The sequence below is a fragment of the Clostridium transplantifaecale genome (genome assembly GCF_900626075.1).
Classification (GTDB): domain Bacteria; phylum Bacillota; class Clostridia; order Lachnospirales; family Lachnospiraceae; genus Otoolea; species Otoolea transplantifaecalis.
Map to the genome: position 1 here is coordinate 1 of NZ_UYZY01000005.1, position 115343 is coordinate 115343.

98 protein-coding genes (1 of these 98 running past the window's edge) are annotated in these 115343 nt (G+C 48.0%); 82 read left to right on the top strand and 16 right to left on the bottom strand.

Features of this window, described 5'->3' with window-relative positions:
• Positions 1–512 precede the first annotated feature (512 nt).
• Together EJL91_RS17340 and EJL91_RS17345 are read left to right on the top strand one after the other, a co-directional pair.
• Positions 513–1019 (top strand): hypothetical protein, encoded by a 507-nt coding sequence (locus tag EJL91_RS17340; protein WP_243125435.1) that lies wholly within the window; start codon positions 513–515, stop codon positions 1017–1019.
• Between the two features lie 111 nt (positions 1020–1130).
• Positions 1131–1871 carry an AAA family ATPase gene (locus EJL91_RS17345; protein WP_125143249.1) on the top strand — a complete coding sequence of 247 codons (741 nt, stop codon included), beginning with the start codon at positions 1131–1133 and terminating at the stop codon, positions 1869–1871.
• Positions 1872–1962: 91 nt separating this feature from the next.
• Here EJL91_RS17345 and EJL91_RS17350 read toward each other — a convergent pair whose 3' ends face one another.
• The 3 genes from EJL91_RS17350 to EJL91_RS17360 form a co-directional block, all read right to left on the bottom strand.
• Positions 1963–2637 (bottom strand): class I SAM-dependent methyltransferase, encoded by a 675-nt coding sequence (locus tag EJL91_RS17350; protein ID WP_125143250.1) that lies wholly within the window; start codon positions 2635–2637, stop codon positions 1963–1965.
• A gap of 169 nt (positions 2638–2806) precedes the next feature.
• On the bottom strand, positions 2807–4186 hold the full coding sequence (locus EJL91_RS17355) for a sensor histidine kinase (protein WP_125143251.1): 1380 nt from the start codon (positions 4184–4186) through the stop codon (positions 2807–2809).
• A gap of 13 nt (positions 4187–4199) precedes the next feature.
• A complete protein-coding gene (locus EJL91_RS17360; protein WP_125143252.1) occupies positions 4200–4874 on the bottom strand; it encodes a response regulator transcription factor in 675 nt (224 codons plus the stop codon).
• 232 nt (positions 4875–5106) lie between these two features.
• On the opposite strand from EJL91_RS17360, the gene EJL91_RS17365 reads away from it, so the two are divergent.
• The 7 genes from EJL91_RS17365 (at position 5107) to EJL91_RS17395 (ending at position 13682) form a co-directional block, all read left to right on the top strand.
• Positions 5107–7356 carry an ABC transporter substrate-binding protein gene (locus EJL91_RS17365; RefSeq protein WP_125143253.1) on the top strand — a complete coding sequence of 750 codons (2250 nt, stop codon included), beginning with the start codon at positions 5107–5109 and terminating at the stop codon, positions 7354–7356.
• On the top strand, positions 7337–8185 hold the full coding sequence (locus EJL91_RS17370; RefSeq protein WP_125143254.1) for a carbohydrate ABC transporter permease: 849 nt from the start codon (positions 7337–7339) through the stop codon (positions 8183–8185). Before EJL91_RS17365 ends, EJL91_RS17370 begins: the two co-directional genes overlap by 20 nt.
• Before the next feature lie 42 nt (positions 8186–8227).
• Positions 8228–9112 carry a carbohydrate ABC transporter permease gene (locus EJL91_RS17375; RefSeq protein ID WP_243125436.1) on the top strand — a complete coding sequence of 295 codons (885 nt, stop codon included), beginning with the start codon at positions 8228–8230 and terminating at the stop codon, positions 9110–9112.
• 64 nt (positions 9113–9176) lie between these two features.
• Positions 9177–10901, top strand: a complete 1725-nt coding sequence (locus EJL91_RS17380; RefSeq protein ID WP_125143255.1) for a coiled-coil domain-containing protein — start codon at positions 9177–9179, stop codon at positions 10899–10901.
• Between the two features lie 79 nt (positions 10902–10980).
• Positions 10981–11562, top strand: a complete 582-nt coding sequence (locus EJL91_RS17385) for a hypothetical protein (RefSeq protein ID WP_125143256.1) — start codon at positions 10981–10983, stop codon at positions 11560–11562.
• A 358-nt stretch (positions 11563–11920) separates the two neighbouring features.
• Positions 11921–12790 (top strand): tyrosine-type recombinase/integrase, encoded by an 870-nt coding sequence (locus EJL91_RS17390; RefSeq protein WP_125143257.1) that lies wholly within the window; start codon positions 11921–11923, stop codon positions 12788–12790.
• A gap of 406 nt (positions 12791–13196) precedes the next feature.
• A complete protein-coding gene (locus EJL91_RS17395) occupies positions 13197–13682 on the top strand; it encodes a hypothetical protein (RefSeq protein ID WP_125143258.1) in 486 nt (161 codons plus the stop codon).
• 73 nt (positions 13683–13755) lie between these two features.
• On the opposite strand, the gene EJL91_RS17400 is transcribed toward EJL91_RS17395, so the two are convergent.
• On the bottom strand, positions 13756–15000 hold the full coding sequence (locus EJL91_RS17400; RefSeq protein ID WP_125143259.1) for a 4Fe-4S dicluster domain-containing protein: 1245 nt from the start codon (positions 14998–15000) through the stop codon (positions 13756–13758).
• 371 nt (positions 15001–15371) lie between these two features.
• Here EJL91_RS17400 and EJL91_RS17405 point away from each other — a divergent pair, with 371 nt between their 5' ends.
• Complete coding sequence (locus EJL91_RS17405) at positions 15372–16712, top strand: APC family permease (RefSeq protein ID WP_125143260.1); 1341 nt, start codon at positions 15372–15374, stop codon at positions 16710–16712.
• Between the two features lie 201 nt (positions 16713–16913).
• A complete protein-coding gene (locus EJL91_RS17410) occupies positions 16914–17594 on the top strand; it encodes a TetR/AcrR family transcriptional regulator (RefSeq protein ID WP_164516876.1) in 681 nt (226 codons plus the stop codon).
• Between the two features lie 130 nt (positions 17595–17724).
• Here EJL91_RS17410 and EJL91_RS17415 read toward each other — a convergent pair whose 3' ends face one another.
• Entirely contained in the window at positions 17725–18489 is a 765-nt protein-coding gene (locus EJL91_RS17415; protein ID WP_125143262.1) for an IclR family transcriptional regulator, read from the bottom strand.
• A gap of 18 nt (positions 18490–18507) precedes the next feature.
• Positions 18508–18933: a hypothetical protein gene (locus tag EJL91_RS17420; protein ID WP_125143263.1), complete on the bottom strand. Its 426-nt coding sequence runs from the start codon at positions 18931–18933 to the stop codon at positions 18508–18510.
• Between the two features lie 368 nt (positions 18934–19301).
• Between EJL91_RS17420 and EJL91_RS17425 the strand changes: the two genes are divergently transcribed.
• Positions 19302–19586 (top strand): co-chaperone GroES, encoded by a 285-nt coding sequence (locus EJL91_RS17425; protein WP_125143264.1) that lies wholly within the window; start codon positions 19302–19304, stop codon positions 19584–19586.
• Between the two features lie 44 nt (positions 19587–19630).
• On the top strand, positions 19631–21250 hold the full coding sequence (gene groL / locus EJL91_RS17430; protein WP_125143265.1) for a chaperonin GroEL: 1620 nt from the start codon (positions 19631–19633) through the stop codon (positions 21248–21250).
• Between the two features lie 213 nt (positions 21251–21463).
• Here the strand turns inward: groL and EJL91_RS17435 are convergent, their stop codons facing one another.
• Positions 21464–22234 (bottom strand): IclR family transcriptional regulator, encoded by a 771-nt coding sequence (locus EJL91_RS17435; RefSeq protein ID WP_125143266.1) that lies wholly within the window; start codon positions 22232–22234, stop codon positions 21464–21466.
• Between the two features lie 940 nt (positions 22235–23174).
• Entirely contained in the window at positions 23175–24452 is a 1278-nt protein-coding gene (locus EJL91_RS17440; protein WP_125143267.1) for an IS4 family transposase, read from the bottom strand.
• 447 nt (positions 24453–24899) lie between these two features.
• Here EJL91_RS17440 and EJL91_RS17445 point away from each other — a divergent pair, with 447 nt between their 5' ends.
• The 4 genes from EJL91_RS17445 (at position 24900) to EJL91_RS17460 (ending at position 29255) form a co-directional block, all read left to right on the top strand.
• A complete protein-coding gene (locus tag EJL91_RS17445; protein ID WP_125143268.1) occupies positions 24900–26180 on the top strand; it encodes an L-cysteine desulfidase family protein in 1281 nt (426 codons plus the stop codon).
• 66 nt (positions 26181–26246) lie between these two features.
• Complete coding sequence (locus EJL91_RS17450) at positions 26247–27494, top strand: M20 family metallo-hydrolase (protein ID WP_125143638.1); 1248 nt, start codon at positions 26247–26249, stop codon at positions 27492–27494.
• Between the two features lies 1 nt (position 27495).
• Positions 27496–27969: an L-2-amino-thiazoline-4-carboxylic acid hydrolase gene (locus tag EJL91_RS17455; RefSeq protein WP_125143269.1), complete on the top strand. Its 474-nt coding sequence runs from the start codon at positions 27496–27498 to the stop codon at positions 27967–27969.
• Positions 27970–28046: 77 nt separating this feature from the next.
• Entirely contained in the window at positions 28047–29255 is a 1209-nt protein-coding gene (locus EJL91_RS17460) for a MalY/PatB family protein (protein WP_125143270.1), read from the top strand.
• A 1044-nt stretch (positions 29256–30299) separates the two neighbouring features.
• On the opposite strand, the gene EJL91_RS17465 is transcribed toward EJL91_RS17460, so the two are convergent.
• Entirely contained in the window at positions 30300–31037 is a 738-nt protein-coding gene (locus tag EJL91_RS17465) for a DUF5131 family protein (protein ID WP_125143271.1), read from the bottom strand.
• A gap of 12 nt (positions 31038–31049) precedes the next feature.
• Positions 31050–31514 carry a hypothetical protein gene (locus EJL91_RS17470; RefSeq protein ID WP_125143272.1) on the bottom strand — a complete coding sequence of 155 codons (465 nt, stop codon included), beginning with the start codon at positions 31512–31514 and terminating at the stop codon, positions 31050–31052.
• A gap of 431 nt (positions 31515–31945) precedes the next feature.
• On the opposite strand from EJL91_RS17470, the gene EJL91_RS17475 reads away from it, so the two are divergent.
• The 10 genes from EJL91_RS17475 (at position 31946) to EJL91_RS25155 (ending at position 41796) form a co-directional block, all read left to right on the top strand.
• Positions 31946–32725: a DeoR/GlpR family DNA-binding transcription regulator gene (locus tag EJL91_RS17475; RefSeq protein ID WP_125143273.1), complete on the top strand. Its 780-nt coding sequence runs from the start codon at positions 31946–31948 to the stop codon at positions 32723–32725.
• A gap of 15 nt (positions 32726–32740) precedes the next feature.
• Entirely contained in the window at positions 32741–33553 is an 813-nt protein-coding gene (locus tag EJL91_RS17480) for a BtpA/SgcQ family protein (protein ID WP_125143274.1), read from the top strand.
• Position 33554: 1 nt separating this feature from the next.
• Positions 33555–34163 carry a KpsF/GutQ family sugar-phosphate isomerase gene (locus EJL91_RS17485; protein ID WP_125143275.1) on the top strand — a complete coding sequence of 203 codons (609 nt, stop codon included), beginning with the start codon at positions 33555–33557 and terminating at the stop codon, positions 34161–34163.
• A 3-nt stretch (positions 34164–34166) separates the two neighbouring features.
• On the top strand, positions 34167–34892 hold the full coding sequence (locus tag EJL91_RS17490; protein ID WP_125143276.1) for a glucosamine-6-phosphate deaminase: 726 nt from the start codon (positions 34167–34169) through the stop codon (positions 34890–34892).
• A 44-nt stretch (positions 34893–34936) separates the two neighbouring features.
• Positions 34937–36601: a ribulokinase gene (locus EJL91_RS17495; protein ID WP_125143277.1), complete on the top strand. Its 1665-nt coding sequence runs from the start codon at positions 34937–34939 to the stop codon at positions 36599–36601.
• A 129-nt stretch (positions 36602–36730) separates the two neighbouring features.
• Positions 36731–37822 carry an autoinducer 2 ABC transporter substrate-binding protein gene (locus tag EJL91_RS17500; protein ID WP_125143278.1) on the top strand — a complete coding sequence of 364 codons (1092 nt, stop codon included), beginning with the start codon at positions 36731–36733 and terminating at the stop codon, positions 37820–37822.
• Positions 37823–38029: 207 nt separating this feature from the next.
• Positions 38030–39544: a sugar ABC transporter ATP-binding protein gene (locus EJL91_RS17505; protein ID WP_125143279.1), complete on the top strand. Its 1515-nt coding sequence runs from the start codon at positions 38030–38032 to the stop codon at positions 39542–39544.
• Entirely contained in the window at positions 39541–40584 is a 1044-nt protein-coding gene (locus tag EJL91_RS17510; RefSeq protein ID WP_125143280.1) for an ABC transporter permease, read from the top strand. Before EJL91_RS17505 ends, EJL91_RS17510 begins: the two co-directional genes overlap by 4 nt.
• Entirely contained in the window at positions 40577–41617 is a 1041-nt protein-coding gene (locus EJL91_RS17515) for an ABC transporter permease (RefSeq protein ID WP_125143281.1), read from the top strand. The genes EJL91_RS17510 and EJL91_RS17515 overlap by 8 nt, the downstream gene beginning before the upstream one ends.
• Before the next feature lie 50 nt (positions 41618–41667).
• Positions 41668–41796 carry a hypothetical protein gene (locus EJL91_RS25155; protein ID WP_279230050.1) on the top strand — a complete coding sequence of 43 codons (129 nt, stop codon included), beginning with the start codon at positions 41668–41670 and terminating at the stop codon, positions 41794–41796.
• A gap of 165 nt (positions 41797–41961) precedes the next feature.
• On the opposite strand, the gene EJL91_RS17520 is transcribed toward EJL91_RS25155, so the two are convergent.
• On the bottom strand, positions 41962–43239 hold the full coding sequence (locus tag EJL91_RS17520; protein WP_125143282.1) for an IS4 family transposase: 1278 nt from the start codon (positions 43237–43239) through the stop codon (positions 41962–41964).
• Between the two features lie 1017 nt (positions 43240–44256).
• On the opposite strand from EJL91_RS17520, the gene EJL91_RS17525 reads away from it, so the two are divergent.
• The 28 genes from EJL91_RS17525 (at position 44257) to EJL91_RS17660 (ending at position 79326) form a co-directional block, all read left to right on the top strand.
• Entirely contained in the window at positions 44257–44760 is a 504-nt protein-coding gene (locus EJL91_RS17525; protein WP_125143283.1) for a DUF6106 family protein, read from the top strand.
• 224 nt (positions 44761–44984) lie between these two features.
• Positions 44985–46436 carry an IMP dehydrogenase gene (gene guaB / locus EJL91_RS17530; protein WP_125143284.1) on the top strand — a complete coding sequence of 484 codons (1452 nt, stop codon included), beginning with the start codon at positions 44985–44987 and terminating at the stop codon, positions 46434–46436.
• A 197-nt stretch (positions 46437–46633) separates the two neighbouring features.
• Positions 46634–47503: a YitT family protein gene (locus EJL91_RS17535; RefSeq protein WP_125143639.1), complete on the top strand. Its 870-nt coding sequence runs from the start codon at positions 46634–46636 to the stop codon at positions 47501–47503.
• Between the two features lie 186 nt (positions 47504–47689).
• The gene (locus EJL91_RS17540) at positions 47690–48907 is read left to right on the top strand and encodes a bacterial transcriptional activator domain-containing protein (protein WP_243125438.1); all 1218 of its coding nucleotides are present in this window, start codon (positions 47690–47692) and stop codon (positions 48905–48907) included.
• A 373-nt stretch (positions 48908–49280) separates the two neighbouring features.
• Entirely contained in the window at positions 49281–49724 is a 444-nt protein-coding gene (locus EJL91_RS24980; protein ID WP_243125440.1) for a hypothetical protein, read from the top strand.
• 42 nt (positions 49725–49766) lie between these two features.
• On the top strand, positions 49767–54476 hold the full coding sequence (locus tag EJL91_RS17550) for a DUF7604 domain-containing protein (RefSeq protein ID WP_125143285.1): 4710 nt from the start codon (positions 49767–49769) through the stop codon (positions 54474–54476).
• Entirely contained in the window at positions 54469–55146 is a 678-nt protein-coding gene (locus tag EJL91_RS17555; RefSeq protein ID WP_125143286.1) for a hypothetical protein, read from the top strand. Before EJL91_RS17550 ends, EJL91_RS17555 begins: the two co-directional genes overlap by 8 nt.
• A 2-nt stretch (positions 55147–55148) precedes the next feature.
• Positions 55149–55772 (top strand): BsaA family SipW-dependent biofilm matrix protein, encoded by a 624-nt coding sequence (locus EJL91_RS17560; protein ID WP_125143287.1) that lies wholly within the window; start codon positions 55149–55151, stop codon positions 55770–55772.
• A 60-nt stretch (positions 55773–55832) separates the two neighbouring features.
• Entirely contained in the window at positions 55833–56675 is an 843-nt protein-coding gene (locus EJL91_RS17565; RefSeq protein ID WP_125143288.1) for a BsaA family SipW-dependent biofilm matrix protein, read from the top strand.
• 129 nt (positions 56676–56804) lie between these two features.
• Complete coding sequence (locus EJL91_RS17570) at positions 56805–57731, top strand: BsaA family SipW-dependent biofilm matrix protein (protein ID WP_125143289.1); 927 nt, start codon at positions 56805–56807, stop codon at positions 57729–57731.
• A gap of 32 nt (positions 57732–57763) precedes the next feature.
• On the top strand, positions 57764–58288 hold the full coding sequence (locus EJL91_RS17575) for a signal peptidase I (RefSeq protein ID WP_125143290.1): 525 nt from the start codon (positions 57764–57766) through the stop codon (positions 58286–58288).
• Entirely contained in the window at positions 58269–59177 is a 909-nt protein-coding gene (locus tag EJL91_RS17580) for a BsaA family SipW-dependent biofilm matrix protein (RefSeq protein ID WP_125143291.1), read from the top strand. Before EJL91_RS17575 ends, EJL91_RS17580 begins: the two co-directional genes overlap by 20 nt.
• A gap of 113 nt (positions 59178–59290) precedes the next feature.
• Entirely contained in the window at positions 59291–60202 is a 912-nt protein-coding gene (locus EJL91_RS17585; RefSeq protein WP_125143292.1) for a BsaA family SipW-dependent biofilm matrix protein, read from the top strand.
• 80 nt (positions 60203–60282) lie between these two features.
• Entirely contained in the window at positions 60283–61884 is a 1602-nt protein-coding gene (locus EJL91_RS17590; RefSeq protein WP_125143293.1) for a BsaA family SipW-dependent biofilm matrix protein, read from the top strand.
• Positions 61885–61893: 9 nt separating this feature from the next.
• Positions 61894–62781, top strand: coding sequence for a class B sortase (gene srtB / locus EJL91_RS17595; protein WP_125143294.1), 888 nt, complete (start codon positions 61894–61896; stop codon positions 62779–62781).
• A gap of 300 nt (positions 62782–63081) precedes the next feature.
• The gene (locus EJL91_RS17600; RefSeq protein WP_125143295.1) at positions 63082–64335 is read left to right on the top strand and encodes a bacterial transcriptional activator domain-containing protein; all 1254 of its coding nucleotides are present in this window, start codon (positions 63082–63084) and stop codon (positions 64333–64335) included.
• A gap of 209 nt (positions 64336–64544) precedes the next feature.
• Positions 64545–65006 (top strand): hypothetical protein, encoded by a 462-nt coding sequence (locus EJL91_RS24985; protein ID WP_243125442.1) that lies wholly within the window; start codon positions 64545–64547, stop codon positions 65004–65006.
• Positions 65007–65038: 32 nt separating this feature from the next.
• Positions 65039–69820 (top strand): vWA domain-containing protein, encoded by a 4782-nt coding sequence (locus EJL91_RS17610; RefSeq protein ID WP_125143296.1) that lies wholly within the window; start codon positions 65039–65041, stop codon positions 69818–69820.
• Positions 69813–70478: a hypothetical protein gene (locus EJL91_RS17615; RefSeq protein ID WP_125143297.1), complete on the top strand. Its 666-nt coding sequence runs from the start codon at positions 69813–69815 to the stop codon at positions 70476–70478. The genes EJL91_RS17610 and EJL91_RS17615 overlap by 8 nt, the downstream gene beginning before the upstream one ends.
• Positions 70475–71116, top strand: coding sequence for a BsaA family SipW-dependent biofilm matrix protein (locus EJL91_RS17620; protein WP_125143298.1), 642 nt, complete (start codon positions 70475–70477; stop codon positions 71114–71116). The genes EJL91_RS17615 and EJL91_RS17620 overlap by 4 nt, the downstream gene beginning before the upstream one ends.
• 111 nt (positions 71117–71227) lie before the next feature.
• Positions 71228–72118 (top strand): BsaA family SipW-dependent biofilm matrix protein, encoded by an 891-nt coding sequence (locus EJL91_RS17625; RefSeq protein ID WP_164516877.1) that lies wholly within the window; start codon positions 71228–71230, stop codon positions 72116–72118.
• 64 nt (positions 72119–72182) lie between these two features.
• Positions 72183–73166, top strand: a complete 984-nt coding sequence (locus EJL91_RS17630) for a BsaA family SipW-dependent biofilm matrix protein (RefSeq protein WP_125143300.1) — start codon at positions 72183–72185, stop codon at positions 73164–73166.
• 21 nt (positions 73167–73187) lie between these two features.
• Positions 73188–73709 carry a signal peptidase I gene (locus tag EJL91_RS17635; RefSeq protein WP_125143301.1) on the top strand — a complete coding sequence of 174 codons (522 nt, stop codon included), beginning with the start codon at positions 73188–73190 and terminating at the stop codon, positions 73707–73709.
• The gene (locus EJL91_RS17640) at positions 73690–74619 is read left to right on the top strand and encodes a BsaA family SipW-dependent biofilm matrix protein (protein ID WP_125143302.1); all 930 of its coding nucleotides are present in this window, start codon (positions 73690–73692) and stop codon (positions 74617–74619) included. Before EJL91_RS17635 ends, EJL91_RS17640 begins: the two co-directional genes overlap by 20 nt.
• Positions 74620–74667: 48 nt before the next feature.
• Positions 74668–75657, top strand: a complete 990-nt coding sequence (locus EJL91_RS17645; RefSeq protein ID WP_125143303.1) for a BsaA family SipW-dependent biofilm matrix protein — start codon at positions 74668–74670, stop codon at positions 75655–75657.
• 52 nt (positions 75658–75709) lie between these two features.
• Positions 75710–77314, top strand: coding sequence for a BsaA family SipW-dependent biofilm matrix protein (locus tag EJL91_RS17650; protein ID WP_125143304.1), 1605 nt, complete (start codon positions 75710–75712; stop codon positions 77312–77314).
• A gap of 11 nt (positions 77315–77325) precedes the next feature.
• Positions 77326–78165: a class B sortase gene (gene srtB / locus EJL91_RS17655; protein ID WP_125143305.1), complete on the top strand. Its 840-nt coding sequence runs from the start codon at positions 77326–77328 to the stop codon at positions 78163–78165.
• Between the two features lie 336 nt (positions 78166–78501).
• Positions 78502–79326: an EFR1 family ferrodoxin gene (locus EJL91_RS17660; protein WP_125143306.1), complete on the top strand. Its 825-nt coding sequence runs from the start codon at positions 78502–78504 to the stop codon at positions 79324–79326.
• A gap of 124 nt (positions 79327–79450) precedes the next feature.
• On the opposite strand, the gene EJL91_RS17665 is transcribed toward EJL91_RS17660, so the two are convergent.
• Positions 79451–80383 (bottom strand): DMT family transporter, encoded by a 933-nt coding sequence (locus tag EJL91_RS17665; RefSeq protein WP_125143307.1) that lies wholly within the window; start codon positions 80381–80383, stop codon positions 79451–79453.
• A gap of 689 nt (positions 80384–81072) precedes the next feature.
• Here EJL91_RS17665 and nusB point away from each other — a divergent pair.
• The 10 genes from nusB to pdxR all read left to right on the top strand — a co-directional run bounded on the left by nusB (position 81073) and on the right by pdxR (position 91283).
• Positions 81073–81516 (top strand): transcription antitermination factor NusB, encoded by a 444-nt coding sequence (nusB, locus tag EJL91_RS17670; protein ID WP_125143308.1) that lies wholly within the window; start codon positions 81073–81075, stop codon positions 81514–81516.
• A gap of 3 nt (positions 81517–81519) precedes the next feature.
• Positions 81520–82719 carry an exodeoxyribonuclease VII large subunit gene (gene xseA / locus EJL91_RS17675; protein ID WP_125143309.1) on the top strand — a complete coding sequence of 400 codons (1200 nt, stop codon included), beginning with the start codon at positions 81520–81522 and terminating at the stop codon, positions 82717–82719.
• A gap of 16 nt (positions 82720–82735) precedes the next feature.
• Positions 82736–82978 (top strand): exodeoxyribonuclease VII small subunit, encoded by a 243-nt coding sequence (xseB, locus tag EJL91_RS17680; RefSeq protein WP_125143310.1) that lies wholly within the window; start codon positions 82736–82738, stop codon positions 82976–82978.
• Positions 82975–83859, top strand: a complete 885-nt coding sequence (locus tag EJL91_RS17685; RefSeq protein WP_125143311.1) for a polyprenyl synthetase family protein — start codon at positions 82975–82977, stop codon at positions 83857–83859. Before xseB ends, EJL91_RS17685 begins: the two co-directional genes overlap by 4 nt.
• Before the next feature lie 24 nt (positions 83860–83883).
• Complete coding sequence (gene dxs, locus EJL91_RS17690) at positions 83884–85773, top strand: 1-deoxy-D-xylulose-5-phosphate synthase (RefSeq protein WP_125143312.1); 1890 nt, start codon at positions 83884–83886, stop codon at positions 85771–85773.
• The gene (locus EJL91_RS17695; RefSeq protein WP_125143313.1) at positions 85770–86585 is read left to right on the top strand and encodes a TlyA family RNA methyltransferase; all 816 of its coding nucleotides are present in this window, start codon (positions 85770–85772) and stop codon (positions 86583–86585) included. The genes dxs and EJL91_RS17695 overlap by 4 nt, the downstream gene beginning before the upstream one ends.
• Positions 86586–86669: 84 nt before the next feature.
• Positions 86670–87521 (top strand): NAD(+)/NADH kinase, encoded by an 852-nt coding sequence (locus EJL91_RS17700; protein ID WP_125143314.1) that lies wholly within the window; start codon positions 86670–86672, stop codon positions 87519–87521.
• A gap of 83 nt (positions 87522–87604) precedes the next feature.
• Positions 87605–88054 carry an arginine repressor gene (gene argR / locus EJL91_RS17705; RefSeq protein ID WP_003499940.1) on the top strand — a complete coding sequence of 150 codons (450 nt, stop codon included), beginning with the start codon at positions 87605–87607 and terminating at the stop codon, positions 88052–88054.
• Positions 88055–88213: 159 nt separating this feature from the next.
• Complete coding sequence (gene recN, locus EJL91_RS17710) at positions 88214–89890, top strand: DNA repair protein RecN (protein ID WP_125143315.1); 1677 nt, start codon at positions 88214–88216, stop codon at positions 89888–89890.
• Between the two features lie 13 nt (positions 89891–89903).
• The gene (pdxR, locus tag EJL91_RS17715; RefSeq protein WP_125143316.1) at positions 89904–91283 is read left to right on the top strand and encodes a MocR-like pyridoxine biosynthesis transcription factor PdxR; all 1380 of its coding nucleotides are present in this window, start codon (positions 89904–89906) and stop codon (positions 91281–91283) included.
• Between the two features lie 55 nt (positions 91284–91338).
• On the opposite strand, the gene EJL91_RS17720 is transcribed toward pdxR, so the two are convergent.
• On the bottom strand, positions 91339–92763 hold the full coding sequence (locus EJL91_RS17720) for a spore germination protein (RefSeq protein WP_125143317.1): 1425 nt from the start codon (positions 92761–92763) through the stop codon (positions 91339–91341).
• Between the two features lie 597 nt (positions 92764–93360).
• Between EJL91_RS17720 and EJL91_RS17725 the strand changes: the two genes are divergently transcribed.
• The 4 genes from EJL91_RS17725 (at position 93361) to EJL91_RS17740 (ending at position 97622) form a co-directional block, all read left to right on the top strand.
• The gene (locus EJL91_RS17725; RefSeq protein ID WP_243125444.1) at positions 93361–94092 is read left to right on the top strand and encodes a CPBP family intramembrane glutamic endopeptidase; all 732 of its coding nucleotides are present in this window, start codon (positions 93361–93363) and stop codon (positions 94090–94092) included.
• Positions 94093–94494: 402 nt separating this feature from the next.
• Positions 94495–95361 (top strand): YitT family protein, encoded by an 867-nt coding sequence (locus EJL91_RS17730; RefSeq protein ID WP_479723357.1) that lies wholly within the window; start codon positions 94495–94497, stop codon positions 95359–95361.
• 51 nt (positions 95362–95412) lie between these two features.
• A complete protein-coding gene (locus tag EJL91_RS17735; RefSeq protein ID WP_125143319.1) occupies positions 95413–96168 on the top strand; it encodes a tRNA threonylcarbamoyladenosine dehydratase in 756 nt (251 codons plus the stop codon).
• Between the two features lie 116 nt (positions 96169–96284).
• Positions 96285–97622: an MATE family efflux transporter gene (locus tag EJL91_RS17740; RefSeq protein WP_125143644.1), complete on the top strand. Its 1338-nt coding sequence runs from the start codon at positions 96285–96287 to the stop codon at positions 97620–97622.
• A 735-nt stretch (positions 97623–98357) separates the two neighbouring features.
• Here EJL91_RS17740 and EJL91_RS17745 read toward each other — a convergent pair.
• Entirely contained in the window at positions 98358–99158 is an 801-nt protein-coding gene (locus tag EJL91_RS17745; protein ID WP_164516771.1) for a transposase, read from the bottom strand.
• Positions 99106–100170, bottom strand: a complete 1065-nt coding sequence (locus EJL91_RS17750) for an ISL3 family transposase (protein WP_243125265.1) — start codon at positions 100168–100170, stop codon at positions 99106–99108. Before EJL91_RS17750 ends, EJL91_RS17745 begins: the two co-directional genes overlap by 53 nt.
• A 293-nt stretch (positions 100171–100463) precedes the next feature.
• On the opposite strand from EJL91_RS17750, the gene EJL91_RS17755 reads away from it, so the two are divergent.
• The 13 genes from EJL91_RS17755 (at position 100464) to EJL91_RS17815 (ending at position 115031) form a co-directional block, all read left to right on the top strand.
• Positions 100464–102383, top strand: a complete 1920-nt coding sequence (locus EJL91_RS17755) for an NAD(+) synthase (protein ID WP_125143320.1) — start codon at positions 100464–100466, stop codon at positions 102381–102383.
• Positions 102384–102426: 43 nt separating this feature from the next.
• Complete coding sequence (locus tag EJL91_RS17760) at positions 102427–103227, top strand: TrmH family RNA methyltransferase (RefSeq protein ID WP_125143321.1); 801 nt, start codon at positions 102427–102429, stop codon at positions 103225–103227.
• Positions 103228–103455: 228 nt separating this feature from the next.
• Positions 103456–103893, top strand: coding sequence for an NfeD family protein (locus tag EJL91_RS17765; protein ID WP_125143322.1), 438 nt, complete (start codon positions 103456–103458; stop codon positions 103891–103893).
• Between the two features lies 1 nt (position 103894).
• Positions 103895–104839, top strand: coding sequence for an SPFH domain-containing protein (locus EJL91_RS17770; RefSeq protein ID WP_125143323.1), 945 nt, complete (start codon positions 103895–103897; stop codon positions 104837–104839).
• 207 nt (positions 104840–105046) lie between these two features.
• Entirely contained in the window at positions 105047–106240 is a 1194-nt protein-coding gene (locus EJL91_RS17775; protein WP_341467027.1) for a patatin-like phospholipase family protein, read from the top strand.
• A gap of 120 nt (positions 106241–106360) precedes the next feature.
• Entirely contained in the window at positions 106361–106669 is a 309-nt protein-coding gene (locus tag EJL91_RS17780; RefSeq protein WP_125143324.1) for a DUF6637 family protein, read from the top strand.
• Positions 106670–106676: 7 nt separating this feature from the next.
• Entirely contained in the window at positions 106677–107657 is a 981-nt protein-coding gene (locus EJL91_RS17785) for a biotin--[acetyl-CoA-carboxylase] ligase (RefSeq protein WP_125143325.1), read from the top strand.
• A gap of 18 nt (positions 107658–107675) precedes the next feature.
• The gene (mutY, locus tag EJL91_RS17790) at positions 107676–108788 is read left to right on the top strand and encodes an A/G-specific adenine glycosylase (RefSeq protein ID WP_125143326.1); all 1113 of its coding nucleotides are present in this window, start codon (positions 107676–107678) and stop codon (positions 108786–108788) included.
• Positions 108789–108808: 20 nt separating this feature from the next.
• The gene (locus EJL91_RS17795) at positions 108809–109726 is read left to right on the top strand and encodes a diacylglycerol/lipid kinase family protein (protein WP_125143327.1); all 918 of its coding nucleotides are present in this window, start codon (positions 108809–108811) and stop codon (positions 109724–109726) included.
• A gap of 109 nt (positions 109727–109835) precedes the next feature.
• The gene (gene rpoD / locus EJL91_RS17800) at positions 109836–110963 is read left to right on the top strand and encodes an RNA polymerase sigma factor RpoD (protein ID WP_125143328.1); all 1128 of its coding nucleotides are present in this window, start codon (positions 109836–109838) and stop codon (positions 110961–110963) included.
• Between the two features lie 222 nt (positions 110964–111185).
• Positions 111186–111839 carry an epoxyqueuosine reductase QueH gene (locus EJL91_RS17805; RefSeq protein ID WP_125143329.1) on the top strand — a complete coding sequence of 218 codons (654 nt, stop codon included), beginning with the start codon at positions 111186–111188 and terminating at the stop codon, positions 111837–111839.
• 204 nt (positions 111840–112043) lie between these two features.
• Positions 112044–112946 carry a 1-phosphofructokinase gene (pfkB, locus tag EJL91_RS17810; protein WP_125143330.1) on the top strand — a complete coding sequence of 301 codons (903 nt, stop codon included), beginning with the start codon at positions 112044–112046 and terminating at the stop codon, positions 112944–112946.
• A 132-nt stretch (positions 112947–113078) separates the two neighbouring features.
• Positions 113079–115031, top strand: coding sequence for a PTS fructose transporter subunit IIABC (locus tag EJL91_RS17815; RefSeq protein ID WP_125143331.1), 1953 nt, complete (start codon positions 113079–113081; stop codon positions 115029–115031).
• Between the two features lie 161 nt (positions 115032–115192).
• On the opposite strand, the gene EJL91_RS17820 is transcribed toward EJL91_RS17815, so the two are convergent.
• A protein-coding gene (locus tag EJL91_RS17820; protein WP_125143332.1) for a TfoX/Sxy family protein crosses the window boundary here: on the bottom strand, positions 115193–115343 show its 3' portion. Its footprint extends 119 nt past the window's final position; only the last 151 of its 270 coding nucleotides appear in the window; its start codon lies beyond the right edge, outside the window — the gene reads right to left on this strand; the stop codon is at positions 115193–115195.

A 115343-nucleotide genomic window follows, 5' to 3' on the forward strand; every position in this document is an offset into this window, starting at 1 on the left:
GAAGGGAGACCTTGGAATCCGCCGGTGCTTGCTGAGGTTTCTCACGAAGCTAGCATCCGTTGCGCATTCCACAAGCGGGAGCGAGTCCCCGTAGGAATTTTTTCTCCTGGATTCCCCCTCACCACAACCCATAAACCGGGACTGAAGACTCATAACCCCCCTCCCACTCCCCCGTCCGCCGTCTTACAGAGGCGTCCTCGCATCTCAACTAAATCCCCATTTTATATACTCATCCGTTTACCCTGAATAAAAATAATAAGGGATAGAATTATCATTTTCACTATGATATACTAAATTCAAAGCATATTATTTCTTAACATTTCAAGCGGAAAGCCGCGTCTTAAGTCAATTCTTAAACTTAGATTTTCAGGAAATCTTGATGCTTTGCAGAACCCGATTTTATCATGCAGAGAGGTTTCCGGAATATCGATGAGCAGCGGAGGCCTCCTGCGGTTACAGAAGACGGTGTCAGGTTTGTGAACAACCTTTCAGCGTTACAAAGGAGGTACGGAATGAAAAAAATGCAGAACAGGGAAAACACGATCAGAGAGAGCGGGAATGGTGTGGGAGCCAGACGGACTTACAAGGCCAGGCTGTTTGAGATGATTTTCAGCGACAGGAAGGAACTGCTCGCACTGTATAATGCGGTAAACGGAACGGCGTATGAGGATCCGGAACGAGTGAGGACCTATGCGGGGACGATGAGCCTAAAGAATGCGGTAGAGCGTGCGGTGGAAGAGTGCATTCGGGATAATGTGCTGGCAGAGTTCCTGAGAAACAACAGAGCGGAGGCGATGAAAGTGAGCATTTATGAGTATGATGAAGAAAAGACGATGAGGCAGATGCGGGAAGAGGGGCACGAGGAGGGAGTAAAAGAAGGCCGTGAGGAAGGTGAAAAATCCTTTGCCATACTGGTCAAGAGACTGTTGGAAGATTCCCGTCAGGACGCTCTCCTTAAAGCGGCGGACGACCGGGAATTCCGGGAAAAGCTTTACCAGGAATATGGGCTGAAGGAATGAAGTGAGTAACCGGCTAATATTGCAGTAAGATTTTCTGCTATGGGAATTTACGTATCAGCCTTGAAAGAAAAATTCCGGGATCTTTGTCCAGGGTGCTGATGGAGGCGCATAATGAATATGAACTTTATAAGGGAAGTGCAAGTACGGCAGGAATGCCTTTCCGAGGATTCCTATATCCGACAGATACCGGCGCTTGCCAGGTTCCCGGAGCTGGTTCTGGAAAACCCGATCACGTTTCTGGTGGGGGAAAACGGGAGCGGCAAATCCACATTGCTGGAGGGAATTGCGGTGGCCTGGGGCTTCAATCCGGAGGGCGGAACGAGAAATTTCAACTTTTCCACCCGCGATACTCATTCGGAGCTGGGACAGGCCATCCGGCTGGTCAAAGGCATAAGAAAACCCTCAGACGAATTTTTTCTGAGGGCGGAAAGCTTCTATAATGTGGCGAGCCAGATTGATGATTATGAGGAAGAGAGAAGCGGCTACCTTAAATATTACGGAGGAAAGTCTCTGCACTGTCAGTCGCATGGGGAAAGTTTTCTGGCTCTGGCGCAGAACAGATTCCGTCCGAGGGGGCTCTATCTTCTGGATGAGCCGGAGGCGGCGCTGTCTCCTCAGAGACAGCTCACACTCCTGCTTGCAATTCACAATTATCTGAAAAGCGGCGCTCAGTTTATCATAGCCACCCATTCCCCCATTCTGCTGGGAATTCCGGAGGCTGAGATCCTTTCGCTGGATGACGGTTATATCCATCCCATTTCTTACGGGGAAGCGGACTGTTTCCAGGTAATGGAGATGTTTATCAACAACAGGGAGATCATGCTGAAACGCCTGCTCTCCGATGACAACTGAACAGATAGCCGTCGCCTGACGGTGAAAAACGCTGCATGGATTGTATCAGTAACTCGTTGCTGTTTTCCGCGGAGCAGTATGGAGATACTTTTCAGACATCCTTGTAGAGAATAAGAAATAATGAGGATTCATCCGTCTCGTCGATCTCGTAACGGCAGCCAGCAGATTCCCCCAGAGCGGTTAAATCCTCCCGGGAAAATGTGTCTGCACGGAAACCGTCTTTACAATAAATAACTCCGTCTTTCGTTTTCTCTTCATCCACTTCGCCGAGGAGCCCTTTTCTGGCCTGTTCCCGGAACCATTCAAGGCGGGTATCCCAGATTTTGTCACTGTAGGTGCTGAAATAGGCGGCTCCGCTAGGTTTCAGGGCGGACAGGCATTTGCTTATCAGTTCTGCCGGATTTCCCTTAACGGCGGACAGGCCGTTCTGCAGACAGATCACGATGTCAAATTCTTCATGGAAGTCCAGCTTATAGGCATCCATCGTTAAAAGGCGGCAGTTATTGCAGTCCTGTAAGTAGAAGTTTCCAAACAGCACTGAATCCTCGGAAATTTCGATGCCTGTGACAAAGGCTGCGGCGGGAGCGAGTTCCCGCACAATACGTCCGTATCCGGCGCCGATTTCAAGGATGTGTTCCGATCCGGCCAGCCTTTCTTTGATGTAGTCTGTCTCAGCCCTCAAATACTGTTCGATTCTCGGGATGCCGGTTTGATAAACCTGATACAGTCCGTTTGCATTGAGGTTTTCCTGGTAATAATTTCCCATTTCCATTCTCCTTTCTCTTCATTAATCAAGAATTCTTTTCATTGGCACAAAATCTTTTCATAAATAAAATCTCTTTATAAAAACAAAAGCTCTTTATAAAAACAAAAGCTCTTTATAAAAACAAAATCTTTTGCCTCATACAGAAATCGTTTTCTCAAAACAGCACTGGCTATGCCTGCTGTAAGGTCAGAGTGATGATAAAACGGCTCCCGCCTTCCGGGTTATCATAGACGGAAATGGTGCCTCCGTGCATTTCCACCAGTTCCTTTGCGATACTTAAGCCAAGTCCGAAATGTTTCTTATCATTCCGGGAAGAGTCGCCGCGGTAGAAACGATCGAAAATCCGGGCTTTCATCTCATCGGGGATACCTTTTCCACTGTCTGAAATCTCTATGACCGTCCGGAAGAGGTCTGAACTGATATGTCTTCCGCCCTCTTTTTTGTACATTTTAAGGGAGATGGATTTTCCATCCGGAGTATAAGAGACGGCGTTGTCGAGGAGGATGGCGATAACCTGCTGAAGCCTCTGCTTATCGGCCAGAAGAGGGGGCAGAGGCTCGTCTGGAAGAGCCAGGGTGAGGCTTATGTTTTTCTCCCTGCATATAGGCAGGAACGCCTCATATGCCTCTATCAGAAGCGTATCAGGCTCGGTCTCCATCCTGTGCAGCGCCCAGGTACCAGAGTCGGATGAAGCCAGAAGCAGCATATCACCGACCAGCCTTGCCATTCTCTGGCACTCGCGGTCTGCATTGCCGATGAGCTGTTTCCAGGTGATATGCATATGATCAGGCGGCGCCTCTGTGTCCGGTTCCCGGTCAGAAAGTTTCTCCGACAGTTCACCCTGAAGTGCAGAGAGGCTTGAGCGGATGACGGCCAGAGGGGAACGCAGTTCGTGGGAAGCGGCGGCCACAAACTCGGTCTGTTTTTTCACACTCTCCCTGGCCGGTAAAAGAGCCCGGCCTGTCAGAAACCAGCTGATAATCAGGATACCGAACAGCCCTACAGCCCCGGAGAGGGCAAAAAGAGGCAGGCTCTGAAGAATAAGGGCCAGTCGTGGGGTGATATAGGATAGGAGCATGAGACATTTTGCACCATGATCGGTTGTCAGCACCATAACCCTGCCGTAGTAGGAATCACCCCGGCTCCCCCTCACACGCAGAAGGGAGGTCTGGTTCATGGACGAAGAAACGGGAGGGTGACTGGGGCTTACTCCTTCTGCCCCGGCTATGTCAAAAGCGGAGCGGATCAGGGAAGTTCTGTCGGTTGGAGGCGTCCAGGCGCCTGAAAAGAACAGGGGTAACCCATTTTCCTCTATATAAATGACGGAGCGGTTCATCACCTCGGTCTGTGCAAGATAGGAGTCGCTGATATAGGCGTCCGACTGGATCCGGGTACTGGCGGAAAACCACAGATTGTTAAAATCGGTAATCTCCTGCTGTTCCCGGACCGTGATATTGCGGTAGAAGATCAGGGCCAGAAGCAGGAGGAGAATGATGCCCGTAAGGGCGGTATAGAGTATGGTAAGCTGTTTTTGTGCCTTGCGGAACATAATCCTGTCCTTTCTAAGCTTTTTCCAGGCGGTATCCGACGCCGTGAACCGTTACGATCCGGACGGGAACCTTTAAAGTCGAGAGTCTGCGCCGGATAAAATAAATATAATTGTCCAGATTTCCGTCCTCCACCTCACTGGAGGAACCCCAGACATAGGTCAGGATCATTTCACGGTTCAGGGTCCGTCCCGGATTCCTGAAAAAATACTCCACCAGGGAAGCTTCTTTTTTAGATAAGGTGACGGAAGAATTCTGATACCGGAGTTCACGCTGTTCTTTTGAGAACACGAGTCCCTCAAAGCTGAGGGTGCGATCATCCTCAATGCGTCCCGGCCTTCTGGTGACGGCGCGGATTCTGGCAAGCAGTTCTTCCACGGCGTAAGGTTTTGCTATATAGTCGTCGGCTCCTGCATCCAGTCCGTTTACGCGGTCATTCAGTCCGTCCAGGGCAGTGGAAAAGATGGCTGGGGTCTGGATTCCCCGCCTTCTGAGCGCCTGCAGAAGCGTCAGCCCATCCATTTCCGGCAGCATGCGGTCAATAATCAGGCAGTCGTAAGCGCTGGAACACGCAAAGAGAAGACCATCTGTCCCATTATGGCAGATCTCCGTATCATATCCGGCCTTATCCAGGGAAAGCTTTAATGTATCACATAGAACTTCATCGTCTTCAATCAATAATATCTTCATATTCTTATTTTGCCTCATATTTCCGTTTCGGTATTTTTCTTTGATATAATATCCCTGCTTTTAGTCTATCACATAATTCTCTAAAAAATCTAAAAAAAATGAGGGCGTTTTTCCAGTTTTTTTAGAGATGCGTTATGTAAAATAAGAGATAACAGTTCGGAGGGAGGTACCCGGCGGGGGAAACGCCGGTCACTCTGAACCGAAACAGATTCAATGTTGGGAGGAGAACCATATGAAGAATAGAGGTACAGACCGGATAAAACGAAAAAGAAGGACCGCGGCAGCGGCTGCCGGAATATTGGCAGTCGGAGCGATGTCGGTACTGTCTGCCTGCGGCAGCGGAAAAACCTCTACAGGTGAGATAAGCCAGACTCAGAATGAGAGCACGGCGCCGGGAGGGCAGTCGGCCAAGGGCCGCTATATGGAGGAAGAAATCGCATTGCCGGAAGAAATAGCCGATAACGGTTTAGTGGACGTTGTACAAAAAGAAGACAAAAGCCTTGTTTTTTGTATTCCTGATGAGAACAGCAAGGCCAGACTCTACAGCCTGGATTCCAAATCCGAATGGACGGAGGGCGAAGCGATTGCAGCGCCCGAAGGAATAAGGCCCGCTAAGATGATGCAGGATGAAAACGGAACATACTATTATGGAGGATTTGATGAGAACTACATATTCCATATATGGACGGCACAGGAGGACGGAACAACCCGGGAGTTGCTGCCGGATGTATTTAAGGTACAGGAGGGCAAACAATACGGAATTATCCCTGACTTTATAGCGGCGCTTCCCGGAGAGAGTTTTCTGGTATCCCAGACATCACAGGCTGATATATACCAGTCCGACGGAAGAATGCGTGCGTCCCTGGCCCAGGATTTTATCGGAATGGATGTAAGAATTCCAGTTTCAGTCTCAGGGGAAGAGTATTTGACATTAAATAACCAGAAGCTTGTCAGATACAATCTTGAAACGGGAACCCAGACCGGAAGCTATGACCTGCCCGACAAGGGGCGCGATGTATGGCAGATGCCTGTCTTTACCGATGACGAGGGGTTCGTTTACGTTGCCAGCCAGACCGGCCTTTACCGCACCGGAAGGGACGGCACGGTATGGGAACAGCTCATCGACGGCAGCCTGAATTCCATGGGACGCCAGGATATGTTTATGAGGAGCTTCTTTAAAGGTCAGGATAACGACTATTACGGAGTCTTTTCAACGGGAGACTCAAAGCTGAAAGTGCTTCACTACTACTATGATGAGACAGTGGACACGGTTCCGCCGGAAACTCTGACCATATATGCGCTGAGAGACAATGCCACGGTACGTCAGGCGGCATCCATCCTTCAGAAGAATAATCCTCAGGTGAAGGTAGATTTCAGAATTGCCGTGGAGGATGAGGAAGAGGAAGTGACGGAAGATGTAATCCGCGCCCTGAATACGGAGCTTTTAAACGGAAAAGGCGCCGATGTGCTGATATTAGACGGACTGCCGATGCAGACATATAAAAACAAAGGAATTCTTGCAGATATCACCAATCTGTTTGAGGCGGATAAAGAGGATCTGCTGGCTAATGTGAGGAGCAATTTCACGGCCGAGGACGGAAAAATCTATTACATGCCCGCCCGCATCGACGTACCGGTGATCTTTGGGGAACCGGAGGCAGTGGCCGCATTCCAGGATATTGATGAGATGGCGGCATATGACAAGACCCCTTCCCTTTTCGCACCTGATATCTACGAAAATATAATCAACATGACGTCATACACCTGCTATAAGGAACTGTTTAATGAAAACGGCACCGTGGACGGCGATGTGCTGGCCCGTTATCTCACGGCAGTGAAGAGCGCCGGGGAAAAAAGCAATGTCCAGGTAAGTTATGCCCAGGCCGATATGGAACGCCTCATGGTGAACAATACGGTACTCCTGAGAGGATTTGGAAGACAGGACGGTTACAATGTTGTGTCAAAACGGTGCGCGGCAGGCGCAGAGATTTTCAGTTCAATAGACAGCGCAATGCTTCCTCTGTCTGCGGCTGAGATGGTTAACAGTGAAATTGAACCTCTGGGAGGAATATACATGCCGAACGTAGTGGCTGGCATCAATGCCTCCAGCCAGAACAGGGAAAATGCCGAAGCATTTATCAAAACACTGTTCGACACTGAAGTGCAGGATGAATCTCTGAGAGATGGTTTCTCAGTGAGAAGCAGCAGTCTTGATAAATGGGCGAAGACGGAGAGCGAGAGCAGCGTTTCCATGAGCTCCGGAGAGGGAATCTATTTAAGCGGCTCATGGCCGGCACAGGCAGAGCGCGACAAAATCATGGCAATCGTACGCACGGCAAGCATTCCTGCCCTGATTGATCAGCAGATTGTAGATATGATTGTGGACGGTTCCAAAGATTATCTAAATGGAAAAGAGACAGTGGAAGATGCGGTTCAGGCCATTGAGAATAAGATGAAGCTCTATGTCAATGAGAGAGAATAAAAAAGCAGTAAGCAGAAACGGGGCCTGGTTTTTCCTGGCCCCCAGCCTGCTGGGAGTGACAGCCTTTGTCCTGCTTCCCTTTGCCGATGCTTTCAGGAGATCCTTTTTTGACAGCAGAGGCAAGACATTCGCGGGCCTGAGCGTATATCAGGGGGTTCTGGAAAACCAGGCATTCCGTCTGGCAGCTGTCAATACGGTGCGGTTTATGGCAGTCGCGCTGCCGCTTCTGATGGCAGTCTCTTTTTTTCTGTCCCTGCTGGTTTATCAATACAGCCGGAAAAAGAGTTTTTTCAAGACGGTTCTCGTGATGCCGGTGGCTGTACCGTCGGCGGCGGTAATCCTCCTCTGGAGGATGGTCTTCTGCGAACAGGGGATTATTAACGGACTGTTTAAACTTAATACCGACTGGATATACGGACCGTCATCCTTTACCGTTCTTGTGTTTGCCTATCTGTGGAAAAACACAGGATATCAGATGCTTCTCTGGCTGGCTGCCCTGGGAGGAATATCGGATGAGCTCTATGAGGCGGCGGAGGTGGACGGAGCCGGATGGCTGCAGAAACTTGTATATGTCACAATACCACAGGTGAAAAAAGCCTCCGGCATGATCCTGTTCCTGGCCGTGATCAATTCTTTTAAAGTATTCAGGGAGGCATATATTGTAGCAGGGTCCTATCCAAACGACAGGATTTATCTGCTTCAGCATCTTTTTAACCACTGGTTCCTCAATCTGGATATACAGAAGATGTGTGCGGCGGCAGTGCTTCTGACGATTATCATAGGCGCTTTTCTGACACCTTTCGTCATCAGGGCCGGCCGGGACGATTGAAACGGGAGGAGCAAAATTTTTAAGAAGAGAGGGGAGGAGGAAATGAAAAAGACATCGGTTTTCCTGCGCTTTCAGCGGAACCGTCCGGTTAAAACCGTCACGGGGGGCTTTCTATTGTTCGTCTGTCTTCTTTTTGTCCTATTTCCTCTTATATTAATGACGGCGGCATCCTTTATGCCGGAGGATGAGCTGGTGAGGAGGTACCTGGCGGTTCTGGATTTGGGAAAAGAGCCGGTGCTCCCGGCCCTGATTCCCGACTTTCCGTCTCTGAAGCCATATGCCGATCTGCTTCTTCGCTCGCCCGGCTTTTTTGTGATGTTCTGGAATTCCTGCCTGCAGGTTTCAAGCGTCCTGGCCGGACAGCTTCTCATTGGAATGCCTGCGGCCTGGGCCTTTGCCCGGTATGAGTTCCGCTTTAAAAAGCTTCTCTTCCTCCTTTATCTGATTCTTCTTGTCATGCCGTTTCAGGTCATGATGGTGCCGTCTTATCTTGTTTTGGACCGGTTCGGGATACTGGATAGCCATCTGGCGGTGATACTGCCGGGGATATTTTCTACCTTTCCCGTATATATCATGGAGAAGTTCTTCGAATCGATCCCGAAATCGTTTTTGGAGGCTGCCCGCATTGACGGAGGAGGAGAGTGGACTATTTTTTTCAGAATCGGCATTCCTATGGGATTTCCCGGAATCATGACGGCAGTGCTCCTGGATTTTTTTGAATATTGGAATGCGCTTGAACAGCCGCTCACATTCTTAAAAAACAGGCAGTTGTGGCCTCTGTCCCTCTATCTTCCGAATGTAACGGCGGATAAGGCATCCCTGGCCTTTGCGGCCGGGCTGATTACAATGGCGCCGCCGGTGCTTTTATATCTGAACGGGCAGACCTTCCTGGAGGAGGGAATTGCCTCGTCCGGCATCAAGGAGTAGAGAAAACACGGTTATAGATAAAAATACAGGAACTGCGCTGAGGCAAATCAGGGAAGGAGGCAGTATGGAAGAAAATGAAAAACTGAAACGAAAAATATACCGCCGTCTTCTGATTGGCTTTTTTGTCTGCATGTTCATTTTTACTATTATTTCCAGAGTGATCGATGTTTATGAGACACCAAAAGTCAGGACAGCTTATGCAAGCCAGGGAACTGTTATGAAGACGGTGGAAGGGAACGGAAGTGTGGAGGCTGGAGATACAAAAGAGATTTCTTTGATTCAGGGTCTGAAAGCGGGAAAAATAGAGGCAATAGCCGGGACGGCGGTGAAGGAGGGGGATGCACTGTTCTCCTATTCAATGGATTCACTGGAGGCGCGGATGAAGGAGATCTCAAAAGAGATTAAAAAGACGGAGTTAGAGATGGAAGGAGAGCGGATCGGGGCGGAAAGTTTTACCGGAGTTACCAGGGTGGAGGCTGCGTCCCAGGAGCTTGCAATGGCGGAGAAGGCGCTGGAACGTCAAAATGGCAAGAAGGTACAGGCGGAAACCGAATATACCGCAAATCTCGAAAAAATCCGGGAGTATTATGAGATACGTCTGGAACTTTCGGACGATGAACTGCGGGATCAGAGCCGCAGCGATTACGACCAGAGCCAGACGGATTATGAGTCGGCAAAGCTGGAGCGCGATGCGCAGCTTCGTGAGATTAAAAGAAAGATAAAGGATACGGAGAAAAAGATTGAGAAGCTGGAGAAAAAGGAAGAACCGGACGAAGATGAATTAGAGGATTTGAGGGAAGATCTGGAACGCTACGAGGAGGATCTGGATACGGCGGAGGAAAGCTGGGATCTGAAAGTTGACCGGGCCAGGGAGGAAATGAGTGATAAAGGAGATATTTACGATCGGGCGGGACGCCAGGCGGACAGTGCAAAGCTGGCTTTAAAGGAAAACTATGAGTCTGCGGTTACCCAGGAGGAAAAGGCGCTGGAAGCGGCGGAAGACGCCAGGATCCAGGCGGAATGGGCGGCTGAAACGGCGCGCCAGGCGCTGCAGAACGCGGCGAGGGAAGACCAGGCCACGGCGCTCACAAGGGATCAGACAAAACGGTTATCGGAGCTTCGAAATGAGGCGAAGCAGCTGGAACTGGAAGAACTGAGAGAAGAAAAAGAAAAAATCGGCAGACTGATGGAAAATCAGGGAATGGTTTATGCCCCCTGTGACGGAACGGTCAGCGCCGTGGAGATAGAGGCGGGAAAAGAGGTGGCGGGAACGGAGCGTCTGACCCTCTCTGTAGGAGAACTGAGACTGCACGGAACCTTTGACCGTGAGGATGATAACAGCCTGAAGACGGGAGATGAGCTGCTGGTGAGGATGGAAGGAAGCGAAGACCGTGTGAAGGCGGTCGTCGGGCAGGTGGATCTTGTCAGCAGCCAGGACACGGGTGAATTTACGGCCAGTCTTCCCGCAGGTAAAGCGGTTTTGGGAGAAAAGGCATATTTTGAATGCCAGAAGGGCGGAGATGTCTACCGGCAGCTTATCCCGGTAAAAGCCCTGAGAAAGGATGTCACCGGCTATTACTGCCTTGTGATGCGTAAGCAGAAGACGATCCTCGGCGAGGAATATAAGGCGGCCAGAGTGGAACTGGATCTCCTTATCAGCGGTGATACGATGGCGGCCGTGGAGGGGGCGCTCAGCCCGGAGGAACCGGTGATAACGGAAAGCGATCGGGTGATTGGAACCGGCGACCGGGTTCGCCTGATGGCGGAACTTGCAGATGTGGACGGATAAAAGAGAATCGGGCTGAAAAGAATTGGGATAAGAAACTAAGCAGTAAGAAAAGCAAAAGAATGGAGGGGAAGCAGTGAAAATGAAATATGGTAAAAGAGTATTGATATTGGCGCTTCTTCTCCTGACTGGGACAGGGTCATTTGCAGCGGCGGCTGGAATCAGGGGAAGCAGCGTCATGATTCGGGAAGAACGGGATTTACAACTTCGCAATGTCACGATGGAAGAGATAGAGGACATAAAAGAACGGGAAAAGGGCGGGATGACAGGGCTTGTCAATATAGCGGGCTGGCGTCATGGAGAGGCCGGAAACATAAAGGAACCCGTTTCAGGCAAGAAAGAAGGGGTGGGTACAATCTATGTAAACGGCCCCGTATCCCTGGCATTTCCCGGAAAAGTCCTGAGCGGTTCATTTGATGCAGTGATGGACAAAAAAGACTGCATACTTACCAGGGAGGTTTCCTGGTCTCTGTTTGGTTCCATAAATACGGCGGGCTGCCGGGTTGCTTTCGGAGATAAAATGTATACCATTGCTGCAGTGATAGACAGGGAGGAAAAGGCTGTTTTTTTTACGGCGGATGAGGGTCCGGTGGAAAAAGCCGCATTTTCTTTCCAGGGAAGAGGGCGTCTGAAGGCCAGGATGGAGGCCCTTGGCTTTGAATAGCATCCCGGTTTTATTCAAAATGTTCGAAAAAAGTTTTGAAACTGAAAGATCTTTGTGCACACTTTTCAGATAGAGTGTGATATTATAATACTCGTAACCCCCCCCAATACATTATATAGTTTTTGCTACACCCCATAAGAACGAAATACCTTCTCCTTAAAGTGACCAGCTCCCCGGCTGGTCACTTTTTTTCTCTTGATGATGTAATTATCTAAATATGGAATAATGGTTTATTTTAGGGCGTTAAATCATTTTATTTCAGAAAAATAACGGCGAATTCTAGAAATGGTAAAAAATTCCATACCCGTTTTTCGAATTTATATATATAGTGTAATTATAAAAAGACGGAGGACTGAGAATGGACAAGATAATCAAACTGGAAAATATTAAACGATATGAGAGAAAACTGTATGAAGAAGAAAAATCAAAACTGACAATTGAAAAATATATCCGTGACATCATGCATTTTTACAGATTTCTTCCTCAGGGCAAACGGGTAAATAAAGAGCAGTCCATTGCCTACAAGCAATATCTGAAGGAGCATTACAGAGTGAGCAGTGCGAATTCCATGTTGGTGGCCCTGAACCGCTTTTTTGAATATATGGGATGGAATGACTTTAAAGTTCAGCAGTTTAAGATACAGAAGACATTTTTTTGCAGAAATGATTCCTTTATGAGCAAAAAGGAATATGAGAGACTGATTGAGAGTGCACAGAGAAAAGGTGATCTTCAGCTGAATCTGATTATGCAGACAATTTGCAGCACCGGTATCAGAATCAGTGAGCTTTCGGCAATCGATGTAAAGGCGGTGGCGGCCGGATATGCTTATGTCGATAACAAGGGAAAATCCAGGGTTATTTTTCTGCCGAAAGCATTGGTGCGGGTTTTAAAAACGTATCTGAGCAAAACAGGAATCACATCGGGGCCGGTGTTCATATCCAGTAAGGGAAACGCAGTTGATCGCAGTGTTGTCTGGCGTAGAATGAAGAGACTCTGCCAGGATACGGGAATAGATGCAAAAAAGGTATTCCCGCATAACCTGCGTCACCTGTTCGCACTTACTTTTTACCGGCTAAAAAAGGATCTTCTCCGCCTTGCCGAGGTGCTGGGGCATGCCAGTATCGAGACGACACGAATTTACACGGCAACTACCGGTGAGGAGCATAAAAGAATTATATCACAGCTTGGACTTGTTCGGGGATGGGGAGGCGCCTGCAGCGCCACATAATTCAGATTATGTGACTATTTAGAAAATGCATTGTTACATATAAGGAATACATGTTTATTGTAAAACATTAACGGACTTTTTTCAACGCCGGCCGGCCACTGTTCCCTGTTTTTTTGCGTAAAATTGAATATTCTTCGCTGTCCATTCCAATAGTAAACGCGTCAAACGAAAAAAAGCATGACAAAATAAATTGGCATGCTGCTTTCGGTGCAAATCCATAATCTTCTTATAACTCCCCAGATATGTCATGATTAGAAACAAACAGGTTAAATAATATAAAATTAGTTTTACAGTCACATAATCTGAATTATGTGACCGGAATACATAATACCGTTTAGAAGTAAGGCCTCCTGGAAAACATGAGAAAGAGGCATTGAAAAGAAAGAGGGAAGGAGGGACGGAACTGTTGAATACAGAAAAAAAGAGTATCTCATCAATGGCGGCATGTTCTGTCGTATATGTGGAGAAATACGATAATGGAATTCTGTCGGGAAGAATTGTCAATTACTGTTTAGAGGAACCTGTCTTATTTCATGGAATGGGGGATTTTGCGATAATGATGGACCGAATCTATGATTTTCTGGGGCTTGAGCGGCCTGATTCTTTGCCCGTCTCATTTTTGGGGCAGGAAAAGAGCTGGAATGATGGGTTTGTGCTGCGTGACAAGCCCGATGACGGTTGTCAGGATACGTGGATAGGCAGAGAGAGCTACATAGCCCTTTTTGTAATCCATACGCGGTACCGCTACCATTCAAGCTGGCAGGGCAGTATTGCATGGCCTGAGAAGAGCATGGAAAAACCGTACAACAGTGTGCTTGACTGCATCCGGCTGATGACGGAGGCGGTTGAATACGAGACAGAACAAAAACAGAAAAAGGGAGAGCCCGTTTAACCGGACGTTATCAGAGTGCCGGCTTGGCCGGCACTCTGTGGATTTCATGGGGCGTGCAGGCGCTCCATGAATTTTATCTGCAATTACATTCGACCGCCTGGTTTGGACAGGTCATGTAACAGCGGCCGCATTCGAGGCAGCCGTAATGGTTAATCCGGTATTTTCCACGGCCGTCGGGCTCAATGACATGTTTCATGCATGCCTCCGCACAGGTTCCGCAGCCGATGCAGCTGCCGCCTATTTCATAGGCCCAGGGACGCACGGCCTGCTCTCCAAATGAAAAGCGCACCCGTGTCACCTCATCATCCTCGGGAAGGTGGAAAATCTCTCCTTCGCCCTTGTCGAGAAGAAAGATACGGAACATATCCAAATCTTTGGCATACAGCGCCTTCGTACCTGGATTTAACTGCCAGTACCGTTCGTAGATTTCAGGAGCCTCTGACGGTTCTAAAAGTCTCACATGGGCATTGATACGGACGGAGAGAGCCAGATCTTTAACAGTCATTTCCGTTACACATCCCGATAGATACGGAGAACGCATGAGTTCATAAAAAACGGGTTTTCCCTTAGCCACGCCGATATACATATTTTCATCCTCATCCAGAAAATGCAGCTCCAGGCCCCTTGTGGCCGGAGTGATACCGTCGCAGGCAACTGTGCCGAATATCATATAACCGCCGCGCCTGATAAAGGCACAGGCGGCTTTTTTCTTTTCCTCGTTGGGACTTGATTCGCTCAGTCCGAATACGGGGGGCGGATCAAAGGATGTGCAGGAGGAATCGGGCGCTGTGTTGGTTCCTTCTACGGTGGGGGCATCCGCTACAGGCACGTACTGCCCGTTTATAAAGTCCACGATCTTGCCGTTTTCCAGCCTGGTATATTTGTCGGTCAGGAGGACGGTGAGGAAACAGTGGGGCATGTCGATCCGGTTATAGACGATAGGTCCGTGTTTTAAGCCGGCCGGACAGTAGATACAGGTGTTGTCCGTCACCGTGTAAGGTTCTCCGTCCATATAAATAATTGCCTCACCCCATTTGGCGTTGGTGTCATCACCTTTTTGAGTATAGGCAGGCATAAAGAAAATCAGTTCGTCCACATCATGCACATGTTCCCCTACAAATGGATTCTTTTCAGGGATTTCGTAAAACCATGAAAGCCCCATATGAGCTTTGCATGCTTCAAACAGTTCGTTGGAAGAATAAGTCTGCCCGCGGGTGCGGCCGGTGTTCGGGTCACCCTCTTCATCATACAGATCATCCAGCAGAGGAGGTCTGTAGGAAGGGGAGATGAAAAGATGTTCCCATTTCTTTTTTTTCATAACGGTAATCTCCTTTAAGTTTTTATTATAATGCTGTTTCTACTGTGCTTAGTCTCCTCAATACTGTTTTTAGAATACTATACATGTAAAGTTAAATCAATGGGGAATATTAAAATAATGGGAAATCGTCAATATTAACAAATAATGCTTAGGTTTTTCAGTGATAAAGTCAATAGAAACAGTATTGACTTCGCTATACATGTATAGTATAGTGAGACCAGGGAATGAAATGCGTAAACATTTCAAAACATTTCAGAAAACCTGAAACAGCAGATTACTGTGCGGCAGTGATGCAAGAAGAGCACGGTATGTAAGAATTTACTGCTCTAAAAACAGCAATTAGCAAAAGAAGATTAGGAGGAGGTAGTAGTATGTCAGGTAAAGCGTCACACAGTGAGAAAATTCTAAGCAGGGCGGACTTAGTTATGCTGGCCGTGGGTAATGTAATCGGCGGAGGAATTATGGCAGTCACGGGAATTGCGATCGGCATGACCGGGCGGTCGGCGGTATGGGCATTTCTGTTTGCCTGTGTGCTTGTTCTGTTTGAAGCGATACCGCAGTTCTTTGCAGGCGGAACAATCCGTATGAACGGCGGTTTTTACACGCAGGCGGCAATGTTTGGCGGCAAGTATTTTGCAGGACTTTATGCCGTGATATTTATCAGCTTTTTTTTCGGCGCGTCGATGTATGCATTGTCCTTCGCGGATTATGTGCTGGACTTTTTCCCGAATGTCAACGGAAGGCTGATTGCATTTGCCTGTCTGTCCGTTTTTTATCTGATCAACCTGTTTGGCGTGAAAATCGCCGCCAAGGTCCAGTATGTGCTTGTAGTGGTTCTGATTATAGCGCTGAGTACTTTTATCGGATTCGGTGTGTCTGAAATCAAACCGGGATTCTTCGGCGGAGATGATTTCTTTTTCGGCGGATTTAACGGATTCATGTCCGCGACGGCTCTTCTGAGTATGGCTCCCAGCGGCGCGGTATTTATCATTAACTTTGGAAAACAGTGTAAGAAACCGACAAAAGATATCCCGTTTGCGATTATTGTCGGAACGCTCGTCGTGAGCCTTCTTTACACAGGTATGGCATTTGTCGCCGCCGGTGTCCTTCCAGTAGAGGAAGTGGCCGGCAAGTCCCTGGGCCTTGTGGCGGCGGAGATTTTCCCGAGACCTGTATATATCTTCTTCATGGTCGGCGGCGCCATGGTTGCGCTGATAACCTCGCTGAATGCGCTGTTTGGATGGATTACCCCTCCTCTGGCCCAGGCATGTGAGGACGGATGGTTTCCGAGATTTCTGGCAGCAGAGAATAAAAGGTTTGGAACAAATCACTGGATTATGACGATCATTTACCTGTTGACCGCATCCATTATTATCTTTGGCTGGGATATGTCAACCATCGCGAATGTCGGCAACTTCCTGGCAAGTGCGGCCACGGTTGTTATTTCACTCTGTCTGCTGACGCTTCCGAAGAAGATTCCGGATCTTTGGGAGAAATCGCCGTTCCACGTGTCACCGGGAGTTTACAAGGCGGGATGCATCGTCAGCGCCCTGGTGGATATCATGTTCTGTTATTTCCTGGCGATTGAGCTGACAAAAGCGGATATTATCGGTCTGTTCATTTACCTGGGCGTGGCTCTGGTGTATCCGTATCTGATGCTGAAATACAGCAAATCGGGCGTGGAGATTGAGGTCAGCTATGAGGAGGCCTGAGTTTACCGGGTGCGGAGCGGGCGGCAGCGGCCTGGGGTAAAAGCTGCTTTAGCGGTTTATAACTGATTACATAGTATGCCGGGCGGAGAATGGTTCCGCCCGGCTTTTTATCCCCATTTGATTTTTTCCCGTCCTTATCCTATAATAGAATCAGAGGCTCAGTCTGTCTGGGCAATGAGACCGGTTGAGAGGTATGAATTTATGAGAAACAGTGAAGAAGAAAATTCCAGAAAAGAAAAGGCGGAAGAATCAAAGAAGGAGATACTGAAGATTGCCTACAGACTTTTTCAGAAGTACGGTTATACAAAGACCAGCATGCGCCAGATTGCGGCAGATGCCGGGGTCAGCCATGGGCTTATCACATATTATTTCAAAAACAAGCGGGAGGTGGCCGCAGAGCTGGTAAAGGGAAAGATGGCTCAGTTCGCCGAGGCGGTCCACCGCTATGTGGACTGGGAGAATGAACCTGCGCTCTATTCGGCGGTACTGGAGCGGCTGTCCTATACGGTTTTTTCCACTCCGATTTTTTTCGAATTCTATAAGGATGTCCTGAGGGAATATATCATGTTTGAGGTGCTGGCGGATTCCGGCATCGAGACGGATCTGCGCATCTGGAAGAAATACTGCCCCGAACTTTCCGAGGAGGATGCGATCCGCACCGCCACTTATGGAAATTACGTTTCCGCCTGCATGGAGAGCGCCATGGTTCTGTACGGAAAGGAAAAACTGTATTTGAAAGAGTCTATACCGGACAGCGTATTCCGCGTTTCCATGGGAATGTGGCATTTCCCGGACGAGCAGAAGATTATAGAGGAATGCTGCCGGAGAAGCCGTGAAATTGTGGAACATATCCTGTGGGAGAATCCTGAATTATATAAATGACGGCGACAGTCAGTGTGCCTTCTGTACAGATTGCCGTCTCCAATAACGAAAAGCCGGAAATCCCGCCTTTTGTGCGGCAGTTTTCCGGCTTTTCGCAGTTATATGGAACTGCAGGAGCATCTCGTGCGGCTCAGCAGTTCTTTTGAAACGTATGTCCCATATAATAAGATAATTCAGCGGCGCTGTGCTTCACCTGTTCCTCTAAGTGGTTCAGGTGAGTATCGTCGGCAACCCTGGAATACGGGGCGATGATTCCGACCGATGCCGCAACCCTGCCTTCAATGCCGAAAATCGGAGCTCCGATTCCCACCGCGTCGTGGACATATTCGCCATGGGAGACCGCGATTCCGCGTTCACGGATCGTCCTGAGTTCGGAGGCCAGGGCATTGCGGCTGATTTGCGGAAATGATTCCGGGCGGTCCAGGATATTGTTCAGGTAATAGTCAATGTATTTTTGATCCTGATAGGCCAGAAGAACCTTGCGGATGGCTCCGCAGTGAAGGTCCATCTCATAACCGAATTCCTCAACCACCTTCAGATGGTTGGGACCGTCCATCTTATCCAGAACCAGGCCTTTGTCCCCTACCTGAATGATCAGATAGGAATCTTCCCTTGTATTATAGGAAAGATTCTTTAAGATAGGAAGCGCGGCCTCCTGGATGCGGACATTGTTGGCGGCGGCGCGTCCGAGGGAAATCAGGGCCGGGCCAAGCTGATAAGTGTGTGCATGTTCATCGCGCATCACGTATTTCTTCTCGCAGAAGGTCTGGAGAATACGGTGAATGGTGCTGGGCGGAAGATCGGTCGCCTCAGACAGTTCTGCGATGGAGTATTTATGAGTAGTCTCTTTTAAAAGCTCTAAAAGTTCCATGGAGCGAAGGAGGCTCTGTATCATAAGTGCAGTCCCTCCGTCTTATTCGGTCATCTCTTCAACGGTCACGGTGGTATCCGCCTGAGCGGTTTCCTTCTTATCTTCGGAAACTTCAGCTTCTTTTTCAGCGTTCTCTTCCTCCGGAACGGCGGCCTGTTCTTCGGACTCTGGCGTCTCGCCGGAGAGGGCTGAAACTTCTTCGTCGGCTGCTTCGTCCGGTTCTTCGGCGGCGTCCTCTTTCACTTCCTCCGCCTTCCTGTCTGGTGTCAGGGAAACATAGTTGCGTGTTACGGGGCTGTCATTATCATCTGTATCTTCAAATTCATCGAAATCATCTTCAAAATCATGGAACTCTTCGTCCAGTTCTTTATGGAAGGATTTGTACTGTAAAAAATAGGAAATTCCCGCTGCGGCCGCACCGGCGATTGCCGCAAAGGTTAAAAATTTTCCAATGTGTTTTTTTGCCATAATAAGACTCCTTTCTGTAATTAAGCTTATTGTAATACGGATTTACCAAAAAATAAAGGGATTCTAAGAATAAATTATAAAAGATGTAATAAAATAGGGTTGCACCCTTACAACAGAGCGGTAGCGGAAGAGGCATGAAAAAGGCGGAATGCGCCTTTTCTTTGGAGACCGTATGATGAAAAACAGGAAAGAATGTAAAAAATGTATAAAATTAGCACTCAACTATTGACAGTGCTAACAAAGCGTGGTATAACTTGTTTTGTAAATGAAAAAAACATTGAAGGCCTGAGTGCATAAGAGATGCACAATGCAAAGTACATTATGAAAAGCAAATAAAAACAAGACAAAACAGTAAGGAGGAGTCAGTAATGAAATTAGTGCCATTATTTGACAGAGTTGTTTTAAGACAGTTGGTTGCAGAAGAAACCACCAAATCCGGTATCGTTTTACCAGGCCAGGCAAAAGAAAAGCCACAGCAGGCTGAAGTAATCGCAGTAGGCCCGGGCGGAGTAGTAGACGGCAAGGAAGTAACAATGCAGGTTAAGGTAGGCGATAAAGTTATCTATTCCAAATATTCAGGAACAGACGTTGAACTGGACGAAGAAAAATATGTTGTCGTAAAACAGAATGATATCTTAGCTGTTATCGAGTAAATAGTTACAATAATAAGACAGAATAATTTGGAGGTTGATGAACCATGGCAAAAGAAATTAAATATGGCGTTGAAGCCAGAAAAGCGCTTGAATCAGGCGTAAATCAGTTAGCAGATACAGTCAGGGTAACACTTGGACCGAAAGGAAGAAACGTAGTTCTCGACAAATCCTTCGGCGCTCCGCTTATCACAAACGACGGTGTGACAATTGCAAAAGAAATCGAACTTGCAGATGCATTTGAGAACATGGGTGCTCAGCTGGTAAAAGAAGTTGCCACAAAGACAAATGATGTGGCCGGTGACGGAACAACCACAGCTACAGTCCTTGCACAGGCTATGATTAATGAAGGAATGAAGAACCTGGCAGCAGGTGCTAACCCAATCGTGTTAAGAAAAGGCATGAAGAAAGCCACAGAAGTTGCCGTTGAAGCTATTAAGGGAATGAGCACACCGGTAAAGGGCCAGGCAGATATCGCAAGAGTTGCGGCTATCTCTTCCGCTGACGACGAAGTGGGCCAGATGGTGGCAGACGCTATGGAGAAAGTTTCCAAAGACGGCGTTATCACAATTGAAGAATCCAAGACCATGAAGACAGAACTTGACCTGGTTGAAGGAATGCAGTTTGACAGAGGTTACATCTCCGCATACATGGCAACAGACATGGAGAAGATGGAAGCAAACCTCGATGATCCATATATCTTAATCACAGATAAGAAGGTTGCCAACATCCAGGAAATCCTTCCTCTGTTAGAGCAGGTTGTGCAGGCAGGCGCCAAGCTGTTAATCATTGCCGAGGATATCGAGGGTGAGGCTCTGACCACTCTGATTGTCAATAAATTAAGAGGAACCTTCACTGTAGTGGGCGTGAAAGCTCCAGGCTACGGCGACAGAAGAAAAGAGATGTTAAAAGATATCGCTATCCTTACAGGCGGTACTGTAATCTCAGAAGAATTAGGCCTTGACTTAAAAGATACAACCATGGCTCAGTTAGGCCGTGCAAAATCTGTTAAGGTTCAGAAAGAAAACACAATTATTGTTGACGGTATCGGCGATAAGAATGAAATTTCCGATAGAATTGCCCAGATCAAGGCTCAGATTGAAGAGACAACATCTGATTTTGACAGAGAGAAACTTCAGGAAAGACTTGCTAAACTGTCCGGCGGCGTTGCCGTTATCCGCGTAGGCGCAGCTACAGAGACAGAGATGAAGGAAGCAAAACTCCGTATGGAGGATGCTTTATCCGCAGCTAAGGCAGCCGTAGAAGAGGGTATCATTGCAGGCGGCGGTTCTGCATACATCCACGCAGCAACAGAAGTTGAGAAATTAGTTGCAGGACTTGACGGAGACGAGAAGACAGGCGGACGCATTATCCTGAAAGCATTAGAGTCCCCGCTGTTCCACATCGCAGCCAATGCAGGACTGGAAGGCTCCGTTATCATCAACAAAGTAAAAGAGTCTCCTGTTGGAAGAGGATTTGACGCATACAAAGAAGAGTATGTAGATATGATGGAAGCCGGTATTCTGGATCCGACTAAAGTTACAATCAGCGCTCTTCAGAATGCAACAAGCGTAGCTTCCACTCTGCTTACAACAGAAACAGTTGTAGCTAATATCAAAGAAGACGCTCCTGCTATGCCGGCAGGCGGCGGAATGGGAATGATGTAATTTATGGTTCCCGTATCCCGGTAAGGGTAAGGCAGTATCTGTAAAATAATGGAATCATTAATATAGAAAACGAATGCGGAAAGCAGCCCGGACAGACCGGCGCTTTCCGCATTCCTTTTTTGTTGAGCGGCAATGAAAAGTCCGCGAAGCGTGCTTTTCGTTGTTCGGCAGGAAGGTTCTCCGAATTCTCCTTGAAATAAAAGAACCCTCCAATTATGGACGGATATTCTCCGAGATAAACCGCGCACAGTTTCTAAGCGGCTCCAACGCCGAGTCCATAACGGCCGTGATGACGGAACTGGAGGCAATGATACTGGCGGTTCCAAAGAGACTTTCCCCATCCTTAAATATGGGAACGGCCACGCAGCTGACTCCCAGCCCAATCTCCTCAAATTCGGTGGCATATCCGTTGGTGCGGACCTTTACAAGTTCCTCTTCCAGAGCTTCCCGGGTGAGAATGGTATTGGCCGTATAAGGAATAAATTCCATGTTGGAAATATAATAATCGCTGAGGGGCTTGTCTATATATGCCAGAAACAACTTTCCCGATGCCGTGGAGTTGAGATCATAGGTAAGGTTGACGCGGCTGTTCAGGATGTAGTGGGAATTGTCGGGACTTATGTTCTCGATCGTGAAGATATTATTGTTCGTAATTACCTGTAACAGGCCTGAAACCTGAAAACGGTTTGCAATGTCCTTAAGGAGCGGGGCTGCCATTTTCTTCAGCCGCTTGATATTATTTCCTGTGGCGAGATCCGCCTTGTTGATGTAGACTAACCCCAGGGAATAGGTGCTCATTTCAGAATTGTAAGCCAGATAACCGTTGGCAACCAGGGTATTCACGATGCCTCTGGTAGTATTGATGTGGAGCTTTACCTTTTCGCTGATCTGCGGCAGGGATAACTCGGTGTTGTCGTTGTTGAAACAGTTAATAATGTTAAACGCCCTTTGGATTGATTGAATCAGGCGCACCTCTTTTTCCATATGAAAATATCCTCCAAACTGTGATAACTTAATATTACCTGAAAATACCTTAAAAAGCAATCTGGGGAGGGATTTAGTTGTGGAACGAGAACGCCGCCGGTGACGGTCGGGGTTCGGGATGGTGAGAGGGAGGGGATGAGTCTTCAGTCCCGGGCTGTAGGTTGTCGCGGGTGGGGAATCCGGGCAGAAAAAGTTCCTGCGGGAAACGCTTTCGCTCTTTGGAGTACATAACAGAACTAACCTCGAAAAGACCTCGGTAAGTGCCGATGAACTCCCAGGTTCCCTGCGGAATCTTTTTCTCCCGGATTCCCCACAGGAAGGTTATGACCGGGACTGAAGACGCGAAGGTTGTCGCCATCCCGAACCCCGGCCTGCGGCCGCTGTACTGTTCTTATTCCTTCAAGGGGGGAGGTACTGTCGCTGCCGCTACATTTCCCCAGATTCCAGGAGAATGCTCCTGTATGGCATTAAATTGATAAGGCTAAACTTTAGCACCTGACCTATTCTTGAATAAACGTTGAATTTTTAGACAAATCGTAAAATTTAGCTTTGGATTTTCTCTGAATCCAGCCCGAAATACCTTCATAAGGTAAAAGATTCACGATTACATAGTGGCCGCGACAAGACCTTCCTCCACACTTGACGAAAGAGACAATCAGCCCCTGAAGCCGGCGGACGGGGCAACACCTTTGCTGAGTCTTCAGTTCCGGCGACAACCTGCCCGGGGAAGGAAGGAGAAAACTTTCCGAAGGGGACCTTGGAGCCCGCCGGTGCTTAGACCAATGTGGTCAACTTAAGAAAAGCTGGGACTTTGCTCCTACCTCTAACGCATTTTTGAAATTTGATTCCTAATGCTACTTTTCTTTCACGCTAAAAAATGGTACACTAAATACACAGCTTACGGTATAAGCCTCTTTTCAGGGATTCATTATGTGCGGGATTACATGGTGGTTTTTCTGTTCTTACAGTGCCTATGCCTAAGCTGTATTCGGGGGCGCTTACTGGTTCGGTTTGGCTGAATCTGTGAGCGCTTTTTCACCGCCTCCTTCACGAACTGGGCCAGAATTACCGGGATGGTTCCCCCGCCACTCAAAAGACAGGCAAGATGTTTCTTCAGCCGCCCAATTATATAGGCCCGGTTTGCCTGGTATTCATAGTTTCTCTTCTTCTTTTCCTGCCTGATTTTTTCATCCGCCTCCGATTTTAAGAGGGCACAAAGATTCATGAACAGCAGATGGATAAAAAAATCCTGTTCTACGTTTGTAGGGACCGCCCCACTGAATTCTTCCAGTTGCAACTGGTTTTTCAGTTCATTATACTTACTTTCAATTTTCCATCGCCTAAAATACAGTTCCTTGAACATGGCGGGTGTCATGGCAGGATCCATGATATTCGTAACGAAACATTCGTCTGTACCGTCGTCCAACTCCACATGGATCACCCTCACCCGGACGGTTTTTCCATCCTCAATGTAGGACGGGCAATACTGTGTTATTTCGTCTTTCGAAAAAAGCTGGGTCAAACTCTTCACGGCGCTTTGTATCCGCATGACATAAAAGTAGTTCTCTGTATCAAAATGCCGGTAGAATTCATAAGAAGGATAGCCCCGGTCGAAAAGGACTACCGTCTTGTCTTTGAGGCCGACCGATTCCAGGCAGGAAAGATGCTCCATTGCCGAACGGCGTTCCGCATAGTGGTATGGATGAAGCACACCATCTACAACAATATCTTCCATAACATCATAGAGGATAGAAATGCAGGCCATCGAATCTTCCCGGGAGTGATACTGGTTCCTGCAAAGGCCAAAGTAGGAGATGTTGTCCTTTGTTTTTGGTACCTGGATACAGGAACCGTCAATGGCAAAGACATGATACCCATTCCATTTTTTACGGGAAGGGGAGGAAGCATAGAAGGTCTCAACCGAATGTAGGAAGAGGGTTTTAAACAGCAGGGGTTTGAGCTTCAACCTGGCTTTCGAGAGTGCCTGCTTGGTTAATTCAGGGAAATGGAGTTCTTTCAAATCATCCCTGATATTGGAAAGGTTCAGGTTCATGGAAGCTTTTGAAGTATACAAAAGAAAGAGAATGACCTGAGAGATGGTAAGCTTCCTTTTTCGAATAAAATGATGCTTTTCGTGAAACTGAGCCAAAAAAGCAGGGGAATAAATGAGAGATTTTAATCCTTCCAGAATGTTGCAGCAAATGTGAAGTGGGCTCATAAATATACCTCCGATTAAATGTATTTAAACGGAGAAACGGCAAATTTTACGAAGCTTGTCAATTAGCAAAACGCCAGTAATTTGCATGATATTTTGTGCATTTTCACAGTTTATTTTTAAAAAATATCTTTGACTTCTTAAGTTGACCACATTGGGTGCTTAGACGGTGTTCTTTGGCGTCTTAGCATCCGTTGTGCGCTCCACAAGCGGGAGCGAGTCCCCGTAGGAATTTTTTCTCCTGGATTCCCCCTCACCATACCCTACAAACCGGGACTGAAGACTCAGCAATATCCTCCCACTCCCCCGTCCGCCGTCTTACAGAGGCGTCCTCGCATCTCAATTAAATCTCTCTTATTTAAAAGAAAAGAATTGACAAGCCACTAAAAAGAATATAAAATTATATTATAGTCAAAAAAACGATAATGTAGTCAAAGAAAGGAGAGCGGGATGGAACAGCACGTATATGATACCTATCTGAATATCCTGAAATCGGAACTGGTTCCGGCTCTTGGATGTACGGAGCCGATCACTATAGCCTACGCTTCAGCCATTGCCAGAGAATGTCTCGGAGCGTTTCCGGATGTGATTCAGATTAAGGCCAGTGGAAATATTATTAAAAATGTAAAGAGCGTCGTAGTGCCCGGCACGAATGGAATGAAGGGGATTGAGGCTGCGGTGGCCGCGGGCCTGATAGGCGGAAAATCTGAGAAAAAGCTGGAAGTGATCAGCGAGGTGACGGAAGAGGAAAAGAAAGAGATCAAGACTCTCGTGGAAAAAAAGATCATAGAGGTGAACATTGCCGATTCCGACCTGATTTTGGATGTGCAGATTCTGCTGAAGAAAGCAGAAGATTATGTTCTGGTCCGAATCGCCAATTCACATACGAATGTAGTCCTGGTGGAGAAAAACGGTGAAAAGCTGTTTGAAAAGTCGATGGACTGCGGCGGGGATGACGGCAATTTGAGTGAAGAAAAGAAACTTTTATCGGTTGCAGGTATCCTGGAGTTCGCCGATTGTGTTAAAATAGAAGATGTGAAGGAAGTCATTGCCCGGCAGATTGCCTACAATACGGCAATTGCAGAGGAGGGCCTTACAAAGAATTACGGGGCCAATATCGGAAAGGTGCTGTTAAAAGCATACGGGGACACGGATGTGCGTGTCCGCGCGAAAGCAAAGGCGGCGGCAGGTTCCGATGCGAGGATGAGCGGCTGTGAACTTCCCGTTATCATCAATTCGGGCAGCGGTAACCAGGGGATTACGGCATCCGTCCCGGTTATCGAATTTGCACGTGAACTGCAGGTGGGGGAAGAAAAGATGTACCGCGCTTTGGTGCTTTCCAACCTGATTGCCATCCATCAGAAAACAGGGATTGGCCCTCTTTCCGCATACTGCGGAGCCGTCAGCGCAGGCTGCGCCAGCGGAGCGGCTATCGCATACCTGAAGGGCGGTGATTTGAGGACGATTTCCCATACGATTGTGAACTGCCTTGCAATCACGTCCGGAATTGTCTGTGACGGGGCCAAGGCCTCCTGTGCGGCAAAGATTGGGACGGCTGTGGAAGCAGGAATTCTCGGATATCTGATGATTGCCGAGGATCAGCAGTTCCGTGCAGGCGATGGAATTGTGAAAAAAGGAGTCGAGGAGACAATCGCATCGGTAGGCCGTCTGGGGAAAGACGGAATGAAAGACACTGATCGTGAGATTCTGGAGATTATGATAGGCAAATAGAAAACAGAAAGGAGATCCGCAGCCTGAAAGAAAGACGGTAACAAAGCAGGCGGCACAGTGGATGAGATGGAGACAGAAACAAAGAAACGGCTTCAGACAGAAATCGAGACATTAAAGAATATTTCCGAACCATGCCAGTGCGGAACCACGCGTTACAGCTATTCAAAAGCATATAAAGAGGGTGTTTCCTATGTCAGGAGCGTAATGGAAGACTGCGGGCTAAAGACGCGTGAGGACGGCGTGGGAAACCTCATCGGAACGCTGCCGGGGACGGAACCGGGACTTTCGAAAATCCTGTCCGGCTCCCATCTGGACACGGTCCGGTGCGCGGGCGCCTTTGACGGAATCGCAGGAGTGCTGTGCGCCATAGAAGCGGCCAGGATGGTAAAGGAGAGCGGTGTCCCGCTGCGCCATACATATGAGGCCCTGGGAATGATCGGCGAGGAAGGCACCCGGTTTGGTAAAGCTCTTTTGGGAAGCCAGTTTATCGCAGGAATCTACGGGACGGATGAGCTCGATGAATTTGTCGGTACGGAAGACGGCAAAACTATGCGCCAGGCTATGAATGAGTATGGGCTGAGCGGAGAACTGGACGGCGTATCGAGAAAAGACGAGAACGTTAAGGCGTTCCTGGAAATCCACGGGGAGCAGGGACCTGTGCTGGAACAGGGACAGAAGGAAATCGGGATTGTGGATACCATAGTGGGACTTTCCTGGCTTGTTGTCAAAGTGACTGGGCAGGCGGGACACAGCGGCACCGTTCCGATGAATCTCAGAAAAGATGCTGGAACAGGGGCATTCCACCTGCTTTGCCGGATTCATGACTACGTGTATGAGAATTACTGCGGCCAGGCGACGCTGACTGCCGGCCAGGTGACTCTCTCCCCGGGCAGCATGAACAGCATACCGGGACAGTGTGAGTTTTCACTGGACATCCGATCGGGTGAGGAGGAAATCATCAGGGATATCCTGAAGCATCTGGAGCAATATGCGGAAGAGGTAAGGGGAAAATACTCCATGCAGGTGGAGATACAGGAATTAACGAGGAAAGAGCCGGTAAAGATGAATACGGAGCTGGCCGGCGGCATTGAGAAAACCTGTGAAGAGCTGGGTTATTCAAACATGAGGCTTAACAGCGGAGCAGGCCATGATTCCATGATATTTGCAAAGCTGTGGAATACTGCCATGATTTTCCTGCCGAACCGGGATGGAATCAGCCATCATCCGGACGAGTGGATCGACTATGAGGCCATGGAGGCGGGAAGCAGAGTATTATATGAAATGATAAGAAAACTTGACAAGGAGGAAGAATAAGATGCAAGACAAAGATTTAGAACTGGAACCGGTGGATATGTATGTGCTTTTTGCAAAAATGTTTTCCCATATTACGAGAGAGGTGGAGAAAGCCTGTGGTGAGGATGGCGTAAAGGCCGTCAGAGAAGGTGTGCGCCAGTTCGGGCTGGAGCGCGGAAGAAATATCGCAGAGCGTGCCAAAGCGATGGGACATGAGAATGATGCGAAGAGCTATCTCTCCTGCTACGATATGGGCAGAAGCGAGCTGTTCAAGAGCGAGAACGACATCCGTGAGAAAACGGTGGAGCAGAACTTTACGGAATGTATCTTTGCAAAGCAGTTTATGGAGGATCACGACGAAAAATACGGTATTCACTACTGTGAGATGATCGATCCGGCTATTGCGGAAGGATACAACGAGAAATTCAAATGTACACATGATAAACATTTCTTCAAGGACGGATGCTGTCATTTCCTGTTCGAGATGGAGGAATAAGGCAGCTGTTCACAGATGATATTCCATGAGGCGTTGGCGCCTGGATTTTCACGTATTGATATGGAGGCAGTGGGAAGATGGACAAAATTCAGAAAATATATGATTTTGAAACAATTCTCGACCGGTCGGGAACCGGTTCGGTCAAGTGGGAGCAGATGAAGATTGACAACACGGGGGTGGAAAAAGGGATTGTGCCCTTTTCTATCGCAGACATGGAATTTAAGAATCCGCCGGAGATAACAGAAGGGTTAAAGGCCTGTCTCGATGAGATCGTGCTAGGCTACCAGGCTCCGACGGAAAGCTATGAAACAGCAGTCACCTCCTGGGTAAAGCGGCGCTACGGATGGGAACCCGATCGAAAATGGCTTATAAATTCAATCGGTGTCATCAATGCATTTTGCTGCGGTATCCGAGCATTTGTGCGCGAGGGGGAAGGCGTCATTCTGATGACTCCCGTTTATCCTCCCTTTGCGGAGGGAATCAGCCGCAACGGCAGGAAACTGCTCCGCTGCCCTCTGATTTATCAGGGAGGCGAATACCGGATCAATTTTGAACTTTTGGAACAGCTTGCTAAAGAGCCGGACTGCCGCCTTCTGATTCTCTGCAATCCCCACAATCCGGTAGGCAGAGTGTGGACTAGGGAAGAAATCGAACGGATTGGAGAAATCTGTCTCGAAAATGACGTGTTCGTCATCTCGGATGAGGTTCACTGCGATCTCGTCATGGAGGGATATACATTTACCTCGTTTGCTTCTGTTTCGGAGAAATTTGCCGACAACTGCATGATCTGCATTTCCCCGGGCAAGACCTTTAACCTGGCGGGAATCAAATCGGGGTGCATCTTTGTAAAGAATGAGGAGAAGCGCACCGCCCTGTTGGAGGAGATGTCGAAAGTCCTTCATCCGAACTGGCTGCCGGCGCTCAGCTACCGGGCCGTCGAGATTGCCTACACTCAGTGCGACGCCTGGATGGAAGAGATGCTCTCGGTAATTAACGAGAACAAGAGACAGCTTGTCAAATTCCTGAAAGAACGGCTTCCGCGCGTCCATGCGGTGGAGATGGAAGGATCTTACCTGCAATGGCTGGATTTCCGCGACTACGGCTGGGATGCCCGGGAGCAGGAACGGATTATGCAGAAAGAGGCGCAGCTATTCTTCGACGAAGGCTATAAGTTTGGTGAAGAGGGCGAGGGATTTGAGCGTATGAATATGGCTTGTCCTACGGCCGTTATCCTGAAGGCGTTGGAGCGGCTTGAGGAGGCTCTTAAGAAATGGGAGTTTAGTTGAGATGCGAGGACGCCTCTGTAAGACGGCGGACGGGGGAGTGGGTGGGTGTATATGAGTCTTCAGTCCCGGTTGGTAGGGTGTCGTGAGGGGGAATCCAGGAGAAAAAATTCCTGCGGGGACTCGCTCCCGCTTGTGGAATGCGCAGCGGATGCTAGCTTCGTGTAAGACCTGCCACTGCACGCTTTTGCACTAAGCTCGATAGGACCTCGCTAAGTGCTCAATGTGTCAGCAAGCACCGGCGGATTCCAAGGTCTCCCTTCGGAAAGTTAGTTACCGCGTACTCCGTACCCGGTAACACGCTTCGCGATGCACAGAAACGGTAAACAGCACCGTTTCGCGCCGTTACCCTCGGGTTTTCTGTGACTTACGCTACGCTTCACTCACAAAAAACACCTCGCGGAATACATCATGTATCCAGCAGCAGGCATGCCCACCGTTCTCTATTCTAGTTGTCGGCGGGACTGAAGACTCAGCGAAGGTTATTGCCCCGTCCGCCGGCTTCAGGGGCTGATTGTCTCTTTCGTCAAGTGCGGGAATGGTATTGTCGCGGCCACTATGTAGTCGTGATTCTTTTACTTTCTGACCACATCCTGGGCTGCATAAAAAGAGTATCAGAATAAACACTCTAAGATTATAAGATTATAAGTTTATAAGTTTACATAGTCTCATTGTGAACAGGATGCAGTTTTCAGGAATTCTGAGAAACGTAGTGGCAGCGACAAGCGCCTCCCCCCCTTGAAGAAATAGGACAGAACAGCCGCCGCAGGCCAGGGACCGGGCAGCCGTCTGGGCTGAGTCTTTCGTCCCGGCCATAACCTTCCTGCGGGGGAAGAAGGGAGAAAAAGATTCCGGAGGGAACCTGGGAGTTCATCGGCACTTACCGAGGTCTTTTCGAGGTTAGTGACCGTTATGTACTCCAACGAGCGCGAGCGTTTCCCGCAGGAACTTTTTCTGCCCGTATTCCCCGCCCGCGACACCCTAACGCCCGGGACAAAAGACTCATCGATCCCCACCACCCCGGCCCCCGGCCTGACGGCGGCGTCCTCATTTCTCAACCAAATCCTTATTTCCCGCCCGGCCAACATCAATCCCCGCTAATTTCGCCTGCCTACACAAATCCTTTGTCTGCAGCGTATACTCTCTCCCGTCCTTTATAAAATGTGTGCCGCACTGCCTGAACTCAAAGGCCGCATGTTTCCTGATGCACTGCTCCCTGATATCCAGCACCCAGTCGTAATTCAGGGGTCTGGCATTGCAGTCCGATTCGCCGCCGGCCACAACCAGCTCGATATCGTCCAGATATTTTTCCATATCAATTCTTTCCAGCAGCGGCTGTGCCGTGATGCATTTATGCCGGATTGGCAGATCGCGGAATACCGGTAATTTATAATCGGCATTTTCCTGGTTTTCAATGGTGCAGCATACGATTACATTGTCATAGCCGTCACCCCAGTCACTGGGGATGCAGTCCATAAACCGGTCGATTCTTTTTGTTAGAAACAGGAAATCGCAGTCGGAACGTTCCTTCATCATCGCCCAGCACTCCTCTCTCCAGGAGTCAGCCTCCTCTATCAGAAAATCGGTTGAAAAACAGAGATAGACCAGCCCGGGTTTCATCTTGTAGTTTCCGTTTTTTAATTTCAGGATTGGTTTCTCAAAATCTTTTGTCTTAATGATTTCGTTTGTGTCTATATTTCTTTTAAAATCCCCTTTATGGATATAACAATATTTACAGCCGTCGCTGCATTTTTTACAGCCCCGCCACGGATTCCACATCGACATGTCTTTTCCCTCTTAAAATCTGGACTTTTCATAATTGTAAGGAATACTTGTCCCAACCGTCACATCCTCAATCTTTTCGATTATGAGCCAGTCGTCCATGTTTCCCTGGTGGTCGAATTCGAGAGGGGAGATTTTCTCCACCTTGTCAAATTCCACGAGGCAGAGACATTTTTTATGCCAGCGGGCCTTTTGTTTATCGGTCAGATTCAGCTTTGCCTGGTTTTTGTCCAGGGTGTCTGTAATCTCCTCATCGGACAGTTTTACAAAGTTCTGGACACTTATTACGGTGGCTTTTGCGCAAATGGAGGTGGTGCCTTTTTCCATAAAGTAGAGGGTTTCATTTTCAAAGACTCTGCTGTGCGGAATTTTTCTTCCGGCGGCTCCCCTGACGATCATTGTTTTTGTTCCTTCTAAAATTTTATCTAATACATGTTCTCCCTTTTTGCCGGTATTATCGCAGTAAACTAAATGTACCATTTTAAATGACTCCTTTCAGGTGTTGTCTGTCAGACATATGGCTTTAGTTTATCATCATTTTATAATTTCGTCATCGCTTTTCTGTATAGGAGGAAAAAGTTTACATTATGCAGGAGGATGCCCGCCCGGAGCTGTACAAAAAATTTTCAATGGATGGAAATGAATGAAAATTGTTGCAAAATTCATGAGCGGAATTAGGAACGAATGTCTGAAATTATCAATTAATGTGTGCGAAAAGCAGTTATCTGAGTTATACTTAATAAGAGAAAAATAAAAGAACATAAAAATGCAATAGATTGCAGCTCTGTGTAACTTAAATAAGAAATGTGAAAGATAATGCAATTTTATGTGAAATATTTTGGAATAATATGAAATAAATATTGCAAAACATTGCAATATGTGATATTCTATATCACAGGAAGGAGAAAAATATGTCACAGTTCACAAATTCTATACCGGCCCAGAGGCAGCAGCAGATTTCGGATTACCTCAAGTCAAAATTCAGTATTTCCATTAAGGAAGCATCGGAACTTTGTAATGTATCGGAGGCGACCGCGAGGAGGGATCTGGACGATATGGCTGCTGCGGGCCTGCTGGAGAGGACGCACGGAGGTGCGGTTCTCCATAAGGGGACAGGATTTGAAGAGTACCATGACGAGAAGATGAAAGCGATGATACCGGAAAAGACGAGGATTGCAAGGGAGGCCGTAACGCTTATAAAAGACGGCGACAGCATTTTCCTCGATTCGGGCACAACTACGCTGATGCTGGGACAGCAGCTTGAAAGTATCAAGAAGCTGACCGTAGTGACGAACAACCTGGATATTGCTTCGACCGTCAAACTGGACAATTCTTCGACAATGATTATAACGGGCGGCGTCAGAAGGGACGGCTACAGTGTTTTGATAGGAGATATTGCGGAGGAGCTGGTCAGAAAGCTGTATGTGGATATTGCCTTTGTGGGAGCCGATGCCGTGAATTCCAAGAGCGGCGTTTATAACAGCAATTTTATGGAAATCGGAATCAAGAAAAGCATCATTGCCAGCGGCAAGAGGGCGGTACTGCTGGCGGATCATTCCAAATTTAAGCAGAAGGCCCTGGCTAAAATATGTGATATAGAAGAGTTTGACACGATCATTACAGATTCGGGCGTCGATAAGGAGACCAGGGAATATCTGGATAAGAAGATACCCCATCTGATAGTAGTATAAGGAGGATACAGATTTATGAGTTGGCTGAAAGAGGTTATCGGTACGGAGAAGGCGATCATATCCATGCTCCATCTGCAGGCAATGCCTGGAGACCCCTACTATGATAAGGAGAAGGGGATTAAATGGGTGGTGGAAAAGGCAAAAGAGGATCTGGACGCCCTTCAGGAGGGCGGAGTTGACGCGATTATGTTCAGCAATGAATACAGCCTCCCCTATCTTACGGAAGTAAAGAGGGAGACGGTCGCCGCGATGGGAAGAGTCATTGGAGAACTTCAGCCCTACATATCAATTCCATACGGCGTCAATGTTTTATGGGATCCGAAAGCTTCGCTCGATCTGGCCGCGGCCGTCGATGCCAAATTCATAAGGGAAATATTTACTGGCGTTTACGCCAGTGATTTCGGGCTGTGGAACACCTGCTGCGGTGAGGTGGTCAGGCACCAGAGGGAGATTGGGGCGGAACATGTGAAGCTCCTCTTTAACATCGTGCCGGAGGCGGCCAGATACCTGGCGGACAGGGAGATAAGGCAGATTGCAAAATCAACGGTCTTTAACTGCCGTCCCGATGCCTTATGTGTGTCGGGTCTGACGGCGGGTTCACCGACGGACATGTCGACGCTCCAGGAAGTAAAGGCCGAAGTGCCGGAAACCGTTGTGCTGGCCAACACGGGATGCCGGAAAGAGACAATTGAGCGTCTTCTGGGTATTGCTGATGGAGCGGTTGTTGCAACCACCTTTAAATATGACGGTAAATTCGAAAACCAGGTTGATAAAAACCGGGTAAAAGAATTTATGGATATAGTCAAACGATTCAGAGGAGGAATGTAACATGATATCTGCAGAAGAAATCTACGGCAGCGCACTCCATACATTTGCGAACGAGGCGAATGCGGTTGCGCGGCTATCCGACACCGTCGACAGGGAGAGCTATGTAAAAGCAGTGCAGATGATAGCGGAATGTGAAGGAAGGATCATCACAACGGGCTGCGGAACTTCCGGAGCCTGTGCAAAAAAGGTTTCCCAGGTGTTTAACTGTGTGGACAGGGCGTCCCAGTTTCTGAATCCGGCGGATGCCCCTCACGGAGATTACGGAATGATACGGCCCGGAGATATCGTCATTATAATCTCCAAGAGCGGAAAAACGACGGAGATGACAAATTTGATACCCGTCGCCAAAGCCAGGGGGGCCAGAATCATCACGGTGACCGAGAATCCCGGTTCGCCTATCGCCCTTGAGAGCGATCTGAACCTGATCCTCAGCACGGGAGAGGAGGCATGCCCTTACCAGTGTCTGTCCACAACTTCCGTTACCGCGGTATTTGCCCTGTTTGATGCAATTTCAATTGGTTGTATGCTGTATAATGGCATTGATAAAAATTATTTTAAGCTCGTCCATCCGGCCGGGGGAGTCGGCGCCATGCTTTCTGCGGAGGAATAGAGGATGAAACGGATTGTGACGGGGAGCTATGAGGAAAGCAGCCGAATTCTGGCTGATTTATTTGGGGATGTGATTCGGAATACGCCGCATCCGCTTCTCGGCTGTGCGACGGGAAGTTCCCCCATCGGGCTTTACCGGTTTCTGGCGGAGGACTACAGGGCGGGAAAACTCGATTTTTCCGGGGTGAGGACGATCAATCTGGACGAGTATGCCGGTCTGCCAAGGAGCCATAACCAGAGCTTCGGATATTTTATGGATCGCCATTTTTTTTCGAAGGTCAATATAAAGGAAGAAAATATTATGCTGGCCGAGGGAACGGGGAATGCGCAGGAACAGTGCAGGCGCTATGACGGCTTTCTTGCGGAGAATGACATTGATATCCTGGTCCTGGGAATAGGCGGCAATGGGCACATAGGATTTAATGAGCCGGCAGAGTTTTTTACAGCCAACACCCATGTGGTGGAACTGGAAGAAGAAACTATTCAGGCGAATTCCCGTTTCTTTGAACGCCGGGAGGACGTTCCGAAAAGAGCCATAACAATAGGCATGGCCGGAATCGTCAGGGCGAAAAAGGTGGTACTGATTGCTTCAGGCCCGGCTAAGGCGGACGCGATAGGACGTCTGTTTAAAGACGACAGGATTGATCCGATGCTCCCATGCAGCATTTTGAAGGTATGCCGCGACGCGACGGTGATCATTGACCGTGAGCTGGAAGCGGAGATCCAATGACGAAGGCTGTGAATCGCAATGCGATGGAGTATGGAGAGTAACAGATGGGGAAATTTGTTTTAGGATTTGATTTTGGAACCCTGTCGTGCAGGGGAGTGGCCTTAAGGCTCGAGGATGGACGGCTGATGGCTTCGGCCGAGAGCCGCTATAAAAACGGGGTGATTTCCGGCATGATGCACCATAAACCGATTCCGCTTCCGGATGAATGGTTTTTGCAGGATCCGGATGACTGGATCGAGAGCATGTGCGCCGTAACGGCCCGGCTGCTCGGAGATTCCGGGATAAATCCGGAGGATGTTGCCGGCATCGGGACTGATTTTACAAGCTGCACTATGGTGCCCCTGTACCGCGACGGTCTTCCTGTATGTAAGGATCCCAGCCTGCGGGACTGTCCCAATGCATGGCCCAAGCTGTGGAAACATCACGGGGCGCAGCAATATGCGGAGGAGATAGAAAACTATGCCAGGGAGCATACGACATGGCTGAAAGAATATTTCGGCAGCTCCGTCTCATCGGAATGGATGTTCCCAAAGATTATGCAGGTAGCCAGGGAAAACCCTGAGATATACCGGAAAACCGATTTGTTTATGGAGGCCGTGGACTGGATTGTCTATTGGCTGACCGGGAACCTTAAGAGAACAGGAGGCGTTCTGGGGGTGAACGCGTTCTGGATTAAGGGCAGGGGATACCCGGACAGGGACTTCTTAAGGGCTCTCGATCCGGAAATGGAAGACTTAACGGAAACAAAATTTGCAGGTGATATCATCGATGTCGGCGACTGCGCCGGTTTCCTCAGGGAGGAAGCGGCAAAGATGCTGGGGCTTACGGTGAAAACGGCCGTAGCGGCCGGACACAGCGACGGGGCTGTGGCGGGATGCGGGGCGGGAGTTACGGAGAGCGGAAGTATGATGCTTGTAATGGGAACCTCCACCTGCCATCAGATGATGTACCGGGAGTTCTGCTCATTCGACGGACTTTGCTCGGTGGCGGCGGACGGAATGGTTCCGGGGCTTTACGGATATGAGTCGGGACAGCCGGCCACGGGAGATTTGTTCCAGTGGTTTGCCGAAACTTGCGTCCCTCAGGAATATTATGAGAAAGCCCAGGAAGAAGGAAAGAGCATACTGGCCTATCTGGGTGCGCTTGCAAAAAAGCTGGAACCGGGGGAGAGCGGCCTTGTGGCTCTGGACTGGTTTAACGGGAACCGGAGTGTCCTGTCCAACTACAACTTATCGGGAGCCGTCATCGGCCTTACCCTGCAAACCAGAACAGAAGAAATCTACAGGGCTCTTGTGGAGGCCAATGTATTCGGCTCCAGGAGAATCCTTGAAAATTACAGAGACAACGGCGTTCCGATAAAAGCGGTTTATGCGGTGGGCGGAATAGCAGGAAAAAGCCCGTGGATTATGCAGATGTGCGCGGACGTGTTCGGCCAGGAGGTGATTGTTCCACAGATTGATAATGTGCCGGCCAGAGGCGCAGCCGCCTGTGCGGCTGTGGCACTTGGAAAAGTATACGGATATCCGGGATGCGCAGACTTTTCCGAAGCTTCAAAACGCCTGATTCCGCCGGAGACAGTGATTTATACGCCGGACGGCCGGAAAAAAGAGCGGTACGATGAATTATACGGTTATTACAGGAAATTGCATGATATGTTCGGCAGCGATGATTCCTTTATGAAGGGGTTAAGGAATATCGGGCGGAGATAATCTGCCGTGGTTTTATGTAACGGCGGGGCATCGGAAGGGGTGCCGTCAGGGGATTAAGTTTCAGTTTCCGGAAACGCCGTAACGGCAGAGGAAGGGGCTGCAGCAATAAAATGTAGAAGGAGGAACTATATGAAAAAAAGGTTACTATCGGCAGTAATGATCATTTCTATGGCAGCGGTGTCACTGGCCGGCTGCGGAGGTTCGGGGGCCTCAGAGACGAAGGCGGCCCAGGAAGCCGCGGGAACAGCGGAGGCAGGGGAACAGGCCGATGCAGGCGCGGAGAAGACCGGAGCTGAAGAGGGCAAGAGTTACACGATTGCCACAGTAGTAAAGGACATGTCGGATCCGTGGTGTCTACGCCACCAGGAGGGCGTGGATGAATACGCCAAGGCGACGGGACATAACTGCTATGTAAAGGGACCGTCAAAAACGGATTCCGCAGAGCAGATCCAGGTAATTGAAACACTGATAGAACAGGATATCGACGCAATCTGCGTGGTTCCGATCGATCCGGAGGCGTGTAAACCAGCCTTGGCTAAGGCGCGGGAGAAAGGAATCGTGGTAATTACCCACGAGGCGGAAGGATTTGACGAGTGCGACTACGATCTGGAAGCATTTAACAACACCGAGTACGGCGAGGCCATGATGGACGAACTGGCAAAGGCCATGGGAGAAGAAGGCCAGTATGTCACAATGGTGGCATTTTTATCTTCCACATCCCACAACCAGTGGATGGATGCGGCAGTAGCACACCAGAAAGCTAATTATCCGAACATGGAGCTGATTCCCGAGGAGAGAATCGAGTGTGAAGACAATATGGATATGGCTTACAACAAATCAAAAGAGATTATCAAAAAATATCCGGAAATCAAAGGGTTTATCGGCGCATCCAGCTATGACCCGCCGGGAGCTGCAAAAGCCATTGATGAGCTTGGCATGACAGGCAAGATCTTTGCCGTAGGTACAGGTGTTCCGTCCGTTTCAGGCCCTTATCTGGAATCCGGCTCCAACCCATGCGTACTCTGCTGGGATCCGGCATTATCGGGTGAAGCGATGTGCGAGCTGGCCGTTATGGTCCTGAATGGGGAAAAAGACAAGATCGCCACAGGGTTCGATCTGGGAATTGACGGATATGGCAGCATCAACGTAAACGGAACCGACATAAGCGGCAGTGCAATCCTTACAATTAATAAAGATAATATGGGTGATTACCAATTCTAGAGCAGTTACTGTTCATACCCCGCTGAATTAAGCGCACTGCCGACAACGGCGCGCCGCGGGACGCATCCTGCGTGAACGGTAACCTGGAGCATGCTTCTTATGGTAGTTTGCAGAAATTTATGCTTGCGTATCCGAAGAGTTGGATACGCAAGCATTATTGATTGAGTGCCGGACATAATTGAATGGCGAACAGGGGCAGGTGGCAAGATGAATGATATATTATTGGAAGTAAAAGAGATATCAAAACATTTCGGGGGAGTTAAGGCTCTCGATAAGGTAAATATGGTGATCAGAAAGGGAGAAATCCATTGCCTGGTGGGGGAAAACGGCTGTGGAAAATCTACGCTGATCAAGATTATATCCGGGTTTTATAAACCGGACGGAGGAGAAATCGTATACGATGGAACGAGCTATCAGAGCCTAGGAATCAATCAGTCCATCCAGCTCGGAATCCAGGTCATATATCAGGACATGTCCATTTTCCCGAACCTTACGGCGGCTGAAAATATTGCTCTGAATTATGAGCTTTATAATAAGAAGAAATTTGTAAACTGGAAGAACGTCTATGAGGTGGCCAGGAAATCCCTGGATCACATCGGCATTGATATTCCTCTGGATGCGACGGTAGGAGCGCTGTCTATCGCGGATAAGCAGCTGATCGCGATTGCCAGGTCGATTTTACATAATTCCAGGCTCATTATTATGGACGAGCCGACCTCAGCCCTTACGCGCAGGGAGGTGGATAAACTGTTCCGGGTTATCAGACAGCTCCAGAACGAAGGAATCTCCGTATTATTCGTCAGCCATAAGCTGGATGAAGTATTTGAGATTGCCGACCATTTTACCGTATTCAGGAACGGCAGGCATATTGTATCGGATTCGGCGAAAAACATTGACAATGAACAGTTCATTTACTATATGACAGGCAGGAAGATCGAGCAGGACTATTTCGACCCGCAGGATGTGGACAACTCCCGCAGCCTGTTTAAGGTGGAAAATCTCTGCCTGAAAAACGGCTTTGAAAATATCAGCTTTGAGATCCACCCCGGAGAGATTCTTGGAATTACGGGACTTCTCGGCTCGGGAAGGACGGAGCTTGCAAAGGCGCTGTTCGGCCTCTATCAGGCGGACGGCGGGAAAGTGTTTGTGGACGGCCGCGAGGTGCAGATAAAATCGCCGATGGACGCGCTTCGCCTGAAGATTGCCTATGTGCCGGAGGATCGTCTTACCGAGGGGCTGTTTCTGACGCAGTCCATTGAAAACAACATGATTGTGTCCAACATCGACCGCCTGAAAAAGAAAAACAGGACCGTGGATTTCGACAGGGGCCATGCGGATTCAAAAGAGTGGGTCAGAAACCTTGGAATCAAATTAAATGAACTGAAAGACGGGATCCAGACGCTTTCAGGAGGAAACCAGCAGAAGGTGGTTCTGGGGAAATGGCTGGAAACCGAGCCGAAGGTGCTGATACTCAACGGCCCCACGGTCGGAGTCGATATCGGCGCAAAGTACGATATCCACAACTACCTGAGGGCGCTGGCGGAAAAGAAGAACATGGCTATTATCCTGATTTCCGATGATATCAGTGAAATACTGATGAACTGTAACCGGATTCTGATTATCAAGAGCGGAAGAATTGTAAGCGAACACAGGAACACGGAGCTTGACGGCAGTAAGCTTCAGGCCCTTATCACAGAAGGAAAGGAGACGGAAGCGGTATGAGCATAAAAAAACTACTGAAGAAAAATGAGTTCTATGTCATTCTCATCATTGCCGCCCTGTCCCTGGTGATCCAGATGAAAAGCGGGCAGTTCTTTACGGCAAATAATATTGTGGACCTTGTAAGGAGCCTGATCGTTCCAGGCATGATGGCGGCGGGCCTGTTCATGGTCATTGCATCCGGCAATATCGACGTATCCTTTCCCTATACCGCCATGCTGTGCATGTTTGCAGTGACGAAATGGTTCCAGGTGACGGGCTATGACGGTCCTGTTATTCTCGGATTCGTGGTGGCGGGGCTCATCGGGGCCTTTCTTGGCCTGATTAACGGGGTTTTGGCTGCATGGCTGAAACTGCCGACCCTAATCATCACACTAGGTACATGTTCCATCTATCTGGGATTTACCCAGGGCGTGCTTAAAAGCAGTGTTATCTCGGCGCTTCCGGCTCCCCTATCCGGGATGGCGGCGGCCAACCTCTTCTCGGTCCGCAGCGTAACGACGGGACTTGGAAGTTCCATGCCGGTCAGTATCTTTATTCTGGCAGTCGTGCTTCTTTTGGTCGGTTTTATCATGAAATACACGATGCTAGGCAGAGGAATTTATGCTGTGGGAGGCGATCAGGTGGCGGCGGAACGCGCCGGGTTTCCGGTTGCCGGCATCAGGATTTTTGTATTTACCTTTATGGGATTCATCGGAGGAATCACGGGGCTGACCCAGGTCACATTATCGGGCATGTGCCAGATTAACTTCTTTGACGGGTACGAGATGACAATCATTGCGGCCGTTGTGCTGGGAGGCGCCAGCATTGCCGGAGGCTCCGGAAGCGTATTCGGAACCTTCCTGGGAGTGCTCCTGATGAAGCTGATTTCCAACAACCTGATCCTTCTGGGGATTCCGACCAACTGGACCAAACTGATGACGGGCGTGCTGATTATAGCGGGTGTCTGCGCCTCAGCCTACAAAATGGTTGCCGCTGAGCAGAGGGTAACCTCAAACATATTGGAGGGACATAAGGGAGAGGAGGCGAAGGCGCATGAGTAACAGCGGTTTAAATGATACATCAAAAGAAGTGTCAAAGGCGGCACGGAAAGAATTTTACGAGAAAAATGCAAACAACCTGAAGCTGATGGCCATGTTCGTCATCTCCTTTGCCGTTCTGACCGCAGCAACCGGCGGCCGCTTTTTCTCGGCCGGGCAGATGAAGCTGATTGCCTATCTGTTCCCGGAGATGGGGGTTCTCTCCCTGGGAATGATGCTGGCTATGATCAGCGGCGGCATCGACCTGACGGTTGTAGCGGTGGCTGACCTGTCGGGAATCCTCTGCTGCATGCTGTTAAAGACAATTATGCCGGAAAGCGCTTCCGTTCCGGTGCAGATTATGGTACTTCTGTTAACCGTGGCGGTCGGTCTTGTAATCGGAGGTCTCTGCGGAATATTTTCCGGGACGCTCATTTCCCGAATCGGAATACCGGCCATGGTTGCCACCCTGGGAGCCTCCGACATTATACTGGGCCTTGCCGTAGGTATCACCAACGGCTCGTCCATAAAAGAGCTTCCGCCAATCTTAAACAAGGTGGTCAGCTACCGGCTGTTTGATACGATTCCCGCCTCCACAATAATATTCGCTATCTGCGCGGGCGCCGTGGCGTTTATCCTGAACAGGACCTCACTGGGTTTTAAGATCTATATGATCGGTTCCAACAAAACCGCCACCAGATATTCGGGGATTGACGACAAGAGAGTGATAACGCTCACCTACATGATAAGCGGCATGCTGTCTTCCGTCTCGGGGCTTTTAATGTGCGGCCACTTCAATTCCGCCAGATCGGACTTTGGAAAATCCTATCTGACGCCGGCAATCCTCATCTGCGTCCTGGCGGGAGTCAGCCCAAACGGAGGAAAAGGGAAGGCCGCCGGGATGGTAATTGCAGTGGTAATCCTGCAGACACTGTCGTCTGGGTTCTCAATGTTCCAAAATATATCGGACTACTACAAGAACCTGATCTGGGGGCTGGTGCTGATCCTAGTTATGATTATTAATGTGACATCGGAGAGGCGGAAGGCGAGAAGTTGATTGAGAAATGAGGACGCCTCTGTAAGGCGGCGGACGGGGGAGTGGGTTGGATGAATGAGACTTCAGTCCCGGCGAATGGTTGGGGTGAGGGGGAATCCAGGAGAAAAGATTCCTACGGGGACTCGCTCTCGCTTGTGGAGCGCACAGCGGATGCTAAGACGTCAAAGAACGCCGTCTAAGCACCCAATGTGGTCAACTTAAGAAAAGCTGGGACTTTGCTCCTACCTCTAACGCATTTTTGAAATTTGATTCCTAATGCTACTTTTCTTTCACGCTAAAAAATGGTACACTAAATACACAGCTTACGGTATAAGCCTCTTTTCAGGGATTCATTATGTGCGGGATTACATGGTGGTTTTTCTGTTCTTACAGTGCCTATGCCTAAGCTGTATTCGGGGGCGCTTACTGGTTCGGTTTGGCTGAATCTGTGAGCGCTTTTTCACCGCCTCCTTCACGAACTGGGCCAGAATTACCGGGATGGTTTCCCCGCCACTCAAAAGACAGGCAAGATGTTTCTTCAGCCGCCCAATTATATAGGCCCGGTTTGCCTGGTATTCATAGTTTCTCTTCTTCTTTTCCTGCCTGATTTTTTCATCCGCCTCCGATTTTAAGAGGGCACAAAGATTCATGAACAGCAGATGGATAAAAAAATCCTGTTCTACGTTTGTAGGGACCGCCCCACTGAATTCTTCCAGTTGCAACTGGTTTTTCAGTTCATTATACTTACTTTCAATTTTCCATCGCCTAAAATACAGTTCCTTGAACATGGCGGGTGTCATGGCAGGATCCATGATATTCGTAACGAAACATTCGTCTGTACCGTCGTCCAACTCCACATGGATCACCCTCACCCGGACGGTTTTTCCATCCTCAATGTAGGACGGGCAATACTGTGTTATTTCGTCTTTCGAAAAAAGCTGGGTCAAACTCTTCACGGCGCTTTGTATCCGCATGACATAAAAGTAGTTCTCTGTATCAAAATGCCGGTAGAATTCATAAGAAGGATAGCCCCGGTCGAAAAGGACTACCGTCTTGTCTTTGAGGCCGACCGATTCCAGGCAGGAAAGATGCTCCATTGCCGAACGGCGTTCCGCATAGTGGTATGGATGAAGCACACCATCTACAACAATATCTTCCATAACATCATAGAGGATAGAAATGCAGGCCATCGAATCTTCCCGGGAGTGATACTGGTTCCTGCAAAGGCCAAAGTAGGAGATGTTGTCCTTTGTTTTTGGTACCTGGATACAGGAACCGTCAATGGCAAAGACATGATACCCATTCCATTTTTTACGGGAAGGGGAGGAAGCATAGAAGGTCTCAACCGAATGTAGGAAGAGGGTTTTAAACAGCAGGGGTTTGAGCTTCAACCTGGCTTTCGAGAGTGCCTGCTTGGTTAATTCAGGGAAATGGAGTTCTTTCAAATCATCCCTGATATTGGAAAGGTTCAGGTTCATGGAAGCTTTTGAAGTATACAAAAGAAAGAGAATGACCTGAGAGATGGTAAGCTTCCTTTTTCGAATAAAATGATGCTTTTCGTGAAACTGAGCCAAAAAAGCAGGGGAATAAATGAGAGATTTTAATCCTTCCAGAATGTTGCAGCAAATGTGAAGTGGGCTCATAAATATACCTCCGATTAAATGTATTTAAACGGAGAAACGGCAAATTTTACGAAGCTTGTCAATTAGCAAAACGCCAGTAATTTGCATGATATTTTGTGCATTTTCACAGTTTATTTTTAAAAAATATCTTTGACTTCTTAAGTTGACCACATTGGTCTAAGCACCGGCGGGCTCCAATGTCCCCTTCGGAATCTTTTCTCCTTCCTTCCCCGGGCAGGTTGTCGACGGGACTGAAGACTCAGCGAAGGTTGTCGCCCCATCCGTCGGCTTCAGGGGCTGATTGTCTCTTTCGTCAAGTAAGGGCAGGTATTGTCGCGGCCACTATGTTGTCGTGAACCTTTTACCTTAAGAAGGTATTTTGGGCAGGATTCAGAGAAAAATCCAAAGCTGGATTTAATGATGAATTATAAAATTCGATGGATATTTAAGGATAGGTCAGGCGTCAAAGTTCAGATTCATCAATTGGATACCATCAAATTGGATACCATACAGGAAAATCACTTGACAATATAGGGAGGAATTCTCCTAAAATTCGGGGACACGTAGTGGCAGCGACAGTACCTCCCCCCTTGAAGGAAGAAGAACAATTCAGCGGCCGCAGGCCGGGGTACGGGATGGCGACAACCTTCGCGTCTTCAGTCCCGGGTCATAACCTTCCCGTGGGGAATCCGGGAGAAAAAGATTCCGGAGGGAACCTGGGAGTTCATCGGCACTTACCGAGGTTTTTTCGAGGTTAGTGTCCGTTATGTACTCCAAAGAGCGCAAGCGTTTCCCGCAGGAACTTTTTCTGCCCGGATTCTCCACCCGCGACAACCTAACGCCCGGGACTGAAGACTCATCCCTCCCCTCTCACCATTCCAAACTCCGACCGTCCCGGCGCCGTTCTCCTTCCTCAACCAAATCCCCATCTTGCATCCGTCCGCAAATTGTTGTAGGATAGTATCATCAGCCGTATCCGTTCAGCAGGCGCTGAACTATTATCATCGGTCTATTTTACACAGGAAAAGGGGAAAACACATGCTCAACGAAAGCTACGCAGAATGTCTTGTAAAAAAGAAAACGCCGGGTTCCTCCGTTATTGTAAAGATCCTTCTGGCCGTGGGAATTATTCTCACAGCGGCTTCTATCTTATGGATCGGCCTGTTCGGCTTCCTTGCCTTCATTGGAATGTGCGCATTTGCGTATTATATGGTCCAGAATATGAATGTGGAGTTTGAATATCTCCTGGTGGACCGGACATTTTCTGTGGATCGGATCTTTTCAAAGACGAGGAGAAAGAAGGCGGCGGAATATACACTGGAGGACATCCAGGTCATTGCCCCGGTAACTTCCGGCCATATTAAAGAGTATGAGCATCAGGTGAAAAAGGTCACCGACTACACATCGGGAGATCCGGGAGCCGTCCGATACGCTTTTATTTACACAAAGAGCGGGGCCGGGGAGAAAGTGCTCTTTGAGCCGGATGAAAAGATGGTGCGCTGTTTCAGACAGATGGCGCCGAGAAAGACACATGAAAATTAAACTTTGGTTTATTAAGGAGCAGGCAGGGTTCCCTGACGTATAGCGGCAGGGGGCCTTCTTTAGATTCTTTTGACAAAATTCTCCTGAATTCGCGTCGGAAAATTCGTAAAAGTGCGTGGTTGACATCAACCCTCAAATTTGATAGTATTAGATACTAATAACTCCGGAAAATATCGAGAGTCTACTTATAATAATACAAATAATACGAAAGTGAGGAAGAATTAATGGGTAAGATTATTGGCGATGGCATTACATTTGATGATGTACTGCTCGTACCGTCATATTCAGAAATCATTCCTAACCAGGTTGATTTAAGCACGTATCTGACGAAAAAAATTAAACTGAATATTCCCTTAATGAGCGCCGGTATGGACACGGTTACCGAGCACAGAATGGCAATTGCCATGGCAAGACAGGGCGGTATCGGCATTATCCACAAGAACATGTCGATTGAAGAGCAGGCTGAGGAAGTCGATAAGGTAAAACGTTCAGAGAACGGTGTCATCACAGACCCATTTTATTTATCCCCGGAACATACACTGAAAGATGCCGATGAGCTGATGGGCAAGTTCCGCATTTCCGGCGTTCCGATTACGGAAGGAAGAAAGCTGGTCGGCATTATCACAAACCGTGACTTAAAGTTTGAGGAAGATTACTCCAGAAAGATCAAAGAGTGCATGACTTCCAAAAACCTGGTGACGGCAAAGGAAGGCATCAACCTGACGGAAGCCAAGAAGATTCTGGCGAAGGCCAGGGTGGAGAAGCTCCCGATCGTGGACGACGACTTCAATTTAAAAGGACTTATCACAATCAAAGATATTGAGAAGCAGATCAAATATCCGTTCTCGGCCAAGGATGAGCAGGGCAGACTTCTCTGCGGCGCAGGCGTCGGCATCACAGCTAATGTACTGGATCGCGTAGAGGCTCTTGTGAAGGCGAAGGTGGATGTGATTGTACTGGATTCCGCGCACGGCCATTCCGAGAATGTGCTCCGCTGCGTTAAGATGATCAAAGAAGCATATCCGGATATCCAGGTAATAGCAGGCAACGTGGCTACCGGCGCGGCTACCAAGGCCCTCATCGAAGCGGGCGTGGATGCCGTCAAGGTTGGTATCGGACCGGGCTCTATCTGTACCACCCGCGTGGTTGCAGGTATTGGCGTGCCTCAGGTTACCGCCGTTATGGACTGCTACGAAGCAGCGAAAGAATACGGTATTCCGATTATTGCAGACGGAGGAATCAAGTATTCGGGAGACGTTACAAAGGCAATTGCGGCAGGCGGAAGCGTATGTATGCTGGGTTCCATGTTTGCAGGCTGTGACGAGAGCCCGGGCACTTTCGAATTATATCAGGGCAGAAAGTATAAGGTTTACCGGGGTATGGGTTCCATTGCCGCGATGGAGAACGGAAGTAAAGACCGCTATTTCCAGAACGATGCCAAGAAACTGGTTCCGGAGGGCGTGGAAGGCCGCGTCGCATACAAAGGAATGGTGGAAGACACCGTATTCCAGCTTCTCGGCGGTTTACGCGCCGGTATGGGATACTGCGGAGCGCCGGATATTAAGACACTTCAGGAGACGGGAAGTTTCATCAAGATTTCCGCTGCTTCCCTGAAAGAGAGCCATCCTCACGATATCCATATCACGAAGGAAGCTCCGAACTATAGCATTGAATAACTAAATAATGTCAGCCGGGAAACCGGCTTTAAAAGATAGCCGTATGGCTTGATAATAACAGGTGATGTCCCTCACGGGGTGTCGCCTGTTTATTTTTTGAAAGAAGTAACCTGTCTGCGGCGTGTGTGGGCTGTCATTGAAGATACTTTATATTTTTTATTATTTTGGGGAAAATGGTAAGAGGAAGGTGTGTGGAGATGGAAAAACTTCGTGAAAAGATTTCTTTTAAAGATATGGGGCTTTTGTTAGTAGGGGCGGTCATTTACAGTATCGGGACGCATGCGTTTATGGTTCCGGCTAATATAGCCCCGGGAGGCGCTTCCGGTATTGCGCTGATGGTCAATTATCTGACCGATCTGCCGGTGGGAGCCCTGACCCTGGTTCTCAATATACCGCTTTTAATTCTGGCCTGGTTTTATTTAAGCCACCGTTTTGCGATTACTACGGCTGTGGCCAGTACCGTGTGCTCTTTAATCCTCGATATGGCGGTGGCTCCGTTCTGTCCTGTTTATAATGGCGACAGAATGCTGTGCAGCCTTTACGGGGGTGTAATCGTAGGAGTTGGAATGGCCATGATCTTTATGACGGGGACTACGACAGGGGGAACGGATATCGTCGGCTACCTGCTCCAGAAGAAACGGCCCCACATGTCCATAGGCAGGGCGCTTCTGATTGTGGACAGTGTTATCCTGGTGTTTTCCATTTTTGTTTTCGGCAATATTGAGGCGGCTCTCTTTGGCCTGATTGCCCTGTATGCCCAGACAAAAGTGATTGATTCTATTATCTACGGCGGAGATGCGGGAAGTATGGCCACCGTCGTGACGAAGAAACCGGACGGTATAGCGGCGAAGATTATTTACGAGCTGGATCGCTCGGCCACCCTGCTTCCGGCAAGGGGGGCATACAGTAAACAGGATACCAGCGTCCTTTTGTGCACGGTCAGGAAGTCCCAGTTTGCAAAACTCAAGAAAATCGTGTATGACGAGGATCCCGATGCATTTGTCATGGTGACGGAGACATCGGAGGTGCTGGGACAGGGATTCAGAGAGTTTAAAGATACCATCTGACGAAAACCCAATAAAGCTTTTTCAAAACAATCAGGACAAAAACGTGATTGACTCTGTTGCCCGAACTAAATTTGTGCTATAATATGTACACTTAGTGAAGGACTTGCGAATCTGGTGCGAGCCATGCCGAATACCTACCGGCAAAGGCATTTAAGGGAAATAGTCCCGGATGCGGAGATGGGAAAGATGAAAAAGGGTAATGAAAAGGTACTGAAGATCTGTATGTTTGGTGGTTTCACTCTGGATTATGACGGCAAAGAAATCATTCTGGGGAGAAACAGTACCGCGAAATTTGTACAGCTTTTGCAGATTGTATGGATTCACGGCACAAAGGGAATTGCCAAGGAACAGCTTATGCAGCTGCTTTATGACAGACTCAATGTAACAAATTTAAATAACAGCCTGAATAACCTGCTGTACCGGATGCGGAAACAGATGGTCCAGGCGGGTCTGCCGGAGGGAGATTATATCACCAACCGGGACGGACTGTATATCTGTGACGAGAATATTTCCATACAAGTAGATACGATGGAGTTTGAGCGGTATATTACGGAGGCGGAGAATGCGGTCGACAGGAAGGAAAAGTACCGCTGTTATGAGAATGCAGTGATGCTTTATAGGGGAGAATTGCTCCCCGCCATATCAAGTGAGACATGGGTAACCCTGGAGAGTCTGTCCTATAAGCGGAAATTCAGTGAATGTGTGGAGTGGCTGGGACAGTATATGGAAGAGCAGAAAGACTATGAGGCAATGAACAGGCTTTACAGCCAGGCAGCCGAGATTTATCCTTTTGATGACTGGCAGATTCACCAGATAGAAAGCCTGCTCTATAAGGAAGATTATAAAGAGGCTTACCGCCTGTATGATAAGACGGTCCATATGTATTCCGAAGAGATGGGACTGCCGCCGTCCACTCAGATGCTGGAATGTTACCGTAAGATGGGAGAGAAGCTTAAAAACTGTCCCAACAATCTGGATGAGATACGGGATGAACTGAAAGAAGACCGTGAAGAAGATGAACTGACAGCGGAAGGTGCATTCTACTGCTCCTATCCGAGCTTTATTGATACATACCGTCTCCTGAGCCGGATTATGGAGCGGAGCGGCCAGTCCGTATTCCTGATGCTCTGTACCCTGGTTGATTATGAAGGAAAAGTCATCCAGAACCAGGAGAAACTTAAGAAACGTTCCGAAGATCTCCGGGAGGCCATCCGTCTGACTCTCAGACGCGGTGATGCCTATACCATGTACAGCAATTCCCAGTACCTGATTCTGCTTTCAGGGACAAAGCAGGAAGACTGTTCCATCGTCTATAACAGGATTAATAAAAAATTAAAGGAGTTGGCCGGAATTCGGGCGGAGATCAGTTATAATGTAACGTCACTGGCAGAACTGGGAGCGTGACGGTCAGGAACGTTGGAAGCAGGAATTGTTTAGATATATTTATTTATAGAAGATACTCTGCGGAGAGCTTTTTCACTGATCAAAAGTGGAATGTGCAGGGGTAGAGAATTTCATTATAGAGATTAAAAGTCATGAGAAAGTGTTTTACACTTTTTCATGACTTTTTTTAATTCATAGGAAATTACGCCCTATGAATTAAAAAACGCTCCGCGAGGATGCACATGCCGCACAGAGGGAAGAATTCATGCATTTATTTAGAAAAAGTTAATGAAAATGTAAAAAAAGTAAGGTAAAAGCAAAAAAATCCCTTTGCGTGATTAGTTGCGTGATTGCCTTTTTGGTAAATTAGTTTTAAACGAAGGGAGAGGTCAGAATGATGGAAGGAATGGTTTCAGCGCCTAATCTTATAACGATATGTGTAGATAGCTTTGCACAGGGAGATTATTCAGGAAGCATCTGGAATCTGTATCAGAAAAGACCGATTCCATACGCCAATACAATGGATTTACTGAGAAAGGTGGATTCATTTTTCAACGAACTGGATTATCCGCAGAATTCAACGATTGACAGAACCTTTGGAAAGGACAAAGGTGCGGTAAGACAGAAAAAAGAGGGGGCTGTGGCACAGATGGACGAAAGGGAATTAAAAAAGAAAAAAGGTGAAGAAGCCACATTTATTGTCTACGTAAAATATAGGCAAAATGCCACCTGGCAGGGTGAAGTAATCTGGGCAGACAAAAAAGAAAAGAAGTTTTTCCGCAGTGCCCTGGAGTTATTAAAACTGATGGACAGTGCAATGGAAGAAAAGGAAGTATAGAAGCACAGGGGAGATTTACGAGAAAGGAAGGCGGGAGAATAGATGAATTTCGCGGAACAGAAATTATTCAGAAGAAAAAGAAAAAGCGCGGTAAAGCGCAATTGGCGTCAAAGCCTGGCCTGGCTGTTAATCGCCTGTCTGTGCATTACGAATATAAATATCGCCGCATTTGCAGCAGAGATTGCACTGGACGGGAATGGACTTGCAGCTACACCGTCAAGCGCTACCGCATCAGAAGCGGATGTATGGATGCCGGGAGCTTCGATTTCAGGAAAAGAACTTCTGGCCGAAGCAGAACGGGCTGTTACAAATGGATGGAAGTTTGATTTTGACAGCATGCTAAGAAAACTTGACAGTGAGTCAGACAGTGAGAACAGCCAGAACTTTAAAAGGTATGAAGATTTGTTTGATGGATATTCCAGTTTCATCTTATTCTACGACAACGACGAAGAGGGAATGTTAACCGGTGATAACAAAAAAGCATATGGTTACATTCTGGTCCGTCTCGATAAGAAGAAATACATGGAATACAGGGAGCATGCAGGCCTTGGGAATACAGATATCGAAGCAAGCGCCTCGGATGCGGAAGCAGAGGAATCCTACAGGCTGACCGGGGATGAGGAAATTATTTTCCTCTATATGAACGGTACGGGAGTGGATGCGACATTTAATCTGAATTTTGAAGATATCGAAACATCTGAAATCGTAGTGCCGGCGGCAAGCTATTTTATAGAAGAAAAGGAAGAAGAAATTACCGAGACAACGGCAGCGCCTGAAGAGCAGACGGAAGAGCCGAAAGAGGAACAGCCGGACGGAAATGGCGGCGGTTCATCAGGCGGAGGCGGTTCAGGAAGCGGAAGTGAAGATAACCAGGGCGGTTCCGAAGACGAAACAGATATCGCAGGTCCGGAAGATGGAACCGATAAAGAGCAGGGAACGGTTGAGGATGAAAGTAAATCCGACAGCGGAAATACAGAAACCGAAGAAGGTCAGGAAGGAACGAAACCCGACGGCGGAAGCGAAGAAGGCCAGGAAGGGACAAAACCTGACAGCGGAACAGACGCAGGCCAGGAAGGAACAAAACCTGACGGCGGAACAGACGCAGGCCAGGAAGGAACAAAACCTGACGGCGGAAGCGAAGAAGGCCAGGGAGGAACAAAACCCGACGGCGGAAGCGAAGAAGGCCAGGGAGGGACGAAACCCGACGGCGGAAGTGATGCAGGCCAGGAAGGAACAAAACCCGACGGCGGAACAGACGCAGACAAGGGAGATGTGGGAAACAGCGGTTCATCCGATAAAGGCAACAGCCAGGGAAGTACAGATTCCGGCAAGGACAACGGCAGCGATAGCGGACATGACAGCGACAAATCGTCCGGCTCGGCTTCGGGAACAGATTCTGGTTCAGGCAGCGATAAAGGTTCCGGCAGCGGTTCCGGTTCGGGCAGTGATTCAGGCTCAGGAACAAGTTCAGGTTCCGGCAGCGGTTCAGACTCCGGTTCCGGCGGCAGCGGTTCATCAGGTGATCAGACCGTATCAATTTCCAGCTACAATGTTGTAAGAGTAATGGGACCGAATCCGGACGCATCGGAAGAAGATGAAGACGATGGAATGAGTTTTGAAGAGTGGTCGGAAGATGACGAGGAAGAAGACGATGAAGAGTACGACGACTATGACGATTATGATTACGGCAGTTACGAATATGGCGAAGACGGCACGATTTACCTGAATATGACATTCCTGCCGGCAGCGGCAATGCAGGCCAGGAAAGCACAGTCTAAGGCAAGGTTTTTCCGGTCGGCAAAGTCAGAGAATGAACAGGTTTCCGTACAGGCATCCGTAGCGGCGGTGAGTGATTTTACACCTACGATTAAAGGTTATCACAAACAGATCAGACATATTAGCGGTGATGACTATGAACTGCATCTTGATGTATCCGGTTCTGGGCAGGGAATGGACATTATGCTCATCGTGGATAGATCGAATAGTATGGGAAGTTCTTTCAGCGGTTCGATGAAAGAGTTGAAAGAAGTTTTGGGATATCGCAGGACTTTGGACTATTGGCCGCATAGAGTAGAAGAGAAAGACGGATTTGTAGATGAGATTTTTGGAAAAGCCCCGAATAGCCGATTCTCTATTATTACCTATGGTACAACTGCCAGCACGAAGCTAAACTGGTCAGGAAATAAGACGGATATAAAAGATGCAATCGGAGACATGACAGTAGACGGCGGAACAAACTACGAAGATGCTTTGTACTCTGCAAAGGAAATGCTTGAGAAAAGAGAGCCTGGACGAGTTCCGGTCATAATTTTCCTTAGTGATGGGAAACCAACCTATTACAATAAGAGTGATAAAAATGATAAGACAATAGAATTCAACGGCTATAATACAACCTTCAAGACAGGTGGAGAAGGAGATAGCACGGATTCTAAAACAACTTCAGAAACAATTAATGCCGGTAAGGAATTTTATAAAGTTGCATCACAAAAAGGCGCGACTGTCTATGGTGTGGGATTTGACGGAGCTGATATTAAATACTTTAAACCGATAGTCTATGGTGTTGAAGCGCCAAACAGTACTTCAAGAATCCTCATGGCATCGGATAATAATCTGACAAAGGAATTTGATAAGCTGCTGGAGAACCTGAAGGTTAAGAATGTTAAGATTGCAGATACATTAAGTCAATATGTTGACTTATCAACTAATTGGAAAGATACAGCTAAAGTATACAAGATAAAAGACACAAGTAAAACTGAATTAGAAGAGGGCAGCGGGTATGAATCTTTGGAATATGCTGAAAATACAAGGACAATTACTCTGACGTTTGGCGCAGACAGGAAACTGGAAGAAAATACGGTATATGAACTTGTTTTCAATATCAAGGTAAATGACGTTGCTAAAAATGCTTTGGCGAATGGTGAGTATCCTTCAGTAGGAGATCCCGATACGGATTATGGCAATAATGATACAAGCAGTGAACAACGGGGATTTTATTCAAATGAAAAAGCAGTATTAACATTCGGAGATGATTCATCTTTACTTCTTGAATATCCGAAGCCAGTTGTTCAGACTACATACGTACCGGAACCGGAACACAGAAAGTATATTGAAGATAAGAAAAACGGAACGTTTGATTTGACACTGGATGTTACTTCACTGATCGGTTCTTCTACTGAGACAACCGAAATAAAGTCTCCAGCGGATGTAGTATTTGTCTTAGATAGTTCGGGAAGCATGGCCTGGGCAATCGGCGGCCAATATGCATCAGGAACAAAAAGATATGTATTAGTAAACAATGCAATAAAAAAAGTAGTGGAAGGACTTGCAGACTTCGATGTTTATTACAGAGGTGTTCAGTTTTCAGGTAATTCATACACTAATAAGCCGGATGATTGGCTTAAGGCTGCAAAGCCATATAAGAACGGTGCAGACATTAGTTCTCCAAAGAATGGAACATATCCCAATGAGGCATTGAAAAGAGGAATACAATTAATAAATGCCGGTTCTCCCAATAGGAATGAAAAGGGGTTAAAAAAACACATAATCATTCTTACGGATGGTGAACCCTCTGATAATGACCAGAGTAAAGAGAAGGAAATTGATGCAGCAATAGCTAATTTGTCCACCGATACAGTGCTTCATATAATCTCTTGCCAACCGACTACCAGCACCTATCTGACAAGGCTACAGGCCCGGGCTATGAATAAAGGCGCAGCTGTAACCATGCAGTACATCAATAACGAAGCAGATGTAGATAAAGTTTTCAACAACATTAAAAACAGCATTATCTCCTCCGTAACAGAAAGCAAACCGGGAATCACAGGAGTGACAATAACAGATACACTTAGTGAGTACGCAGAATTTGCCAATCCAAACAGCACAAATGACGTAAAAATCCTTATGGATGGAACAGAAATGTCGGCGGCGGAGAAAAAAGAGGCGAATCCGGTTGTAACAAAGAAGGGAAAGACGGTAACAGTCAGCTTCGCAGGTGACTATGAATTTGAAAAAGATGTCACCTACAGCATCAGCTTCCCAATCAAACCATCAGCCAAAGCATTCGAAGAATACCTTCAGAATAAGGGCGGATACGGCGAAGCAGTAGGCGATGCAGACACCGACGTACCTGGATTCTCCGAGGAGGAGTGGACCAGCTCAGGAAAACCTGGATTCCATTCCAATGAATCGGCAAAGGTAACTTATATCTACGGAACAAACCAGAAGGAATTAGAATATCCGCATCCGGTACTTCAGGTAACACAGGGAAAGATGAGAATCAGGAAAGTGGTTATTGACGGTACACGGGAGGATGACGGAAAAGACTTTATCATCCATGTAAATGGTGAGGATTATTCGTCCGTAGCATTGGAAGACGGAGAGACGAGCCCATATATCTATGTGGATTCAGAAACAACATTCAAGATTACAGAGTCGGTTCCTATGGAATACACACAGGCGGCAATGCTGAGAATTACAGACGCAAAAACGGGAGAACTGATTGAAGAGTCCGAAGGGACCTTAACAGTGAGGCCGGGGGATGACCTTCTGGTAGAAGTTTACAACACATACGGTCACAAACCATACTTCCATAGCTGGAACACGGTAACCAATTATACCACGGGAGACAAGACCACACCGTTTAGGACCAGCCGGGAAGCAGCAAAAGAGGCTGCAAAGAACCACCCGAAAGCAGCTTTAACAGGAAACGATGAAGATGATTTAAATATGGAGGAGGGAGAGGCGCTTGATTAAATTCAGTAGAAATTATATAAAAATAACCGGCGTCACTCTCATGGCGGTACTGGCCCTGGGGATTGGAGGAACCGGGGCAGCCGTCCGCCACAGAATGGCTCTCAAAAATGAGGTTCGGACGCCGACAGTGGAAGTTACAACAAATGAAACGATAGGTAATGTGGATCACAGTGGAAAGAAACAGAAAGAAGTAATGTTTACAAATACTGGTTCCGCGGATGTCTTTCTCCGCATCGCTTATGCGGAAACATGGATTTACACAGAGTCGCTGTCCGGTGGGAAGACAGAGCAGATTATTCTTCCAAACCGCAGTGAGACGGGCAATGATGACAGCATTGTATCGAAAGAGTGGGATGACGAGTGGGGCGATAACTGGTATGACGGAGGCGATGGCTGGTATTACTACAAAAAGGTTCTGGAAGCTGGTCAAAACACAGAGGGAATTTTAAGGTCGGTAACATTCAACGACACAGATAATTATCCCGACAGCCGTTATACAGATGCCGAATATCAGCTTCATTTCCAGGTGGAAGCCGTACAGGCCAGCGATGAACTCCAGGTGAGCAAGGATGCGGTGAAGGAATTATTTGACAAATCCATCTCAGTAGAAGAAAACGGCTGGCCGGGAAACAAATATACGACGACAGTCCTGTGGGAAGGAGGTAACTGATTATGAGAAAGATACATAAAAAATTAGTTGCCGCCATGGTAGGTTTCTTCTGCCTCACCACAATCGGAACAAGTATGGCGAGCTACACAAACAAAGTTAACATCACTAACCCATTTAACACCTCTGGTCCAAGCTCAGCGGTAATGCTTGAGAACTTCAATCCGGACAGCACTTTCCTTCCGGGAGAGACAGTTGAAAAACAACCCTACTTTAAAAATACGGGCGAAGCGGATTTACTTCTCAGAGTGAAAGTAACGGCGGTGTGGAAAGATTCCGATAATTCTGTATTTGAACCGGGAGATCCTTTCAGTGACACCGATAAAGTTACAAAATTATGGACCGATTCATGGAAAAACGAGTGGGTGCAAATAGGAGATTATTACTACTATAATAAGATTCTCAAAAAGTCGGGTGAGGCCGGCGACACCACTTCGATTATCCTCAAAAAGCTTCAGTTATCGTCGGAAGTGTCCAATGATAAACACGACACCGATTACAGCGACCGGGTTTATGAAATCTCCTTTGATGCAGAGGCAGTGCCAGCGGACCACGTATCGGCGGAGCAATGGAAAAACGACATAGGCGCAGACGCAGACAAACTCAGTTGGAACAGCCTCTTAAAATAAAGAAGCGTACACATAAAAAATAAGAGCAGAAAACAAAAAACAATCTCAGGAGGAACGGATATGAAGAAGAGAAATATAGCAGCCCTGGCCGGCGTAGCAGCAATCTTTGCAGTAGGAGGGTCTTTAGCATATTTTAACCAGACTATGGAAGTGGAAAATAACTTTGATACGGCAAAATACGGTTCAACACTGGTAGAGGATTTCAACCCGAGTGATGGTCATGACTGGGAGCCTGGTGTGGAAGTTAACAAAGACGTGCTGGTTACCAATACAGGAGATAAACCGGTGGTTGTGCGTGTACGGTTTGATGAAACATGGAAAAGAGGCGATAACGCTTTTGTAGACATTAAAGCGGAAGACGATACCCTTGGCGGCGAAGAAAACAAAATTATGAATGTTTACCAGAAGGACCCGACAGATGGACAAGCCACAGCAGTGGTGGATGATTCCGTAGTTGAGAAGAAACTGGCAAATACAAAGGACTGGATTTATCAGGATGGTTATTATTACTACCGCACAGCGCTGGGAAGCAAACTCAGCACTTCGGAAGTTCTGGATGCCGTAAAACTTTCTGAGGAAGCCGATATGGGGCAGTTCCTCAAAAAGAAATATTACTCTTTAGCAGAAACAGCAGGAGAGGGCGACTGGATTCCATTTCCTGAAAAAGATGGAAAAGATATAACAGAAGCCGAGCTGGCAGCGTCATTACCGGAAGGCCAAGTAATCAGACATATCAAATCCGACGTAGCAGCCGATGCCAATAAACTGGGATATGCAGATGCAGATTACACACTGAAGATTACAGCAGAAGTCATTCAGGCAACATCAGAAGCAGTTGACGCCGTATTTGGCAAAGGTTCTGAATTCCAGGCACCAAGCGGATGCGACTGGGAACTGAAATAAGATATAGGCAGGATAATGGCACAATGGCTGATTAACTTGAAAATGGGGAACGCGTAAAACGTTCGGGAAATTTGCTCAGACACAGCGGGCAGAAGCAGCAATAAAAATCCAAAGCAGGAGGAATTGAATATGAAGATAAATAAAAAAGTGGGAGCGCTTGCTGGACTTGCAGCTCTGGCAGCAGTTGGCGGAACATGGGCTTTCTTTAATCAGACAGCGGCAATTACCAACCCTTTTACAACAAAACAGTATAATACATCCGTAGTAGAGCATTTCAACCCGGCAGACGGCGAAGACTGGAAGCCCGGCGGAACGGTTGATAAGACCGTTTCAGCTAAAAATACTGGTGATTATCCGATTCTGGTGCGTGTCAGTATGGATGAAAAGTGGTATAGAGGCGATGTAAAAGACGCATTCAAAACAATAAAAAGTTCGGATGGGGATGTATTCTTCAACGTAGTGAAGGAAGATGGAGGCTACAAGGCATCCCAGTTTGACCCGGAAGATGGTCTTGCTCCGGAAGAATTTTTTAACCAAAAAGGTGATGATACGGTAGTATACAAAAACCTCAATACAGGCTCAGACGCGGGCAAATGGTTCTATGAGAACGGATACTGGTACTGGAACGGCGTTCTGGCAGCAGGAACAAGCACAGAGCAGCTTATGGATTCCGTTACGCTTGCATCCAATATCGATTTAGGAAAATACATCAGTACAAAGTCATATTACGTGATGAGCGCCGATGAGGCAGCCAAGGCAGATGCGCTGGATAGTGATAGCAAGATTAAAGCTGATTTCGATGTTGAAAAGTACCTTGCTGATAATAACAAAGAATGGAGCACGGCGGCATCAGACGACGAAGAACTGCAGGCAGCCAAAGATGCGGCAAAAGACGGCAGCTACTTCTTCAGAAAAGCAGAGAGCGGCCTTGATGAAAATGCAAAAGGTTACGCAGGAGCCAACTACGATTTAACTATCACAACAGAATTTATTCAGGCTACAAAAGATGCCGTATGGGAAAATGCTCCTCAGGTAATAAAGGATTTAGCTGAATAAACACAGACAGAATACAGGCACAGGGAAAAAATATGAAAATAATAAAAGGGATATTTAACATTCTATCATGGGCGGTGTATGCATGCATTATCGTCTACCTGCTGATAGCATCTCCCATGATAGCCGGCTACCGGCCGGTAGTGGTACTCAGCGGCAGTATGGAGCCGACATACCACGTAGGAAGCGTCATTTACTATAAGAGTGCGGATTTTGCCGACATTAAAGTGGGGGATGCCATCACATTCAGAACGGGTGAAAACGCAATGGTTACCCACCGTGTGGCGGAAAAAAGCGAGCTTTCGGGAACATTTACCACTAAAGGCGATGCGAATATGACAGAGGATCCTAACCCGGTGGAATACAGCCAGGTGATGGGAAAGGTATTGAAATTCAGTATCCCGATGGCAGGATTCTTTGTAGGCTACAGCAAAAATTTTATGGTAATTGGCATGATGGCAGCGGTTATCGTGATAAATATCCTTCTTGACAGCCTTTTCCCCACAAAAAAGAAGGGGGAAGAAAGGACGGAACATAGCGATGAGGAGAAAGAAACCTGATAAAAAATATATACTGGCACTGGGTGCACTCCTCGCTGTTACGGCAATAGGAGGTACATTTGCCTACTTCAGCCAGGACTTGTCCGCCTCCAATGAATTCCTCACGGGGAAATATGATACGGAAATCACCGAAGAATTCGTACCGCCGGCCGACTGGCAGCCGGGAACGGAGATTACCAAAAGGGTTGTGATAACCAATAAGGGTAATGTCGATGTGGTAGCGGTGGCAAAGCTTACGGAAGAGTGTATCCGAAAAGAAGACATAACCATCCCTTCTTATGAGACGGGAAGCGACGGAAAGCTGATAGAAAGTTCTGAGACGGTGGCATTCAAGGGAGAAAAACTTCCCACGATATTTGCTCCGAAGGGTCCAAACGGGAACCTGCTTCCGGAGGAAGAAGTAGGGATCAAAAAATTTGGTACTGAGGTTGTGGAATATGATTCGGAAAAACAGCCGGAAGAATATAAAGATAAATGGGTTTACCTGAAAACGGACAGTGCAGAGGAGCTTAAAACCCCGGTCTATTACTTCTTCTATGTAGGCGTGATAGGAGGGAAAGAAACTTCACCGTCCATTCTGGAAAGTGTTACGATGAATCCACGGCTTGAATCCACAATTACAGGAACGAAGCTGGTTGCGGATGTCGGCCCGGACGGAGAGAATGTTTATACGTTTACAAGTACGCAGAGTGAGTACGGCTATGACAGTGTCAACTACAAGCTGAACATTAAGGCGAAGACGGTTCAGGCAACAAAATCAGCGGTGGACGCGGTTCTCGGAATAGGGAAGGAACTTCCCACGGAGCTGGTGCCGCAGGAATTTGACAGACTGCTGTCCTATGTAAGGAGCCTGTGCAGGGAAGACAGCACATCATCCACAACGCCGTAAAGTGATAAAAAGCCAAAACACTAATGAAATAAGAGATACTAAAAATAAGCTATTAAAATAACGGATTATTAAAATAATAGACTGAGAAGAGCATAAGAAAGGGAGACGGATTTATGAAAAAGAATAAAAAAGCGTTATTCGGACTTGCCGCACTGGCAGCGGTTGCAGCTATCGGAGGCACATGGGCATATTGGAGCCAGGATTTAACGGCAGTCAATGAATTCCAGACTGGCAAATATGATTCTGATATTGTCGAGGAATTTATTCCTCCGACACCAGGAGAGTGGGTGCCGGGAGTGACGGTGCCGAAGGAAGTAACCGTCAAAAACAGCGGTAATGTAAAGCTGGCGGCGATTGCAGCCATCGATCAGGTATGGGTGAGAACCGAGTCTGTAGAGGCTGAGAATAATGGAGAGAATGAAACCGTTTCTCCGGCAGAGGGAGAATACTTCGATCTGATGTTCCGGGATGACAAAGACGAACTGCAGTATGCATCTATAATCAGCTGGGGAGAAGACATTGCGGTGCTGAGTTCCAAAGGCACTGAAACAGCGGTTCTGGCAGCAAAAACACTCAAGATTGATACGCAGGTAACCTCTCTGGATTCCGCAGATGCGGCAGGCAAATGGATCTTGGTTGATGCGCAGAACAGTGATGAAGTTAACAAAGGAGAAGGATTCTCCAACCTTAAATTCATTTATAACGGCATCATCGGTGAAGGCGGAGAATCACCTAAGTTACTGACTGGAGCGACCTTAAATCCGCTTATCAATACAACCGTAACAGAAAAAACCACAACCGTCAGAACAGACGAAGAGGGTAATACCATTAAGACAACAGAAACAAAGACAAACCCGGCATATGGTTATGACAGTGCAAAATATACGATGACGATCAATGCAACTACGGTACAGGCTACAGAAGATGCCATTAATACGACACTTGAGGCTAAGGGCTACTCCAAGCTGCTTGCCACAGACTTTATTACAGCAAATAGAGACGAACTTTTAAAGACGCAATCTTAAGCGTGAATCAACAGACCATCATCAGTTTAGATAGCTGCCCCGTGAGGGGGGCTGTATCATAACAGACAGGAGATAGTGATATGAGGAAAGGCAGACGCAAACTATTAGGGCTGGCAGCCCTGGCATCTCTGATGCTCATCGGCGGCACCTGGGCGGCCTGGACCCAGGAGATTCAGACCGGTAATGAGTTCATGCCTGGAAAATACAATACTTCCCTCGATGAGGCTTTTGATGCTCCTTCCGACTGGCAGCCGGGAAAAGAACAGGAGAAAAAAGTCTGGATCAGCAATAAGGGAACCGTACCGGTCATGGCAAAAGCAGTTATTACCCAGCAGTGGATCCGAAGAGAAAACGTTTATGCAACATCGGTGGACGCTCAGGGAAACATTGTGGAAGAGCCGGTAGCGCCTCTGGCAGGAGAAGCTTTTCCTCTGACCTTTGAGACGGGAGCAGGAATGGAATATGCCGCAATACCGAATTTCAACAGGGATACAGTGGTACTCCTGGCATCCGGTAAAACGGACAATGCCTCGTTGAGCCTCGGCCTGACTGCTGTCAACACAGTGGCGGAGGCAAAGGGAAAATGGCTTCTGATGAATGAGGAACCGGACAAAGACAACGGTTATACACTTTATTACGTGGGAATCATTGAACCAGGCAGTGAATCTCCGGCATTTTTAAACAGCGTGACGCTCAATGATGAACTGGCGCGCACAATCACAGGCAAAACTACATACCATGTAAAACAGGACGACGGTTCGGTGAAAAAGGTGACCGTTGATAAAGTGAATTCCGAGTACGGCTATGACTCCGCGAAATACACGATGGAGATCAAGGGAACCACTGTACAGGCTACGAAAGCCGCAGTGGCGGAGGTATTCGGACAGGACGGCGACACACTTGCATTTTTAGCCGACAAGGTTGCCGACAGCGGTATCTTTACATCATCTACCGTGAAAACGCTTAAATTTGAGTCCTCCGGCGGCAAACTGGTTTATACACCGTACCGCACGGACAGCGGAGCCGAGGAAGGTAACTGGTTTATGAGCTTTACCGACATGGTTCCCGGAGGAATTTACAAGGATAAGCTGAATATCGAGAATGCCTCAGGCAAGGATTATGATCTTTATATGCAGGTAATCCCGAGAACCCAGGATGAGGTTAAGAACGAAATTCTGGACATGATCACGATGAGGGTTACTTATAACGGAACACTTCTTTATGACGGAAAAGCTACGGGAGCCTCCCTTGTATCAAAGGAGGGCATCCAGCGGGTGGTTCCTCTGGGGCGTTATACAAGCCGGAAGACGGGAACCATCGATGTGGAACTGCAGCTTGATCCAACACTGAAGATAGGAGACGGAAGGACAGAAGCCATTGCAGGCGTCCTCTCCAAAATTGACTGGAAGTTCATGGCTACGGAAGTCACCTCCGGAGGAGGCAGCAGCGGAGGCGGCGGAGGAAGAGACCGCGACCGCGGAATAACGGTCAACATTCAGGATTCCGAAGTTCCGATGGCAGATGCCACAATCATTGAAGACAGCCCGGTTCCGCTTGGAATGCTTCCAAAGACGGGCGACGATACACCAATTATTCCGATTATAATGACAATATTCGGAAGCGGTATTATTCTTCTCTATCTGGGAATGAAGCTCCGCAGAAAAGACGACTCTCAAAATTAAGGATACGGCATGATGAAAAAGAAAACCTGGAAGCTTTTATTTATTATGGTTTTGACCGTATTTCTTTTCTCATCGGGATTTCTGGTAAAGACGATATACGGTTACCGGAAAGCAGAGGGGGAATACGAAAAAATAGCAGATGAAGCGGTAAAGGTCATCCCCGGCGTTTTAGACGAAACCCTCGCAGACAGCGGGGGTTCCGGCCAGAACGCCGGTTCTGTCGGTAAAGAGGGGACGGATGGCGCTGTTACTGACAAAGTGGATTTGAACAGGACCCTGGTCATAGACTTTGACAGCCTGAAGAAAAAAAATCCCCAGATACTGGCCTGGGTAGATATACCAGGAACCGGAATCAGCTACCCGGTGGCACAGACGCAGGATAACGAGTTTTATATTACTCACGGCATTTACGGACAGAAAAGCAGTTCCGGAGCAGTTTTTATGGATTATAGGAATAAGTCCGATTTATCGGATTCCAATACGATTCTGTTTGGCCATAATATGAGAAACGGTTCCATGTTTGCGGGACTCAGGCAGTTTAAATCGCAGTCTTACCGCAATAGCAGGCCGTATGTGGATTTGTATTTTCCGGATCGGAAAGTAAGGTTTGAAATATATTCCTGTTATGAAGAGACGGCCTCCGGGGATAATTTTCCCACCTCATTCGCCGGAGAAAGTGACAGGGAGGCATTTATATCGGCCGTTTTGTCACGTTCCCTTTATACTACGGGGATTGTACCAGATGAGGACAGCCACACACTGATGCTTTCCACCTGTACGGGGAAAGGATACAGCCACAGACTTGTAGTTCATGCAGTGGAATTGGAAACAGCAGCAGAAGCAGAATCAACCGGAGAAGTGGATACGGAACAGAAAATGGATATAAACGGGAAATAGAAGCAGGCAAATAGAAACAGACAAATAGAAACAGATGGGAATCAGGAAACGAATCAATAGGCATATATAAATCAGTAAACAATAGGAGTATGTGATAGCAAAATATTGCTACGCATACTCCTTTTTCTGCATAATTAGAAGATTTTACCATAAGCGTTAAATTCTTCCCAAAGTCCTTGGACGAAACACAACCGCCATGTGCTAAAATGAGTAACTGATAAAAAGGATCGTACAGTTACAGGGAACGGCATCGGAGATGAGACAGCACTGAACGGTAATGTTGGAAGAGGCGATGGAAGTATGGGAACAGAAAAAAACAATACAGGGAATGAGCATGTACTGGAAGTGTATACATTGGGGGGATTTGCACTCGTATACAACGGAAATGAGGTTATGCCCGGTAAGAGCGGAACATCAAAACTGGTGCAGCTCCTGCAGCTTGTGTGGCTTCAGGGTGAAAAAGGTATCGGCAAGGATCAGCTGATGCGGCTGATTTTTGACAGAGACAATGTAATGGATTTGAGCAACAGCCTCAATAATCTGATTTATCGTATGAGAAAGCAGATGGCATTGACGGGGATGCCCGAAGGCAATTATATCACTCTGCGGGATGGAATATATGTGACGGACGATACGGTAGAAGTACGGGTAGATGCTATCGAATTCGAGAAGATGGCGGAAAAAGCATCTGCCGCATCTTCGGAGACTGAGAAATACCATGATTATCTGCATGCGGTGCAGTTGTACCGGGGTGAACTGCTGCCGGCAATTTCCACGGAAACCTGGGTTACCATGGAGAGCCTGCGTCTGAAACGTATTTATGACAGATGTGTGGATTGGCTTGGGAAGTATTTAAAGGAACAAAAAGATTATGATATGATGTACCATATTTATTCTAATGCGGCTAAACTCTATCCGTTCGACAGCTGGCAGGTTTCTCAGATTGACAGCCTGCTGTGCAAGGAAGAATACAAGGAAGCATATCGTTTATACGATAAAACAGTGCGCATGTATTCGGATAAGATGGGACTCCCTCCGTCAAAGGAAATGCTGGATTGTTACAAGGCGATGGGAAAGAAATTTAAGAACCAGCCTGGTAATTTGCAAAAAATCCAGTCTGAATTAGCGGAAGAAGCGAAAGAACCTGAAAATTCCGGGGCAGGGGCTTACTATTGTTCATACCCCAGTTTTATCGATACATATCGTCTGTTAAGCCGCATTATAGAACGGAGCGGTCAGTCTGTATTTTTGATGCTCTGTACGCTGGTTGATTATGAAGGAAAATTCATTCAGAATCCGGAGAAGCTGAGAAAGCGGTCGGAGGCCCTGAAAGAGGCAATCGGCCTTTCAATCAGGAGATCGGACGGCTATACGAAGTACAGTGACTCCCAATACCTGATTCTGCTTACGGGAACCAGGCAGGAGGACTGCTATATTGTATTTAACCGTATAATCAGGGAGTTGAAGAGACTGGCCGGAAGCAGGGCGGAGATTAATTATAATGTCACGTCGCTGGCTGAATTAAAAGGAATAGAAAAAGAACGTGGAAAGTAAATAATGGTTTTATTTTCAAAATATTAAAAGGGAAGCCGGTAAATACAGTGAAAAAACTGTGTTTACCGGCTTTTTTCTGCCTGCTTGAAATTTTTTTGTCAATTAACAATCACATTTTGAAGCAAAAATTACAAAAAAAACCATGTTTATTATTATTTTTGTTATTGGTCATTTGTTAGAATTCATACAGAAAGCAAGGAGTGATACAGATGATACGAATTACACAGAGTAAAATTTCGGTACCAAACCTTTTGAATATATGTGTGGATCATGTTGACCAGGGAGACTATTCCGGGAAGATATGGAACTTGTATGAAAAAACTCCGGTTACCTACGTTAATACGATGGATATGCTGAGAAAGATGGATTTGTTTTTTAACAGGCTGGACTTTCCGCAGGAATCAACAGTTTGCCGAAGCTTTGGCAAAGCGGCCGAAAGAGGAAAGAAAAGACAGGAGGAGGCAGTGAGACAGATGGAACCTAGTGAGATGTTCAGGAACAAGGGAGAAAAAGCAACCTTTATTATCAATGTAAAATACAGACAGAATGCCACCTGGCAGGGTGAGGTTATCTGGGTCGATAAAAAAGAAACAAAATTTTTCCGCAGCGCATTAGAACTGCTCAAGTTGATGGACAGCGCCATGGACACGCAGGAAATGAGCGAAGGTTAAGGAACAGGATGATGAGGAAAGGTGGAAAAGCAATGAGTTCTGCAGATAAATTAGCACTCAGAATTAAAAAAAGAAGAGCGGCGCACGGTATTTGGCGCAGAAGGCTGTCATGGATGCTGATTACATGCCTTTGCATAACAAACATCAATCTTGCGGTGTTTGCATCAGAGTCCATCGGCGGGGACGGAAGTCTGGCGGCCAGCCCGTCAAGCGCTACTGCTTCCGAAGCAGATATATGGATGCCGGAAGACTCTCTCACGGGAGAGGAACTTCTGGAAGAGGCTGAGAGAGCAGTCACCAAAGGATGGAAGTTTGATTTTGGCAGTATGACGAAGAAATTAAGCGGAGATTCAGAGGATGATAACAGTGTAAACTATGAACAGTATAAAGAACTGTTTGACGGATATTCCAGTTTTACCCTTTTCAAGGATAACGGCGAGGATGGAAGACTGGGCGGTGAGGGAAAATCCTCCTACGGTTACATAATCGTGCGTCTGGAAAAGAGCCGTTATATGGAATACAGAAACGGAGAGTCTGCTGCATCACCTTCCGTGGCGGAGAGCAGTGCAGACGACGGCGACGTAGCTACAGATTCCGAAACCGACAGCATAGGAGGCTACAAGCTAAACGGTGATGAGAGAATCATCTTCCTCTATATGAATGGAAGTGATGAGGAAGTAACTTTCCATCTGAATCTGGAGGACATCGAAACCTCAGAAGTAGTTGTACCGGCAGCAGATTATTTCTTAGAAGAAAAAGAGGAAGAGACGGCAGCAACGGAAGTAACGGAAGAAACCGAAGAATCAGGTACAAAGGCCGATGAGATAACAGGAGAGCCGGAGGACGGTAAAGAGCCCGGCGGAGCCGGCGGCTCAGGCTCAGGAGTTTCAGACGGTTCGTCGGTAAGCGGCGGTTCAGAGTCAGGGAACACATCGGACTCAGGGGATAAAGCAGATACCGCTGGGGACGCGGACACCGGTAAAGAATCAGATTCCGACAAGAATACGGATGCTGATGGTAAAGATACAGACAGCGGCAAAGACGCGGACAGCAATAAAGATACAGACAGCAATAGAGACACAGACGGCAATAAAGATACAGACAGCGGTAATGGGGAAGACAGTGTCAAAGATGCTGATGCCGATAAGAACACCGATACGGATAAAGGAACAGACAGCGGCAAAGATACCAATACTGATGCCGGTAAAGATACCGATTCAGATAAGGCAGCGGATACCGACAAAAATGCAGATTCCGATAAAAAGGCCGATTCAGACAAAAGCCAGAGTTCCGATAAGAACCAGGGTGCAGCTCATGATAAAGACAGCGCCGGCAAGACAGAATCAGGAAGCGATAAAGGGTCTGCCGATAAATCGGGAAGTGATTCTGACAGCGGCAGCGCAGGTTCCGGCAGCAGTGATTCCTCAGGAGAAAAGACAGTTTCTATCTCCAGCTACAATGTTCCCAGAGTCATGGGACCCAACCCGGATGCAACAGGGGAAGAGGAAGATGACGATATCAGCTTTGAGGAATGGTCTGAGGATGATGAGGAAGATGACGAAGAAGATGAAGAGGATGACTACGGCTATGATGATTCCAGTGCAGTCTACGATGAAGAGGACGGTATCATTCATCTCAATATGAATCTCCTTCCTGCGGTAGTGGTACAGACCCGGAAAGAGACTCCAAAAACTAAGGGCGCGCTCAAAATGTTCTCTCGGTCGAAAACGGTGGATGAACAAATAAGGATGGTAGCGGCGGAGACATCGCCGAGAGCGTTTAGTACAGGGACAAAGACTTATCATAAGCAGATTGAGTATAAGGGAGATGGTAAGTATGACCTGCATCTGGATGTAGCAGGTTACAGCCCGGCATTTGATATTGTACTTGTTATAGATAATTCTGGGAGTATGTATGATAAGGGATACAATAAAACATTGAAAAACATACTCACAGAGAATAATAACAATGATGTGGATAAAACAAAAGGTTTTGTTGGTTATGTACTGAGTCAGGCTCCGGGAAGCAGATTTGCCGTGGTCAAATATGATTCACTTGCAGAACCGGTACTGGACTGGAATTCAGATGAAGGAAATATAAAATCTAAAATCAACGGTTTAAGCCGGCCGAGTGAATCGTCATATGGTAAATCACGAGGTGGAACGAACTATGAGGATGCTTTAAGAAAAACTGAGGTTTATTTAAATAATAGGGGAAATTCATCCAGAACTCCTATGGTGATTTTCCTAAGTGACGGATTACCTACATTCTATAACCAACATCAGAAGGACAATACTGACACAGTTAAATATAATGATCTTCCCAGCAGTGATCAGGGTTGGGGAATTGGTGGAACAGGATGGAATCAAAGTGGTAATACTTCTAAAGAATCACTAAATGCAGGAAAAGAATTTTTTGCATCAGTAATGAAAAAAAGTCAACCCATTATTTACGGAGTCGGTTTTGGTGAAGCTAAAATTCAATATTTTGAGCCAATTGTTACAGGAAAAGAAAACTCCAGCGATGATGGCAAATCGAGGATTCTTGTTGATAATGGAAAATCATTAACTGAAAATTTTGAAGTAATCAAAGAAAACATGAAGCTTAAAAACGCAAGAATCATCGATAAGTTAAGCGAAAATGTCGAGTTGCCTGCAAACTGGGAACAGACGGCAAAAGTTTATGAGACAAATACTTCTGGGAGCAAAACGCAGTTGCAGAAAGGCAGAGGTTATCAATCACTTGGTTACAATGAAAGCACAAGAGAAATTACACTGTTTTTTGGAAAAAGCAAAGAATTAACAAAAGGCAATGTTTATGAGCTAGTTTTTGAAGTCGAAGTCAGTAAGACGGCGAAAGATAAGTATGTAAGTGATGGTTACCAATATCCAGATAGAGGGGATGCTGATACAGATTATAACACTAGAACAAGCAGCGGCCAGGCCGGTTTTTATTCGAATGATAATGCATTATTAATATATGGTGCAACCGCAGACATGACGTTTACTTATCCGAAGCCGGTTGTCCAGGTAGATATTAATGCAAAACCGGAACACAGAAAGTATATCGAGGATAAAACGGATGGAACTTTTGAGCTGACACTGGATGTGACCTCGGATGTGGGTACGATAACAGAAGAAACGACGAATGTTTCACCGGCTGATATAGTATTTGTGTTGGATCGGACAACGAGTATGGATCTTGCAGTAAGCGGAAGCAGTTCAACCAGATTAAAGGTTGTAAATGGTGCAGTTGAGAAAATGATGAATGAGTTACATTCGCAGGAGTATGACATCTCTTATAAGGGAGTGCAGTTTGCGGGTAGTACAGGAAGCGACGAGGATCTCAATATTATTCCAAGTGATGGTACATGGTTGCAGACTAAAGGCACATATAATAATAATTTAAAAATTACAGATACAGCCATTTATACAAGACCAAACCCTGCGCTAAGAAAAGGAATTGGAATATTAAAAACTGGTTCTCCGGCTAATCAGGAGAAGGAAGGAACAAAAAAGCATATTATATTTCTGACAGATGGAGCACCGCAGTATGTAGGTATAAATTGGGGCAGTGATGGCATAGAACGGTCAACGACGCAAGAAATAGCTGACTTGGAATCAAATCCACTTGACTTTCCATCAGGAACCATTGTCCATATTATAGCTTGTGGCATAGATTTAAGGGCTACTGATAATACTTCCAAATGTGCTAAACAGTATTTAGAAAAAATAAAGACAGTTGCAGAAGCGAAAGGAGCAACTGTAGCAACTTATCAGCAGGCATTAAGTGTTGAGGAAGTAAACACGGTTTTTGAAAAAATAACAGACAGCATTATATCAACGTCAACTACTGTAAAAAATGTTAAAAATGCCGTAATCACCGACAAGCTCAGCGAATACGCAGAATTTGTCAACCCGGCAGCAGATGCAGTTAGAGTTTCTGTAGGCGGGAAAACATTAACCAGGGGAACAACAGAGTATAGCAACGTAATTGATAGCATTACTTTTTCACCGGAAGAGAACCCCAACACGATTACAGTTACCTTCAATCCCCAGTACGTATTGGAGAAAGACGTTACCCACAGTATTAGTTTTCCTGTGAAACCAACGGCTAAGGCTTATGCCGAGTATTCAAAAGGGTATCTTCATGAAGGAGATTCAGGAACTGATGTACCCGATACAGATGAGGCTGATTATACAAGTTCCGGTAAAGCTGGTTTTTATTCAAACTCTGAAGCAACCTTAAGGTACACCTTTGGAGATAAGCAAAATGAGATGGAATATAAAAAACCGGTTCTCCAGGTATCACAGGGCAGACTTCAGATACGAAAGGTAGTCGAAGGGAACAAGGTTGCATCCGATGCAGATAAAGAATTTATTATTCATGTAAAGGATGAAGATGGAAATACATATACGTCAGTGGTTTTAAAAGATAAAGAAGAAAGCCCTTACATCTATGTAAATGGGACGGCCACATTTGTAATAACAGAATCGGTTCCGATGGAATATGTAAAACAGTCGGGAATTGTGATAACAGACGTAAAAACTGGCGGTTCGTCTTCCAGTTCTAATGGAACAGTAACAGTAAAACCTGGGGATGACCTTCTTGTTGAGATTGATAACACCTTGACTCACAAAAACTATTTCCACAGTGATGACGCCGTTACCAACTACACAACCGGTGACCGTAACGTACCGTTTAAAGACAGCCGGGAAGGTGCTAAAGCGGTGGCAGAGAACCAGCCTAAAGCAGGTCTGGCGGGAGATGATGAAGATAACACGATGACAGAGGAGGGAGAGACGCTTGAGTAAAATGCTGAAAAATCATATAAAGTTAATCGGCGTCGCCCTCATGGCAGTGATTGCTCTGGGAATCTTCGGAACCGGAGCAGTCATCAGGCACAGCATGGCCATGACGAACGAAGTAAGGACGCCGACGGTTGATGTTGCTGTGGAAGAAGAAATAGGGAATGTATGGTGGGGAGAAAAACAAAAAGAAGTTTCATTTAGGAATACCGGAAATGCTGATGTTTTCATCCGCGTTGCTTACGCCGAGAGCTGGATTGTCAACCAAAATGATACTGAGACGACTCTCCCAAACCAAAGCGGAATTCCGGCAGAGGACGTTGCAACAAAAAACTGGACGTCGGGATGGAGTAGCGGATCTGAATGGCAAAGAGGAACCGATGGCTGGTATTACTACAAGAAGGTTTTAAAACCTGGAGACGCAACCCCCGATATTCTTGAATCGGTCACTTTTCCGCAGAATTATACGGACATTCGTTATGCAGACGCGGAATACCGTCTCCATTTCCAGGTCGAGGCAGTGCAGGCAAGCGACCAGCTTCAGGTAAGCCAGGACGCTGTGAAGGAAGTCTTCAGCATGGAGGTAGAACCGACGGCTGGTGATGACTGGCAGAACAAGAAATATGATACAACGCTTACTTGGAAAGGAGGCAGTCAGGCATGAAAAAATCACACAAAAAGATAGTTGCACTCCTGGCCGGTTTCCTTTGTCTGGCAGCGGTCGGCACGAGTATGGCAAGCTACACCAACATGATTACAATCAAAAACCCATTTTCCACGGAAGGCCCAAGCGGAGTGATATTGGCGGAGAATTTCAACCCGGACAGTACGTTCCTTCCGGGAGAGACGGTTCAGAAACAGCCCTATTTCAAAAATACCGGAGATGTTGACTTGATAGTTCGGGTGCAGGTAAAGGAGCGGTGGAAAGACGGCGAAGGAAAGACGGTTAGTGATGAGAACAATCCTGATGCGCCGAACGTTGATGCCGTAACCAAATCATGGACCGACTCATGGAAAAACGATTGGGTAGAAATAGGAAGCTATTATTACTATAAGCATATCCTGACAAAAGCAGACGGCGCACACGCAAAAACACCTGTAATACTGTCGGAGCTGAAACTGTCTAATCAGATATCAAACGATGCACACGGTATCAATTACAGCGGTCTGGTCTACGAGCTGAATTTTGATGCCGAGGCGGTACCGGCTGACAAATTATCCGTAGCGGTGTGGCAGGATGAACTGAATGTGGGAAGTGCTCAACAGGTAAGTTCCCTGGACTGGAGTAATCTTCTGCAATAGCAGAAAAACAGAGACTGCGGTATTTACCACAGATGAATTAGAAGAATATATTTAAAAATATATTTAAATAAAAAAATAAAAATAAACCAAAAAATTCAGGAGGAAATGAACATGAAAAAGAGGAATATAGCGGCATTAGCAGGAGTAGCAGCAGTACTGACAATCGGAGGATCCCTTGCGTACTTCAACCAGACCATGGAAGTGGAGAATAACTTTGATACGGCGAAATTTGGTTCCACTCTGGTGGAGGATTTCAAGCCCAGCGAAGGTAAAGACTGGCAGCCAGGCGTGGAAGTGAACAAGGATGTTGTAGTAACTAATACAGGTGACGTTCCGGTGGTTGTGCGTGTGAAGATGGATGAGAAGTGGATGCGTGATAACGATGCATTTAAAACAATTACCGCAGCGGATGACAAAGGTAATACTATTGTAACAGTTCTTCAGGGAGGCGGCCAAGAAGAAGATGCAAAAGATGGTCTTACGGATCCTGATAAGACAGTGGTACATAAGACGTTAAATACGGATGATTGGAAGTTGGCGGACGATGGTTGGTATTATTATGTATCAAATGTTCCTGCTGCTGGAGAAGATGGAACAGGCAATACAACAGAAAAATTCCTGGATGCTGTTAAACTTGCAAATGATGCCGATATGGGTGAATTTGTAAAGACAAAATACTATCAGCTTGAAGGCGAAGACGCATGGGTGAAGTTCCCGGTAGATGAGGATACAAAGGAACAAGTAACCGAAGAAGCACTGGAAAAAATGATAACGGCGGAAGGCAAAGTAATTGCCAAGATCAAAGCCGACGTAGCAGTTAAGACCGGTGCTGATGGCGATACAATAAACAAAGGTTATTCCGATGCTGAATACACTCTGACAATTACTGCCGAAGTAGTTCAGGCGACAAAAGAAGCTGTAGATGCGACTTTTGGAATGGGAAAACCTTTCACCGCACCGGCAGACTGCAACTGGGAATTAAGAGCAAATCCAGCAGAATAAACATAGACGGTACAATTGTAAACACATATATAAAGAATATATAACAATCCAGGAGGAATAAAAAATGAAGTTAAATAAAAAATCAGGCGCTTTTGCAGGACTTTTCGCTTTAGCAGCAGTAGGCGGAACATTAGCATATTTCAACCAGACAGCAGCAATTACTAACCCATTTGCCACAAAATCTTATGCGGCAGAGGTAGTGGAGCATTTCAACCCGGCAGACGGCGAGGACTGGAAACCAGGCGCAGAGGTAGAGAAGATGGTAGGCGCAAAAAACACTGGTGATTATCCGGTACTGGTACGTATCAGGATGGACGAAGAATGGAGCAGAGGAGATGCGGAGCCTTTCAAAACAATTTCCAGTGTTGGCAATGATAATAAGACTTTAAAAGCTTTTAATAATGTAACCGAGGCGGGCGGGTTTTACACAGCTCACCAGAAGGATATCACAGACGGTATTGTACCAACGACATTAAATGCAAACGATGGAGACGATACAGTCGTACATAAAGCATTAACAGTAGACACCACTGACTGGATGGATGGCGGAGACGGATACTGGTACTGGAACGGAATTATCGAAGCAGGTAAGACCACGGACGCTCTGATGACTTCTGTCAGACTGGCCTCCAATACCGACTTTGGTAAGTACGAAAAGATCAGAGGTTACTATACTTTATCTGCATCGGATGCAGGAAATGCAGAAGATGGGAATGGTGTAAAAGCATTAAACGAAGACGGAACAGTCAATATCAAATTTGATGTGGATTCCTACTTGAAAAAGACAAGTCAAGACTGGACAATAATAAGCGGTACTGATGAAGAAGCAATCAAAAAAGCAGAAAAAGAAGCAGCAAAAGAAGCTAAGGAGAACAACGGTTATTTCTTCAGAAAATCCGAACAGAACATTACAGAAGCACAGGGTTATGCAAACGCAGAGTATGATCTGACCATTCACACACAGTTTATTCAGGCAACAAAAGATGCAGTTGCTTCCGAATGGAAGACGGCTCCGGAGGCAATTACAGGATTAGCAGGGCTCGAATAATACCGGGACAGGGTAAACACAATGAAAATAATTAAAGGGATATTTACCATTCTATCATGGGCAGTGTACGCATGCATCATCTGTTATCTGCTGATTGCATCGCCCATGGTAGCCGGCTACCGGCCGGTAGTGGTGCTCAGCGGAAGTATGGAGCCGACGTACCATGTAGGAAGCGTCATTTATTACAAGCAGGCCGATTTTGCCGACATAAACGTAGGAGACGCCATTACCTTCCGGGCGGGGGAGAACTCCATGGTAACGCACCGGGTGGCTCAGAAAAGTGAGCTGTCGGGCACATTTACCACCAAAGGAGACGCCAACCTGACGGAGGATCCGGCTCCCGTGCCATACGAGAACGTAATTGGAAAGGTACTGAAATTCAGTATTCCGATGGCAGGTTTCTTTGTTGGTTATAGTAAGAACTTTATGGTGATCGGAATCATGGCGGCTGTTATCGTGATAAATATCCTTCTTGACGGCATTTCTCCTGAAAAGGAGAAGAAGAAAAGAAAGGAAAATAGCGATGAGGAGAAACAAACCTGATAAAAAAAGCATATTGGCTCTGGTTTCACTCCTCGCAGTGACGGCAATAGGAGGAACCTTCGCCTATTTTAGCCAGGACCTGTACGCTGCTAATGAATTCCAGACCGGCAAGTATGATACGGATATCACGGAGGAATTCATTCCGCCTTCCGACTGGCAGCCGGGAGTAACAGTTGATAAAAAAGTTCAAATTAAGAACAGCGGCAATGTTGATGTGGCTGCAGTGGCAAAACTCACGGAGTCTTGTGTGCGCAGAGAGGATATCACAATAACCGAATACTACACGAAGACAGACGGAACCATGGGAGAGCGGGAAGTTGCGTTGGATAAGCCGGGAAGTCATCAAGATGACAGGCTTTCGACCATATTCACGCCGAAGAATTCAGTCGGTGAGCCTATGCAGCCGGAAGAAGTCGCTATTAAGAATTTTGGAGCTAATAATGTCAATGTAGTTATGTTCGATGATTCCTTGACAACAGAAGAGGACTATGAATCATATTACAAAGACAAATGGGTATGTCTGAGGAAAGAAATTACGACGGATGACGCCCCCGAAGTAACCGGCCCGGTCTACTACTTTCTCTATGCCGGTCTGATTAAAGGCGGCCAAACCACCGTCCCTCTTCTGGAGAGTGTAACGATGAATCCCAAACTGGAATCCACGGTAACTAATACAAAATTGGTGGCCGATGTAGACGAGAATGGAGAAAACCGGTACACATTTACTGCCACCTCAAGTGAATACGGCTATGACAGTGTACATTATAAATTGAATGTCAAGGCTAAAACCGTTCAGGCAACAATGGCTGCTATCGATTCGGTATTAGTGAATTCTGAGGACGGAAGCGATATGCTTCCTGAAGAGTTTGCAGGTTTACTTGATTACGTAAAAGGTCTTTGCAGGGAATAAACAGAAAAATAAAATAATATTTAAAGAAGGAAAAGGAGTATACATAAAATGAAAAAGAATAAAAAAGCGTTATTAGGAATTGCAGCTCTTGCTGCTGTAACAGTAATCGGCGGATCATGGGCATACTGGAGCCAGGATTTATCAGCAGTCAATGAATTCGAGACAGGTAAATTCGATACGGATATCACCGAGGAATTTACACCTCCTGTACCAGGCGAGTGGGTACCAGGCGTTGAAGTGGAAAAGAGAGTTAAGATTACCAACAGCGGTGATGTGAAATTAGCGGCAATTGCATCCATCGACCAGGTTTGGAGGAGAGTAGAAGATGTAATAGATCCTGCCAGCCCTGGACAGTTAGACCCGATTGCACCGGCTAAAGACGGATACTTCAGCCTGATGTTCAGGGATGATGAAGGAAACGATCAGTACGCTTCCGATGTGAAGTGGGGAGAAAATGTTGTAGTTCTTGTTGACAGCGAGATTGGTGTTGAGGATGCAGTTGCAGAGAATTTAGGCTTAACAGCGGTTACTGCTCTCGACGAAGCAAAGGATAAATGGGTTCTTGTAGCGGCAAGAAACAATGATACAACCAACAACAGAGAATATGACAAAGATAAGAGCATCCGTCCGGTTGGCTACTCCGATCTGCAGTTCATTTATAACGGAATCATCGATAAAAAGTCCGAAACTCCGGAACTGGTTACTGCTGTAGAACTGAATCAGAATGTTACCACAAGCATTACAGGAAAAACAACAGTTGTAAACGTAGATAAGAATGGCGAAAAGGTTACGACAATTACAACAGAGAAGAGCAAATATGGTTATGACAGCGCAAGATATACTATGACAGTTAATGCGACAACAATTCAGGCCACAAGAAGCGCTATCACATCTGTCCTTAAAGGCAAAATGGTGTCCTATAATGATAAAGTCAGAAAGATCAGCGAAGCTCAGACCGATGCGTTCTTAACTCTGCATAATGACGACCTGATTCCTGATGACGACCTGATTCCTGAAGAGATAAACGCACAGCCATAACATCAAGAAGCATTAAACAGTATTCACAGTAACAGACAGGAGATAGAGTGATATGAGGAAAGGCAGACACAAACTATTAGGGTTGGCAGCCCTGGCATCCCTAATGCTCATTGGCGGTACCTGGGCGGCCTGGACCCAGGAGCTTTGGACCGGTAATGAATTCATGCCTGGACAATATAATACTTCCCTCGATGAGGCTTTTACCCCCCCTGACGGCTGGCAGCCGGGAGTGGAGCAGGAGAAAAAAGTCTGGATCAGTAATAAAGGAACCGTGCCGGTCATGGCAAAGGTGGTTATCACCCAGCAGTGGATCCGCAAAGAGAATATCTATGCTACGGAAGTGGATGAGCAGGGAGAAATTGTTGAAACACCGGTGAAGCCTTTGAAAGGAGAAGCTTTTCCTCTGACATTTGACTCGGGGGCGGGAATGGAGTATGCAGCCATACCTGAGTTCAACAAGGATACGGTAGTGCTTCTGGCCTCCGGAAAGACTGCCGACGATTCGCTGAGTCTTGGCCTCACCACGGTAAATACGGTGGATGAGGCCAGGGGAAAATGGATTCTGATAAATGAGGTGCCGGACAGCAATAGCGGCTACATCCTTTATTACCTGGGAATTATTGAACCGGGCAAGGAATCCCCTGTGTTTTTAAACAGTGTGACACTCAACGAGAAGCTGTCACGCACCATCTCCGGCAAAAAGACATACCATGTCAAGATGGAGGACGGAAGCAGAAAGAAAGTTACCGTGGACAGTGTCAGCGCCCAGTTTGGCTATGATTCAGCCAAATATACGATGGACATCAAGGGGACTACGGTTCAGGCTACAAAGGCAGCCGTTGAGGAGATCTTTGGCAAGGACGGCGATACACTGGCCTTCCTGGCGGATCAAGTGGCGGAGAGCGGAGTATTTACTTCCAATACGGTTAAAACTCTGAAGTTTGAGTCCTCCGGCGGAAAACTGGTTTACACTCCGTACCGTACGGAATCGGGTACCGAGGAAGGCAACTGGTTTATGAGCTTTACCGATATGGTTCCGGGAGGAATCTATAAGGATAAGCTTAACATTGAAAATGCATCTTCCAGGAAGTACGATCTGTATATGCAGGTTATGCCGAGAGTCCAGGATGAAGTCAAAGATGAAATTCTGAATCTTATCACGATGAAGGTAACCTGCGACGGAACCCTTCTTTATGACGGCAAAGCGACAGGGGCTTCCCTGGTAAGCGGCTCTGAGACTGACAATAATCTTCAGCGCGTCGTTCCTCTGGGGCGTTATGCGGGGGGCAAGACAGGAACCATAGAGGTGGAACTGCAGCTGGATCCGAATCTGAAGCTGGGTGACGGAGCGAGTGAAAGAATCGCAGGAGTTCTCTCCAGGATAGACTGGAAGTTTATGGCCACAGAAGTGGATGAAAGCTCACCGAACGGATCGGGCGGAGGCGGAAAAGATCGGGATCACCATACTACGGTCAATATTCCGGATAGCGAAGTGCCGCTGTCTGATATGACAGTGATCGAGGATTCGGAAGTGCCGCTGGCCGTTCTTCCGAAGACAGGTGACGATGCTCCGATTATCCCAATCATCATTACGATAATGGGAAGCGGTATCATTCTCCTTTATCTGGGAATGAAGCTTCGCAGGAAAGAAGAATAAAACAGGACTGGATGAAGAGAAAAATTTATAAACTATTTTTTGCCGCTGTTTTAGCCGTATTTCTTCTCTCATCGGGATTTCTGGTAAAGTTGATGTATGATTACCGGAAAGCGGAGAAGGAATACAGTGAAATAGCAGAAGATGCAGTTAAGATACTCCCCGGCGCGGCGGAAAGCGCCGGGGGAGTTTTTGATTCGGGAACGGCTCAGGAGGATGGCAGGGAAAACGCTCCAATCGATTTGAACAGAGTGCTGGCTATTGATTTTCAGAGCCTGAAAAAGAAAAATCCCGATATCATTGCCTGGCTGGATATTCCGGGCACCGGAATCAGCTATCCCGTAGCAAAGACAGGAGATAATGAATTTTATATCACCCATGGTATTTATGGAGGTAAAAGCAGTTCAGGGGCGGTCTTTATGGACTTCAGAAACAAAACGGACCTGTCGGACGGCAATACAATTCTGTTTGGACACAATATGCGCAATGGTTCCATGTTTGGCGGACTCAGACAGTTTAAATCCCAGTCCTACCGCAACAGCCGGCCCTATGTGGATTTATATTTTCCCGACGGCCGCGTAAGATTTGAGATTTACTCCTGTTATGAAGAGTCTGCAAGCGGTGAGAATTTTCCGACTCTGTTCACCGGAGAAGATGACAGGAAAGCATTTGTAAACGCCGCTGCCGCACGCTCCCTCTATCAGACTGGGGTGGATCCGGAAGAGTCGGACCACACACTGATGCTTGTAACCTGCACGGGAAAAGGCTATAGCCACAGGCTGGTCGTTCATGCAGCACAAATAGACGATCAGGCAGAACCTGCAGACGGCCGGGCAGAATCAGCAGGTGATTAGGAAGAGCCGGCGGAAGAACCTGCTAAATAAACAGAATCAAACGAGCCTTCAGGATAATAGTCCGGGAGGCTCGTTTTTTGTCTATATTAGGCCAGCTTATGTTATCCGGCTGCGTCCTGTCCGTTCTTTAGGGCGGAACAGACAGGGGATTGAAAGGTGGGAAACGGCATCTCAATAAGTGTTTGAACAAACTCTGCATAACTGATATAATAGAAGATAAGCGCAACTGTGAAAGAATTGAATAGTTACAGGAAAGATTTAATGGATGACGGAAGCCTGTATACAGGTTATCGTTACATAGCTGTGAATGAGAAAAATCAGGGAGGAAATAAACCAATGAAAATTTCATGTGTTAAAGCGGTATTTTACAGCGCCACAGGAAATACGGAGGGTGTGGTAACTGCCATTGCGGAAAAAATTGCCGGAAAACTTGGAGTTCCCATGGAAACGTACGACTTTACATTACCGGGCAGCAGAACGGAGGAGCAGACCTATTCACCGACAGACCTTGTCGTGTTCGGAACACCGGTCTATGCAGGAAGAGTTCCGAACAAGATGCTTCCAATCGTACAGAATAACTTTAAGGGTGAGGGGGCGCTGGCCGTTCCTGTCGTTACCTTTGGAAACAGAAATTTTGACAACGGACTGATCGAGCTGCGCAACGAACTTGAGAATAACGGTTTCCATACGGTTGCCGGAGCAGGATTTGCCGTAAGTCATGTATTTTCAGATAAAATCGCCCCAGGCCGTCCTGATGAGAAGGATCAGGAGATTATATCCCGGTTTGCGGAGCAGGTGGCGGACAAAGTAGAGAAGATGGAGTCTGTCCCGGAGCCAATCGCTGTCCGCGGTGACGATCCGGTTGGACCGTACTACACACCGCTTGGAACAGACGGAAAACCGGCTGTATTCCTGAAAGCCAAACCGAAGACAAAACCAGAGGCATGTGACGGCTGCGGAATCTGTGTCGATGCCTGTCCCGTGGGTTCCATCAGCAAAGAGGACCCGAAGGAAGTACCGGGAATCTGTATCAAATGCCAGGCCTGCGTTAAGAAATGTCCTACAGGCGCCAAATATTTCGACGACCCGGCATTCCTTTCCCATGTGGCAATGCTGGAGCAGAACTATACACGAAGAGCAGAAGCAGAGACTTTTGTATAGTCCGGCAGAATCAGAAACAACAGGAATCTATAATAAAAATCCCGGATGCGCAGGTTATAACGCCTGTGCATCCGGGATTTTTATCTCTAAGTTAAATTCTCACTTCATTAAAGAAAATTTTACATTAAGAAACTCTCTCTTTCCCTCTTTTCTGCGTCAGCAGAAGAACGGTGGTGATAATAGCCGCCAGACCCAGAAAATCCATAAAGGTAAAGGCGGTTCCCAGCCACAGCGCGGATATGACCGTCGCGGAGACGGGCTCAATGCAGGCGAGCATACTGGCTTTGACGGAGCCGATATCGCTTACGCCCTGAAGGTACAGAGTGAAGGAAAGTGCAGTTCCTATCAGCACAATAGCCGCCAGTCCGAGGATTGTTCCCAGATCAAAGGTCACATGCACGGTCCAGTACCGCGTGACGAAGAACAGGAAAATGCCTCCTATCAGCATGCCGTACCCGGTGACAATGGTGCTTCCCCACCGTCCGATTATCTTTTCGGGCAGCATCGTATAACTCATCAGAGCCACCGCTGAGAGAAGACCCCAGGCCAGTCCCAGGTTTGAAATCACCAGGGAATGGATATTTCCGTGGGTTGCCAGGAGAAACGTTCCGGCCACAGCCAGGATAATAGCAAAGACTTCCCTGCCGCTGGGCAGCTTCTTTGCGATAAAACATGATACAATCATAATCAGCACAGGCCCTAAATACTGAAGAACCGTGGCGGTTCCTGCATTGGAGTGGGAGATAGCCGTCATATAACTGTACTGGCAGAACATCAGTCCGAAAATAGAGAAAATAAAAAGCTGTCTCCTGTCCTTTTTATCCTTCATAATCAGCACCATTTCCCTGCGCTGTCTCACAAAACCCAGCACCAGAAGGATGACGCCCGCACACAGCATCCGCGTAACCGTGACCCAGGCGGAGTCCAGATTTTTATATGTAAAAAGATACTGGCCGCAGGTGCCGGAAAACCCCCACATCGTACCGCCGGCCAGGGTGAAGAAAACTCCCCGCGCTGTCTTTGATTTATTGATATCATTCGTTGTTTCTGTATTCACTTTCGTTACCTCTTTCTATTTCTGTCCAAACATAACCAGAATAACAATAAATTTGTGGAAATACAAGCAGAAAAAGAAAAAAATGGGAAAAAGCGGGTACACTGTTAAAAAGGGATTTTAATTGGGATGCGAGGACGCCTCTGTAAGATGGCGGACGGGGTGGTGGGAGGGTGTGTATGAGTCTTCAGTCCCGGGCCATAACCTGCCTGTGGGGGAGGAGGGAGAAAAAGATTCCGGAGGGAACCTGGGAGTTCATCGGCACTTACCGAGGTCTTTTCGAGGTTAGTGACCGTTATGTACTCCAACGAGCGCAAGCGTTTCCCGCAGGAACTTTTTCTGCCCGGATTCCCCACCCGCGACAACCCACAATACCGGGACTGAAGACTCACACCCCCCTCCCACCATCCCGCCCCCCGACCGTCCCGGCGGCGTTCTCATTCCCCAACTAAATTAGTTTTTTCCTTCCCCTTGTGAAATTTCCTATCTTAAGTTATAATGGTAAATTAGAATATTATCCGATTTTTTACGGTAAAACCGTACACCGCCATCACAGGGACAGCACCGGAAGAGTGACAGCACACCGACCGGATTTTTCAAAGCCATCGGGAAAAGAACCGGATTTTCCGCTCTTTTCACTGCCCGCGGTGACGGATACAAAGGATAAGTAGATAGAATCAGGAGGACATGATATGACCAGAAGAGAATTGCGGGAGCATTGTTTTAAACTGTTGTTCTGCGCTGACTTTTATCCGGCTGACGAGACAAAAGAGCAGGTGGAAGAATATTTTACGGAGCCGATGGAGGAGGTTTCAGCCCCGGACGGCGAGAGTGAGATTCTTCACAGCCCGGCCCTGGATGTGTTTGACGGCGGATATGTGAAGAATAAGGTGGAGCGTATCATCGAGAAAATTCCTGATTTGGACAGCCAGATTAACGAGATTGCCAAAGGATGGACGACAAAGAGGATGGGTAAGGTGGAGCTGACGATACTTCGCCTGGCGCTTTTTGAAATCCAGTTTGACGAGGACGTGCCCGAGAAGGTAGCTATCAATGAGGCGGTGGAACTGGCGAAGAAATTCGGCGGGGACGATTCGCCGTCGTTTGTAAACGGTATTTTAGCAAAGCTGGTGTAGAGAATGGCAAGTGTTTATTCCGTATCGCAGGTCAATGCCTATATTAAGAATATGTTTGCCCAGGACTATGCCCTGAACCGGATTTCAGTCAAGGGCGAGGTGTCCAACTGCAAATACCATTCATCGGGACATATTTATTTCACGCTGAAGGACGGCCTCGGAGCAATCCAGGCGGTCATGTTTGCCGGGAAGAGACGCGGGCTTAACTTCAAGATGGAGGAAGGCCAGCAGGTCGTTGTTAAGGGAAGCATTGAAGTGTACGAAAGGGACGGCCGCTATCAGCTTTACGCCGCGGAGATTACCCTGGATGGGGCGGGAGATTTGTTTAAGCGCTTCGAACGGCTTAGAAATGAGCTGGAAGAGATGGGCATGTTTGCGCCCGAATACAAGAGTCCCATTCCGAAGTATGCAATGAAGGTGGGAATCGTGACGGCCAGCACCGGAGCGGCTATCCGGGATATCATGAATATCGCGGCAAGGCGTAATCCCTACGTGCAGCTTATCCTCTGCCCGGCCCAGGTCCAGGGAGAAGGCGCGGCTGCCAGTATAGCCAGGGGAATCGAGACACTGGATGCGATGAAGCCGGACGTGCTGATCGTGGGACGCGGCGGCGGCTCCATCGAAGATCTCTGGGCATTTAATGAAGAGATTGTAGCTCGGGCGATTTTTGCCTGCAAGACGCCGGTGATCTCTGCCGTGGGCCATGAGACGGATGTTACGATAGCGGATTATGTAGCGGATTTGAGAGCACCCACGCCGTCGGCGGCGGCAGAGCTGGCCGTATTTGACTATTCACTCTTTGAAGGACAGCTCAGGGATGCCAGGCAGAAACTGTACCGTGCACTGTCGGGAAGAAAAGACATGGCGGCTTATAAGCTGGAGCAGTACCGTCTGCGTTTAAGGCTCTATAACCCGGAACGGCAGCTCAACGAGAAACGTCAGAGACTAGCCGATGCCGGAGAGCGGATGGAGCGGCTGCTCATGCAGAAACTGACGGACCGGAAGCACAGGATGGCGCTTCTTGGCGGCCGTCTTCATGCTCTATCCCCGCTTGAGAAGATCAGTAAAGGATTTGGTTTCCTGACCGATGAGAACGGAAAGCGCATCGAATCGGCGTCCTCGGTGAAAGCGGGCGAGCATCTTCTGATACGCGTTTTGGACGGAAAAATTGAAGCAGAAGTGCTGAAGACAGAGAAGAAATGAGATGTGGTGAAACAATATGGAGATAAACGAAAATAAGAAAGAGGCTGCAGCAAAAGAAGACATCTCTATCGAAGAGATCTTTTCCGAGCTGGACGGGATTATCAGGAATCTGGAGGACGGGGAGGTTTCCCTGGAGGATTCTTTTAAATACTATGAGGCCGGCATGAAGCTGGTGCAGACCTGCAGCGGCAAGATAGACAAAGTGGAGAAGCAGATTCTGGTGCTTAACGGCAATAATTCGGAGGATGTGAGACAGTGATGAACGAGCAGCTTTTACAATATACGGATGAAGTGGAAAAGGTGGTTTATTCCTATCTGCCTGCAGAGGAGGGACACCAGAAGACGATTTTCGAGGCGATGAACTACAGCGTCAAGGCCGGAGGAAAGCGTCTGCGTCCGCTTTTAATGAGGGAGGTTTACCGCCTTTTCGGCGGCCAGGGCAGTGAGATTGAGCCGTTTATGGCGGCAATCGAGATGATACACACGTCGTCCCTGATTCATGACGATCTTCCCTGCATGGATAACGATGAGTACCGAAGGGGCAAGAAGACCACCTGGGTGGTTTACGGATATGATATGGCGGTCCTGGCAGGGGATGCCCTGCTGATTTATGCGATCGAGACGGCGGCCAAAGCGTTTGCTATGACGCCGAACGCCGATCGGGTGGGCAAATGCATCAGGATTCTGGCGGAGAAGACGGGAATCTACGGCATGATCGGCGGCCAGACGGTGGACGTTGAACTGACGGACAAGCTGATCCCGAAGGACAAGCTGGACTTTATTTACCGCCTGAAGACGGGCGCTCTCTTGGAGGCGGCTATGGTTATCGGCGCGGTGATGGGCGGCGCATCGGATGAAGAATGTGAGACGGTGGAGCGGATGGCGGCAGCCATCGGCCTGGCGTTCCAGATTCAGGACGATATTCTGGATGTCACCAGCAGCCAGGAGATACTTGGAAAACCTGTCTTAAGTGACGAGAAGAATAACAAGACAACTTATGTGAGCCTGGAGGGCATTGAGAAGGCCAGACGCGATGTTGAAAAACTTTCGGAGACGGCAGTCGATATCCTCTATTCCCTCCCCGGAAGGAATGATTTTCTGGAGGACCTGATTAAAGTACTGGTGAGCAGAGAAAAATAAGCAACAAATAATAAGGAAGAAACCATGATTTTAGATAAAATTAATGGACCCGATGATGTAAAAAAGCTTAATGAGACGGAATTAAGAGAACTGGCGGAGGAAATCCGCACATTTTTAATAGAGAAAATCAGCCATACGGGCGGCCATCTGGCTTCCAACCTGGGAGTTGTGGAACTTACCATCGCCCTGTATCTGGCTTTTGACCTTCCCAAGGACAAGATTATATGGGATGTGGGACATCAGTCCTATACCCATAAGATTTTGAGCGGCAGGAAAGACAACTTTGACGGCCTGCGTCAGTACGGAGGCTTAAGCGGTTTCCCTAAACGCAAGGAAAGCCCTTTTGACGCTTTTGACACGGGACACAGTTCCACCTCCATCTCCGCCGGGCTCGGTATGGCCCAGGGACGTGATGTGCTGGGGGAGGATTATTCGATTATTTCCGTGATAGGCGACGGCGCCCTGACCGGCGGAATGGCCTATGAGGCGTTAAATAACGCGGCCCGCCTGAAGAAGAACTTTATCATTGTACTGAACGACAACAAGATGTCCATCTCCGAGAATGTGGGAGGAATGTCCAGGTATTTAAGCAACCTCCGGGCAGACGAGGGTTATAACATGCTGAAAAAGAATGTGGCAGGCACGCTCGCCAAAGTTCCGATGATCGGCAATGATCTGGTGGACACGCTGCTGCGGACCAAGAACAGCATCAAGCAGTTCCTGGTACCGGGCATGTGGTTTGAAAATATGGGAATTACCTATCTGGGACCGGTCGACGGCCATGATGTGAAAGGGCTGGCAAAGATTTTCAGGGAGGCAAAGAAAATCAACCACGCCGTCCTGATCCATGTGATGACCAGAAAAGGAAAAGGCTATACCCCGGCTGAGAGAAATCCATCAGCTTTCCACGGCGTGGAACCGTTCGATATTGAGACAGGAAAACCGATTGGGAAAAAAATGTATCCGTCCTACACCGATGTGTTTTCCAAGGAAATCTGCAAGATAGCCGAGACGAATGAAAAACTGGTTGCTGTTACCGCAGCTATGCCGGACGGGACGGGACTGAAGCGTTTTTCCAGGATGTATCCGCAGCGCTTTTTCGATGTTGGGATCGCCGAGGAACACGCGGTGACTTCGGCCGCCGGAATGGCCGCGGCCGGGTTAAAACCTGTGGTTGTGGTCTATTCCTCCTTCCTTCAGAGAGCTTATGACCAGATTGTCCATGACGTCTGTATCCAGAACCTGCCGGTGCTGTTCTGCGTCGATCGGGCGGGCCTTGTGGGAAGTGATGGGGAGACGCACCAGGGAATTTTTGATCTGACATATCTGTCTTCCATTCCCAATATGAGCGTTATGGCGCCGAAAAACCTCTGGGAGCTTCGCGAGATGCTTCATTTTGCAGTGGATTACGACGGCCCGATGGCCATCCGCTATCCGAGAGGCCAGGCATACAGAGGACTCAAGGAATTCCTGGCTCCGGTAGAATATAAGAAGAGTGAAATCCTCTTTGAGGAAGACTCCATCGCCCTTCTGGCCGTGGGCAGCATGGTCAGCACGGCGGAGCATATACGGAACAAATTAAAAGAGATGGGACATTCCTGCACCTTAGTGAACGGCCGTTTTATCAAGCCGGCAGACACGGATGTGGTGGACCATCTTGCGAAAAACCACAGATGCATCATCACACTGGAAGAGAATGTGCTGCGAGGCGGATACGGGGAGCGTATCACCGACTATGTGCAGAAGCATTATCCTGCCATCAAGGTGGTCAATATCGCGCTGCCGGATGCCTATGTGGAGCACGGTAATGTCTCCAAGTTAAGAAGCGATCTGGGAATCGACAGCGATTCCATACTGGAGAAACTGAAAAAAGAACTGAAGAGCGAATTTCCTGATTCGGAGGAAAACAGATGAAAGAACGTTTAGATGTACTTCTGGTAAAAAAAGGCCTGGCCGAGTCTAGGGAGAAGGCAAAGGCAATCATCATGTCCGGGATTGTCTATGTGGATGACCAGAAGGAAGACAAGGCGGGAACCTCCTTTGAGGAGACGGCCAAAATAGAAGTAAGAGGTTCCACGCTCAAATATGTGAGCCGCGGAGGCCTGAAGCTTGAAAAGGCCATGACCCACTTCGGAGCGACGCTGGAGGGTAAAGTCTGCATGGATGTGGGGGCGTCCACGGGAGGTTTTACCGACTGTATGCTGCAGAACGGCGCCGTCAAGGTGTATTCGGTGGATGTGGGCCATGGACAGCTTGCCTGGAAACTGAGAAACGACCCGAGGGTCGTATGCATGGAAAAAACGAATATCCGCTATGTGGTACCGGAGGATATCGGTGATAAAATAGAGTTTGTATCCGTAGACGTCTCTTTTATTTCCCTGACTAAGGTGTTGGGGCCGGTTAAAAACCTGATGGCGGAGGATGGGCAGATTGTATGCCTGATCAAACCCCAGTTTGAGGCCGGCAGGGAGAAAGTGGGAAAGAAGGGCGTTGTCAGGGATAAGAAGACCCATCTTGAAGTAATCAACATGGTAATCAGTTTTGCCGTGGAGACAGGCTTTGAAGTGCTGAACCTGGAATTCTCCCCTATCAAGGGGCCGGAAGGAAATATTGAGTACCTGCTTCACCTGAAGAATCACGCGGAGGGGGAACGTTATGAAAATGTGGCGGTAAACCCGGAGCAGATTGTGGAGGAAGCCCACAAACAGCTCGACAAGCAGGCATAACGGCCTGTAACGCCTCAAAGAGACAGCCTGGATGGCTGCGGGATATTCAAAACATCGGATGGCATAATGCCGGGAGAACACAGGATGAAACATTTTTATCTGATTGTGAATAAGGAGAAGGAGAACGCGGAAAAGGGAGCGGAGGTAATCTCGGAGTATTTAAACAGCCATGGCTGTGAGTGTCTCAGATGGGACAGTGAGAATCCGGGATCTTCGGAGTACCGCTATACTGACAGAAAGCAGGTTCCGCAGGAGACGGAGTGTGTGATCGTGCTGGGCGGCGACGGTACGCTGATACAGGCGGCCAGAGATCTCGCCGGGCGGGATTTACCGCTGTTCGGCGTCAATATGGGCCATCTCGGTTATCTGACACAGATAAGCAGGGAGGAAGATATCGTCCCTGCGCTGAAAGAGCTGATGGCGGATCACTACCGGCTGGAAAAGAGGATGATGCTGGAGGGGCGGGTAGTTTCAGAAGGCGCCACGGTGGCGCAGGATATCGCCCTCAACGACATTATTCTGAGCAGGACGGGGCTTTACACGCTGAAGTTCGATCTCTACGTCAACGGGGAACTGTTTAACCAGTATTCCGCCGACGGAATGATCGTGGCGACCCCGACCGGTTCTACGGCTTACAATCTGTCGGCCGGAGGCCCCATTGCGGCGCCGGAGTCCAGCATGATTATCATGACGCCCATCTGTCCCCATACCCTCAATTCCAGGAGTATTGTCATTTCCCCGGAGAGCCGGATTATGATGAAAGTGTCCGGCAGGGAGGAAGTGGAGCAGTTTTTGAGCTTTGACGGGGATACGGTTGTGGAGCTTCGGAAAGGAGATCGGATCGAGGTGGAGCGTTCGGAGATCACCACCACGCTGATCCAGCTGAAGCAGGTTTCATTTCTCGAAAACATCAGATGTAAGATGAGGCAGATATAGGAGCGGCCGCAGGAAGTGCAAAAATTCGGGCGCATCGGGTATAGATGCAGATATACGGAGACAGGAGAGCGGAGGATAGTATAATGAAATTGGAACGTCACAGCAAAATTGTAGAATTAATTGGCAAGTATGAGATAGAGACCCAGGAAGAGCTGGCCGAGTACCTCAACAAAGAGGGATATAACGTGACTCAGGCCACCGTGTCCAGGGATATCAGGGAACTCAAGCTGTCCAAGATCCAGACGGAGAACGGCCGCCAGAAATACGCGGTATTTCATCCGCAGACAGCGTTTAACGATAAATACATCAGAATTCTCCATGACAGCTTTCTTTCCATGGATATGGCTCAGAACATACTTGTAATCAAAACGGTATCCGGCATGGCTATGGCCGTGGGCGCGGCCCTCGATTCCCTGCATTTCGGCGAGATTGTGGGCTGTATCGCGGGAGACGACACTGTGATGTGCGCCGTAAGGACCGTGGATGACACAATCGTACTGATGGATAAGATCAAGAAGCTCATAGCAGGATAAGAGTTATAGTTCGGCAAAGTTGTATTCCGCGGGGGGTTTTCGTATTTTTTGTGAAAATCCCGAGTTATGCGGCGCGAAACGGTGTTTTTTACCGTTTCTGTGCATGATTTTGTTGCAGTTTGGCCGTAGGCTGAACTGTAACGGATAAGGGGTGATAGGATGCTGTTTCATCTGCATGTTAAAAATCTGGCCCTCATCGATTCCGCCGAGGTGGAATTCGATGACGGGCTCAATATACTGACCGGCGAAACGGGAGCCGGCAAATCTGTAATCATAGGCTCGGTCAATATAGCTCTGGGGGCAAAAGCGTCCAGGGATTTGATACGCCAGGGCTGCGACAGCGCCTACGTGGAACTGGTCTTTTCCGTGACCAATGAAAAAAAACGGAAGGAACTTGAGCGTCTGGACGTAATTCCGGACGACGACAGTCTTATTATCATTTCTAAGAAGATCATGCCGGCCAGAAGCATCAGCAAGATCAACGGCGAGACGGTAACCTCGGCCCGGCTGAGGGAGATAACCGGCCTGCTGATTGATATCCACGGACAGCATGAGCATCAGTCTCTGCTCTATCACGCCAGACATCTGGAAATACTCGACGAATACGGAAAATCCCGGGCAGCCGGTTTAAAACAGAATATAGCGGAAAAATACCGTGAGTACATAGAGCTTAAGAAAAAGCTGGAATCCATGAACCTGGATCAGGAACAGAGGCTGCGGGAGATGGATTTCTGCCGTTTTGAGATCGATGAGATCGAGAATGCGGCGCTAAAGCCCGGGGAAGAGGAGGAATGCCAGTCTGTGTACCGCCGTTTTGCCAACGCCAGGAAGATTACGGAGAGCTTGGCTATGGCCCATGAGGCGGTAAGCGCGGACGGCGTGTCAAAGGCGCTCAGGGCCGTGGAGGACGCCCTTCAGTACGATGAGGGTATCCGCAGTATCCGTGACCAGCTCTACGATGTGGATTCGCTGCTCAGCGATCTGTCAAGGGAAATTTCCGCCCATATGGAGGAGATGACATTTGACGGCGAGGCGTTCAGAGAGGTGGAAGAACGCCTGGATCTGATACGGAACCTGGAAAATAAATACGGGAAAACCATCGAGGACGTGTTAAAGAGCCTGGAAGAGAAAAGAAAACGGCTGGAAGAATTGGAACATTACGACCTGCTCCGCGTGCAAACGGAGAAGGCTCTAAAAGAGACAGAGAAGGAACTGGAGAAGATGTCCGCCAATCTGTCGAAGCTGAGACGGAAAATTGCCGCGGAACTTACGGAGAAGATTGAGGACGGCTTAAAAGAACTGAATTTCCTGGATGTGAAGTTTGCGATGGAATTCAGGAAGCTGGGCCACTATACGGCGGCCGGATACGATGAGGCGGAATTTATGATTTCCACAAACCCCGGTGAACCGGTGAGGCCTCTCGGCATGGTTGCTTCCGGCGGTGAACTTTCCCGTATCATGCTGGCCGTGAAGACGGTTCTGGCAGAGACGGATGATATCCCAACCCTGATATTCGACGAGATCGACGCCGGCATCAGCGGACGGACGGCGCAGATGGTATCGGAGAAGCTGGGAGTCATCGCGAAGAGCCACCAGGTTATCTGCATCACGCACCTTCCTCAGATTGCCGCCATGGCGGACAGCCATTTTGAAATCAGAAAAGCGGTGGAAGAGGGAAGGACGACGACCACGATCCGGCCGCTGAACCGCGAACAGATGACGGAGGAGCTGGCCAGACTTCTCGGAGGGGCCGAGATCACCGAGGCCGTACGGCAGAATGCGAGAGAGATGAAAGAACTGGCGGAGCGCAGGAAGAAGGCCGGGAAGGAAGTATAAAATAGGAGGAAACATGAAACTCGACTTGAACGATCCGGGCCAGAGCCGCTATCTGAGAGTTTACAATTATTATAGGGAGTTAATCTGCTCGGGTAAAATGGAGCCTGGTTCCAAACTTCCCTCCATCCGGAAATGTTCGATGCAGCTTCAGCTTTCCAGGACCACGGTCGAAACGGCCTATATGATGTTAGCCGCGGAAGGATATATCATATCACGGCCGCAGAGCGGGTATTACGTGACCGAACTGCTTAATTCGGATCGGGGAAAAGAGTGGGAGAGCGGCAGCGTAAAGAAGGAAGGGCCTGAGATACGGTATGATTTTGCATCCTCCAATGTGGATCGGGACAGTTTCCAGTTCGATCTGTGGCGGCGGTATATTAAGAGCTCTCTGAGGCAGGACGAGCGGCTTTTGTCGTACGGCGAGCCTCAGGGAGAACTGGAGCTTAGGGAAGCTATCTGCAGTTATCTGGGACGCCACCGCAATGTCATCTGTACACCTGATCACATTGTGGTGGGAGCCGGTGTCCAGAGCCTGCTCCACATTCTCTGCCCTATGGTGAAGGACAGAAGGACGGCCTATTTCTACAATCCGGGGTTCAGGCAGGGACGCACCATCTTTGAGGACTTTGAATTCAGGACCCGGGATATCAGAACCGCCCAAGAAAACGGCGGGGCCGAGCCGGGCAGCATCTGTTACCTCACGCCGTCCCAGATGACGGTCTGGGGCGGGGTGATGCATATCTCGGAGCGCATGGAGCTTATAAAAGAGGCATTTGAGCGGGATATCCTGATAATAGAGGACGACTATAACAGTGAATTCAGGTATTACAACAGACCCACCCCGTCCCTTCAGGGGCTGTCGGGCGGACGCAGCGTCGTGTATCTGGGAACGTTTTCAAAGCTGCTCCTCCCGTCCATCCGAATGAGCTTCATGGTGCTGCCGCCGGAGCTTTTAAAGCTTTATAAGGAGCGGGGGCGCTATTACAACCAGACGGCGTCCAAGGCGGAACAGATAGCGCTCTGCCAGTTTATCAGGGACGGCCATCTGGAGAGCCAGATTCGGAAAACCAGGAAATTATATACGGCAAAGGCGAAAAAGCTCTGTGAAGATATCGGAAGGATATTCGGCAGCAGGGCAATTCCTCACCTGGGCGAAGCGGGATTTCTGGTTCTGGCGGAACTGCGCACGGAGCTTACATCGGAACAGATAGCCCAAAAGGCTGCTCAGGCCGGAATCGCCGTCCGCGCCGTGGCGCCGGAGGCAGGGAAGGAAAAAGGACTTCCAAGGATTCTCCTGTCCTGCGCAGCGGTTGGCACGGAGCGCTATGAGGAGGCGCTTCAGGAGCTGTACAGGGTCATTACGGCGGAAGAGAATAACAGCCCTGCAAGGTAACGCAGGGCTGACCGGGGCGACGATAGAGCCGTAGTTTTTTCGTGAAAATTCCAGATTATTTGGAGGAACTGCTTTTTTCTTCATGCGGCAGCCGGTTGCGGACCAGCCGCTTTTTAAGTTCGCTGAAGCTGAACGGAATAAGCGGGTAAATATAGCTTTTGCCTGCAATCGTTTTATTGAATACCAGGCAGAGAATACTGATTACGGTTCCGGCAATAAATCCCCACAGGTTGAATACCGCAGTCAGAATCAGCAGCATCACCCTCATGAATTTCAGGGCATAGCCCAGTTCGAAGCTGGTCTGTGAATAGTTGGCGATGGTGACAAATGCCATGTAAAGCATGGTCTCACTGTTGAACCATCCTGATTTAACCGAGTATTCTCCGAGGACAATACCGGCGATAACACTCAAAGGAGTCGTCAGCATGCTGGGCGTGTTGACGGCGGCCAGCCGCAGGCCGTCGATAGCGAATTCCAGAATCAGAAGCTGGAATATCAGCGCTACATGCACATCATCCGATACCCGGATAAAGGCGAGCCAGTCGGGAATCCACGTCGGATTCTGCATAAACAGAAGCCAGAGCGGCGTTAAAAACAGAGTCAAAAGGAAAATCAGCATCCTGGACAGACGCAGATAAGTTCCCGTGATAGGCGGGAAATAGTAATCGTCGGCTTCCTCAATTATGTCAAAAATAGAGGAGGGCAGTATCATTGCGGACGGGGAGTTGTCCACCAGGATGATAATATTGCCTTCCAGGATGGATGCCGCCGCCGTGTCGGGCCGCTCGGAAAAGCGGAACTTCGGAAACGGGTTATACCATTTGTGAGGGTAAATACATTCGGCCAGACTCTCTTGGTTCATTGTGAGCGCATCGACGTGGAGGCGGGAAATGCGTCCCTTGATCATGGAAAGCAGGTTTTCGTCCACACGGCCGTCCATATAGCAGATGGCAATGTCAGTGTGGGAACTTTCACCGGCATTCATAATCTCCACGCGCATTTTCGGATCGCGGATCCTGCGCCGGATCAATGCCGTATTGAATACGAGCGTCTCGACAAAGCCGTCCCGGGAACCGCGGAGCACCTTATCTTTTTCAGGTTCGCTGACGCCCCTGGAAGGATAAGTGCGGCAGTCAATGGTAAATGCCTTCTCGTAGCCGTCGATCAGCATGCAGGGAACACCGGAGAGAAGCTGGGTGATCAGGATATCCTCATCCGTCTCCAGTCCAATCTCGCCGTAAGGCAGGTACAGCTTGGAAAATTCGTGGGCGTTGTCCGGCATAGCCTCCGGCTTGATACTGCCGAAGGACTGCAGGATACGCAGAAGGGTGTCGTCCTTTGTAAAGCCGTCTATAAAATAAATACAGGCATTCCGGCCTCCCACGCGGATGACGCGGTACACCACATCGAAGTTAATATCCGGACGCAGCAGCTTTTCAAAGCGCTGCATATTCGTTTCCAGTTTATCTGAGATTTTCATTAAAATAGCTCCTCTCATCCTGAATTATGCAAATGAATTTTAGAATAATGGAAAGTATGTGTAAATTTCTGAAAAATATGAGTGAATATTTCGGTAAAAAGTAAATATAATATAAAATGTCCGCCCAAGACAAACGCATTTTTTGACTTATTGTAAAAGACAGACCCCTGTGATGGAAAAAGAATTGTGCAATTTGACCGGATTTTATTGACAAAAGCAGCACATAATGTTATATTTACATAAGCAACAAACTATTTGATGTAACGGTTAGTGAACGTGACCGGAGGAACTGCCTTCTGTGGGGGAAAGGCGGTTCCTTTTTTTTATTTGTGGGAAGAGGATGGCTCTGTTTAAGAGAATCTTCTCCAACATTTGACAAATATATGCGCAGCCATTAGAATTGAAATGACAGTGTGCAATTTCCTCTTTTGGGAAATGAAGGCAGAACTTGCAGCCATGCGGTGAAAGGAGCTTTATTTGAAGAAAATCAAAAATCCTCTGTTGATGGTTATTGCAATTTACATCCTGTGTTTTGTTTTTCGTTTGGTCGAGTATTTTACTATGCGTACAGATCAGACTTTCTGGGGAGAGGCTTTTTTGCATAAGCTTATGGGAATCCTTATCCTGTGTAATGCGCTGAAGTCTTTGTCCTCGGGTATGGAATACATTGGATTTAAGAAACGGAGCGTGTTTTCCCACCTTTTAATGGGGCTGCTGTTTGGGCTGGTAATGTTTGCACTCGCTTATGGAGTAGAGATTATGATGGCCGTATCCCGGGGGAGTTTCCGGACCGTGCAGCTTTACGTCAGCAGTTACGCGGTGGACGGGAATGCGGGAAATAAGACAGGGATTCTGTTTTTTATCATCTGCATATTAGGCAACATATTGAATGTAGTGATGGAAGAGGGAGTTTACCGCGGGCTGTTCCAGAAGATTCTGGAGCAGAAATATACTTTTATTGTTTCAATGCTGACTGCATCCCTGTTGTTCGGGCTGTGGCATGTGGTCGGTCCCATCAGGAATTATTATGACGGCCTGAGCAGCGCCGGCGGTATGGCGGCGAATATTATGATGCTGGTGCTCACAAGCGGCCTGGGCGGCGTGAAGTTTGCGCTGCTGACCAGGATGACGGGATCGCTGTATATGGCCATGGGCGATCATTTTGTAAATAATACGATTGTCAATCTTCTTCACGTCATATCATTTACAGGGGCGGATGAGCTGATGTTCGTCAGGATGGCAGTTGCACAGAGCCTTTCTTTCCTGCTTGTTCTCCTTTTTTATTTCAGGTTTTATGGCGGGAGACGTGAAAGAGCTGGTGAATTATGATCTTAGTTTGAATTTTTAATACATGTTGTCGGGCATAATATGCATATTACGTAAACCATCCGCAGCAGGCAGGGCATAACGGCACACGGTGATGTGCGTTTGCCCTTTTTCAAATATTATTACAGGATATACCGACGGCCTATCCGGGTCCGGTGATCCTTAAGGAGGTAAACTATGAGTTCCGGAAATACGGATCAGAACAGACGGGAAGTTTCAGAAGTTGATTTAAATAAAAAGAGTGACGGCGCGGAGCCGTCTTTAGAGATGGAAGAGCAGGAAGAAGCTGCGCTGATGAAAGAACAGGCAGGGGAGACCGGGCAGGAGCAAATCCCGACGGATGACATCCCGCAGGCGGAGCCGGGGGAGATCGCGAAAAGAGCACAGGAAATCAAGGATAAGGCCGTGCAGATACAGAAGAGAAAAGCTGTCAGAAATCTGATAACCTTTTCGGCCGTCCTTATCTCGGCAATTCTGCAGGCTTTTGTTATACAGGCGTTTATCAGACCTGCGGAGCTGCTGTCGGGCGGATTTACCGGAATTGCCATTCTGATCGATATGCTGACTTCTACCTTTGGAAGAAGTTTCCCTACGTCGTTAGGTATGCTGGCTATCAATATCCCGGTGGCGTTTATCTGCAGCCGCAGCATCAGCGTGAGATTTACGGCATTTTCCCTGTTCCAGGTATTTTTAACAAGTGGATTCCTGCAGTTTCTGCATTTTGAGCCGCTGTTTGACGATCCCGTGCTGAACGTAATTTTCGGAGGATTCCTGATGGGGATTTCCATTGTCATTGCTCTGAAAGGCAATGCATCCTCAGGAGGAACCGACTTTATCGCCCTCTATGTCTCCAATAAGACGGGGCGTTCCATCTGGGGCCAGGTTTTTATCGGAAACTGTGTGCTTTACTGTATATTCGGAATGCTGTTCGGCTGGATGAATGCGGCTTACTCCATCCTGTTCCAGTTTATTTCCACAAAGACAATCTCTACGTTCCATCACAGATTCGACCGGGTGACTCTGCAGATTACGACGGAGAAAGCGGACGAAATGATGGATGCCTATATCAAAGTCTGCCAGCATGGAATTTCCTGCGTGGAGGCTGTGGGCGGATACAGCAGAAAGAGGATGTATGTACTCCATACGGTTATCTCCTCCTACGAGGTGGATGACATTATCAGGCTGATGAGGGAAGTGGATCCCCATGTCATTATTAATGTATTTAAAACAGAGCAGTTTTACGGTAAGTTTTATCACGCCCCAATGGAATAAAAGCGGCGGGTACGTTGATACAGATACTGAAAAAATCAAGAGGTTTATGATATGGACGGAAATAAGAGACGTGAATTTATAAGAACCGAGCTGATCCTTGGAAGCGCCGGAATGAGCAGCCTTAAGACCGCTGCAGTGATGGTTTTCGGTATTGGGGGAGTGGGTTCCCACTGCGCGGAGGCGCTGGCCAGAAGCGGGGTGGGGCGGCTGATCCTGATTGATAACGACGATGTCTCGGAGAGTAATATCAACCGGCAGTGCGTGGCATACCACAGCACGGTGGGTATGAAGAAGACAAAGGTAATGGAAAAGATTATAGGGGAGATTTGCCCATCCACCCAGGTGACGACCTTTGAAACATTTGTCCTTCCGGACAATATGAAAGAAATTTTCCGGAAAGCGGGCAGAGTGGACTATATTGTGGATGCCATTGATACGGTGACCGCGAAGCTGTCGCTGGCGGAATATGCGAAGGAAGAGGGCATCCCGATTATTTCATCCATGGGGACGGGTAATAAACTGCATCCGGAGCTGTTCCGGATTGCCGATATTTCCGAGACCTCGGTCTGCCCTCTCAGCAGGGTGATGAGGAAGGAACTGAAAAACAGGGGAATTACAAATCTCAAGGTGCTGTTTTCCACGGAGAAGCCGGTGACGCCGGATGAAGAACTGGAAGAGCGTCTTATCAGGGAAGAGATTGCAGAGAGCAGTTCCCGCCGCTCGGTGCCTGGCAGCATTGCCTTTGTGCCACCCGTGGCAGGACTTCTGATTGCCGGAGAAGTGGTACGGGAGCTGGCAGGGGTATAAACAGCAGAGAAGTATAAGCGGTAACTCATAGAAGCACTGAATAGTTACCAGAGCAAATATTATGGGAGGGAAAAAAAGTGGAAACAAAGCAGGGGAAAAAGAGCGGCAGTATTCTGATGACAGAGGGCGTTATCTGGAAACAGCTTGTGCTCTTTTCAATTCCGTTGTTAATTGGAAATCTGTTCCAGCAGCTTTACAATACGGTGGACTCCATCGTTGTGGGACAGTTTATCGGCCGGGAGGCGCTGGCGGCAGTCGGTTCCAGCACACCGATTATCACGCTGATTATCGGTATGTTTATGGGAATTGCGGTCGGGGCAGGCGTTATTATATCCCAGTATTACGGGGCGCGCAGTGAAGAGAAGATGGGATGGGCGGTCCATACGTCCATTGCCCTGAGTATTATCGGCGGCCTGCTGCTGAGTGTTGCGGGAATTGCCTGTTCACCGCTGATTCTGGGGTGGATGAGGACGCCGGAGGAGGTTTTTGGCCCTTCCGTCCTCTATTTCAGGATTTATTTTCTGGGTTCGCTTTTTAACCTTTTATACAACATGGGAGCCGGTATCCTGCAGGCTGTGGGAGATTCCAGGCGTCCTCTTTACTATCTGTGCATTTCATCCGTGGTCAACATTGTCCTTGATATCCTTTTTGTTGCCGGTTTCCATATGGGCGTGGACGGTGTGGCCTGGGCGACGATTATTTCCCAGCTTGTGTCGGCAATCCTTGTCATGTCTGCCCTGATGAGAACAAAAGACATTTACCGTCTGGAAATTAAAAAGATCAGAATTGACAAACGGATGATGAAACGGATTCTTAAAATCGGTATTCCAAGCGGAATCCAGCAGTCTATTATTTCCCTTTCAAACGTCGTAGTCCAGGCGAATGTCAATGTCTTCGGAGCCGCGGTCATGGCCGGATTCGGAGCCTACAATAAAGTGGACGGATTCGTGGTACTGCCGATGCAGAGCTTCTGCATGGCAGCCACGACATTTACAGGCCAGAATATCGGCGCCAGGAAACCGGAACGAATCAGGGAGGGAATCAAACAGGGTATCATCATCTGTGCGGCCGTGTCAGCCCTGCTTTCGGTGCTTCTGTTCTTCGAATCGGAACGCATCCTCTCCATCTTCTCATCCGATCCCGGAGTAATCCAGTACGGAATGGTCACCATGCGGATCCTGGTGGGATTCTATGTGGTGCTGGCCGTCCACCAGATTCTGATGGGCGTAATGCGCGGCGCTGGAAAATCCATGGAAACCATGCTGATTTCCGTTGGAAATATGTGCGTTCTGAGAATGATTTACATAAAGCTGGTAATTCCGGTCCTGCCGAGCTACGAGGCCGTGCTCTGGTGCTATCCTCTGACCTGGGTGACAACGATCCTGATGGATATTATGTATATGAAATGGGGGAAATGGATGCTGCCGGGGGAAAATAAGGGGGAAGTTAGTTGAGGGCGAGGACGCTTCTGTAAGATGAAGGCCGGGGGAGTGGGAGGTTGTTTATGAGTCTTCAGTCCCGGTTTGTAGGGTGTGGTGAGGGGGAATCCGGAGAAAAAAATTCCTGCGGGGACACGCTCCCGCTTGTGAAGCGCACAGCGGATGCTAGGCTCGAAAGAACCTCGCCAAGCACCGGCGGGCTTCAAGGTCACCCTTCGGAAAGTTTTTCTCCTCCTTCCCCGGGCAGGTTGTCGACGGGACTGAAGACTCAGCGAAGGTGTAGCCCCGGCCTTCATCTTCAGAGCTGATTGTCTCTTCCATCAAGTGAGGAAAGCACTGTTGCAGCCACTATGTCATCGTGACACTTTTACATTCTGCCGGCATCTTAGAGTAAATTTGATGCTGAGACTAACGCTGAATCTAATGTTAGTTTACGGTTAAATCAGTTCCCAATTTCAATTAAACTCATAAAATTGAAAAGAGGTGAATCTATCGGCGTCCGGAGGAACGTAGTGGTTGCGACAATAGCGTCCCCCTTTGAAGCGTCGGAACAAATCAGCGCCCGCAGTCCATTTTACTCATATAGCGACACCCTTCGCGTCTTCAGTCCCGGTCTATAACCTGCCTGTGGGGGAGGAGGGAGAAAAAGATTCCGAAGGGAACCTGGGAGTTCATCAGCACTTAGGCGGCGTTTTTTGGCGCCTTAGTACTGCTATGTACTCCAAAGAGGTTCTTCCGCAGCTATGGACATTAAGCTTTAAAACCAAAACGAGTCAGCAGTAGCTGGTTGAGATCGAAACCGGGCCGTTTTTCTAGAAAGGACAGGCAAAACTTTTTAAACAGGCTTTCCAGTTTCATTCTTCCATATTCATTCCGTTTCGTGAGTTTGAATTGATTGTTTCCCCCTTCCACAAATCCGGAACTTTCCGGATTCCTGATTGCATTTTTCACTGAGTCTATGTCTTTTTTTATGCTTTCACAAAAGGGCTGGATCCGGCTCTTCTCATACTTCCGGATGAACGGGGCTAATTCTTTCTCATTGGATCCCATCAGGATTTTATGGAATTCTTGGTACATGGTATGGATTTCTGATGTAATGGGATAGGCCTGTTGGATGGCGGAACTGTTTTTCTGCACTGTTTTATCCCGTTTGGTTTTCGCATTGACCGTCAACAAGTACCTTACCACCTGTCCCCGGCTGAGACGGATCACCCCTTCTGCCTCAGAAGAGCGATACGCACAGATCGCGTTGCTCTGTTTCCAGCCGGGAAAGTTATTTTCCTTTAGGCAGTGAATGTAATCCCATATCGTGTTCAGGCTCCCACTGTATCCTTGATACCTGATGTATTGATAAATCGTGAGATCACTTTCACCGTTTTGGATCATCTTGTAAATCAGGTTGGAATAGGCGGCTACCTTCGAACCTTCCTTCCGGATTTCTCTCCGGCCCAGGCGCATGATTTCTTCCTCTGTCATATGGATATATCGGTTTGCTGTCTCATATTTCATGTGGAACTCGTCCATCAGAGGGCGGATCTTCTTTTCTTCCATCTGGGCCCACCTCTCCTGTACGGCACGGATTCGTTCGCTTTTTTTTAATGGCTTCATCCTGTTTTTTCCGAACCGCGTCGCTCAGACGATGGAATTGGCTGTCGAAAACAAGCTCCGTCCCGTCCGTTTTTAAGGGGCAGGCGTTATCATAGTGCAGAGAGGCCATTTTAGCCGGATCGATGGTCCGTTCAACCCAGATCTTTTCAGGCCGTTTTTTCAGAATCTCTCCGTCCTTTAGATAAAGATGGTCCGGTATTTCGTCTTTAGCAAGTTTCGAAAGAGCGGTACTCAGGTTCTGCAAGAGATGAAAACGGTCGGCTATCTGGATACAGTTCGGGCGGGCCAGGCGGATTGCTTCCGAGTAAGCGCTCGCCCGGTCCCGGGCCACCTTGTTTACTTTTTTATGGGCCAGAAGCCATTCCCTCAAAGAGGCTCCGTCACGCCCTGGAAAAAGAGCGAGCGGCAGATGGGTCTGCGCGTTATAAATAACCGTCGCATAGGTCTGCCCTTTTCGGATCGCGACCTCATCCACTCCGATGGAAGTCACCTCCGGATCATCCGGCAGCTGAAACCGGCTGCCAAGCCGCAAGATGGAATCCCCGCTGACCTTTACCCCGATTTGGGCCAGCCTGCGGCTGCTGCCTTCGGCATTTCCGGCAAGAAAGGCGTCCAGGATCATTGCGTTCAGGGCGTCCGTCCTGGTTTGGGAATGTCTTGCGAAGGGAAGGGGTTCTACAAAGACCTTCCGTTGACAGTCCGGATTAGTACACTTATATTTATAAGATTTGACATGAAGGAGTGTGTGCTTGCCTCGGATGGGCGTATCCTGAAGGGTCCGGGTATAAGCCGAATTTAGGGTAGACGACAGGGCGCCGCAATCGGGGCAGGCACAAGGGTGGGACCTGGATTTTAGGTAGAGGTGCAGGGTGGAGCCATCGTCGTGCCACTCATAGATAAAGTGGTTTTCGTCAAACTTTAGGGGGCAGTTTTCCAGTTCCTTATATTTCATCATAAAAGATCCCTTCTTTCTACCACCATTATACCACGGCTGTCCATAGCTGCGGAAGAGCCTCCAAAGAGCGCAAGCGTTTCCCGCAGGAACTTTTTCTGCCCGGATTCCCCACCTTGCGACAACCTAAATCCCGGGACTGAAGACTCACACCCTCCCACCCCAATAATCCCCAGCGAAATGTCCGAATCTCAAAAGAAATTTGACATTTACTGCCAACTTATTTAGAATAAAGAATGTTTATGCTTCAAATAATATAGAAAAATTGATCGGAACCTGCAAAGGAGATAAGTGATATGAAAGACGGATTTATCCGTGTTGCGGCGTCAACACCGGAAGTGAAGGTAGCGGATGTAGAATTTAACAGAGAGCAGATTTGTGCCGGGATTGAAGAGGGCAGGGAGCGGGGAGCTAAGATCATGGTGTTTCCTGAGCTGGTGCTGACCGGTTATACCTGCGGGGAGTTGTTTAACCAGAAACCGCTGCTCTCAAAAGCGAAGGCAGAGCTTGAAAAACTGGTGGATTTTACGGCAGGGAGTGATATGCTCATATTTGTGGGTGTTCCCTGGGAATATAATAATAAGCTTTATAATACGGCGGCGGCAATCCAGGATGGGGAACTTTTAGGCCTTGTCACCAAGATGTCTCTGCCGAATTATTCTGAATTTTATGAGATGCGCTATTTTAACCCGGGATTTGTAAAGCCGGTGGCGGTTCCCTGGAAAGACGGCTATGTCGTCATGGGAAGCAGGCTCTTATTCAACTGTACGAATGTGGAAAATCTGGTGATTGGAGCCGAGATTTGTGAGGATGTCTGGGTTCTGAATCCGCCGAGCATCGCACATGCGGCTGCCGGGGCGACGGTGATTGTCAACTGCTCTGCCAGCGATGAGACGACGGGCAAGAGCGATTACAGGAGAAGCCTCATTTCAGGCCAGTCGGCAAGGCTCCTCTGCGGCTATGTATATGCGAATGCGGGCGAGGGCGAATCCACTCAGGACCTCGTTTTCGGAGGCCAGAATATTATTGCGGAAAACGGCACATTGCTGGCCGAATCACGCCGTTTTGAGAATGAAACGATTTATGCAGACCTCGATCTGGAACGCCTGGAATGCGAACGCCGCAGGATGACGACTTACCAGACGGAGGGACGTGAGAACTACGTCTTTATCGACTTTAATTTGCAGGAGGACGATCGGGAGACGGAGCGCGAGATTGATCCGTCGCCTTTTGTGCCGCATGGTCTGGAAAGCAGGAACAAACGGTGTGAGGAAATTCTCTCCATCCAGGCGATGGGGCTGAAAAAACGCCTGAAACATACAAACTGTAAGTGCGCCGTCATTGGCATCTCCGGCGGCCTGGATTCCACGCTTGCGCTGCTTGTCACGGTCAGGGCATTTGATCTGCTGGGCCTTCCGAGGGAAAATATCATCTCGGTCACGATGCCGTGCTTTGGCACGACGGACAGAACCTACAACAATGCCTGCTGCCTGACGAAGAAGCTGGGCGCGACGCTGCTGGAAGTAGATATCAAGGAAGCCGTGACCACTCATTTCAGGGATATCGGCCATGACAGCTCGGTGCACGATGTGACCTATGAAAATTCACAGGCCAGGGAGCGCACCCAGGTGCTGATGGACCTGGCAAACCAGTATAACGGCATGGTAATCGGAACCGGTGATATGTCGGAGCTGGCCCTTGGCTGGGCAACCTACAATGGGGACCACATGTCCATGTACGGTGTGAACAGTTCCGTTCCCAAGACGTTGGTGCGCCATCTGGTGCGCTATTATGCCGATACCTGCGGGGAAAAGGAGCTTGGGGATGTGCTGCTGGATGTGCTCGACACCCCGGTAAGCCCGGAACTTCTTCCGCCTCAGAAGGATGGGGAAATAGCTCAGAAGACGGAAGATCTGGTGGGGCCGTACGAGCTGCATGATTTTTATCTGTACTATATTTTGCGCTACGGATATCATCCCGGAAAAATTTACCGCCTGGCTCTTAAGGCATTTGACGGGACATATGATAAAGAAACGATTTTGAAATGGCTGAAGGTATTTTACCGCCGATTCTTTAACCAGCAGTTTAAACGCTCCTGTCTCCCGGACGGCCCGAAGGTGGGTTCCGCCGCAGTTTCACCGAGAGGCGATCTGAGAATGCCGAGTGATGCCAGCAGCAGGCTCTGGCTGGATGAACTGGAGCAGATTGAGGCATAATAGGATAATAAAACAGTGAATCCCGATGCCACGGAGGATACAAATGATTACAAGTACGGGAAATAACCACGTAAGGGCAGTGTCTGCGCTTGTTAAAAAGGCGAAGGCCCGGAGGGAGCAGGGGCTGTTTATCGTGGAGGGAGCAAAGATGTTTTCCGAGCTTCCAAAGGAAAAGTTAAAGGAAACTTATGTGTCGGAGAGTTTTCTGCGCCAGCACGGTGAAAATGCGGCTGCGCTTTTGAAAGGAATCCATTATGAGGAGGTATCCGACGATGTGATGAAATACATGTCGGATACGCAGACTCCCCAGGGAATTCTGGCCGTTGCGCAGCAGTTTTACCATACTCTCGGTGAGGTCCTGGATACGGGAGGAAAAGAGGGAGGGAGAGCGGCCCACCTGATGATTCTTGAGACGATCCAGGATCCGGGTAATCTGGGCACAATCCTGAGAGCCGGGGAAGGCGCCGGTATCACGGGAGTTGTGATGAACAGCGCGACGGCCGATATTTACAATCCCAAGGTGATACGTTCCACGATGGGGTCTATTTACCGTGTTCCGTTTGTCTATACGGACGATCTGGAAAAGGCCCTTGTGATGGTTAAATCAAAGGGAATCCGCCTTTATGCCGCCCATTTAAAGGGAACCGGCAATTACGAGGATGAGGATTACCGCAAAGCCACGGGTTTTCTGATTGGCAATGAGGCCAACGGCCTCACGGAAGAGACGGCGGCAATGGCGGACTGCTATGTTAAAATACCCATGGCGGGAAAGGTGGAATCACTCAATGCGGCGGTTGCGGCCTCCGTTCTCATGTTTGAGGCTGCAAGGCAGAGAAGAAATTAAAAATTTAATAAAAAATTTGCTTATAGTTTAGAAATGAGTAATAAAAATGTAAGTTTAGAATATTCAGCCATATGTTGATAAATGTCAGAAAAAATAATATAATAGTATCAAGGAGTATTTCTGTTACCGTTCACACAGGTTGTAGTTTGCGAGGTGTTATCAAAGGCACAACCGTTTTCAGGCAAAGGTGTGGACAATAACGTATTTCCTTTGAAAGGAGAGATAAGTATGGCATGGATAATCTGGCTGGCGGCATTTGTGGTTCTGATAGGAATCGAGGCCGCGACGATGGCGCTTACGACCATCTGGTTTGCCGGGGGAGCAATAGTCGCTTTTTTACTGGCGCTGCTCGGAGCGGGCCAAAACATTCAGTTTGCAGCGTTTTTCATTGTTTCCTGTGCATTGCTTCTTTTTACCAGGCCTTTTGCACTGAAGTTTGTTAACAAGAAGACGGTTAAGACGAATGTGGAGGGCCTTATCGGGAAGAAAGCCAGAGTAACGGCGGATGTGGACAATGATCTGGCCACCGGAGCCGCAGTCATTTCCGGTCAGGAATGGACGGCGCGTTCAACCGACGGCAAGCCGATTAAAGAAGGGACTATGGTAAAGATAGACGCGGTCAACGGAGTGAAACTGATCGTGAGCAGAATCGAGGAGGAGAAATAGAATGGGAGCATTTATAAGTTTTGTCGTTATTGCGATTATCGTTCTGCTGGTACTTTCATCATGTATCAGAATCGTACCGCAGGCACAGGCACTTGTTGTGGAGCGTTTAGGCGCGTATTTGGATACATGGTCGGTAGGAGTCCATTTCAAGGTTCCTTTCATTGACCGTGTGGCAAAGAGAGTAATTCTGAAAGAGCAGGTAGTGGATTTCGCGCCGCAGCCTGTTATCACAAAAGATAATGTTACGATGAAGATTGATACGGTTGTCTTCTTCCAGATTACGGACCCGAAGCTGTTTGCATACGGCGTGGAGAATCCGATTATGGCAATTGAGAACCTGACTGCCACAACTCTGAGAAATATCATCGGTGATCTGGAGCTTGATCAGACCCTGACCTCCAGAGAGACAATCAACACAAAGATGCGTTCCGCCCTTGACGTTGCCACCGACCCATGGGGCATCAAGGTAAACCGTGTGGAGCTTAAGAACATCATTCCTCCGGCCGCTATCCAGGATGCGATGGAGAAGCAGATGAAGGCAGAGCGTGAGCGCCGTGAGGTTATCCTTCGTGCAGAAGGTGAGAAGACATCGGCTATCCTTGTAGCGGAAGGTAAGAAAGCATCGGCTATTCTGGAAGCAGAGGGTGAGAAAGCATCGGCTATCCTGCATGCGGAAGCCGAGAAGGAGAAGAGGATCCGAGAAGGAGAAGGTCAGGCGGAAGCAATGCTCAAGATCCAGCAGGCGAATGCGGATGGTATCCGTTTCTTAAAAGAGGCCGGCGCCGACAGCGCAGTGCTCCAGATTAAGAGCCTGGAGGCATTTGCAAAGGCCGCAGACGGCAAAGCAACTAAAATCATCATTCCGTCCGAGATTCAGGGAATTGCAGGTCTTGTGAAATCCCTTGTGGAAGTCGGGGAGAAAGATGACAATGCCGGTGTAAAATAAGTATTTATCAAAAAGAACCCGATGAAGAGCAGGTTTTGCAGGTTATTCACCGCTTAAGAAAAAACCGGATTAGTCCGAAGCAGCCAGAATTGCTTGAGGAAATCCGGTTTTTTCCTTTATTGACTAGCAATGACACGTTTATACGGCGTGTTTTTCGTTGTTAATGGCGGTATGCAGAGCGTGCCTTTCAGCGTTTTAAAGGTGGGAATGATGGAGAATGGACAGAAAACAGCGGGCGCAAGGCGCAGAATGGTCAGAAAGGTAAACCTGGGGCAGGATAAGATTAAACTCGATCTGACCAGGGAATACGGCCTGGTGCTGGAGGGCGGCGGAGCCAAAGGTTCCTTTCAGATAGGCGCCTGGCGGGCTCTCAGGGAGGCAGGAATCAGGATAAAAGGTGTGTCGGGCGTTTCCGTGGGAGCGCTTAACGGAGCCTTAATATGCATGGATGACCCGGAACGGGCGGAGGATATCTGGCACAACATCAACTATTCTACCGTCATGGATTTTAATCCGGGAACGGGAAGTCTGCAGGAGGCGGCGGAGGAGATTAAAAAGCTGTTAAAGGACCGCGGCATTGATATCACGCCGCTGAAAAAGCTGCTTCACGAGACCGTAGACGAGGAGAAAATCAGGAATTCCCCCTGTGAACTTTTTGCCACCACGTTCTCCGTCTCCGATATGAAGCTGCTCAACATGGACGTAAAATCAATGCCGGAGGGAAAGATAGAGGAGATCCTGCTGGCCAGCGCCTATTTCCCCGTCTTTAAGACCGAGAAGCTTGGAGGAAAACTCTACACGGACGGCGGAGGATTTAACAATGTTCCCCTGGATGTGCTGATTGACCGCGGTTATCAGGATATTATCGTCATCCGGATCTACGGGATCGGCTATGACCGGGAGAAGAAGATAAAGATCCCGGAGGGGACGAACATCTATCATATCGCACCCAGGGAAGAACTGGGAGGCGTCCTGGAATTCGACAGCAAAAGAAGCCGGAAAAATATGGCTCTTGGTTATCTGGAGGCATCGAGGCTGCTCTATGGACTGGACGGCCGGAGATATTATGTTTATGCGCCGTATGAAGAGCCGTATTATTTTGACAGAATGATGTCGGAGTTGGAACTGCTCAAGGTTTATCTGAGATCGGTTCTGGATGAAGAAACCCTGGCGTATCTGGACGGCTACCGCTTTTACACGGAGAATGTGTTTCCGGAACTGGCGGTCAGAATGAAGCTCAAAGAGGATTGGAATTACAAAGATATGTATCTGGGAATTCTGGAGGAGCTGGCGTCCACGCTGAAAATCACCCGATACCGCGTTTACAAAACTGATGAACTGGTGAGGGAAATCCATAAAGCTCTGCTCAAATCTGACGGGAGGCTTATTGTCAGGGAATAGGTTTCATAACTTTTTGACAAGTGGGCGGTATTTATGTAAAATAAGAGGTAACTGTTTAGACGGCAGTAATTATGATGGTACTGAATAGTTGCAATAAGATAGATTAAAGGAGAGAAAACGATGGTATTACAGGAAAAAAAGAGAACAGGCAGGGTTTCCTCCTTCGTTTTGGACACGCTCCACGTTGTGGTGGGGATTCTGATCGTTATTCTGGCCGTACTTGCTTTTCTTAACCCGGATGAGAACAGGATACTGTTCCCGGCTATCTTTCTTCTGGCATCACTGCTGAATCTTGCCAACGGTTATGAACGTTTCCATAACAACAGAGGGAAAAAGAAAAAGAGAATTGCAGGAGCAGCGCTTATGGCAGCAGGAGTGGGACTGTTCCTTTTATGCGTGATCAGCGCGCTTACAATCTGGTGGGGGTAATTAATACGTGAAGACAGAAGTTTTAAGGATGTTAAAAGAGGCGGACGGATATATCTCCGGCCAGGAGATCTGCGAAAAGTTTGATGTTTCCAGAACTGCGGTGTGGAAAGTGATTAAGCAGCTTGAGGCAGAGGGATATCTGATCGAAGCCGTGAGAAATAAAGGGTACAGGCTCAAGACGGCCGGTGATATTTTAAGCCGTGCGGAACTTGAGAGCAGTATGAAGACAGAGTGGGCGGGAAGGAATGTACTCTATTTTGACGAGACAACTTCCACAAACACGGCGGCCAAGATGGCGGCGGAGGAGGGCGCACCCCATGGGACGCTGGCTGTTGCCGATTACCAGAACATGGGTAAAGGACGCAGAGGAAAGATGTGGACATCTCCTCGCGGTGTGGGAGTCTGGATGAGCCTCATGATCCGGCCGGAACTTCACCCGTCTTCGGCATCGATGCTGACACTGGTGGCGGCTATGGCTGTTTCAGAAGGAATTACAAAAATCTGCGGCCTGGAGACACAGATCAAATGGCCAAATGATATTGTAGCAGGCGGTAAGAAGCTCTGCGGCATTCTGACGGAGATGAGCACGGAGCTGGAATGTATCAATTATGTGGTGACTGGCATTGGGATTAATGCCAATATGGAGGAATTTCCTGAGGAAATCAGGGAAGTAGCCACATCAATCCTGATGCAGACCGGAAAGACCGTAAAGAGGAGCGAGCTGATAGGCGCTGTGATGGAGTCATATGAAAAATACTATGCATTGTTTATGGAATCCGGCAACATGGCGGGACTTCTGGAGATATATAACAGCCATTTGGCTAATGTAAACCGCTCGGTCCGTGTGCTTGCGCCGGGGAACGAATATGTGGGCACGGCTTTGGGAATCAATGAGGCAGGTGAACTGCTGGTGAAGACAGAGGACGGAGCCGTACATCAGGTTATCTCGGGCGAGGTTTCGGTTCGGGGGATTTATGGGTATGTGTAGTTGAGGAATGAGAAATTTATGGAATATTTATATGGTAAATTAAAAACGCTGGAGCGGGAAGAAAGTCCTCTTAAGGAAGCGGAGAGACTCAGGGCCGCATCGGGGCCGCTGCTTCACTGGTATGATAATAATAGAAGGATTCTGCCCTGGAGGGAAGAACCGGAAGCATACCGGGTATGGATTTCTGAGATCATGCTGCAGCAGACCAGGGTAGAGGCGGTTAAACCGTATTTTGCCCATTTTATGGAGGCGCTGCCCGATATAAAGAGCCTGGCCCAGGTGGAGGAGCAGACGCTTCTCAAGCTTTGGGAAGGACTTGGATATTACAACAGGGCCAGGAACCTGAAAAAGGCGGCCCAGGTTATTGTGGAAGAACATGATGGGGCGATGCCGGACTCCTATGAAAAACTTCTCAAGCTTCCAGGGATCGGAAGTTATACGGCCGGAGCCATCGCTTCTATTGCTTTTGGTATTCCGGAACCGGCTGTGGATGGGAATGTCCTGCGGGTGCTGTCAAGACTTCTGGCAGACAGGGAAGATATCGGAAAAGCCGGAACCAAGAAGAGGTTTGAAGATTTAATCAGGGAGAACATGGACAGAGGGAGAGCCGGAGATTATAACCAGGCGCTGATTGAGCTGGGGGCGATTGTCTGTATCCCGGCCGGAAAGCCGCTGTGTACGGAGTGTCCGCTGCATTCAATCTGCCTGGCACGGAGAGAGGAACTGACCGAGGTAATTCCTGTTAAGGCGCCCAAGAAGCCGAGAAGAATTGAAGATAAGACGGTATTTCTTCTGGAATGGGAAGACAGGGCGGCTATCCGTAAGAGGAGCAGCAAAGGACTCCTGGCGTCACTCTATGAATTCCCCAACATACCTGGACATGCAGAGGCAGGAAAACTTAAGGAGCAGCTGAAAGACGGGCTGGGACTTCCGGAAGAGGAGATTTTATCCGTTGAAAAGCTTCCCGATTCGGTCCATATTTTCTCGCATGTGGAATGGCATATGACAGGATACCGTGTAAAAATAGCGAATGAACATCCAGAATTGTTTAAAATGGTGAAAAAAGAGGAAATATTTTCAAAATATCCCCTTCCAAATGCATTCGGAGTGTATACAAAAGCTTTAATGTGAAATAATGAGAGGGAAGACCTATGAAAAAGATGATTTTCGTGTTCAATCCCAGATCGGGTAAAGAGCAGATACGAAACAAACTGCTGGATATATTGGATATATTTACTAAGTGCGGATATGATGTGACCGTCCATGTCACCCAGGAGCCGCTCGATGCCATGCGTGTCGTAAAGCGCTGCGCAAGGGGAAAAAATCTTGTGGTATGCAGCGGAGGAGACGGCACCCTCAATGAGGTTGTATCGGGGCTTATGACGTTTCCGCCCGGGAAGAGACCGGTGCTTGGCTATATACCGTCGGGTTCCACTAATGATTACGCCTCCAGCATTGGAATTTCCAAAAATATGAAGAAAGCGGCATTGGATGCTGTCAGCGGCAGCACGTTTGCCGTAGATATAGGTAAATTTGGGGAGGAAAAGTATTTCGTCTATGTGGCGGCATTCGGAGCATTTACCGAGGTTTCCTACAGAACCCCGCAGGAGACGAAAAATCTGCTGGGACATCAGGCCTATATGCTGGAAGCGGTAAAGAGGGTCACAAACCTGAAATCCTACAGGATGAAGTTTGAGTGGGACGGCGGAACGCTGGATGATGAATTCATTATCGGAATGATTACGAATACAATCAGCATCGGCGGTTTCAAGGGGCTGGTAGGGCTGAACGTAGCTCTGGACGACGGGGAGTTCGAGGTTCTTCTGGTCAGAAAACCAAGGACGCCGAAAGATATCGCCAGCATTGCTTCCTATCTCATTCTGCGTGAGGGAGAAAATGACTGTGTATACCAGTTTCGCGCAAACCGCCTGAAAGTGACATCACCGGAACCGGTGGATTGGTCATTAGACGGTGAATATGGGGGCAGCAGGACGGAAACACTGATAGAAAACATGAACCGCGCGGTAGCAATCAGACGCAAAGCGTCGTCTGTTGTCGAAGCTTTGTGAAAAACTAATAGAAAAGCTCAGAAATATGTTGAAAAAAAAATTTGGTTAGTATATAATAAAAGGCCGAGCACTATTTTACAAAACTTCTTAGGCGAAAGGACGTTAATTCGTGGAGAAAGAAAATTTTTTAGAGAAGTTAAAACGACTTGTCGACCTGGCGAAAACAAAGCAGAATGCACTTGACATCACAGAGATTAACAATTTTTTTGCCGGGGATAATCTGTCAACAGAACAGATGGAACAGATTTATAATTATCTGGAGAACAATAATATTGACATTATCCCTGAAGTGATCGATGAAACGATACTGGCGGAAGATGACGCTCTGCTTCTGGACGATGCAGATGATGACTTTCTGAAGAGCGAAGAGGAAGAGATTGATCTCGATGCCATTGATCTTCTGGAAGGGATTGGCACTGAGGATCCCGTGCGCATGTACCTGAAGGAGATAGGTACGGTTCCGCTTTTAAGCGCTGATGAGGAACTGCGTCTTGCCAAGAGGAAGGCAGAGGGCGATGACAATGCAAAGGAACGTTTAATTGAGGCCAATTTAAGGCTTGTGGTAAGTATCGCGAAACGTTATACCGGCAGAGGCATGAGCTTTCTGGATCTTGTTCAGGAAGGGAATCTGGGCCTGATCAAGGGTGTTGAAAAATTTGATTACACTAAAGGATATAAGCTGAGTACATATGCTACCTGGTGGATTCGGCAGTCTGTCACAAGAGCGCTGGCAGATCAGGCGAGAACGATCCGTGTTCCCGTGCATATGGTTGAGACGATTAATAAGATGTCGAAAATGCAGAGAAAACTGACATTGGAGCTGGGATATGAACCGTCCGTGGCAGAGCTTTCCGAGGCGCTTGAGATGTCGGAAGACAAGGTCATGGAGATCATGCAGATAGCCAGGGAACCGGCTTCTCTGGAGACCCCGATTGGAGAGGAAGATGATTCCAACCTGGGAGATTTCGTGGCTGACGGCAATGTGGTAACTCCGGAAGGAAACGTGGAGTCGGTTATGCTGAGAGAGCATATTGATGCGCTTCTTGGCGATCTGAAGGAGAGGGAGCGTCAGGTAATTGTTCTGCGCTTCGGCCTGGAAGATGGTCACCCGAGGACACTGGAGGAAGTGGGTAAAGAGTTTAATGTTACCCGTGAGCGCATCAGGCAGATAGAAGCCAAGGCCCTCAGAAAGCTGAGAAACCCGGTCAGAAGTAAACGGATCCGTGATTTCCTGTAAATCGTAAAATAAATTAAGCAGCCTGTGTGCTGAAAGCAGATTGTGTGATATAGCTTAGGATATATGCGCAAAGGAGCTTTTGGCGGGGGGTTGCTTTTTTATTTTATAAGAAGTTCCTAGTGAATCGAAAGATCACGGGGCGGAGAGCGGCTGTGCAGAGGGGAATGATGGCGCCGACGCGATTGGCCGCAGACAGAGACTGGAAATAGAAAAGGTGACTGTATGGAAAATAAGAAGAACTATCAGATAGAAATGGAAAAGGTAATCAAACAGGCAGAGAGAAACGGGGAGGTGCCTACGCTGTTTCTTCACAGCTGCTGTGCCCCATGCAGCAGCTATGTGCTGGAATATTTGTCGAAATATTTCAGGATTACTGTATTTTATTATAATCCTAATATTTTTCCGCCGGAGGAATATCAGGAGAGGCTGGGGGAGATTGAGAGACTGGTCCGGGAGATGCCGACAGAGCATCCGGTGAAGTTTGTGGCCGGGGATTACCGGCCGGAGGAGTTTTTTCAGGCTGTGAAGGGATATGAGGAGGATAAGGAAGGAGGCGAACGCTGCGGCCTCTGTTTCCGGATGCGTCTGTTTGAGGCGGCAAGGATGGCGAAAAAAGGAGGATACGACTGGTTTACCACCTCTCTTACTATTAGTCCTCTGAAAAATGCGGAGAGGCTGAACCGAATTGGTGAGGAGGCGGCGGAGGAGTATGGGGTGAAGTTCCTTAACTCCGATTTTAAGAAAAAGAACGGTTACCGTCGTTCCGTGGAATTGTCGCAGGAGTATCATCTTTACAGACAGAACTACTGCGGGTGCATCTATTCACAGCGTGAGGCGGCCATGCGGGAGAAACAGGACAGTTTAAAGGAAAGCTGACGTTGTTCTGCGGTGCAGGCGCCGGGCATAATGACTAAAAAATTCATGTTTAAAAAGTTGTAATTCAGGGTAAATTATGCATAATGATGAAATTGGCAAAGAAATGAAATTTCATGATAAAACTTATTGACGAAATGAAAGTTCCGTATTATGATGACATTAAATGATGAAAATATATTTCGTGTGGAGAAGGAGGAATGACGTATGATTTACACGGTTACATTTAACCCGGCGTTGGACTACGTGATTAAGGTGGATCATTTTAAGACGGGAACAGTGAACAGAACAGTATCGGAAGAAATTTTTTATGGCGGTAAGGGGATCAATGTGTCGGCAGTGTTAAAGGAATTGGGGTATGCCAGCACGGCGCTTGGGTTTGTTGCAGGGTTTACCGGCGATGAGATAGAGCGCGGCGTCAAGACACTGGGGTTTGCCAGTGATTTTATCCGCGTAAAGGAAGGGATGTCACGTATTAATGTGAAGATGAAGTCCGACGATGAGACGGAAATCAACGGAATTGGGCCGAAAATCACGGAAGAAGACGTGGAAAAGATGTTTGAGAAGCTGGATAAGCTTGGGAGCGGAGATATTCTCGTTCTGTCCGGAAGCATTCCGAAATCCATTGATGACAAAATCTATGAAACCATCATGTCACGGTTGGAGGGAAAAGGGGTCAGAATCGTTGTCGATGCAACGAAGGACTTACTTCTTAACGTTCTCAAATACCATCCGTTCCTGATTAAACCGAACAATCACGAGCTTGGTGAGATGTTTAATGTGGAACTCAAATCAGATGAAGACATCATTCAGTATGCCGGAAAACTTCAGGAGATAGGGGCGGTCAATGTCCTGATTTCCATGGCCGGGGACGGTGCAATTCTGCTTACTGAAGACGGTGTTGTGCACAAGATGGGAGTGGCAAAAGGAACGGTAAAGAATTCCGTGGGCGCCGGAGATTCCATGGTAGCCGGTTTTATCGCAGGTTACCTGGATAAGAGGGATTACGCATACGCCCTGAAACTGGGGACGGCGTCAGGAAGCGCGACGGCATTTTCCGAGGGAATCGCAACCAGAAAAGATATTATAGAGATTCTGGAAAAACTTTAATACGGGATGTAACAAAACGTTACGAAAGACCATAGGGGAGAGCAGTAAATCAGAGAGAAAACCGGCAGAGGATAAGATGCCGGCGGGACTTAAAAGTAATCAGGAGACAGAACGACAAATCAGGAGGACAACATGAGGATTACGGATTTATTGAAGAAAGAGAGTATTGCTCTCGGGGTCAGGGTGGACTCGAAAGAGGCCGCAATTGATTATCTTGTGGATTTAATGGATAAAAGCGGCAGGCTGAATGACAGGGAAGGTTACAAAAAGGGCATTCTCGCAAGGGAGGCTCTGGGAAGTACGGCGGTAGGCGACGGGATTGCAATCCCCCATGCGAAGGTGGCGGCGGTCAATGAACCGGGGCTGGCGGCCATGGTAGTGCCGGACGGCGTAGACTATGATTCATTTGACGGCAGTCCGGTCAACCTTCTTTTCATGATAGCGGCTCCGGACGGAGAAGCGGACGCCCACCTGGAGGCCCTTTCCAAACTCTCTATGGTTTTGATGGACCCGGATTTTAAGGATTCGCTTATCAAAGCAAAGACGGCAGATGAATTTCTTAAACTGATCAATGACAAGGAGGCAGATAGGTTTGCCCCGGCAAAGGAAGAGACGCCTCAGGAAACGGAGCCTGCGCCGGAACGCGCGGCGGGCGGGAAAACCCAGGCAGATACAGGGTACAGAATTCTCGCCGTGACGGCCTGCCCAACCGGTATCGCCCATACGTTTATGGCAGCGGAAAACCTTCAGAGAACCGGTGAAAAACTGGGATATCCGGTCAAGGTGGAGACAAACGGAGCGGACGGCATTCAAAACCATCTCACAAGGGAAGAGATCGAGTCCGCGGACGGAATCATCATTGCGGCAGACAAGAATGTGGAAATGGCGCGTTTCAACGGAAAACCGGTTATCATTGCGCCTGTATCAGACGGTATCCACAAAGCGGAAGAACTGATTAAGAGAATCGAAGCGGGAGAGGCGCCTGTTTACCACCATACGGGAGACGGAGGAAACGGAGCCGAAGAAACATCCGAGAAGGAGAATTTTGGCAGAAGCATCTATAAACATCTGATGAATGGCGTCTCCCACATGCTGCCCTTTGTCATCGGAGGAGGGATTCTGATTGCCCTTGCATTTCTTTTTGATGACTATTCCATTGATCCGGCGAACTTTGGTAAAAATACGCCTCTTGCCGCCTACTTGAAGACGGTGGGGGAGCAGGCGTTCGGAATGATGCTGCCGGTCCTGTCGGGATTCATCGCAATGAGTATTGCAGACCGTCCAGGTCTGGCCGTTGGTTTTGTAGGCGGGCTCGTTGCCAAGATGGGCATGACATTTGCAAACCCCGCGGGCGGAGATGTAAATGCCGGTTTTCTGGGAGCGCTGCTGGCCGGTTTCATCGGCGGTTATCTCATCCTGCTTCTAAAAAAAGTATTCAGCGGACTGCCTAAATCACTGGATGGAATTAAGCCGATCCTTCTTTATCCAGTGCTCGGTATTCTCCTCGTAGCCGTGATTACGACCATTATCAATCCCTTTGTCGGCGCAATCAACGATGGTCTTTCCCATCTGTTAAACGGGATGGGCGGGACCAGCAAGGTGATTCTCGGTATGGTGGTCGGCGGCATGATGTCGGTAGATATGGGCGGCCCGGTTAACAAGGCAGCCTATGTGTTCGGAACAGCCCAGTTGGCGGAGGGCAATTTTGATGTGATGGCCGCCGTTATGGCGGGAGGTATGGTTCCTCCGCTGGCAATTGCCCTTGCAACCACTTTTTTCAAAAGGAAATTTACGGATAAAGAGCGTCAGTCCGGCCTTGTAAACTATATTATGGGCCTGTCCTTTATTTCGGAAGGTGCCATCCCCTTTGCCGCACAGGATCCGCTGCGTGTAATCCCTTCCTGTATAGCAGGCTCAGCGGTGGCCGGAGGTCTGTCCATGCTCCTGGGATGCACACTGAGAGCTCCCCACGGCGGTATCTTCGTGCTCCCCACCATTGGAAACCCACTGGGATATCTGGCGGCGGTTGCAGCGGGTTCTGCGGTCGGATGCATTATCCTGGCTGCTCTTAAAAAGAATGTATAGATTGCATGTATATGGTTTTAATTTATTGAGATAATATAAAAAAGATGAAATGTTTGCCGTCTGTCTCCGGACAGAGCTGTTCCTCCCCCACGTTTTACTACAGTCGGCGGAGGCAGGCGGCTAAACAGTTTCATCTTTTTTATTGGTTGTCCGGGACAAGTTTACGGAGTGTCCTTTATCTTGTTCCGGGTATAAAATTCCTTCAGGTCTGCTTTTATTTCCGGTGGAAGCAGCGTTTTTTTCATTCCCTGCAGCGCGCCTTCCAGGGCAAGCAGCCTGTGGATGCAGGCAGAGGAGTCAAATTCCTGTATT

Excerpts from the sequence above, each read along its gene's own strand:
- EJL91_RS17405 (WP_125143260.1), top strand. The coding sequence starts at position 15,372 with ATGTCAGGTAAAGCGTCACACAGTGAGAAAATTCTAAGCAGGGCGGAC.
- EJL91_RS17525 (WP_125143283.1), top strand. The coding sequence starts at position 44,257 with ATGCTCAACGAAAGCTACGCAGAATGTCTTGTAAAAAAGAAAACGCCG.
- EJL91_RS17470 (WP_125143272.1), bottom strand. The coding sequence starts at position 31,514 with ATGGTACATTTAGTTTACTGCGATAATACCGGCAAAAAGGGAGAACAT.
- EJL91_RS25155 (WP_279230050.1), top strand. The coding sequence starts at position 41,668 with ATGAATGAGACTTCAGTCCCGGCGAATGGTTGGGGTGAGGGGGAATCC.
- EJL91_RS17345 (WP_125143249.1), top strand. The coding sequence starts at position 1,131 with ATGAATATGAACTTTATAAGGGAAGTGCAAGTACGGCAGGAATGCCTT.
- EJL91_RS17720 (WP_125143317.1), bottom strand. The coding sequence starts at position 92,763 with ATGAAAATCTCAGATAAACTGGAAACGAATATGCAGCGCTTTGAAAAG.
- EJL91_RS17450 (WP_125143638.1), top strand. The coding sequence starts at position 26,247 with ATGGAGACAGAAACAAAGAAACGGCTTCAGACAGAAATCGAGACATTA.
- EJL91_RS17415 (WP_125143262.1), bottom strand. The coding sequence starts at position 18,489 with ATGATACAGAGCCTCCTTCGCTCCATGGAACTTTTAGAGCTTTTAAAA.
- EJL91_RS17390 (WP_125143257.1), top strand. The coding sequence starts at position 11,921 with ATGGACAAGATAATCAAACTGGAAAATATTAAACGATATGAGAGAAAA.
- EJL91_RS17575 (WP_125143290.1), top strand. The coding sequence starts at position 57,764 with ATGAAAATAATAAAAGGGATATTTAACATTCTATCATGGGCGGTGTAT.
- EJL91_RS17600 (WP_125143295.1), top strand. The coding sequence starts at position 63,082 with ATGGGAACAGAAAAAAACAATACAGGGAATGAGCATGTACTGGAAGTG.
- dxs (WP_125143312.1), top strand. The coding sequence starts at position 83,884 with ATGATTTTAGATAAAATTAATGGACCCGATGATGTAAAAAAGCTTAAT.
- EJL91_RS17420 (WP_125143263.1), bottom strand. The coding sequence starts at position 18,933 with ATGGCAAAAAAACACATTGGAAAATTTTTAACCTTTGCGGCAATCGCC.
- EJL91_RS17510 (WP_125143280.1), top strand. The coding sequence starts at position 39,541 with ATGAGCATAAAAAAACTACTGAAGAAAAATGAGTTCTATGTCATTCTC.
- EJL91_RS17485 (WP_125143275.1), top strand. The coding sequence starts at position 33,555 with ATGATATCTGCAGAAGAAATCTACGGCAGCGCACTCCATACATTTGCG.
- EJL91_RS17775 (WP_341467027.1), top strand. The coding sequence starts at position 105,047 with ATGATGGAGAATGGACAGAAAACAGCGGGCGCAAGGCGCAGAATGGTC.
- EJL91_RS17440 (WP_125143267.1), bottom strand. The coding sequence starts at position 24,452 with ATGAGCCCACTTCACATTTGCTGCAACATTCTGGAAGGATTAAAATCT.
- EJL91_RS17580 (WP_125143291.1), top strand. The coding sequence starts at position 58,269 with ATGAGGAGAAAGAAACCTGATAAAAAATATATACTGGCACTGGGTGCA.
- EJL91_RS17770 (WP_125143323.1), top strand. The coding sequence starts at position 103,895 with ATGGGAGCATTTATAAGTTTTGTCGTTATTGCGATTATCGTTCTGCTG.
- mutY (WP_125143326.1), top strand. The coding sequence starts at position 107,676 with ATGGAATATTTATATGGTAAATTAAAAACGCTGGAGCGGGAAGAAAGT.
- EJL91_RS17635 (WP_125143301.1), top strand. The coding sequence starts at position 73,188 with ATGAAAATAATTAAAGGGATATTTACCATTCTATCATGGGCAGTGTAC.
- EJL91_RS17340 (WP_243125435.1), top strand. The coding sequence starts at position 513 with ATGAAAAAAATGCAGAACAGGGAAAACACGATCAGAGAGAGCGGGAAT.
- EJL91_RS17400 (WP_125143259.1), bottom strand. The coding sequence starts at position 15,000 with ATGAAAAAAAAGAAATGGGAACATCTTTTCATCTCCCCTTCCTACAGA.
- EJL91_RS17650 (WP_125143304.1), top strand. The coding sequence starts at position 75,710 with ATGAGGAAAGGCAGACACAAACTATTAGGGTTGGCAGCCCTGGCATCC.
- EJL91_RS17815 (WP_125143331.1), top strand. The coding sequence starts at position 113,079 with ATGAGGATTACGGATTTATTGAAGAAAGAGAGTATTGCTCTCGGGGTC.
- EJL91_RS17755 (WP_125143320.1), top strand. The coding sequence starts at position 100,464 with ATGAAAGACGGATTTATCCGTGTTGCGGCGTCAACACCGGAAGTGAAG.
- EJL91_RS17375 (WP_243125436.1), top strand. The coding sequence starts at position 8,228 with ATGAAAAAGACATCGGTTTTCCTGCGCTTTCAGCGGAACCGTCCGGTT.
- EJL91_RS17475 (WP_125143273.1), top strand. The coding sequence starts at position 31,946 with ATGTCACAGTTCACAAATTCTATACCGGCCCAGAGGCAGCAGCAGATT.
- EJL91_RS17370 (WP_125143254.1), top strand. The coding sequence starts at position 7,337 with ATGTCAATGAGAGAGAATAAAAAAGCAGTAAGCAGAAACGGGGCCTGG.
- EJL91_RS17645 (WP_125143303.1), top strand. The coding sequence starts at position 74,668 with ATGAAAAAGAATAAAAAAGCGTTATTAGGAATTGCAGCTCTTGCTGCT.
- xseB (WP_125143310.1), top strand. The coding sequence starts at position 82,736 with ATGGAGATAAACGAAAATAAGAAAGAGGCTGCAGCAAAAGAAGACATC.
- EJL91_RS17550 (WP_125143285.1), top strand. The coding sequence starts at position 49,767 with ATGAATTTCGCGGAACAGAAATTATTCAGAAGAAAAAGAAAAAGCGCG.
- EJL91_RS17520 (WP_125143282.1), bottom strand. The coding sequence starts at position 43,239 with ATGAGCCCACTTCACATTTGCTGCAACATTCTGGAAGGATTAAAATCT.
- EJL91_RS17350 (WP_125143250.1), bottom strand. The coding sequence starts at position 2,637 with ATGGGAAATTATTACCAGGAAAACCTCAATGCAAACGGACTGTATCAG.
- EJL91_RS17435 (WP_125143266.1), bottom strand. The coding sequence starts at position 22,234 with ATGGAAAAAGAGGTGCGCCTGATTCAATCAATCCAAAGGGCGTTTAAC.
- EJL91_RS17765 (WP_125143322.1), top strand. The coding sequence starts at position 103,456 with ATGGCATGGATAATCTGGCTGGCGGCATTTGTGGTTCTGATAGGAATC.
- xseA (WP_125143309.1), top strand. The coding sequence starts at position 81,520 with ATGGCAAGTGTTTATTCCGTATCGCAGGTCAATGCCTATATTAAGAAT.
- EJL91_RS17465 (WP_125143271.1), bottom strand. The coding sequence starts at position 31,037 with ATGTCGATGTGGAATCCGTGGCGGGGCTGTAAAAAATGCAGCGACGGC.
- EJL91_RS17780 (WP_125143324.1), top strand. The coding sequence starts at position 106,361 with ATGGTATTACAGGAAAAAAAGAGAACAGGCAGGGTTTCCTCCTTCGTT.
- EJL91_RS17625 (WP_164516877.1), top strand. The coding sequence starts at position 71,228 with ATGAAAAAGAGGAATATAGCGGCATTAGCAGGAGTAGCAGCAGTACTG.
- srtB (WP_125143294.1), top strand. The coding sequence starts at position 61,894 with ATGATGAAAAAGAAAACCTGGAAGCTTTTATTTATTATGGTTTTGACC.
- EJL91_RS17535 (WP_125143639.1), top strand. The coding sequence starts at position 46,634 with ATGGAAAAACTTCGTGAAAAGATTTCTTTTAAAGATATGGGGCTTTTG.
- recN (WP_125143315.1), top strand. The coding sequence starts at position 88,214 with ATGCTGTTTCATCTGCATGTTAAAAATCTGGCCCTCATCGATTCCGCC.
- EJL91_RS17455 (WP_125143269.1), top strand. The coding sequence starts at position 27,496 with ATGCAAGACAAAGATTTAGAACTGGAACCGGTGGATATGTATGTGCTT.
- pfkB (WP_125143330.1), top strand. The coding sequence starts at position 112,044 with ATGATTTACACGGTTACATTTAACCCGGCGTTGGACTACGTGATTAAG.
- EJL91_RS17570 (WP_125143289.1), top strand. The coding sequence starts at position 56,805 with ATGAAGATAAATAAAAAAGTGGGAGCGCTTGCTGGACTTGCAGCTCTG.
- EJL91_RS24985 (WP_243125442.1), top strand. The coding sequence starts at position 64,545 with ATGATACGAATTACACAGAGTAAAATTTCGGTACCAAACCTTTTGAAT.
- EJL91_RS17630 (WP_125143300.1), top strand. The coding sequence starts at position 72,183 with ATGAAGTTAAATAAAAAATCAGGCGCTTTTGCAGGACTTTTCGCTTTA.
- EJL91_RS17495 (WP_125143277.1), top strand. The coding sequence starts at position 34,937 with ATGGGGAAATTTGTTTTAGGATTTGATTTTGGAACCCTGTCGTGCAGG.
- EJL91_RS17610 (WP_125143296.1), top strand. The coding sequence starts at position 65,039 with ATGAGTTCTGCAGATAAATTAGCACTCAGAATTAAAAAAAGAAGAGCG.
- EJL91_RS17735 (WP_125143319.1), top strand. The coding sequence starts at position 95,413 with ATGGACGGAAATAAGAGACGTGAATTTATAAGAACCGAGCTGATCCTT.
- guaB (WP_125143284.1), top strand. The coding sequence starts at position 44,985 with ATGGGTAAGATTATTGGCGATGGCATTACATTTGATGATGTACTGCTC.
- EJL91_RS17380 (WP_125143255.1), top strand. The coding sequence starts at position 9,177 with ATGGAAGAAAATGAAAAACTGAAACGAAAAATATACCGCCGTCTTCTG.
- EJL91_RS17385 (WP_125143256.1), top strand. The coding sequence starts at position 10,981 with ATGAAATATGGTAAAAGAGTATTGATATTGGCGCTTCTTCTCCTGACT.
- EJL91_RS17505 (WP_125143279.1), top strand. The coding sequence starts at position 38,030 with ATGAATGATATATTATTGGAAGTAAAAGAGATATCAAAACATTTCGGG.
- EJL91_RS17445 (WP_125143268.1), top strand. The coding sequence starts at position 24,900 with ATGGAACAGCACGTATATGATACCTATCTGAATATCCTGAAATCGGAA.
- EJL91_RS17590 (WP_125143293.1), top strand. The coding sequence starts at position 60,283 with ATGAGGAAAGGCAGACGCAAACTATTAGGGCTGGCAGCCCTGGCATCT.
- srtB (WP_125143305.1), top strand. The coding sequence starts at position 77,326 with ATGAAGAGAAAAATTTATAAACTATTTTTTGCCGCTGTTTTAGCCGTA.
- EJL91_RS17700 (WP_125143314.1), top strand. The coding sequence starts at position 86,670 with ATGAAACATTTTTATCTGATTGTGAATAAGGAGAAGGAGAACGCGGAA.
- EJL91_RS17360 (WP_125143252.1), bottom strand. The coding sequence starts at position 4,874 with ATGAAGATATTATTGATTGAAGACGATGAAGTTCTATGTGATACATTA.
- EJL91_RS17460 (WP_125143270.1), top strand. The coding sequence starts at position 28,047 with ATGGACAAAATTCAGAAAATATATGATTTTGAAACAATTCTCGACCGG.
- pdxR (WP_125143316.1), top strand. The coding sequence starts at position 89,904 with ATGAAACTCGACTTGAACGATCCGGGCCAGAGCCGCTATCTGAGAGTT.
- EJL91_RS17365 (WP_125143253.1), top strand. The coding sequence starts at position 5,107 with ATGAAGAATAGAGGTACAGACCGGATAAAACGAAAAAGAAGGACCGCG.
- EJL91_RS17560 (WP_125143287.1), top strand. The coding sequence starts at position 55,149 with ATGAGAAAGATACATAAAAAATTAGTTGCCGCCATGGTAGGTTTCTTC.
- EJL91_RS17490 (WP_125143276.1), top strand. The coding sequence starts at position 34,167 with ATGAAACGGATTGTGACGGGGAGCTATGAGGAAAGCAGCCGAATTCTG.
- EJL91_RS17355 (WP_125143251.1), bottom strand. The coding sequence starts at position 4,186 with ATGTTCCGCAAGGCACAAAAACAGCTTACCATACTCTATACCGCCCTT.
- argR (WP_003499940.1), top strand. The coding sequence starts at position 87,605 with ATGAAATTGGAACGTCACAGCAAAATTGTAGAATTAATTGGCAAGTAT.
- EJL91_RS17805 (WP_125143329.1), top strand. The coding sequence starts at position 111,186 with ATGGAAAATAAGAAGAACTATCAGATAGAAATGGAAAAGGTAATCAAA.
- EJL91_RS17540 (WP_243125438.1), top strand. The coding sequence starts at position 47,690 with ATGAAAAAGGGTAATGAAAAGGTACTGAAGATCTGTATGTTTGGTGGT.
- EJL91_RS17740 (WP_125143644.1), top strand. The coding sequence starts at position 96,285 with ATGACAGAGGGCGTTATCTGGAAACAGCTTGTGCTCTTTTCAATTCCG.
- EJL91_RS17585 (WP_125143292.1), top strand. The coding sequence starts at position 59,291 with ATGAAAAAGAATAAAAAAGCGTTATTCGGACTTGCCGCACTGGCAGCG.
- EJL91_RS17425 (WP_125143264.1), top strand. The coding sequence starts at position 19,302 with ATGAAATTAGTGCCATTATTTGACAGAGTTGTTTTAAGACAGTTGGTT.
- EJL91_RS17640 (WP_125143302.1), top strand. The coding sequence starts at position 73,690 with ATGAGGAGAAACAAACCTGATAAAAAAAGCATATTGGCTCTGGTTTCA.
- EJL91_RS17565 (WP_125143288.1), top strand. The coding sequence starts at position 55,833 with ATGAAGAAGAGAAATATAGCAGCCCTGGCCGGCGTAGCAGCAATCTTT.
- EJL91_RS17620 (WP_125143298.1), top strand. The coding sequence starts at position 70,475 with ATGAAAAAATCACACAAAAAGATAGTTGCACTCCTGGCCGGTTTCCTT.
- EJL91_RS17750 (WP_243125265.1), bottom strand. The coding sequence starts at position 100,170 with ATGATGAAATATAAGGAACTGGAAAACTGCCCCCTAAAGTTTGACGAA.
- nusB (WP_125143308.1), top strand. The coding sequence starts at position 81,073 with ATGACCAGAAGAGAATTGCGGGAGCATTGTTTTAAACTGTTGTTCTGC.
- EJL91_RS17660 (WP_125143306.1), top strand. The coding sequence starts at position 78,502 with ATGAAAATTTCATGTGTTAAAGCGGTATTTTACAGCGCCACAGGAAAT.
- EJL91_RS17480 (WP_125143274.1), top strand. The coding sequence starts at position 32,741 with ATGAGTTGGCTGAAAGAGGTTATCGGTACGGAGAAGGCGATCATATCC.
- groL (WP_125143265.1), top strand. The coding sequence starts at position 19,631 with ATGGCAAAAGAAATTAAATATGGCGTTGAAGCCAGAAAAGCGCTTGAA.
- EJL91_RS17745 (WP_164516771.1), bottom strand. The coding sequence starts at position 99,158 with ATGGAAGAAAAGAAGATCCGCCCTCTGATGGACGAGTTCCACATGAAA.
- EJL91_RS17695 (WP_125143313.1), top strand. The coding sequence starts at position 85,770 with ATGAAAGAACGTTTAGATGTACTTCTGGTAAAAAAAGGCCTGGCCGAG.
- EJL91_RS17500 (WP_125143278.1), top strand. The coding sequence starts at position 36,731 with ATGAAAAAAAGGTTACTATCGGCAGTAATGATCATTTCTATGGCAGCG.
- EJL91_RS17515 (WP_125143281.1), top strand. The coding sequence starts at position 40,577 with ATGAGTAACAGCGGTTTAAATGATACATCAAAAGAAGTGTCAAAGGCG.
- EJL91_RS17410 (WP_164516876.1), top strand. The coding sequence starts at position 16,914 with ATGAGAAACAGTGAAGAAGAAAATTCCAGAAAAGAAAAGGCGGAAGAA.
- EJL91_RS17760 (WP_125143321.1), top strand. The coding sequence starts at position 102,427 with ATGATTACAAGTACGGGAAATAACCACGTAAGGGCAGTGTCTGCGCTT.
- EJL91_RS17795 (WP_125143327.1), top strand. The coding sequence starts at position 108,809 with ATGAAAAAGATGATTTTCGTGTTCAATCCCAGATCGGGTAAAGAGCAG.
- EJL91_RS24980 (WP_243125440.1), top strand. The coding sequence starts at position 49,281 with ATGATGGAAGGAATGGTTTCAGCGCCTAATCTTATAACGATATGTGTA.